The organism is Streptomyces sp. NPDC005820, from assembly GCF_040630255.1.
Lineage (GTDB): Bacteria > Actinomycetota > Actinomycetes > Streptomycetales > Streptomycetaceae > Streptomyces.
Genome location: NZ_JBEXXE010000028.1, coordinates 56,979 through 151,282, shown reverse-complemented (window position 1 = coordinate 151,282; position 94,304 = coordinate 56,979). Strand labels below are relative to the sequence as shown.

The 94,304-nt window shown below is 72.6% G+C and carries 87 protein-coding genes and 3 pseudogenes (1 of these 90 only partly in view); 39 read left to right on the top strand and 51 right to left on the bottom strand.

Annotated features, from left to right (window positions below; genetic code table 11):
- Positions 1–156 precede the first annotated feature (156 nt).
- Positions 157–543 (top strand): YchJ family metal-binding protein, encoded by a 387-nt coding sequence (locus tag ABZ464_RS31505; protein ID WP_359282367.1) that lies wholly within the window; start codon positions 157–159, stop codon positions 541–543.
- Between the two features lie 15 nt (positions 544–558).
- On the opposite strand, the gene ABZ464_RS31500 is transcribed toward ABZ464_RS31505, so the two are convergent.
- On the bottom strand, positions 559–1,260 hold the full coding sequence (locus tag ABZ464_RS31500; RefSeq protein WP_359282366.1) for a FadR/GntR family transcriptional regulator: 702 nt from the start codon (positions 1,258–1,260) through the stop codon (positions 559–561).
- Positions 1,261–1,391: 131 nt separating this feature from the next.
- Between ABZ464_RS31500 and ABZ464_RS31495 the strand changes: the two genes are divergently transcribed.
- The 3 genes from ABZ464_RS31495 to ABZ464_RS31485 all read left to right on the top strand — a co-directional run bounded on the left by ABZ464_RS31495 (position 1,392) and on the right by ABZ464_RS31485 (position 4,626).
- Positions 1,392–1,910 carry a gluconokinase gene (locus tag ABZ464_RS31495; RefSeq protein ID WP_359282364.1) on the top strand — a complete coding sequence of 173 codons (519 nt, stop codon included), beginning with the start codon at positions 1,392–1,394 and terminating at the stop codon, positions 1,908–1,910.
- Between the two features lie 32 nt (positions 1,911–1,942).
- Positions 1,943–3,340: a gluconate:H+ symporter gene (locus tag ABZ464_RS31490; protein ID WP_359282361.1), complete on the top strand. Its 1,398-nt coding sequence runs from the start codon at positions 1,943–1,945 to the stop codon at positions 3,338–3,340.
- 62 nt (positions 3,341–3,402) lie between these two features.
- Positions 3,403–4,626: a hypothetical protein gene (locus ABZ464_RS31485; protein WP_359282360.1), complete on the top strand. Its 1,224-nt coding sequence runs from the start codon at positions 3,403–3,405 to the stop codon at positions 4,624–4,626.
- 19 nt (positions 4,627–4,645) lie between these two features.
- On the opposite strand, the gene ABZ464_RS31480 is transcribed toward ABZ464_RS31485, so the two are convergent.
- The 3 genes from ABZ464_RS31480 to ABZ464_RS31470 form a co-directional block, all read right to left on the bottom strand.
- Positions 4,646–5,266: a cytochrome b/b6 domain-containing protein gene (locus ABZ464_RS31480; protein WP_359282357.1), complete on the bottom strand. Its 621-nt coding sequence runs from the start codon at positions 5,264–5,266 to the stop codon at positions 4,646–4,648.
- Positions 5,250–5,975 (bottom strand): molybdopterin-dependent oxidoreductase, encoded by a 726-nt coding sequence (locus ABZ464_RS31475; protein WP_359282354.1) that lies wholly within the window; start codon positions 5,973–5,975, stop codon positions 5,250–5,252. Before ABZ464_RS31475 ends, ABZ464_RS31480 begins: the two co-directional genes overlap by 17 nt.
- Positions 5,976–6,048: 73 nt before the next feature.
- A complete protein-coding gene (locus ABZ464_RS31470) occupies positions 6,049–7,032 on the bottom strand; it encodes a hypothetical protein (protein ID WP_359282351.1) in 984 nt (327 codons plus the stop codon).
- A 342-nt stretch (positions 7,033–7,374) separates the two neighbouring features.
- Here ABZ464_RS31470 and ABZ464_RS31465 point away from each other — a divergent pair, with 342 nt between their 5' ends.
- Both ABZ464_RS31465 and ABZ464_RS31460 read left to right on the top strand, forming a co-directional pair.
- A complete protein-coding gene (locus tag ABZ464_RS31465; RefSeq protein WP_359282348.1) occupies positions 7,375–8,268 on the top strand; it encodes a DMT family transporter in 894 nt (297 codons plus the stop codon).
- Between the two features lie 64 nt (positions 8,269–8,332).
- Entirely contained in the window at positions 8,333–8,848 is a 516-nt protein-coding gene (locus tag ABZ464_RS31460) for an NUDIX domain-containing protein (protein ID WP_359282347.1), read from the top strand.
- Here the strand turns inward: ABZ464_RS31460 and ABZ464_RS31455 are convergent.
- Positions 8,823–9,473 carry a hypothetical protein gene (locus ABZ464_RS31455; RefSeq protein ID WP_359282344.1) on the bottom strand — a complete coding sequence of 217 codons (651 nt, stop codon included), beginning with the start codon at positions 9,471–9,473 and terminating at the stop codon, positions 8,823–8,825. The genes ABZ464_RS31460 and ABZ464_RS31455 overlap by 26 nt on opposite strands.
- 65 nt (positions 9,474–9,538) lie before the next feature.
- On the opposite strand from ABZ464_RS31455, the gene ABZ464_RS31450 reads away from it, so the two are divergent.
- Positions 9,539–9,931 (top strand): DUF202 domain-containing protein, encoded by a 393-nt coding sequence (locus ABZ464_RS31450; protein ID WP_133913533.1) that lies wholly within the window; start codon positions 9,539–9,541, stop codon positions 9,929–9,931.
- The gene (locus ABZ464_RS31445; protein WP_359282342.1) at positions 9,928–10,245 is read left to right on the top strand and encodes a DUF202 domain-containing protein; all 318 of its coding nucleotides are present in this window, start codon (positions 9,928–9,930) and stop codon (positions 10,243–10,245) included. Before ABZ464_RS31450 ends, ABZ464_RS31445 begins: the two co-directional genes overlap by 4 nt.
- Here ABZ464_RS31445 and ABZ464_RS31440 read toward each other — a convergent pair.
- Positions 10,242–11,210 (bottom strand): NADP-dependent oxidoreductase, encoded by a 969-nt coding sequence (locus ABZ464_RS31440; protein ID WP_359282340.1) that lies wholly within the window; start codon positions 11,208–11,210, stop codon positions 10,242–10,244. The genes ABZ464_RS31445 and ABZ464_RS31440 overlap by 4 nt on opposite strands.
- A gap of 269 nt (positions 11,211–11,479) precedes the next feature.
- Between ABZ464_RS31440 and ABZ464_RS31435 the strand changes: the two genes are divergently transcribed.
- Both ABZ464_RS31435 and ABZ464_RS31430 read left to right on the top strand, forming a co-directional pair.
- Positions 11,480–12,502 (top strand): phosphotransferase family protein, encoded by a 1,023-nt coding sequence (locus ABZ464_RS31435; protein ID WP_359282337.1) that lies wholly within the window; start codon positions 11,480–11,482, stop codon positions 12,500–12,502.
- A gap of 4 nt (positions 12,503–12,506) precedes the next feature.
- Positions 12,507–13,721, top strand: a complete 1,215-nt coding sequence (locus ABZ464_RS31430; protein WP_359282335.1) for an acyl-CoA dehydrogenase family protein — start codon at positions 12,507–12,509, stop codon at positions 13,719–13,721.
- Between the two features lie 59 nt (positions 13,722–13,780).
- Here the strand turns inward: ABZ464_RS31430 and ABZ464_RS31425 are convergent, their stop codons facing one another.
- The 3 genes from ABZ464_RS31425 to ABZ464_RS31415 are packed head-to-tail and all read right to left on the bottom strand — an operon-like array spanning position 13,781 to position 16,826.
- Positions 13,781–14,374 carry a TetR/AcrR family transcriptional regulator gene (locus ABZ464_RS31425; RefSeq protein ID WP_359282391.1) on the bottom strand — a complete coding sequence of 198 codons (594 nt, stop codon included), beginning with the start codon at positions 14,372–14,374 and terminating at the stop codon, positions 13,781–13,783.
- A gap of 26 nt (positions 14,375–14,400) precedes the next feature.
- Positions 14,401–16,065, bottom strand: a complete 1,665-nt coding sequence (locus ABZ464_RS31420; RefSeq protein WP_359282334.1) for an AMP-binding protein — start codon at positions 16,063–16,065, stop codon at positions 14,401–14,403.
- On the bottom strand, positions 16,062–16,826 hold the full coding sequence (locus ABZ464_RS31415) for an SDR family oxidoreductase (protein WP_359282331.1): 765 nt from the start codon (positions 16,824–16,826) through the stop codon (positions 16,062–16,064). Before ABZ464_RS31415 ends, ABZ464_RS31420 begins: the two co-directional genes overlap by 4 nt.
- Before the next feature lie 256 nt (positions 16,827–17,082).
- Between ABZ464_RS31415 and ABZ464_RS31410 the strand changes: the two genes are divergently transcribed.
- Positions 17,083–18,369, top strand: a complete 1,287-nt coding sequence (locus ABZ464_RS31410) for a serine-threonine protein kinase (RefSeq protein ID WP_359282328.1) — start codon at positions 17,083–17,085, stop codon at positions 18,367–18,369.
- Between the two features lie 23 nt (positions 18,370–18,392).
- Here the strand turns inward: ABZ464_RS31410 and ABZ464_RS31405 are convergent, their stop codons facing one another.
- Positions 18,393–21,182, bottom strand: a complete 2,790-nt coding sequence (locus tag ABZ464_RS31405) for a penicillin acylase family protein (RefSeq protein WP_359282326.1) — start codon at positions 21,180–21,182, stop codon at positions 18,393–18,395.
- A gap of 212 nt (positions 21,183–21,394) precedes the next feature.
- Between ABZ464_RS31405 and ABZ464_RS31400 the strand changes: the two genes are divergently transcribed.
- Entirely contained in the window at positions 21,395–22,003 is a 609-nt protein-coding gene (locus ABZ464_RS31400; RefSeq protein ID WP_359282324.1) for a hypothetical protein, read from the top strand.
- A gap of 108 nt (positions 22,004–22,111) precedes the next feature.
- On the opposite strand, the gene ABZ464_RS31395 is transcribed toward ABZ464_RS31400, so the two are convergent.
- Positions 22,112–22,846: a hypothetical protein gene (locus ABZ464_RS31395; protein ID WP_359282321.1), complete on the bottom strand. Its 735-nt coding sequence runs from the start codon at positions 22,844–22,846 to the stop codon at positions 22,112–22,114.
- Positions 22,847–23,010: 164 nt separating this feature from the next.
- Between ABZ464_RS31395 and ABZ464_RS31390 the strand changes: the two genes are divergently transcribed.
- Complete coding sequence (locus tag ABZ464_RS31390; protein WP_359282320.1) at positions 23,011–24,087, top strand: RNA ligase (ATP); 1,077 nt, start codon at positions 23,011–23,013, stop codon at positions 24,085–24,087.
- 88 nt (positions 24,088–24,175) lie between these two features.
- Here ABZ464_RS31390 and soxR read toward each other — a convergent pair whose 3' ends face one another.
- Entirely contained in the window at positions 24,176–24,637 is a 462-nt protein-coding gene (soxR, locus tag ABZ464_RS31385; protein WP_359282318.1) for a redox-sensitive transcriptional activator SoxR, read from the bottom strand.
- An 83-nt stretch (positions 24,638–24,720) separates the two neighbouring features.
- Here soxR and ABZ464_RS31380 point away from each other — a divergent pair, with 83 nt between their 5' ends.
- Positions 24,721–25,182: a MaoC family dehydratase gene (locus tag ABZ464_RS31380; protein ID WP_359282316.1), complete on the top strand. Its 462-nt coding sequence runs from the start codon at positions 24,721–24,723 to the stop codon at positions 25,180–25,182.
- A 17-nt stretch (positions 25,183–25,199) separates the two neighbouring features.
- Here the strand turns inward: ABZ464_RS31380 and ABZ464_RS31375 are convergent, their stop codons facing one another.
- From ABZ464_RS31375 to ABZ464_RS31365, 3 genes are all read right to left on the bottom strand, one after another.
- Complete coding sequence (locus ABZ464_RS31375) at positions 25,200–25,826, bottom strand: TetR/AcrR family transcriptional regulator (protein ID WP_359282314.1); 627 nt, start codon at positions 25,824–25,826, stop codon at positions 25,200–25,202.
- Between the two features lie 99 nt (positions 25,827–25,925).
- On the bottom strand, positions 25,926–26,213 hold the full coding sequence (locus ABZ464_RS31370; protein ID WP_359282313.1) for a YiaA/YiaB family inner membrane protein: 288 nt from the start codon (positions 26,211–26,213) through the stop codon (positions 25,926–25,928).
- Positions 26,214–26,274: 61 nt separating this feature from the next.
- Complete coding sequence (locus tag ABZ464_RS31365; protein ID WP_359282389.1) at positions 26,275–27,426, bottom strand: acyl-CoA dehydrogenase family protein; 1,152 nt, start codon at positions 27,424–27,426, stop codon at positions 26,275–26,277.
- Between the two features lie 69 nt (positions 27,427–27,495).
- On the opposite strand from ABZ464_RS31365, the gene ABZ464_RS31360 reads away from it, so the two are divergent.
- The 3 genes from ABZ464_RS31360 (at position 27,496) to ABZ464_RS31350 (ending at position 29,952) form a co-directional block, all read left to right on the top strand.
- Positions 27,496–28,137 (top strand): TetR/AcrR family transcriptional regulator, encoded by a 642-nt coding sequence (locus ABZ464_RS31360; RefSeq protein WP_359282310.1) that lies wholly within the window; start codon positions 27,496–27,498, stop codon positions 28,135–28,137.
- 123 nt (positions 28,138–28,260) lie between these two features.
- Complete coding sequence (locus ABZ464_RS31355; protein WP_359282308.1) at positions 28,261–28,965, top strand: helix-turn-helix domain-containing protein; 705 nt, start codon at positions 28,261–28,263, stop codon at positions 28,963–28,965.
- A 60-nt stretch (positions 28,966–29,025) separates the two neighbouring features.
- Entirely contained in the window at positions 29,026–29,952 is a 927-nt protein-coding gene (locus ABZ464_RS31350; protein ID WP_359282387.1) for a DMT family transporter, read from the top strand.
- Here ABZ464_RS31350 and ABZ464_RS31345 read toward each other — a convergent pair.
- The 10 genes and pseudogenes from ABZ464_RS31345 to ABZ464_RS31300 form a co-directional block, all read right to left on the bottom strand.
- Positions 29,944–31,269, bottom strand: a complete 1,326-nt coding sequence (locus tag ABZ464_RS31345) for an MFS transporter (RefSeq protein WP_359282306.1) — start codon at positions 31,267–31,269, stop codon at positions 29,944–29,946. The genes ABZ464_RS31350 and ABZ464_RS31345 overlap by 9 nt on opposite strands.
- Positions 31,270–31,426: 157 nt before the next feature.
- A pseudogene (locus ABZ464_RS31340) lies at positions 31,427–32,038 on the bottom strand (zinc-binding dehydrogenase); the annotation flags it as partial.
- A 33-nt stretch (positions 32,039–32,071) separates the two neighbouring features.
- A complete protein-coding gene (locus tag ABZ464_RS31335) occupies positions 32,072–33,460 on the bottom strand; it encodes an aldehyde dehydrogenase family protein (protein WP_359282305.1) in 1,389 nt (462 codons plus the stop codon).
- A gap of 135 nt (positions 33,461–33,595) precedes the next feature.
- Positions 33,596–34,516, bottom strand: a complete 921-nt coding sequence (locus ABZ464_RS31330; protein WP_359282302.1) for a class F sortase — start codon at positions 34,514–34,516, stop codon at positions 33,596–33,598.
- Complete coding sequence (locus ABZ464_RS31325; protein ID WP_359282300.1) at positions 34,503–35,207, bottom strand: hypothetical protein; 705 nt, start codon at positions 35,205–35,207, stop codon at positions 34,503–34,505. The genes ABZ464_RS31330 and ABZ464_RS31325 overlap by 14 nt, the downstream gene beginning before the upstream one ends.
- A gap of 101 nt (positions 35,208–35,308) precedes the next feature.
- Positions 35,309–36,595: an MFS transporter gene (locus tag ABZ464_RS31320; RefSeq protein ID WP_359282298.1), complete on the bottom strand. Its 1,287-nt coding sequence runs from the start codon at positions 36,593–36,595 to the stop codon at positions 35,309–35,311.
- A gap of 34 nt (positions 36,596–36,629) precedes the next feature.
- Complete coding sequence (locus ABZ464_RS31315; protein ID WP_359282296.1) at positions 36,630–38,018, bottom strand: citrate:proton symporter; 1,389 nt, start codon at positions 38,016–38,018, stop codon at positions 36,630–36,632.
- 124 nt (positions 38,019–38,142) lie between these two features.
- Entirely contained in the window at positions 38,143–40,383 is a 2,241-nt protein-coding gene (locus ABZ464_RS31310) for a molybdopterin oxidoreductase family protein (RefSeq protein ID WP_359282294.1), read from the bottom strand.
- Between the two features lie 127 nt (positions 40,384–40,510).
- A complete protein-coding gene (locus ABZ464_RS31305; protein ID WP_359282291.1) occupies positions 40,511–41,128 on the bottom strand; it encodes a TetR/AcrR family transcriptional regulator in 618 nt (205 codons plus the stop codon).
- A gap of 87 nt (positions 41,129–41,215) precedes the next feature.
- Positions 41,216–41,740: a hypothetical protein gene (locus ABZ464_RS31300; RefSeq protein WP_359282288.1), complete on the bottom strand. Its 525-nt coding sequence runs from the start codon at positions 41,738–41,740 to the stop codon at positions 41,216–41,218.
- 176 nt (positions 41,741–41,916) lie between these two features.
- Between ABZ464_RS31300 and hmgA the strand changes: the two genes are divergently transcribed.
- From hmgA to ABZ464_RS31285, 3 genes are read left to right on the top strand one after another with little or no spacing between them, the layout of a single operon-like run.
- Entirely contained in the window at positions 41,917–43,245 is a 1,329-nt protein-coding gene (hmgA, locus tag ABZ464_RS31295; protein WP_359282287.1) for a homogentisate 1,2-dioxygenase, read from the top strand.
- Between the two features lie 26 nt (positions 43,246–43,271).
- Positions 43,272–44,057 (top strand): GntR family transcriptional regulator, encoded by a 786-nt coding sequence (locus ABZ464_RS31290; RefSeq protein ID WP_359282285.1) that lies wholly within the window; start codon positions 43,272–43,274, stop codon positions 44,055–44,057.
- 12 nt (positions 44,058–44,069) lie between these two features.
- On the top strand, positions 44,070–45,221 hold the full coding sequence (locus ABZ464_RS31285; protein ID WP_359282283.1) for a type ISP restriction/modification enzyme: 1,152 nt from the start codon (positions 44,070–44,072) through the stop codon (positions 45,219–45,221).
- Position 45,222: 1 nt separating this feature from the next.
- Here the strand turns inward: ABZ464_RS31285 and ABZ464_RS31280 are convergent, their stop codons facing one another.
- From ABZ464_RS31280 to ABZ464_RS31265, 4 genes are all read right to left on the bottom strand, one after another.
- Positions 45,223–46,329: a glycosyl hydrolase gene (locus ABZ464_RS31280; protein ID WP_359282281.1), complete on the bottom strand. Its 1,107-nt coding sequence runs from the start codon at positions 46,327–46,329 to the stop codon at positions 45,223–45,225.
- A complete protein-coding gene (locus tag ABZ464_RS31275; protein WP_359282278.1) occupies positions 46,326–48,050 on the bottom strand; it encodes a glycosyltransferase family 2 protein in 1,725 nt (574 codons plus the stop codon). Before ABZ464_RS31275 ends, ABZ464_RS31280 begins: the two co-directional genes overlap by 4 nt.
- Positions 48,051–48,178: 128 nt before the next feature.
- Entirely contained in the window at positions 48,179–50,194 is a 2,016-nt protein-coding gene (locus ABZ464_RS31270; protein WP_359282275.1) for a serine/threonine-protein kinase, read from the bottom strand.
- Between the two features lie 78 nt (positions 50,195–50,272).
- On the bottom strand, positions 50,273–50,986 hold the full coding sequence (locus ABZ464_RS31265) for a TetR/AcrR family transcriptional regulator (RefSeq protein WP_359282272.1): 714 nt from the start codon (positions 50,984–50,986) through the stop codon (positions 50,273–50,275).
- A 63-nt stretch (positions 50,987–51,049) separates the two neighbouring features.
- On the opposite strand from ABZ464_RS31265, the gene ABZ464_RS31260 reads away from it, so the two are divergent.
- The 3 genes and pseudogenes from ABZ464_RS31260 to ABZ464_RS31250 all read left to right on the top strand — a co-directional run.
- Positions 51,050–52,030: an ATP-binding cassette domain-containing protein gene (locus tag ABZ464_RS31260; RefSeq protein ID WP_359282270.1), complete on the top strand. Its 981-nt coding sequence runs from the start codon at positions 51,050–51,052 to the stop codon at positions 52,028–52,030.
- Entirely contained in the window at positions 52,027–52,809 is a 783-nt protein-coding gene (locus tag ABZ464_RS31255) for an ABC transporter permease (protein WP_359282267.1), read from the top strand. The genes ABZ464_RS31260 and ABZ464_RS31255 overlap by 4 nt, the downstream gene beginning before the upstream one ends.
- A 75-nt stretch (positions 52,810–52,884) precedes the next feature.
- A pseudogene (locus tag ABZ464_RS31250) lies at positions 52,885–53,013 on the top strand (CoA transferase); the annotation flags it as partial.
- 9 nt (positions 53,014–53,022) lie between these two features.
- Here ABZ464_RS31250 and ABZ464_RS31245 read toward each other — a convergent pair.
- From ABZ464_RS31245 to ABZ464_RS31235, 3 genes are all read right to left on the bottom strand, one after another.
- Entirely contained in the window at positions 53,023–53,286 is a 264-nt protein-coding gene (locus tag ABZ464_RS31245) for a hypothetical protein (protein ID WP_359282265.1), read from the bottom strand.
- A 126-nt stretch (positions 53,287–53,412) separates the two neighbouring features.
- Positions 53,413–54,234, bottom strand: coding sequence for an anti-sigma factor (locus ABZ464_RS31240; protein ID WP_359282263.1), 822 nt, complete (start codon positions 54,232–54,234; stop codon positions 53,413–53,415).
- Positions 54,231–54,773, bottom strand: coding sequence for a sigma-70 family RNA polymerase sigma factor (locus ABZ464_RS31235; protein ID WP_359282261.1), 543 nt, complete (start codon positions 54,771–54,773; stop codon positions 54,231–54,233). Before ABZ464_RS31235 ends, ABZ464_RS31240 begins: the two co-directional genes overlap by 4 nt.
- Positions 54,774–54,985: 212 nt before the next feature.
- Here ABZ464_RS31235 and ABZ464_RS31230 point away from each other — a divergent pair, with 212 nt between their 5' ends.
- The 4 genes from ABZ464_RS31230 (at position 54,986) to ABZ464_RS31215 (ending at position 61,771) form a co-directional block, all read left to right on the top strand.
- Complete coding sequence (locus ABZ464_RS31230) at positions 54,986–56,509, top strand: DUF4331 domain-containing protein (RefSeq protein WP_359282259.1); 1,524 nt, start codon at positions 54,986–54,988, stop codon at positions 56,507–56,509.
- Between the two features lie 175 nt (positions 56,510–56,684).
- A complete protein-coding gene (locus ABZ464_RS31225; protein WP_359282256.1) occupies positions 56,685–58,364 on the top strand; it encodes a tetratricopeptide repeat protein in 1,680 nt (559 codons plus the stop codon).
- On the top strand, positions 58,361–60,103 hold the full coding sequence (locus tag ABZ464_RS31220; protein WP_359282253.1) for a nickel transporter: 1,743 nt from the start codon (positions 58,361–58,363) through the stop codon (positions 60,101–60,103). Before ABZ464_RS31225 ends, ABZ464_RS31220 begins: the two co-directional genes overlap by 4 nt.
- A 60-nt stretch (positions 60,104–60,163) precedes the next feature.
- Positions 60,164–61,771, top strand: coding sequence for a serine/threonine-protein kinase (locus ABZ464_RS31215; RefSeq protein ID WP_359282251.1), 1,608 nt, complete (start codon positions 60,164–60,166; stop codon positions 61,769–61,771).
- Between the two features lie 21 nt (positions 61,772–61,792).
- On the opposite strand, the gene ABZ464_RS31210 is transcribed toward ABZ464_RS31215, so the two are convergent.
- Complete coding sequence (locus ABZ464_RS31210) at positions 61,793–62,599, bottom strand: SGNH/GDSL hydrolase family protein (protein ID WP_359282248.1); 807 nt, start codon at positions 62,597–62,599, stop codon at positions 61,793–61,795.
- Between the two features lie 209 nt (positions 62,600–62,808).
- On the opposite strand from ABZ464_RS31210, the pseudogene ABZ464_RS31205 reads away from it, so the two are divergent.
- The 6 genes and pseudogenes from ABZ464_RS31205 (at position 62,809) to ABZ464_RS31180 (ending at position 68,933) form a co-directional block, all read left to right on the top strand.
- Positions 62,809–63,862, top strand: a pseudogene (locus ABZ464_RS31205) (S8 family peptidase).
- Positions 63,863–64,275: 413 nt separating this feature from the next.
- Positions 64,276–65,076: a glycosyltransferase family 2 protein gene (locus ABZ464_RS31200; protein ID WP_359282245.1), complete on the top strand. Its 801-nt coding sequence runs from the start codon at positions 64,276–64,278 to the stop codon at positions 65,074–65,076.
- Positions 65,073–66,086 carry a glycosyltransferase family 2 protein gene (locus ABZ464_RS31195; RefSeq protein ID WP_359282242.1) on the top strand — a complete coding sequence of 338 codons (1,014 nt, stop codon included), beginning with the start codon at positions 65,073–65,075 and terminating at the stop codon, positions 66,084–66,086. The genes ABZ464_RS31200 and ABZ464_RS31195 overlap by 4 nt, the downstream gene beginning before the upstream one ends.
- Positions 66,083–66,922: a polysaccharide deacetylase family protein gene (locus tag ABZ464_RS31190; protein ID WP_359282240.1), complete on the top strand. Its 840-nt coding sequence runs from the start codon at positions 66,083–66,085 to the stop codon at positions 66,920–66,922. The genes ABZ464_RS31195 and ABZ464_RS31190 overlap by 4 nt, the downstream gene beginning before the upstream one ends.
- Positions 66,923–67,043: 121 nt before the next feature.
- A complete protein-coding gene (locus ABZ464_RS31185) occupies positions 67,044–68,138 on the top strand; it encodes a DUF5925 domain-containing protein (RefSeq protein ID WP_359282237.1) in 1,095 nt (364 codons plus the stop codon).
- An 18-nt stretch (positions 68,139–68,156) separates the two neighbouring features.
- Positions 68,157–68,933, top strand: coding sequence for a DUF72 domain-containing protein (locus tag ABZ464_RS31180; protein ID WP_359282234.1), 777 nt, complete (start codon positions 68,157–68,159; stop codon positions 68,931–68,933).
- Positions 68,934–68,964: 31 nt separating this feature from the next.
- Here ABZ464_RS31180 and ABZ464_RS31175 read toward each other — a convergent pair whose 3' ends face one another.
- Positions 68,965–69,333, bottom strand: coding sequence for a GntR family transcriptional regulator (locus ABZ464_RS31175; RefSeq protein ID WP_359282232.1), 369 nt, complete (start codon positions 69,331–69,333; stop codon positions 68,965–68,967).
- A gap of 91 nt (positions 69,334–69,424) precedes the next feature.
- On the opposite strand from ABZ464_RS31175, the gene ABZ464_RS31170 reads away from it, so the two are divergent.
- Both ABZ464_RS31170 and ABZ464_RS31165 read left to right on the top strand, forming a co-directional pair.
- Positions 69,425–70,354 (top strand): GNAT family N-acetyltransferase, encoded by a 930-nt coding sequence (locus ABZ464_RS31170; RefSeq protein WP_359282229.1) that lies wholly within the window; start codon positions 69,425–69,427, stop codon positions 70,352–70,354.
- Positions 70,335–70,847 carry a DUF402 domain-containing protein gene (locus ABZ464_RS31165; RefSeq protein ID WP_359282227.1) on the top strand — a complete coding sequence of 171 codons (513 nt, stop codon included), beginning with the start codon at positions 70,335–70,337 and terminating at the stop codon, positions 70,845–70,847. The genes ABZ464_RS31170 and ABZ464_RS31165 overlap by 20 nt, the downstream gene beginning before the upstream one ends.
- Positions 70,848–70,861: 14 nt before the next feature.
- Here ABZ464_RS31165 and ABZ464_RS31160 read toward each other — a convergent pair whose 3' ends face one another.
- Positions 70,862–71,455 (bottom strand): class I SAM-dependent methyltransferase, encoded by a 594-nt coding sequence (locus tag ABZ464_RS31160; RefSeq protein WP_359282225.1) that lies wholly within the window; start codon positions 71,453–71,455, stop codon positions 70,862–70,864.
- A gap of 160 nt (positions 71,456–71,615) precedes the next feature.
- Between ABZ464_RS31160 and ABZ464_RS31155 the strand changes: the two genes are divergently transcribed.
- A complete protein-coding gene (locus ABZ464_RS31155) occupies positions 71,616–71,750 on the top strand; it encodes a hypothetical protein (protein WP_133913577.1) in 135 nt (44 codons plus the stop codon).
- Positions 71,751–71,768: 18 nt separating this feature from the next.
- On the opposite strand, the gene ABZ464_RS31150 is transcribed toward ABZ464_RS31155, so the two are convergent.
- From ABZ464_RS31150 to ABZ464_RS31140, 3 genes are all read right to left on the bottom strand, one after another.
- Positions 71,769–72,218, bottom strand: a complete 450-nt coding sequence (locus tag ABZ464_RS31150; protein WP_359282384.1) for a GNAT family N-acetyltransferase — start codon at positions 72,216–72,218, stop codon at positions 71,769–71,771.
- Between the two features lie 195 nt (positions 72,219–72,413).
- A complete protein-coding gene (locus tag ABZ464_RS31145; RefSeq protein WP_359282222.1) occupies positions 72,414–73,283 on the bottom strand; it encodes an alpha/beta fold hydrolase in 870 nt (289 codons plus the stop codon).
- A 172-nt stretch (positions 73,284–73,455) separates the two neighbouring features.
- A complete protein-coding gene (locus tag ABZ464_RS31140; RefSeq protein WP_359282220.1) occupies positions 73,456–73,902 on the bottom strand; it encodes a MarR family transcriptional regulator in 447 nt (148 codons plus the stop codon).
- A gap of 99 nt (positions 73,903–74,001) precedes the next feature.
- On the opposite strand from ABZ464_RS31140, the gene ABZ464_RS31135 reads away from it, so the two are divergent.
- The gene (locus tag ABZ464_RS31135; protein WP_359282219.1) at positions 74,002–74,376 is read left to right on the top strand and encodes a cupin domain-containing protein; all 375 of its coding nucleotides are present in this window, start codon (positions 74,002–74,004) and stop codon (positions 74,374–74,376) included.
- Here the strand turns inward: ABZ464_RS31135 and ABZ464_RS31130 are convergent.
- The 11 genes from ABZ464_RS31130 to ABZ464_RS31080 all read right to left on the bottom strand — a co-directional run bounded on the left by ABZ464_RS31130 (position 74,354) and on the right by ABZ464_RS31080 (position 89,871).
- On the bottom strand, positions 74,354–75,493 hold the full coding sequence (locus ABZ464_RS31130) for an NADAR family protein (protein WP_359282216.1): 1,140 nt from the start codon (positions 75,491–75,493) through the stop codon (positions 74,354–74,356). The two genes, ABZ464_RS31135 and ABZ464_RS31130, sit on opposite strands and share 23 nt — an antisense overlap.
- 44 nt (positions 75,494–75,537) lie before the next feature.
- Positions 75,538–76,518, bottom strand: coding sequence for a hypothetical protein (locus ABZ464_RS31125; protein WP_359282213.1), 981 nt, complete (start codon positions 76,516–76,518; stop codon positions 75,538–75,540).
- The gene (gene dnaE / locus ABZ464_RS31120; protein ID WP_359282211.1) at positions 76,515–80,024 is read right to left on the bottom strand and encodes a DNA polymerase III subunit alpha; all 3,510 of its coding nucleotides are present in this window, start codon (positions 80,022–80,024) and stop codon (positions 76,515–76,517) included. The genes ABZ464_RS31125 and dnaE overlap by 4 nt, the downstream gene beginning before the upstream one ends.
- 162 nt (positions 80,025–80,186) lie before the next feature.
- Positions 80,187–81,233 (bottom strand): S1 family peptidase, encoded by a 1,047-nt coding sequence (locus ABZ464_RS31115; RefSeq protein WP_359282382.1) that lies wholly within the window; start codon positions 81,231–81,233, stop codon positions 80,187–80,189.
- A 231-nt stretch (positions 81,234–81,464) separates the two neighbouring features.
- The gene (locus ABZ464_RS31110) at positions 81,465–82,337 is read right to left on the bottom strand and encodes a slipin family protein (RefSeq protein ID WP_359282209.1); all 873 of its coding nucleotides are present in this window, start codon (positions 82,335–82,337) and stop codon (positions 81,465–81,467) included.
- Between the two features lie 163 nt (positions 82,338–82,500).
- Positions 82,501–83,406, bottom strand: a complete 906-nt coding sequence (locus ABZ464_RS31105) for a S1 family peptidase (protein ID WP_359282207.1) — start codon at positions 83,404–83,406, stop codon at positions 82,501–82,503.
- Positions 83,407–83,633: 227 nt separating this feature from the next.
- A complete protein-coding gene (locus ABZ464_RS31100; RefSeq protein WP_359282205.1) occupies positions 83,634–84,416 on the bottom strand; it encodes a DUF1684 domain-containing protein in 783 nt (260 codons plus the stop codon).
- 4 nt (positions 84,417–84,420) lie between these two features.
- Positions 84,421–85,671 carry an LLM class flavin-dependent oxidoreductase gene (locus ABZ464_RS31095; RefSeq protein ID WP_359282203.1) on the bottom strand — a complete coding sequence of 417 codons (1,251 nt, stop codon included), beginning with the start codon at positions 85,669–85,671 and terminating at the stop codon, positions 84,421–84,423.
- Positions 85,672–85,745: 74 nt separating this feature from the next.
- Positions 85,746–87,581, bottom strand: a complete 1,836-nt coding sequence (locus ABZ464_RS31090) for an FAD/NAD(P)-binding protein (RefSeq protein WP_359282201.1) — start codon at positions 87,579–87,581, stop codon at positions 85,746–85,748.
- A gap of 433 nt (positions 87,582–88,014) precedes the next feature.
- Entirely contained in the window at positions 88,015–88,596 is a 582-nt protein-coding gene (locus ABZ464_RS31085) for an ATP/GTP-binding protein (protein ID WP_359282198.1), read from the bottom strand.
- A 114-nt stretch (positions 88,597–88,710) separates the two neighbouring features.
- Positions 88,711–89,871: a DUF5685 family protein gene (locus ABZ464_RS31080; protein WP_359282195.1), complete on the bottom strand. Its 1,161-nt coding sequence runs from the start codon at positions 89,869–89,871 to the stop codon at positions 88,711–88,713.
- A 346-nt stretch (positions 89,872–90,217) separates the two neighbouring features.
- On the opposite strand from ABZ464_RS31080, the gene ABZ464_RS31075 reads away from it, so the two are divergent.
- Positions 90,218–90,655 (top strand): cell division protein SepF, encoded by a 438-nt coding sequence (locus ABZ464_RS31075; RefSeq protein ID WP_359282192.1) that lies wholly within the window; start codon positions 90,218–90,220, stop codon positions 90,653–90,655.
- A 43-nt stretch (positions 90,656–90,698) separates the two neighbouring features.
- On the opposite strand, the gene ABZ464_RS31070 is transcribed toward ABZ464_RS31075, so the two are convergent.
- Entirely contained in the window at positions 90,699–91,889 is a 1,191-nt protein-coding gene (locus tag ABZ464_RS31070) for an acyl-CoA dehydrogenase family protein (protein ID WP_359282190.1), read from the bottom strand.
- Between the two features lie 121 nt (positions 91,890–92,010).
- A complete protein-coding gene (locus ABZ464_RS31065) occupies positions 92,011–93,618 on the bottom strand; it encodes an MFS transporter (RefSeq protein WP_359282187.1) in 1,608 nt (535 codons plus the stop codon).
- Positions 93,619–93,867: 249 nt separating this feature from the next.
- On the opposite strand from ABZ464_RS31065, the gene ABZ464_RS31060 reads away from it, so the two are divergent.
- Positions 93,868–94,304: the 5' end (the start) of a mannosyltransferase family protein gene (locus ABZ464_RS31060; RefSeq protein WP_359282184.1), read on the top strand. It continues 847 nt past the right edge of the window; the window shows 437 of its 1,284 coding nt (coding positions 1–437); it begins with the start codon at positions 93,868–93,870; the stop codon falls past the right edge of the window.

Below are 94,304 nucleotides of genomic sequence, written 5' to 3'. Positions count from 1 at the left end.
ACGACTCCCCCACTCTCGGCTGCGCTCGAGCGGGGGGACCCCCATCGCGTCGCCGCCCTCCTCCGCCTTGCAGCCGCACGCACCACACCCCGCTCAGGTCGGCCGAGAGGCTACGTCGGCTCAGCCGACCTGATCCAAACGACAGGCCCTAGCAGAATGGCGGCCATGACCACGCGTTCCTGTCCGTGCGGGCTGCCGCAGTCGTACGACGCCTGCTGCGGCCGCTACCTCCGCGGTCCCGTCGCCGCGCCTACCGCGGAGGCGCTGATGCGCTCGCGCTACAGCGCCTTCGTGAAGGGGGACGTGGCGTATCTGACGCGGACCTGGCATCCGCGCACGCGGCCGGCGCTGCTGGACCTCGATCCCGGTATGCGGTGGACGGGGCTGGAGATCCTCGCGACGCGGGACGGGACCGCGTTCCACACGCGGGGGACGGTGGAGTTCCGGGCGTCCTTCCGGGGCGGCTCGCTGCACGAGGTGAGCCGGTTCGAGCGGGTGGACGGGGCGTGGGTGTACGTGGACGGGGAGTTCCCGGAGGGGTAGGTCCCCGGGGGTGGGTCAGGGGGCCAGGACGTCGAGTTCCTGGAGGGCGCCGGCCATGATCTCGCGGGTGAGCTGCTCGGCGCGGGGCGCGTCGCCCGCGCGGATCACCTCGGCGAGCTGGACGTGCAGGGTGACGGCGGCCGGGTCCGGGTCCTCGAACATGACCCGGTGATGGGTGCGGCCGGTGAGGACCTCGGCCACGACGTCGCCGAGGCGGGCGAACATCTCGTTGCCGGACGCGGTGAGGATCACGCGGTGGAAGGCGATGTCGTGCAGGAGGTAGCCCTCCAGCCGGTGCCCGCGTGAGTGGGCCACCATGCCGAGGGCGCACTCGGTGAGTTCCGCGCACTGCTCGGCCGTGGCGTTGCGCGCCGCCAGGCCCGCCGCGACCGGTTCGATCGCCGAGCGCAGGACGGTGAGCGAGCGCAGCTGGTGCGGGCGGTCGGCGCCGGCCAGCCGCCAGCGGATGACCTGCGGGTCGTAGACGTTCCACTCGGCCTTGGGGCGGACCGTCACGCCCACGCGGCGGCGGGACTCGACCAGGTGCATGGACTCAAGGACCCGGACCGCCTCGCGCATCACGGACCGTGAGACCTCGAAACGCTGGGCCAGCTCGTCGGTCCGCAACACGCTGCCCGGCGGGTACTCGCCGGCCGTGATGGCGGGGCCCAGGGTGTCCAGTACATGGCCGTGCAGACCCCGGCCCGGAGTGGTCATGCACTCAGCGTACGGGGTGGATCACCGCGCTAAAAAGTCAGACTTATTCGTCACAGACTCTTGATTCGTCGTACCTAATCGGTTTCAGTGTCCGTCGACATCAGGTGTCGTCGGAAGACAGCGAGGCAGAGATGCACACCCCCCACGTCGTCGCGGTGATGGGCGTCGCCGGCACGGGCAAGACCACGATCGGTCCCCTGCTCGCCGCCCGGCTGGGCGTTCCATACGCCGAGGGCGACGACTTCCATCCGCCGGCCAACATCGCCAAGATGTCGGCCGGCGTCCCGCTGGAGGACGCGGACCGGTGGCCGTGGCTGGACGCCATCGGCGCCTGGGCGCACGGGCGGGCCGGACGGGGCGGCGTGGTCAGCTGCTCGGCGCTGAAGCGGTCGTACCGCGACCGGCTGCGGACCACCGCGCCGGGGCTCGTGTTCGTGCACCTCGCGGGCGACCGGGCCCTGATCGAGGACCGGATGGGGCACCGGCAGGGCCACTTCATGCCGACCGCGCTGCTGGACTCCCAGTTCGCCACGCTCCAGCCGCTCCAGCCGGACGAGGCGGGGGTCGTCGTCGACGTCTCCGGCTCGCCCGAGGAGATCGCCGAGCGGGCCGCGCGGGCGCTCGCCGGACTGTCCGACGTTCCTGAGTGACCCCCTCCCCACCACAACTGCAAGGGACACCCGTGACCAGACTCAGCGTCGAGCTGCTGGCAGCGGACACCGCCGAGCCCATCACCTCGGCCGGCCACGCCCAGCTGGGACTCGCCGTGCTGGCGGGCATCGCCGTCATCGTGCTGCTCATCACCCGGTTCAGACTCCACGCCTTCCTGGCGCTGACCATCGGCTCGCTCGCGCTCGGCGCGTTCGCCGGGGCGCCGCTGGACAAGGTCATCACCAGCTTCACCACCGGACTCGGCGCCACGGTCGCCGGCGTCGGCGTGCTGATCGCCCTCGGCGCGATCCTCGGCCGGATGCTCGCGGACTCCGGCGGCGCCGACCAGATCGTCGACACGATCCTCGCCAAGGCCGGCGGACGGTCGATGCCCTGGGCGATGGTGCTGATCGCCTCGGTGATCGGTCTGCCGCTGTTCTTCGAGGTCGGGGTGGTGCTGCTGATCCCCGTGGTGCTGATGGTGGCGAAGCGGGGCAACTACTCGCTCATGCGGATCGGCATCCCGGCGCTGGCCGGTCTGTCCGTGATGCACGGACTGGTGCCGCCGCACCCCGGCCCGCTGGTCGCGATCGACGCGGTCGGCGCCAACCTGGGCGTCACGCTGGCGCTCGGCGTGCTCGTCGCGATCCCCACGGTCGTCATCGCGGGCCCGCTGTTCTCCCGGTTCGCGGCCCGCTGGGTGGACGTCCCGGCCCCCGAGCGCATGATCCCCCAGCGGCCCTCGGAGGAACTGGAGCGGCGGCCCGGCTTCGGGGCCACCCTCGCCACCATCCTGCTGCCCGTGGTGCTGATGCTCTCCAAGGCGCTGGTCGACATCGTCGTGGACGACCCCACGCACACCGTGCAGCGCGTCTTCGACGTCGTCGGCTCCCCGCTGATCGCGCTGCTGGCGGCCGTCCTGGTCGGCATCTTCACGCTGGCCCGGCCCGCCGGGTTCGCCAAGGAGCGAATATCGGGCCTGGTCGAGAAGGGGCTCGCGCCCATCGCGGGCATCCTGCTGATCGTCGGCGCGGGCGGCGGCTTCAAGCAGACGCTGATCGACTGCGGTGTGGGGCGGATGGTCCTGGAGATCTCCGAGGACTGGTCGATCCCGGCCCTGCTGCTGGCCTGGCTGATCGCGGTGGCGATCCGGCTGGCGACGGGCTCGGCGACGGTCGCCACGGTCTCGGCGGCCGGCCTGGTCGCCCCGCTCGCCGCCGACATGTCCACGACCCACACGGCTCTGCTCGTCCTGGCGATCGGCGCCGGCTCGCTGTTCTTCAGCCATGTCAACGACGCCGGTTTCTGGCTGGTCAAGGAGTACTTCGGGGTGAGCGTCGGCCAGAACATCAAGACCTGGTCGGTCATGGAGACCCTGATCTCGGTGGTCGCGGGCGGGCTGGTGCTGCTGCTCTCACTCGTCCTGTAGGGGTTCCGCCGGGCGGTCCGGGCGGCCCATGATGACCCGGGGGCGACGACTGGGGGGACGTCATGGCCGTATCGCTGGGGACGCGTGTGTCGGCGCTGCTCTTCGTGGGGGCGGTGGCCGTGGCCACGGCAGCCGTGACGGAACCGGGCCGTTCCCCGGCGCGGGGCGGTGCGGGAACGCATGTGTCCGGCGGGACGGCCGAGGGCCCGAGCGGGGTGATCCCCGGCGGGCCCGTCGCGGAGACCCCGTCCGTGTCGCCGTCGCCGGGGCCCAGCGCGCTGGGCTCCGGGGGCGCGGAGGCGGGCGTGAGCGCCCCGCGCGCGCCGGGGGTCTCCCGTACGCCGTCGCCCCGGGGGCGTACGACGACGGCGCCGGCCGCCGCCCCCGCCTGGCTGCCGCCCGGTCCCGTCTCGCCCGACACCGACCACCGGCCCGACCCGGACAGCGTGTACGACCTGCTCCGCTCGCCGGACAGGTGCCGGGACGCCCTCGCGCTGATCCCCCGCGCCTCCGTCGGCGACGACTGGAAGGTCCTGCGGGGGCTCGCCCATGCCTGTCTCGCCGTCCAGGGGCGTGAGTCCTCGGGCTGGGCGGCGGCGGAGCGGGACCGTGCGGCGCTCGCGGGGCGGCTGAACACCTGCAAGGGGCGGGCCGCCGAGCGGGTGCTGGCCGGCCTCCTCGCCTTCCATCGGGAGCGCCCCTCGGCCACGGCCCGACTCACGGCCACGCCGGCCTCCGCCGCGCCCGCCTGCGCCTACGCGATCGCCGCGGTCGACGTGGGCGGCGACGGCGAGGCACGGCCCGGCGATCCGGTCCGGATCGAGCTGCGCGGCACCTACTTCGACCACGCGGAGCTGCTGCGGGAGGGGACGGTGCTCGTCGGGGGACGGCCGGCGGCCGGGCCGCTGCACGCGGTCGCCCAGTCCGGGGACGGGCTGGTGCTGTCGACCGCGGTCCCGGATCTCGGCCGCGGCGCCGCGCAGGGGTCCGTCGGGGTGACCGTGAGCGTGCGGTACGCGACGACGGAGGCGGTGAAGGTGAACGCCTTCCGGGTGCCGGGCCCGGAGATCACCGACCCGACCCAGGACCCGGGCGCCTCCGGCTCACCCGGCCCGCCGAACACGTCCGGCTCCGACAACACCGGACACCTCGGCTCACCCGACTCCCACCCCACCGGACGCCTCGGCTCACCCGTCCCGCTCGTCGGCTCCGGAGGGGACCGCGACGCACCGCCCCGCGTCATCGGCCGTCGCGGTGGCCTCCGGGCACCCGGACCTCGTACCTGAGCGGCTCCCTCGCCCGGCCCTAAGGCCGCCAGAGGGGATGTTCGCGTTCCGCCCACTCCCGGCTCACCGTGCCGGTGCGCATGCCGTGGCGGGATTCCGGGTCGGCGAGGGCCATGCCGATGTGGCCGGCGAGGACGACGCCGATGGTGAGGGCGAGCCAGTCGTGGACGAAGGTCGCGCTGGTGCGCCACATGATCGGGGTGAGATGGGTGAACCACATCATCAGACCGGTGCCGAGCATCACGAGCGTCGCCCCGGCGATCCAGGCCGCGTAGACCTTCTGCCCGGCGTTGAACTTGGCCGCCGGACGCGACTCGGGCCGCTTGTCCCGGCGCAGGGCGGCGCGCAGCCAGCGGCGGTCGTGCGGGCCGAAGCGGTTGAGGTGCCCGAGGTCGGCGCGGAACGCGCGGGAGACGAGGCCCGCGAGGACGGGCAGCGGCAGCAGGACGCCCGCGATCTCGTGGACGCGGACCACCAGCTCACGGCGGCCGACGAGTGCGGCGAGCTCGGGGACGTACAGGAAGGCGGCCGTGAGCACGCACACGCCCATGAGGAGGGCGGTGGTGCGGTGGACCCACCGTACGGCGCGGGTGAAGCGGGGGATCCCGGTCATGGGCGGCGCCTCAGCTCGTAGGCTCATCGTCCCGCCCGTTCGAACGGCCGACCCAGGCGTCCACGTCGTAGCCCCGGTCCTCCCAGTAGCCGGGCTTCACGTCCTCGGTGACGGTGATGCCGGAGAGCCATTTGGCGGACTTGTAGAAGTACATCGGGGCCACGTAGAGGCGGACCGGGCCGCCGTGGTCGTGGCCGAGGTCCTTGTCCTGCATGCGCACGGCGACCAGGACGTCGGCGCGGCGGGCCTGGTCGAGGGTGAGGCTCTCGGTGTAGGTGCCGTCGAAGCAGGTGAAGCGGATCGCGCCCGCCTTGGACCGCACTCCGGCCGCGTCCAGCAGGACCGAGAGCCGTACGCCCTCGAAGGCGGTGTCGGGCACCCGCCACCCGGTGACGCACTGGACGTCCTTGACCATGCGGGTCTGCGGCAGGGCCTTGAGCTGGTCCAGGGTGTAGGCGGCGGGGCGGTCGACGAGGCCGTCCACGGTGAGGCGGTAGTTCGAGGCGTTCTTGTGCGGGACCGAGGCGGCCACGGAGTAGTAGCGGAAGCCGCCGCCGTTGGGCAGCAGTCCGGTCAGGCCGGTCGGGTCCTTGCCGGCGGCGCTGCCGAGGAAGGCCTCCATGCCTCGCTGGAGCGGGGGCGCGGCGACGACCCCCAGGGCGCCGAGGGCGAGGGTGCCGAGGAAGACACGGCGGCCGACGGGGGTGCCGCGTTCCTCGGGTGGTTCGGGGTTCACGTCTCCATTCGAACACTCGGGGGCGGGGCGGGGCCAGGATTCCCCGGAGACGTCAGACTTCCGTCATCACTTCTTACCCGCCTCTCAGACGGGCGGCCCCTGGCACTCCGGCTGCTCCCGGCCCGAGGGCGGCTGCCCGCGCCGCGCGGAACGCCGGGCCGGGGGCGCGGTCCGGGTAGGACCAGGGCTCGGCGGTGACGTGGTCGCCGATGTGCTGGAAGAGGGCGGCCGCCTCGGCGCCCCGGCCCTCGCAGACCTTGGCGTGGGCGAGGAAGTTCAGGTCGATCAGTCGGCGGGGGTGGCCGTCGTGCTCCCACTCCAGCCACCAGTCGAAGGCGGCCTTCATCACGTCCCGGGCGCGGGCGTCACGCCAGTGACCGGAGGCGGCCGGGTCGGCGGGCGCGAAGCCGTGGCCCGCCAGGACGCGGTGGCGCTCGGCGTGCGCGACGACCGGCAGGATGGCGAGCGGGGAGTCCGCGGGCGCCTGTTCGGCGGCCCAGGCGGCGAAGTCGTAGACCTCGTGCAGCGGGTCCGGGCCGCCGGCGGCGCGGCGCTCGGCGAGCCGGGCGACCATCAGATGGTGGGCGTGGTGGTGGTCGCGGTGGCGGGCGCGGATCTCCTCGAAGATCCGTACGGCCGCCGCGCCGCCGTCGCGCTCCAGCAGGAGCAGGCCCAGCCAGGGGGTGGGGTCGGCGGGCACGGACTCGGTGGCGGCGCGGCAGGCCGCGTGGGCGACGGCCGGGTCCTCCCTGCCGCGCAGGGCGCGGTGGACCTGGGCGAGGGCGTGCAGGACGCGTCCGTCGGGGCAGCCGGGGTGGGCGAGGAGCCAGTCGTGGGCCCAGGCGGCGGCGTACGGTTCCCGGGCGAGGACGGTGATCCGGTGGGCGCGGCGGTCCCAGTCGTCGCCCGTGCGGGCGAGCAGGGAGCGGGCGGCCTGCCGGCGGCCCTGGGACAACGCGGCTCGGGCGGCACCCAGTTCGGTGTCGTCGAGGGCCGGGTCGGGGGTCCGGGCGGCGGCGCGTCGGCGGCCGCGACGGGAGAGTGGGGACAGGGGCACCGCGGGACTTCCTCATCCTCCTCGGTGACGGATCTGGCATCGGCCCGCGATCGGCCGATCACGCACAGCAAATCCCCCGTCACCGGCCGCGTCAAGGGCCGGGAACCCGTGACAGGTGTCAACTACCGTGACGGACAAGGAACTTGAGACCGCGCTTGCGCTGGTGGGGCGGGCGGTGCCGGGGCTGCGAGCGGGCCGGTGTGGCGTACGCCATGGCGCGGCCGGGCGGGAGCGCACACCATGGCTTTACGGCCTCCCGGGGGCATGCAGGGCGCTGGGAGGCTACAGTCGGGCACCTACGCACCCCGTCCGTGGCCCGACCGGATGATCGAGGTACGCAGCGTGTCGGTTCTGGTTCTTGTGCTCTCCGTGAGCGCCGCCTGTTGCCTGGGCTTCGGGTTCGTGCTCCAGCAGAACGCCGCCCAGAAGGCACCGCTCGGCGACTTCCTGTCCCCCCGGCTGCTGCTCGACCTGATCAAGGTGCCGCGCTGGCTGGGCGGTATCGGTCTGATGGTGGCGGGCATGGTGCTCGGCGCGATCGCGCTCGGGCAGGGCGAGGTCTCCCTGGTCGAGCCGCTGCTCGCGACGAATCTGCTGTTCGCGCTCGCCCTGTCCCGCCGCCAGACCCGGCAGCCGCTCGGCCGTCAGGGCTGGGCGGGCCTGGCGCTGCTCGCGGGCGGCGTGACCGCGTTCATCGTGGCGGGCGAGCCGCGCGGCGGCACCGCGGTCACCGATCCGCTGCGGCACTGGCTGATCATCGGGGTGATGGTCGGTCTGGCGCTGCTGCTCACCGCGTACGCCAAACGCTCCCGGCTCAGCTCGGGCCCGGTGCTGCTCTCCCTCGCGGCCGGGCTGCTCTACGGCGTCCAGGACGCGCTGACCCGGGTGAGCGGCCAGCGTTTCTCCGCGGGCGGTCTCGGCGAGCTGTTCACCGGCTGGCAGCCGTACGCGGTGCTCGCGCTGGGCGTGACCGGTCTGGTGCTGGTGCAGAGCGCCTTCGAGACGGCGCCGCTGCGGATGTCGCTGCCCGCGCTGACCGCGGCCCAGCCGCTGGCCGGCATCGTCTGCGGGGTGGGCTTCCTCGGCGACCGGCTGCACACCGACACCGGCGCGCTGGCCTGGGAGGCGGCGGGCCTCGCCGCGGTGGTCGCGGGCATCGTCCTGCTGGGCATGCACCCGGCGATGCCCTCGGGCGTCGCACCGCGCGAGCGGGCGGCCAGCCTCCAGACCCAGTAGGCGCGGGGCGGCCGGTCCCGCCGGCGGCGTGCGGCGGCCGGCGTGCGGCTGCTTGGATGGGCGTATGAGCGCTGCTGACGAGATCCTCGACATCGTCGACGAGAACGACCGGGTCGTCGGACAGTTCCCGCGGGGGCGGGTGTATGCCGAGGGGATGCGGCACCGCTGTGTCTTCATCCAGGCCCGGGACGCCGAGGGCCGCCTGTTCGTGCACCGCCGCACACCGACCAAGCTGGTCTTCCCCTCCCTGTACGACATGTTCGTCGGCGGGGTGGTCGGGGCGGGCGAGGCCTATGACGAGGCCGCCCTGCGCGAGGCCGAGGAGGAACTGGGGGTGAGCGGGCTCCCCCGCCCGGAGTTCCGCTTCAAGTTCCTCTACGACGACGGCGCCGGCCAGAGCTGGTGGTCGGCGGTGTACGAGGTCCGCTGCGACCTGCCGGTCAGCCCCCAGGCCGAGGAGGTCGCCTGGCACGCCTTCCTGCCCGAGGAGGAGGTCGAACGGCGTCTGCCGGAGTGGGAGTGGGTGCCGGACGGCCTCGCGGCGTACGAACGGCTCAAGGCGTACCGAGCGACCCGCTGAGCGGGCTGCCGCCCGGCGCCGACCAGTACGGGCTCTCCCAGAAGGGGTGGTCGAGGAACCGCTCGGCCGCCCGAGGAGCCGCCCCCGGCTCCACGCCGACGGCGACCAGCGCGGCCGCTATCCGCTCCCGCGCCTCCTCGACGGGCGTGTCGGCGTCGCCGTAGGCGGGCAGCAGCAGGAGCAGCCGCCGGTCCGGGTCGCCGACCCCCTCGGTGTCCGCCGGGGCCGAGTGGGCCATGGCGACCAGGTCCGGCCAGGACAGCCCCGGGCCCCTGAAGTGCCCCTCGATGGCCGCCAGCTCCCGCTCGCGGGGCCGGCCGGGGTCCGTGAGGAGGTAGTCCGTGCCGGCGTCGTCCGGGAAGTTGCGGTGCACCACCCATACCGTCCGCCCCCGCGGCAGCGGTATCCGGAACGCCGGCCACACGTCCGTCCCGTCGTACAGCGCCTCGGCCGCCGCGTCCACGTCCGCGTGGTCCGCGCCGAAGGGCTCCGGATCGTCCGCGAAGGCATCCCAGACCGGCCCGTAGTACGCGGGCCAGAACCCGGGCAGGCCGAGGAGGTGCTCGGCGGGGGCGATGCGGTGCCCGGGCGTCGCGTACCCGGCCAGTGCCATGGGGTGATCCATGTCCGAAACCGTAGCGGGAGGCACTGACAACGCCCCCGTGAGAGCCGCCGGGTAGGGTCCTGGGCGTGATCGCCTTCGTACGGAACGTCCGGTTGTGGTTCGCGCCCGAGCAGGTGCGGGAGGAGGGCAGCACCCCGGACTACCGGTTCTCGCTGGCCAACGAGCGCACGTTCCTGGCGTGGCTGCGGACCGCGCTGGCGCTGATCGGCGGGGGCTTCGCGGTGGACCAGTTCCTGCCGGACCTGCGCTGGGGCTGGCGGGTCGGTCTCGCGCTGGCGCTGCTGGCGGCGGGGGTGCTGTGCTCGCTGCGCGCGGTGAACCACTGGATGCGCTGCGAGCGGGCGATGCGCCGGGGCGAGGACCTGCCGGCGTCCCGCTTCCCGGCCCTGCTGAGCGTGGTCGTCGCGTTGGTGGCGGTGGCGATGGTGGTCGTGGTGCTGCTCGGCTGGGCCGGATGAGCGACGTGCCGGACCGGGACCCGGGGCTGCAGCCGGAGCGGACGCGGCTGGCCTGGCGGCGTACGACCCTGTCGAGCACCGTCGCCACCGTGCTCGCCGTGAAGACCGCGCTGCACGGCGGCGCCTCGGCGGCCGGCATCGTCGCCTGCGCCCTGTGCTGCGGGCTGTGGCTGGCCTTCCTGCTGCTCGCCCACCGCCGGATCCGCACCCTGACCACGGCCGCCGCGCCGAACGCCCTCCCGCCTCGCCAGGCCGCCCTCGCGGTCCTGTGCGCGGTGGCGACGGCGGTGTGCGCGGCGGCGCTGGTGGTCTAGCCGTCCGGCTCCTGGTCCGCCTCGTCCGTCTCGTCCGCCCACTCCACCGTCACCACGATCTTGCCGCGGGCCCGCCCCTGCCGGCTCAGCCGGTGCGCGTCCGCCGTGCGTTCCAGCGGGAACGTCTCGGAGACGTGCACGGAGACCACGCCCTGTTCGACCAGTTCCGCCAGCCGGGTGAGGTCCTCGGCGTCGGGCCGTACGAAGTAGTAGACGCCGCCGTAGCCGACGACGTCACCGTCGGCGATCGAGGCCAGGCGGCCCTCCGGGGCCAGCAGCTGGGCGGAGACCTTCAGCGTCTCGCCCCCGACGGTGTCGAACACCGCGTCCACCCCTTCGGGGGCCAGCCCGCGCACCCGTTCGGAGAGCCCGTCGCCGTAGGTCACCGGCTCGCCGCCCAGGGACCGGACGAAGTCGTGGTTGGCCTCGCTCGCCGTGCCGATCACCCGGGCGCCGACGTGCCGGGCGAGCTGGACGGCGATCGAGCCGACGCCGCCGGCCGCCGCGTGGACGAGGACCGTCTCGCCCCGTCTGACCTTCAGCACCCGGGTCAGCACCTGGTGGGCGGTGAGGCCGGTCAGGGGCAGTCCGGCGGCCTCCTCCCAGGTGAGGTTGCGGGGCTTGCGGGCGAGGGTGCGCACGGGGGCGGCGACGTACTCGGCGAAGGTGCCGCGGGAGAGGAAGTCCTCGCGGACGTATCCGACGACCTCGTCGCCGACCGCGAACTCGGAGACCGCGACCCCGGGCCGGACGACCACGCCGGAGACGTCCCAGCCGGGCACCACCGGGAAGACCGGGTCGAGCACGGGGTCCACATAGCCCTCGCGGCACTTCCAGTCGACCGGGTTGACGGCCGCCGCCCGCACCTTGACCAACACCGAGTCGGGGCCGACCTTGGGGTCGCGGACCTCGCCGTACTCGAGGACCTCGGGACCGCCGTAGCGGCTGTAGCTGATGCCCTTCATGTCACCGACCCTCGGGGGTGATCGCACGCCACGCAACCCGGATGCCCAGGCCAGAGACCGCGAGGGCGCCCGAAAGGCCGACCGGAAGGACGACCGGGAAAACGTCCGGCAGGGCGACCGGAATCCGCCCGCCGCGGCCGGTCCCGCTTCTGCCCAGGCGGCCGTCGGCCTAGGGTGGGCCCGATCACGTCGCGTGCCACCACTGGACTACATACCGACCGGTCGGCATGATGGGCGGGTAGCGTTCACCCGTCCGTAGGAGCGATGTCATGAGCCCCGACCACCCGCCAGGTCTCGACCTCGACCGGCTGCGCGCCCTGCTGGAGCGTGAGCGCCCCGGTCTGGTCGCCGGACCCCTCACCGGCCGGCTGATCGAGGGCGGACGGTCGAACCTCACGTACGAGATCGGCGACGGTACGGGCAAGTGGGTCCTACGGCGGCCCCCGCTCGGCCATGTGCTGGCCACCGCGCACGACATGAAGCGCGAGCACCGGGTGATCAGCGCCCTGCACCCGACGAGCGTGCCGGTGCCGCGCCCGGTGCTGCTCTGCGAGGACGAGCAGGTCCTCGGCTCGTCCTTCTACGTCATGGAGTTCGTCGAGGGCACCCCGTACCGCACGGCCGCCGAGCTGGCCCCGATCGGCGCGGAGCGCACCCGGGGCGCGGTGCTGTCGCTGGTGGACACCCTGGTGGAACTGCACGCGGTGGACCCGGCCGAGGTGGGCCTGGCCGACTTCGGGCGCCCGGAGGGCTTCCTGGACCGCCAGCTGCGCCGCTGGGGCAAGCAGCTGGACGCCTCCCGCAGCCGCGACCTGGCCGGGATCGACGAGCTGCACGCGGCGCTCGGCCGTGCGCTGCCCTCCTCCCCCGCCCCGGCCGTGGTGCACGGCGACTACCGCCTCGACAACGTCCTGATCGGCGCCGACGACCGGATCAGGGCGATCCTCGACTGGGAGATGTCGACGCTCGGCGACCCGCTGACCGACCTGGGCCTGCTGGTGATGTACAGCGTGCCGCTGGAGCTGCCGAACTCCCCCATCTCCACGACCGCCTCGGCCGCCGGTCACCCGTCGCCCGCCGAGCTGATCGAGCGGTACGCGGCCCGCTCGGGCCGCGACGTCTCGGCCGTCTCCTGGTACACGGCGTTCGCCTGGTTCAAGCTCGCCGTGATCCTGGAGGGCATCCACTACCGGTACACGCTGGGCCAGACGGTCGGGCGCGGCTTCGACCGGATCGGGGAGCTGGTCCCCGTCTTCATCCAGCACGGACTGACCACTCTCCAGGAAGGCTGAGTCGATGGACTTCGCGTTCGACGCGCGCACCGAGGAACTGCGCGGGAAGCTGCTCGCCTTCATGGACGAGTACGTCTACCCGGCCGAGGCGGTCGCGGAGGAACAGCGGGCCGCGCTGGCGTCCCCCTGGGACACCCCGGCCGTGGTCGAGGAGCTGAAGGCCGAGGCACGCAGGCAGGGCCTGTGGAACCTCTTCCTGCCCGACACCGAGTACGGCGCGGGGCTCACGAACCTCCAGTACGCGCCGCTCGCCGAGATCACCGGCCGCTCCCCGCAGCTGGCGCCGACGGCCCTGAACTGCGCCGCGCCCGACACCGGGAACATGGAGGTGCTGACGCAGTTCGGCGACGAGCAGCAGAAGAAGCAGTGGCTGGAGCCGCTGCTGGCGGGGGAGATCCGCTCGGCGTTCGCGATGACCGAGCCCGAGGTGGCCTCCTCCGACGCCACCAACATCACCACCCACATCCGGCGGGAGGGCGACGAGTACGTCATCTCGGGCCGCAAGTGGTACATCTCCGGCGCGATGAACCCGGACTGCAAGATCTTCATCGTGATGGGCAAGACGGACCCCGAGGGCGCGGACATCCGCCGCCAGCAGTCCATGGTGCTCGTGCCGCGCGACACCCCGGGCGTCACCGTCAAGCGGGCGATGCAGGTGTTCGGCTACGAGGACCACTACCACGGCGGTCACGCCGAGGTGATCTTCGACGACGCGCGCGTGCCGGTGACGAACCTGATCGGCGAGGAGGGCGGCGGCTTCGCCATCGCCCAGGCGCGGCTCGGTCCCGGCCGGATCCACCACTGCATGCGGCTGATCGGCATGGCGGAGCGGGCCATCGAGCTGATGTGTCGGCGGGCGGTGTCCCGGACGGCGTTCGGCAAGGCGCTCGGTCAGCAGGGTGTGGTGCACAACTGGATCGCGGACGCGCGCGTGACGGTCGAGCAGCTGCGGCTGCTGGTGCTGAAGACCGCCTGGATGATGGACACCGTCGGCAACCGGGGCGCCCACACCGAGATCCAGGCCATCAAGATCGCCACCCCTCGCGCGGTGGTCGACATCATCGACCGGGCGATCCAGCTGCACGGCGCGGGCGGGGTCAGCCAGGACTTCCCGCTGGCCGAGCTGTACGCCGGGGCGCGCACACTGATGATCGCGGACGGCCCGGACGAGGTGCACCAGCGGTCGCTGGCGCGGCGTGAGCTGAAGAAGTACCTGTAGGGCACGCGGTAAGGGGCGGTCGTCCATGGCGACCGCCCCTTACCCGTACGCCCCGCGCCTCAGGGCCGCAGCGCTCTCAGCAGCAGGTCCGCCAGGTGGTCGGCGACCTCCTGGGGGCTCATCGGGCCGTTCGGGCGGTACCACGTGGACAGATGGTGGACGGAGCCGAAGTGGTAGTCCACCACCAGGTCGGCCGGGGTCGCCGTGGAGAAGACTCCGGCCTCCTGGCCCTCCTCCACGAGCGCGCGGAAGCGTTCGTGGTAGCGCCGGCGCTCGGCGCGGACCTGCTTGTTCTTCTCGGGGCTCAGATGGTGCATCGAACGGAAGAAGATCATCGCGTCGTCGAGGTTCTCGATCGTCGTGACGACGACGTCGGCCGCCGCGCCCCGCAGCCGCTTCTCGATCGGCTCGTCGGCGTCCGCGAAGGCGTCCAGACGCTCCTGCTGGACGCGGAGCATGCGCGCGTACACCTCGTGCAGCAGATCGTCCTTGGAGCCGAAGTAGTGGTACAGCGCTCCCTTGGTGACGCCGGCCGCCTCGACGATCTCCTGTACGGAGGTCCGGTCGTAGCCCTGCTCGGCGAAGAGCCGGGTGGCGGCGGCGAGGAGCCGTTGCGGAACAGGGGCCTCCGAGCCGTCCGTCGTCCTGGGCACTGCCGCCACCTGCCTTCCTTCTCGTTCTACCGGTCGTGCGTGCGGGAACGCAGTTCCCGACGGAGGATCTTCCCACTTGCCGTCTTGGGCAGGTCGGGCAGGATCTCCACCTGGCGGGGGTATTTGTAGGCCGCCAGTCTGTCCTTGCAGTAAGCGGCGAGCGTATCGGCATCCGCGTCCGCTCCGGGACGCAGGCTGATGTACGCCTTGACGGTCTCGCCCCGGTAGCCGTCGGGCACGCCGACGACGGCGGCCTCGCGGACGGCGGGATGGGTGTACAGCACGTCCTCGACCTCGCGCGGCCAGACCTTGAAGCCGGACGCGTTGATCATGTCCTTCTTGCGGTCGACGACGTACAGCCAGCCCCGCTCGTCCATGAACCCGATGTCACCGGTGCGCAGTTCGCCGTCGGGGAAGGTCTCGGCGGTCGCCTCGGGCCGCCGCCAGTAGCCGGGGACGACCTGCGGCCCTCGTACGACGATCTCGCCCTGCTCGCCGAAGGGGACCTCCTCGCCCCGGTCGTCGACGATCCGTACGACGGTGTCGGGTCCCGGCAGGCCCACGGCGAGGGTCCCGGAGGCCGGGTCGACGGGCGCCTCGTGCTGGGGCGGGACGGAGGCGCAGGGCGCGGTGCACTCGGTGAGCCCGTAGCCGTTGCGGATGTACGGCCCGAAGCCCGCCCGGAACTTCTCCACCAGCGCCGGCGGTACGGGGGCGCCGCCGGAGGAGATGTTGACGAAGGAGGAGAAGTGGTCGGGGGTCGCGGCCGGGTGGGCGGCGAGCGCCATGAAGGCCGTGGAGGGGCCGACGGTGTAGTGCGGCCGGTGCTCGGCGAACGCCTCCAGCACGACGCCCGCCTCGAAGCGGTACGTCAGCACCAGGGTGCCCGCGCTGTTCAGGCAGGCGCCGAGCTGGCACACCATCCCGGTGATGTGGAACAGGGGCGCGAGGGCGTAGTAGACGGGCGCCTCGGGCAGATGGAGCCCCCTGCTCTGCCGCTCGGCGTTGGCCATGATGTTGCCGTGCGTGTTGGTCGCGCCCTTGGGGGTGCCGCTGGTGCCCGAGGTGTAGCTGATCAGGGCGATGTCGGCGGGGGCGAGGTCCGGGACCTCGGGCGCCTTGTGCCCGGCGCGGGCGACGGCGGTGAGGTCGTCGGCGTCCGGGGCCTGCGGAAGCCGCTCGAAGGTCAGCACGCGCGCGTCGCCGCGGGTCTGGAAGTCCAGCTCGCAGGCGGTGAGCACGATCCGCACCGGCGAGCCGTCCGCCGTCTCGCGCAGATACGACTCCCAGGCCCGGTCGGAGCAGACGAGCGCGGCCACCTCGCCGTCCCGCAGGACGTGGGCGACCTCCCCCGCCTTGTACATGGGGTTGACGGGGACGACGATCGCGCCCGCCTTCCAGGCGCCGAACAGGGCGAGGACGAAGGCCGGGGAGTTCTGCAGCAGGACCGCCACCCGGTCGCCGCGCTCCAGACCGCGCGCGGCGAGGTGCCCGGCGACGGAGTCGCTGAGCTCGTCCAGCTCGCGGTAGGTGAGCCGGCCGTCGAAGTAGGCGAGGGCGGTGCGGTCCGGGGCCTCGGCGACGGACCGGCGCAGCGCCGCCACCAGCGAGTCGGCGGGGTCGATCGGGGCCCGCTGGACGTCGTCGAGCAGGGCCACCCAGGGCTTGGCCGCGTAACGCGAGACGCTCATTCGGCCGCCTCCCACTTCTGCTGGAGGTGGTTCATGTTGCCCAGCCAGCGGTCGGGTTCGGCGGCGCGCGCCTGGTAGTAGGCGGCCACCTCCGGGTGCGGCAGGATCAGGAACCGGTCCTCCTCCATGCCCTTGAACAGGGCGTCCGCCACGTCCTCCGGCTCGATCGCGGTCGGCTTGAGCACCAGGTCGCCCGCGCTGCCGGTGGCGTCCAGCATGTCGGTGCGCACGCCCTGGGGGCAGATCGCGTGGACCTTGATCCCGCGGTGGCGGTAGGTGAGCGACAGCCATTCGGCGAAGGCGTAGGCGCCGTGCTTGGTGACGCTGTACGGCGCGGCGCCGATCATCGTGAGCAGTCCGGCGGCGGAGACGGTGGAGACGAACCGCCCACTGCCCCGCTCCAGCCAGTCCGGCAGCAGGGCCTCGGCCGCCCGCACATGGGCCATCACGTTGACGTCCCAGGCCTGCGCCCACACGGCCTCGCCGGCCGCCTCGGAACCGCCGGAGGCGACCCCGGCGTTGGCGCAGTACACGTCGACGGTGCCGCCGAGCGCCTCCCGGGCGGGGCCGACGATCGCGGAGGCATCCCCGGGCACGGCGACCCCGCCGATCTCGTCGGCGACGGCCTGCGCCCGCCCCGCGTCCAGGTCGTTGACGACGACTCTGGCCCCCTCGGCGGCGAACCGCCGGGCCAACGCGGCCCCGATCCCGCCTCCGGCCCCGGTGACGACGACTCCAGCACCCTGCACGGCAACCACCATCGGTCTCCTTCGACACGACGCGACACGGCTCAGCAGGGCCCAGACTAACCGGTCGGTATGTTGCGGGAAAGGGGCTCCCGAAGGCGCCCCCCGAAGGGGCGCGGGGCTGTATCGATATGCGGCTCCGCCGCGTGGGCGCGAACGGCCCCCACGAACCCGCACCCGAAACACAACCCATGACGTATGGCCAAGTTCGCCGGTTAGCAGGACGATACGCCGCACATCGCACAAGCCCGGGGGACGGGAGCGAAGCCACATGGCACAGCCGACGATGAGCGTGAGCCCGTACTGGGAACTGACCTTCGACGCGGACGGCGACACGGACACCGCACAGCGCGACCGCCTGTTGACCGGGGTGCGGAAGAGCGGGATCCACGACCTGATCCTCTTCTCCCACGGCTGGAACAACGACCGCTCCGGCGCCACCCGCCTCTACAGCGCCTTCTTCGCCCCGATCCCCGCCCTCGCCCCGCCGGCCGCGAGGATCGGCTACGCGGGCGTGGTCTGGCCGTCGATGCGCTTCTGCGACGAGCCGATCCCGGACTTCCCGCACACCGCGGCGGCGGTCTCGACCCCGGGCCTGGACGACGGCACCCGGCACGCGCTCCTGGAGACCTTCCCGGGCCGGGCCACGGTGGTCGAGAGCATCGCACGGCTGCTGGAGCAGCGCCCCCCGGAGGAGAGCGAGCTGGAGGAGTTCGGCCGGCTGGTGCGGGAGCTGGTGGACGCGGTCCCGCCGGGCCCGCAGGCGCCGTTCGCCGCCGACACCCTCGCCGAGGGCGTGCCGCAGGACGAGCCGGAGATGTTCACCGGGTCGACGGCGGCGGCCTGCACCGGGTTCGCGACGGCCCTGGCCGGCCTCGGCGGCGACGGCGACGGCGAGGTACGCGGCTTCGCGCTGCCCAACCCCTGGGACGGGGCGAAGGAACTGCTGCGGCAGGCGACGTACTACGCGATGAAGCGGCGCGCGGGGACGGTCGGCGAGCGGGGGCTCGGGCCGCTGATCGGGCGGCTGGCCAAGGCGGCACCCGGGGTGCGGGTGCATCTGGTGGGCCACAGCTTCGGCGGCCGGCTGGTGTCGTTCGCGCTGCGCGGGCTGCCCGAGGGGGTGCGCACGGTGAAGTCGGTGACGCTGCTCCAGGGCGCCTTCTCGCACTACGCGTTCGCCGCGCAAGGGGTGCTCCAGGGACACCAGAACCGGATCGACGGTCCCCTGGTGTGCTGCTACTCGCGGTTCGACCAGGCGCTGGGCACGATGTACCCGCTGGCGTCCAGGATGGCCGGCGACGCCCGGGGGCTCGTCGGGGAGGTCCTGGGGGCCAAGTGGGGCGCCATGGGGCACGACGGGGTGCAGTCGGTGCCGGACACGCGCGCGTACCGGCTCGCCGAGGCGCTGGCCGACGGGAGGCTGCCGGCCTCGGGGTGCGTGAACATCGACGCGGCCGAGGTGGTCCGGCGGGGCGGGGCGCCGGCCGGGGCGCACAGTGACATCGTGCACCCCGAGCTGGCGCGGGTGGTGCTGGCGGCGGGCCGCATCACCTAGGACGCGGCCCGCCGTCGTACCGGCTAGCGGTGGGACGTGAACTCGACCACCTGCTGGAAGGTGGGCCGGTTCTGCCAGCTGATGTTGTAGTGCTTGATGCCGCCCAGGGTGCGCTGGACGATCGAGTCGGCGCACCACTGGTCGCCCGCCGAGCACAGGGTGTCACCCGGGTAGACCTGGGCCGCGGTCTTGCCGGCCGCCGTCTTCAGGGTGCTGATCAGGACGTCCCGGCAGCCGCTGAGCGTGCCGCCGCCGCAGTACTTCTGCGTCAGCCCGCCCTGCACGGTCTGGCCGAGCACGGCCCGGATGTCCTTGTCGACATAGCTCCACCAGCCGTACTGGAAGGAGCTTCCGGCGTGCGCCCCGGTCGGCCCGTGGGCGGCCGAGGGGGACTCGTCGATCGGGAGGTTGGCGGTGATCGCGGTGTACAGGTCGGTGCCGAGACCGGGTTCGAACTCGCCCTGGACCAGCAGCGGCCACCAGGCGTCCAGGATGCGGATCGCGTCGGCGTTGGCGTAGGTCTTCGAGCCGGCCGAGGTCTCGGTGCGCTTGCCGCCCGCGGTCAGCCAGGTCTGCAGCTTGGTGACCGCCGCCGCGGCCGTGGAGTCGGTGACCGTGGAGCTGTTGATCACCTTCAGCAGGTTGGGCAGGACGTCCTCGGCGCGCAGGTCCGCGAGGGAGGCGTCCGCCATGGCCTTCACCAGGGAGGCCCGGGTGACCCCGCCGGCCGCGACCAGCGCCTTGACCCGGCTCTCCAGGAGGTTGCCGCGGTGCACCGAGCCGTCGCCCCAGGAGGCCGTGGTGTAGTTCAGGGCCTGTTTGTTGTTCCAGGAGATGTAGTAGTCCTGGTCGATGGAGTTGGGGTGCTCCGAGGCCGCGGTGTACGTGGCCGTGTTGGTGGCCGGCACCCAGTTCTTCCACTCGTACGCCGCCTGCGCCCACACCGGGAACTCGGAGTCGACGCCGCTCGCGCGCACCGGGTTGTTGCCACTGTTGTAGTACGCGGTGTGGGTGGAGTCGGCGTAGAACCAGTTGAAGGTGTAGTTGATGTGCTGCACCGCGCTCTGGAAGGTCTGCGGGCTCTTGACGTAGTCCGGGTCGTTCAGCATCTGGAAGCCGATGATGGAGTCGGCCTCGTGCATGAACGACGAGCGCAGGGTGGTGTAGGCGACCTTCTTGCCGCCGACGGTCGCCCGGTACTCCACGGGGCCGTACTTGGTGCGGTACACCCGCATCGTGTACGAGCCCGCGGCGGTGTCGTCGGCGGTGGTCGGCTTCCAGGTGTTCTTCTGCTCGACCACGTCCATGGCCGTGCAGGTGCCGTGGTACAGGTAGTGGTAGTCGTCCTGGCACAGTTCGACCGCGTAGGTGTCGATGATGTCCTGGCCGGAGGTCGTGGCGGACCACGAGTAGTCCTGGCCGCGGCCCAGTTCGACGTACATGCTCAGCCCCGCGAAGGAGGCGCCGCGGGCGCTGATGCCCGGGCCCTGGATCTCCTGGAGCATGAGCAGCTGCGGGGCGAAGTAGCCGGTCTGCGGTCCGAAGACGGCGATCGGGTGGCCGCTCGCGGTGTACTTGCCGCTGACGACGAGGGCGTTGGACATCCCGCGCCGGGCCGAGCTGAGGGCGGTCGCGGTGGCCGCCGCGGCGGTGGCGGAGGCGCTCTGGTCGCCGCCGGTGCCGGTGGCGTCGTAGACCAGCGGCTGGGTGCTGACCGAGCCGGAGTCCGGCAGCGCCTGGCCCTGCGCGGTGTCGGGCTTGGCGCCGTACGGGAAGCTCTCGCCGTTGTGGACGGTGAGGGCGGCCTCGGGGTCGTTGCGTTCGCGGAACGCCTCCCAGGCCTTGGTGCCCTCCGTCACGCCGTACTTCTCCTGCGCCTCGAGCAGCGAGATGGCGTTGTTGACCTCGCCCCCGCCGCCGGAGCCGAAGAGGGCGCCGATCACCGAGGCGAGCGCCACCATGTCGGTGATCTTGAAGTGGTCGATGGTGCCCGCGTTGGTGATTGAGTCCTTGTGGCCGGTCAGGACGTACTCACCGGGGAAGTAGCGACCGCTGTCGGAGGCGTCGATGTAGGAGTTGATGCCGTCGAGGTAGGCGTTCGCGTCCGCGAGGGCCTGCTGGCCGCGGGTGCCGTTGTTCGCGACGGCGTTGTCGATCTGGGCCTGGAGGTCTGCCTCGGTGTACGGAGCGTTGCGCCAGAACTGCTGCTCGAGACCCTGGTTGGCGGGGTCGCCGCCGGCGAAGGTGGTGAGCTGTCCGCGGCCGACGTGGCGGAAGACGTCCATCAGCCACAGCCGGTCCTGGGCGGCGGCATACCCGGCGCCGAACTCGGTGCCGTATCTGGTGGTACCGGTGATGTGCGGAACGCCCGTCTTCTTGTCGCGGACGATCGTCACATCGGTGCGGCCGGCGGGGTTCAGGGTGGAGGCGACTTGATCGGAAGCGACACCGAACGACGCGTCGTTGAAGAAGGTGTTGATCGTGGCGTTGGTGAGGCCGGAGTAGCCCTTGGCCAGGTTGGCGTAGGGGCCGAGCTGGTCCTCGGCGTGGTCGGGCTGGGTGCCGAAGGCCTGGTTGACCAGGATCTGCGCGAGGGTGGCGTTGCCGTTCTCGCCGGGCGGCAGGATGTCGGAACACTGGCCGCCGCAGTAGTCGTTCGCGGCGGTGACGTCGGCCGCCGCGGCCGTCGTCTGGGCAAGGGGCGACAAAAGACCGGCAATGAGCGCGCATATGGATGCGGTCTTCAGGAACCCGGGGAATCTGCCGGGAGTTCTCAGTCTGTCGAGAGTGAAGCGGGGGGTTCGCCGTGGCATCGGCTGCTCCTAGCGACGCGGGGGAATCGGCGGAAGGTTACCGGCGGTATCCCCGGGATTGAAGATGAACATGCGTCAAGTTTTCGGCAGGTGGCGGCCCGTGGAGATCGGAGGGAGCCGAATCGCATGTCGATACGTCTATTCGACGACGTCCGTACGACGACGCCGAAGTGACCGAAGTACAGGTGCAGATGTGACGGAGGTGCAAGGCGATGGCGGGTTTCCGGAGTCTGGCGAGACAGGCGCGAGACGCTCGGTGCGATCTGGCACTGCGGCGTTACTCGCTCCGCAAGTGCCTTGAACGGTTCGCCCCCTACGGGCACCGGGCGACCTGGGACCATCTGTGCTCCCGGGCCGGGTTCGGGCCCGAGGACCGCTCCCCCGACCCGGCGCGGCTCGTGGCCGCGTTGGACGAGCTGGAGGAGGCGCGGGCGGTCTGGCTGGCCTACGAGGTCGAGTTCGCCGAGCGCCGCAAGAAGGAGAAGCACGACGGGCTGCGCAGGCCGGGCAGCGTCGACGACTGGCACCGGCTCACCTGGGGCGGCTTCGGCGTGGCGTGGTGCGACGACCCGCGGGTCCACCCCCGTGCACCGCTGGCCGAGGTGCTGCGCCGGCTGATCAGCGCGCTGGAACGGGAACCGGGTCACTCGTGTCCGGTCTGCGGCGGCGAGCGCCTGCAGTGGAAGTACGACCTGGACCACGAACCGTCGTCGGGGCCGGTCTGCGCGGACTGCGGCATCCTCGTGCCGCGGCCCGTCCTCACCCCCGAGGCGCTGGCGTACGCCCGGCGCGGACGGCTGCTGGTGTCGGTGTCGGCCTGAGGTCCCCCTGAGAGCACGGGAGCGCGAGAGCACGCCGGGGGTGCGCCGGGGATGCCGCACCCCCCTTGGATACCGATTCGGGTACCGATGCCGATCGGCGCCCGGGGCTCAGTCGGCGACGGAGGGGCCGTACCAGTACGGGTGCGCCCAGCGTTCGCCGTGCGGCAGGGCCAGGAGTTCGGCGCGCAGCGCGAGATCGTGCTCACCCGCCGTGCGCAGGCAGGCGGGGGCGCGTGCGGCGAGCCAGGCCTGGAGCGCGGCGAGGACGGCGGGCTCGTCGTCCGGGGCCCACCAGGAGAACGGCAGCTCGTCGAAGACGAGTTCGCACTCCCATCGCACGGCGCAGTCCGCGAGGTGCGCGTCGGCTACCGGGCCGGGCTCCCAGCGGTCGAGGAGCGGGGCGAGGTCGTCGAGGATCAGGACACAGGTCTCGAACACGTACGCGACCGGGTACGGCGGGGTGAGCGTGGCAAGGGTGTCCTGCCACCAGGCGAGCACGAACGCCTCTATCGCCGCCGCCTGTTCGGCCGGCCAGGTGCGCCAGGCCGCCCGCGCGATACCCGGGACACCCCAGCCGATGCCGTCCAGGGTGCCGTCGGCGAGGGCGTGTGCGGTCTGCGGGAGCAGCCGGCGCATGGACGCGGTGTGGTCGTCGAAGTGGAGGGAGCCCTCGAAGGCGTACCTCCGCAGGACGTCCGGGGGGACGCGTGTGTACGGGGTGCGCAGGTACGCGGTCTCCTCGGGCAGGTGACAGAGTGCGCAGCCGGTCTCGTGCGGACTGGCGAAACCGTTGAAGACCGTGTCGATGTCCGCGAGGGCGGCGGCGAGGGCCGTGGAGGGCATGGGAGTTCGTCCTGCCGGGACTCCGTGCGCGTCGGCTGCGCGAGGGCGCGGCCGGCGGCCGAAGAGCGCGACGTTACCAGCCCCTAATCGACTGGCTCCACCCCTTTCCCGCAAGGACAGTTGGGGATGATGAAACCTTGCTGAGGAACCGAAGGAGCCCCTCGATGTCGACGCTGCGCGTCACCGCCGAAGTCCTGACCGTGCACGAGCACCCCAACGCCGACGCCCTCGAACTGGCCCAGGTCGGCCTGTACCGGGCCGTCGTCGCCAAGGGCGCGTACCGCACCGGTGAGGCCGCCCTCTACATCCCCGAGCAGGCGGTGCTGCCGTCGGCGCTGGTCGAGGAGCTGGGGCTGACCGGGCGACTGGCGGGCAGCAGGTCGGACCGGGTGAAGGCGGTGCGACTGCGGGGCGAGCTGTCGCAGGGCATCGTGTGCCGGCCGAAGGCGCTGGCGGAGGTCGATCTGGTGCGGGCGGCGGCGGAGGGCACGGACTTCGCGGAGCGGCTCGGCATCGTGAAGTGGGTGCCGCCGATCCCGCCCACCATGAACGGGGACGTCGAGGCGGCGGCGGATCTGCTGCCGTGGGTCGACATCGAGAACATCCAGCGCTACCCGGGCATCTTCGAGCCCGGCGAGCCCGTGGTCCTCACCGAGAAGCTGCACGGTTCGGCGTGCCTGCTGACGTATGTCGCGGGCGACGGGCGGGTGCATGTGTCCTCGAAGGGCTTCGGCGCGAAGTCGCTGGCGCTGGTGGAGGACCCGCGGAACCTGTACTGGCGGGCGGTGCGCGGCCACGGCGTCGCGGAGGCGGCGGCCCGCGTCGCCGAGCGGCTCGGGGCACGGCGGGTCGGTGTCTTCGGGGAGGTGTTCGGCGCCGGGGTGCAGGACCTGACGTACGGCGCGGACGGGCGGCGCGAGACGCTCGGGTACGCGGTGTTCGATGTGTCCGTGGAGGTCGGGGGTGTGGTGCGGTGGCTGGACGCGGCGGAGGTGACGGGGCTGCTGGAGGGGGTCCTGCCGCTGGTGCCCCGACTGTTCGAGGGGCCGTACGACAGTGAGGCCGTCCTCGGGATCGCGACCGGCCGGGAGACCGTGTCCGGGCGCGGGCTGCATCTGCGGGAGGGCGTGGTGATCCGCCCCGCGACCGAGCGGTACAGCCCGGTGACGGGCGGCCGGGCGATCGCGAAGGCGGTGAGCGGCGCGTATCTGACCCGGAAGGGCGGGACGGAGTACGAGTAAGGGGACGGGACTGTCCCGACCCAGGGGCGCGGGGAACCGCGCGAACGGCCACGACGGCGCCGCAGCCGTACGACGGACGCCGCGCCCCCTACCTCCGGCGTTCGCCCAGCAGGCGCGACCCCGTCAGGCGGTCACCGAAGACGTCGTCCGGGTTGGACAGCACGCACGTGTCCAGGGAGAGGCAGCCGCAGCCGATGCAGTCGGTGAGGTGATCCCGCAGGCGGTTCAGTTGCTGGATGCGTCGGTCCAGTTCCGCCCGCCACCTCTCGGAGAGCCGCGCCCAGTCCTCGCGGGTGGGCGTGCGCTCCTCGGGGAGCTCCAGGAGTGCCTCGCGGATCGTGGCGAGGGGGATCCCGACCCGCTGGGCGGCGCGTACGAAGGCGACCCTGCGGAGCGTGTCGCGGTGGTAGCGGCGCTGGTTGCCCGCGGTCCGGCGGCTGGTGATCAGCCCTTTGGACTCGTAGAAGTGCAGGGCGGAGACGGCGGCGCCGCTGCGTGCGGCGAGCTGCCCGACCGTCAGCTCGTGAACCTTCTCGGGAATCTGCGGCACCCCTCGAACCCTACCGCCCCCGTCCGCTACCATGCTAAGCAGTCGCTTAGCAGATGAGACCGCGCGAGAGGGCCCGAGACGACATGGCAGAGCCGAGGATCTTCACGTCCGCCGAGGAACTGAAGGCGGCGGTGGGCGAGCAGCTGGGATACACCGACTGGCTGGAGATCGACCAGAAGCGGATCGACCTGTTCGCCGACGCCACCGGTGACCACCAGTGGATCCACGTCGACCCGGAGAAGGCCGCCGCGGGCCCGTTCGGGACCACCATCGCCCACGGGTATCTGACCCTGTCCCTGCTGCCGCTGTTCGGACCGCAGCTGATCACCGTCGAGAACGTGAAGATGGGCGTCAACTACGGCACGAACAAGGTGCGTTTCCCCTCGCCCGTCCCGGTCGGCTCCCGGCTGCGCGCCACCGCGACGATCACCGGCGTCGAGGACGTCACCGGCGGTGTCCAGGTCACCGTCGTCTTCAGCGTGGAGCGCGAGGGCGGGGACAAGCCGGTGTGCGTCGCGGAGTCCGTCTCCCGGTACTACCTCTAGGGCCCCGGGCGCGGCCCCTACTCCGCCGCGCCCACCATCCGCAGCACGAGGTCGGCGTAGAGCGCGCCGACCTCGTCCGGTGTGCGGGGTCCGTCGACGTTGAACCAGCGGGCCACGTCGATGCACAGGGAGAGCACGGCGAGCGTGGTGCCGTGCACGTCGATGACCTGGAACTCCCCCGCCGTCACCCCGTCCTGGATGATCCCGCGCACCTCGGCGTCGACCTGCCGGCGGAGGCCGAGGATCTCGGCGCGGGCGTCGGGCCCGAGGGCGTCGAGTTCGTACTGGACGACCCGGGCCGTGGTGCGCCGCCCGGCGTGCCAGCGGACGAAGGAGCTCACGGCCTCCGCGAGCCGCTGGGTCGCACTGCCCTCGCCGGCCGCCGCCGTGCGCAGGATGTCCAGCGCCCGGTCGTGGCCGATCCGGCTGATGCGGTGGAGCAGCTCTTCCTTGGTCTTGTAGTGGATGTAAAGGGCGGCCGGGCTCATGCCCGCGCGGCCCGCGATGTCACGGGTCGTCGTCGCGTGGTAGCCGCGTTCGGCGAACGCCTCCACGGCGGCGACGAGCAGTCGCCGGGCCGCGTCAGGGGTGACCTCGTCCCACGGCTCGATCTCGCCGCCGGCCGTCTCCTGAGCCGTACTCATCCCTCGCTCGCCCCTCTCGGTACAGTCGGTCCACCATACCGCCGAAGGTGAGCGGCCGCTTAGTGTGGCCGCTCAGCCCAGGGAAAACCCTCGAACCCGCTAGATCTTCTCGAAGGGGTCGTGCTCGGCGAGCAGTTTCTCCAGCCGGGCCTGGTCGACCCGGTTCACGATCGCCCCCGCCTCCTGCCGGTCACGGATCACCTTCGCCAGGGTGAAGGTGGAGGTCACCAGGTACAGGACCGCGATGGCCAGGAACGCGCGCACCCAGGCGTCGGCGTTCATCTGATAGATCCCGATCGCCGTGGCCGCCATGGCGATGGCGAAGGACGCGACGGCCTGCCCGTAGAACGCGGCCGTGTTCTGCTGTTTGACCGGTGTGTCACTCATGGGCGACAGGATCCCGCCGATGTGGCGCGCGCCATATCCGTACGCGTACTCAGACGGGTACTCAGAACGCCGACACTCCCGTCAGCGCCCGCCCGATGACCAGCTTCTGGATCTGGCTGGTGCCCTCGTACAGGGTCATCACCCGGGCGTCGCGCAGCAGTTTGCCCGCCGGGTACTCGTCGATGTAGCCGTAGCCGCCGAAGACCTGGAGGGCGTTGTTGGCGGCGCGGACGGCGGCCTCGGAGGCGAAGAGCTTGGCCTTGGAGGACTCGACGGCGAACGGCAGCCCGCGGTCGATCAGATCGGCGACCCGCCAGGTCAGCAGCCGGGCCGCGTCGACGTCCACGGCGATGTCGCTGATCAGCTCCTGGATCAGCTGGTGGTGGGCGATGGACCTGCCGAACTGCTCGCGCTCGCCCGCGTACCGCACGGCCGCGTCCAGGGCGGCCTGGGCTATGCCGACACAGCCCGCCGCGACCGACATCCGGCCCTTGGCGAGGGCGGACATGGCGACCGAGAAGCCCTTGCCCTCCGCGCCGAGCAGGGCGGACGCGGGCACCCGGACATCCTCGAGGACCAGTTCGGCGGTGGCCTGGCCGCGCAGACCGAGCTTGCCGTGGACGGTGCGGCGGGTGAGGCCGGGGGTGTCGGCGGGGACCAGGAAGGCGGAGACGCCCTTGTGGCCGGGGGCGTCCGTGGAGCGGGCGAAGAGCAGGACGACGTCGGCCCAGGTGCCGTTGGTGATGAACATCTTGCTGCCGTTGATCACATACGAGTCGCCGTCGCGCACGGCCCGGGTGGCGAGGTTGCCCGCGTCCGAGCCGGTGCCGGGCTCGGTGAGGCCGAAGCAGCCGACCAGCGCGCCGGAGGTCAGCCCGGGCAGCCAGCGTCGCTTCTGCTCCTCGCTCCCCCAGGCCGCGATCGTCTTCGCGACCAGCCCCAACGACACCGAGACGATCCCGCGCACGGACGAGTCGCCGCGCCCCAGCTCCTCCGTGACCAGGCAGTACGCGAGATGGTCACCGCCCGATCCGCCGTACTCCTCGTCGATCGTCAGCCCCAGGAAGCCGACCTCGCCGAGCTTCTTCACGATGCCCCGGTCCACCTCCTCGGCACGGTCCCAGGCGATCACATGGGGGGTGATCTCGCGCTCGACGAAGTCCCGGGCCAGCCGTCGGACGGCCTCCTGCTCGTCACTGAGCCCCAGATGCACCACGAGAACACCTCACTTGAAAGCCGGACATTTAAATTAGCACTGCTAGTTTCTGGTCGCAGCCCTACTATGTGCGCCATGGCCCGACCGCGCAAGCCCCTTCTCAGCACCGACCGGATCGTCGAGACCGCACGGGCGCTGGTGGACGGGGAGGGCCTGGCGGCCGTCTCCACCCGCCGGCTCGCCGCCGAACTGGGGGTCAGCGGGCCCTCGCTCTACAACCACTTCCGCACCAAGGACGAGATCCTGGAGGCCGTCGCCGACTCGGTGAGCGCCCAGATCGACCTGTCGATGTTCGAGGACGGCCGCGAGTGGCGGACCGCGCTGCACGACTGGGCGGTCTCCTACCGCGCCGCCCTGCGCGACCACCCGAACATCGTCCCGGTCCTCGCCCAGGGCCCGGGCCGCCGCCCGGCCGGCCTCAGGGTCGCCGACGCGGTCTACGGCGCGATGGTGGCCGCGGGCTGGCCCCCCGCCCAGGCCACCTCCATCGGCGCCCTGATGCGCTACTTCATCATGGGCTCCGCACTGGGCTCCTTCGCCGGCGGTTTCGTCGACGACGCCGAGGCCTACGACCCCGCGGACTACCCCCACCTCGGCCAGGCCCACCTCCTGGCCGACCAACAGGAGAAGATCGACGAACGGGCCTTCGAGACGGGCTTGACGGCGTTGCTGGACGGCCTGGCCATGCAACACCGCGACCTGTCCTGATCCGAAGGGGCGCGGGGCCGTATCGACATGCGGCTCCGCCGCGTGGGCGCGACCGGCCCTCACGCACCCGCAGCCAAAACACTTCGGCGCCCACCGAACCGTCCGTCCCCCATCCTGGAAAACATGACCACCAGGGACACAAGGGCACGGGGCCTGGCCGCCCTCGCGGCACTGATCGCCGACGAAACCCGAGCCACCTGCCTCCTCGCCCTGCTGGACGGCAGGGCATGGACGGCCGGCGAGCTGGCCCGCCACGCGGGCGTCGCCCCGTCCACGCTCAGCGAGCACCTCGGCAAACTGGTCAGCGGCGGACTCCTGGCCGAGGAACGGCAGGGCAGACACCGTTACGTCCGCCTCGCCGACCCCCGCATCGCCGAGCTCGTGGAGGACCTCGCCGCCCAGGTCGCCCCGGACGCACGCCCGAAGACTCTGCGCGCCGCGACCGCGAGGTCCGCGATGGCGCGCGGCCGCACCTGCTACGACCACCTCGCCGGCCGCCTCGGCATCGCCCTCGCGGACGCGCTCGGCGCACGCGGGCTCCTGCGCCAGGACACCGGCTTCGCGCTGACCGACGTGGGACTGCGCTGGTTCGCGGCGGCCGGCATCCCGCTCGACCGGGCGGGCCGCCGCCCGCTGGCCCGGGCCTGTCTGGACTGGACGGAACGCCGCCCCCACCTCGCGGGGGTCGCGGGCGCGGCCCTGTGCCGGCACGCCCTCGACACCGGCTGGTGCGAACGGATCGGCTCCGAGCGGGCGGTCCGGGTGACGGCGGACGGGGAACGGGCCCTCGCCGATCTGCTGGGCGTCGAGCGGGCCGCTCTGCGCTGACGCACGCGTCCGAAATCCGCGAGCCGACTCGCCCCTCCTCTTTCTAGCCTCGGGAGCATGATGAACACCGCTCGTCGTCCGGAGCTGCTCGCCGCGGGTGCGGCCGGCTTCACCGTTCTGGCCTGGGCCTCCGCCTTCGTCTCGATCCGCAGTGCCGGGGGCGCGTACTCCCCGGGCGCACTGGCGCTGGGCCGGCTGCTGGCCGGTGCGCTGGTGCTGGGGGTGCTGTGTGCCGTACGGCGTGAGGGGTGGCCGCCGAGGGCCGCCCGGCGTGGGATCGCGGTCTCGGGCGCGCTCTGGTTCGGCGTGTACATGGTGGTCCTGAACTGGGGCGAGCAGCAGGTGGACGCGGGGACGGCGGCCCTGGTGGTGAACATCGGCCCGCTGCTCATCGCGCTGCTGAGCGCACGGTTCCTGGGGGACGCGCTGCCGCCGAGGCTGCTGGCCGGGATGGCGGTGTCCTTCGCGGGCGCGGTGACCGTAGGGCTGTCGATGTCGGGCGGGGGCGGGTCCTCGCTGCTCGGGGTGGTGCTCTGTCTGGTGGCGGCCGTGGCGTACGCGGGCGGGGTGGTGGCGCAGAAGCCGGCGCTCGGGCACGCGAGCGCGCTGCAGGTGACGGCGTTCGGGTGCGCGGTGGGGGCGGTGCTGTGTCTGCCGTTCGCCGGGCAGCTGGTCCGGGAGGCCGCAAAGGCTCCGGCGTCCGCCACCCTCAACATGGTCTATCTGGGTGTCGTGCCGACCGCGCTGGCCTTCACGACCTGGGCGTACGCGCTGGCCCGGACGACGGCCGGACGGATGGGGGCGACGACGTACGCCGTGCCCGCGGTGGTGGTGCTGATGTCGTGGCTGGCGCTCGGCGAGGTGCCGGGGCTGCTGACGCTGGCGGGCGGGGCGCTGTGTCTGGCGGGCGTGGCGGTGTCGCGGTCGAGGACGCGGCGGGCCGCGGCGGCGGAGCCGCGGCCCGAGGAGGAGGACGTGTCAGCGTGAGCGGGCCGCCCGGCCGGCGAGGACCTTGATGGAGATCAGCGCGAGCACGGCGAGGGCGACGATGTAGGCGGACACCGCGAGGGAGGTGCCCGTCGCCTCCAGCAGCAGGACCATGACGAAGGGGGCCAGGCCGCCGCCCGCGACGGCGGCGATCTGGTAGCCGAGGGAGGCGCCGGTGTAGCGCATCTCGGGGGTGAACAGTTCGGCGAAGAGGGCGGCCTGGGGGCCGTACATGATGCTGAGGAAGCAGCCGGCGACGAAGCTGCCGACCGCCAGCCACAGCAGTGAGCCCGTGTCGATCAGCAGGAACATCGGTACGGCCCACAGGGCGATGCCGGCCGCGCCGAACGCGTAGATCCGGATCCGGCCGAGACGGTCGGAGAGGGCGGCGGAGAGCGGGATCAGGGCCAGCTGGGTGAGGCTGACGCCGAGGGAGACGGCGAGCACGGGCCCGCGGGCCATGCCGAGCTCGCGGGTGGTGTAGTCGAGGACGCCGGTGATGAGGATGTAGAAGGCGGCCGTGTTCACGGCGAAGGAGCCGCCCGCGAGCAGGACCGTGCCGAGGTGCTCGCGCAGGATCATGCGCAGCGGGGAGTTCTGCCCGGACTTCTCCTGCTCGCTCAACGCCCGTTCGGCGGCCCGGAATTCGGGGGTCTCCTCGACGTGGGTGTGGATGTAGCGGGCGAGGACGAGGACGAACAGGCCGACCACGAAGGGGACGCGCCAGCCCCAGGCGGCGAAGGCGCTGTCGGTGGTGAGGGCGCCGGCGAGGAGGAAGGCGGTGTTGGCGGTCACCACGCCGATGGGGACGCCGAGTTGGACGACGCTGCCGTACAGGCCCCGCTTGCCCTCGGGGGCGTACTCGGTGGCCAGCAGCATCGCGCCGCCCCACTGGGCGCCGACCGCGACGCCCTGGACGACCCTGAGGAGGACGAGCAGGATCGGCGCGGCGACGCCGATGGTGTCGTACGTCGGGAGGAGGCCGATGGCGGTGGTGGCCAGGCCCATGAGGGTGAGCGCGAGGACCAGCATGGGCTTGCGGCCGCGCTTGTCGCCGAGTTGGCCCGCGACGATGCCGCCGATCGGGCGGGCGAGGAAGCCGACGGCGAAGGTGGCGAAGGCGGCGAGGACGCCGGCGGTGGAGCTGCCGGCCGGGAAGTACAGATCGCCGAGGACGAGGGCGGCGGCGATGCCGAAGACGAAGTAGTCGTACCACTCGACGGCCGAGGCGAGGGCGGCGGCGGTGGCGACGCGGCGGCGATGGGGGGGCGCCGGGGCCGCGGTGGGGGTCGGGTGAGCGGTGGGGAACGTGTCCATGCGTGCACACTCCAGGGGGTGCTCTGGGGACGTTCCGGGGAACATACTGACCGGACGGTATGTGGTCAACGGGCTGTGCGGAGCTTCTTCGGCCGGACCCGCAACCGGGCCCGGCCAAAGGGAGGGGAAAGAGTCGGAAAAGGACCGGGGGGTGTCCCTAGAAGACCACCAGGGACCGGCCGCCCTTGCCCGCGAGCATGTTCTCGAAGGCCGCCGGGATGCCGTCGAGGGCGATGTGTTCGGTGACCAGCGCGGAGAGGTCGAGGCGGCCCGCGCGGACGTGGTCGGCGAGCACCGGCAGGTCCCGCGCCGGGTCCGAGTTGCCGTAGACGCAGCCGGACAGGGTCCTGCCCCAGTGGAAGAGTTCCAGGGCGTTGAAGGTGACCTGCTGGTCCTTGCCGCCGATGCCGACGACGGTGGTGCGGCCGCCGCGCCGGCTGGACTCCCAGGCCGTACGGATGGTGACGGCGCGGCCCACGCACTCCACGGCCACGTCGACCCCCTGTTTGCCGGTGAGGCCGCGGATCTCGCGGGCCGTCCGATCGGAGGCGACCACGTACGCGGTGGCGCCCGCCGCCCGCGCCAGTTCCTCCTTCTCGGGGGAGACGTCCACGGCGACGATCGTGGAGGCGCCGGCGATCCGGGCGGCCTGCAGGGTGGCCAGACCCACCCCGCCCACGCCGAACACGGCGACGGTCTCACCGGCGCGGACGCGCGCGGAGTGGTGGACGGCGCCGTATCCGGTGAGGACCGCGCAGCCGAGGAGGGCAGTACGGCGGCGCGGACCATGGCGGCGATCTCCTCAGAACTGCAGGGACTTGGTCTGGAGATACTCGGCGAGACCGTGCGCGCCGAGCTCACGGCCGACGCCCGACTGCTTGTAGCCGCCGAACGGGGCGAGCGGGTTGAAGCGGCCGCCGTTGATGTCGACCTGGCCGGTGTCCATGCGCCGGGCGAAGGCGACCGCCTCGGCCTCCTCCCCCGCCCAGACCGCGCCGGCCAGTCCGTAGACCGTGCCGTTGGCGATGCGCAGGGCGTCCTCCTCGTCCTCGTAGCGGAGGATCGACAGGACCGGGCCGAAGATCTCCTCCTGGGCGACGGTCATCTCGGGGGTGACGTCGGCGAAGACGGTGGGTGCGACGAAGTAGCCGCGCTCGCGCGGGGATTCGGGGCCGCCCGCGACCAGCCGGGCGCCCTCGGCGACGCCCTGCTCGATGTAACCCCGCACGCGTGCCTGCTGCTTGGCGTTCACCAGCGGGCCGATGCGGTCGCCGTACTTGGCGGCGGCGGCCCCGGCCAGCTCGACGGCCTCCTCGTACCGGTCGCGGTGGACCAGCATGCGGGTCCAGGCGCTGCATGTCTGGCCGGAGTTGGACATCACGTTGGCGACGCCGACGTTGACCGCCCTGGCTAGGTCGGCACTCGGCAGGATGACGTTGGCGGACTTGCCGCCGAGTTCGAGGGCGACCTTCTTGATCGCGGCGCCGGCCGTGGCGGCGATCCGCCTGCCGACGGCCGTGGAGCCGGTGAAGGAGACCAGGTCGACGCCGGGGTGCTCGGCGAGGGCCTGGCCCGCGACCGGGCCGAGGCCGGTGACGAGGTTGAACACCCCGGCCGGGACCCGGGCCTCGTGGACGGCCTCGGCGAAGAGCTGGGCGGTGAGCGGGGTGTCCTCGGCGGGCTTGAGGACCACCGTGCAGCCGGCGGCCAGGGCCGGGGCGACCTTGGCGACGATCTGGTGCAGCGGGTAGTTCCAGGGCGTGATGGCGGCGACCACGCCGATCGGCTCGTGCAGGACGGTGGAGTTGCCGACCTTCTCCTCGAAGGAGTGCGTGGCGGCGAGTTCGGCGTAGGAGCCCGCGACCGCGATCGGCAGGCCCGCGTGGACCGCCTGGGCGAGGGCGGGCGGCGCGCCGAGTTCGGCGGTGACGGTCTCGGCGATCTCGTCCTTGCGGCTCGCCAGTGCGTCCCGGAGCGCGGTCAGGCGGGCGGCGCGCTCGGCGGGCGGGGTGGCCGCCCAGGCGGGGAGCGCGGCCCGGGCGGCCCGTACGGCGGCGTCGACGTCCTCGGCGTCACCGGCCGGGACCCGGGCGATCACCTGCTCGTCGGCCGGGTCGACGACCTCGATCACGTCCCGGCCCGCGGCGGGGCGCCAGGCGCCGTCGAGATAGATGCCGTCGTGTGCCTTCATCGCGTTCCTTCCGGCGGGGGTGGTCGTCCGCGCCCCAAACTAGCGTCGTTAGTTTTCCGGCACCAGGGGCCTCCGGGCGACTGCGCCACCACGGGTGAGTGCCCGACGGTGAGAAACCGGACGGTCTGGTTCGGGTCAGCGGGGGCGGGGGTCCGGTTCGAGTACGCGGGTGAAGTGGGCGAAGACGACGAGGTTGCCGTCGTAGCCGGTCCTGCGGTGGAAGGCGCCGCCGCAGGTGATCAGCCGCAGCTCGGGGCGGCCGCGGTCGCCGTACACCTCGCCGTTGGGGAAGTGCGCCTTCTCGTACTTGCGCAGGGCGTCGACGGCGTAGACGGCGGTACGGCCGTCGGCCCGGCGGACCTCGATCAGCTTGCCCCGCTTCAGCTCCGACAGGCCCGCGAAGACGGCCGGACCGCTGTCGGTGTCGAGGTGCCCGACGGCCACGGCGGTCCCCCGCTCGCCCGGCCCCGGACCGTCCGCGTACCAGCCGACACGGTGGGCGTCGTTCTCGGCGGGCGCGGGCAGCCGACGCCGGTCGTCGAGCCGGAGGTCCAGGACCGGGGCGTCCACGCTGATGTAGGGGATGAGGAGTCGGAGGGCACGGGAGTGCGGGAGGGAGGGGAGTGACGGGGGGACGGCCGCGGTGGAGCCGGGGCCGGCCGAGGTCGTTCCCGGGCGGCCGGGGCCGGCCTGGGTCGGCTGGGCGGGCCGGGGCGGGGGGCCCGCAGTGGGCTGCTGCGGGCGTACTCCGGGGGATCCGCCCGGGGAGTCGTGGGGTTCGCCGGGGGAAGGCGCGCTCCGGGGGCGGGAGTCGCCGTCCTGGGGGCGGGGCGAGGCGAGCGGGCCCCGGCCGTCGGCGGGGTCGCCGGGTTCCGCTCCGGCGACCCGGGCGGAGCCCCCCGGGCCGGCCGCCGCCGCGCCCGGGGGTTCCTCGTCCTGGGTCCAGTGCACGCACCCCGTGACCAGCGCGGCGGTCAGCACGACCGTCCGGGTCAGGCGGTAGGCGCGCGTGTGGTACCAGGGCCTGCGCCTGCGCCGCCGTCTACGCGGCGCCATGCGGACGGCGACGGAGCCGGAACCAGACCACTCCGCCGACCGCGGCCACGCCTACGGCGGCCGCACCGGCCACCGGACCGAAGGCCGCGTCCCGGGCGAGACCGCCGCCGCCGGCGGGCGGACCGCCGTGGGGGCCGCCGGGGTAGCCGTGCGGCGGCTTGGTGGTCGGGGGCTCGGTGGTGGGCGGCTGAGTGGTCGGGGGCTCCGTGGTCGGGGGCTGTGTGCTGGGGGTGCCCGTGGGAGTGCCGGTGGGGGTGCCCGTGGGGCTCGGCGAGCCGGAGGGGCAGTCGACCCAGAAGACCTTCTGCTTGCCCGCGCCGTCGCCGTCGGCCGTCGTGAAGGTGAGCTTGTAGTGCCCGTTGGGGAGCGAGATGTCCTCGCTGCGACCCGCCCCCGTGGCGTCGAGGGTGATCTCGCCGCTGGCGCCGTCCGGTCCGGACGACGGCGGCTGGGTCACGATGGTCCAGGAGGCGTGCTCGTTCGGGTCGAAGTTGAAGGCGTCCAGGTAGAAGAGGCAGACGTGCGGGTCGTTCTCCGGCAGTTCTACGCCGGTCTCGGCGTCGTGGATCTTGATGTCCCCGTTGGCGGCGGCGAAGGCGTGCACCCCGGTCAGGGCGCTCCCCGCGACGGTGAGGGCCGCGAGGGCGGCGATACGGGCGCCGGCGCGGCGGGGGCGGGGCGTGACGTGCATGCAGGCTCCTCCGAGTCAGATGATTTTCATACAAATCACTCTTCGTCTGACTCTTTGTCACATGCGCGCGCCCTACGAGGGGCGCCTCGCCCTACGCTCCGTCAACTGTCCCTCGTCCGGCCCACGCTCGACCCGGAACTGCGTGCCCCGGCGCCCCCTTCCGGCGCCCCGGCCCTCTCCGCCCTCTCCGCCCTCTCCGCCCCCTCGGCCACCTCGGCCGGCTTCGCCGGGGAGCGCAGCGCCACCCCCGACGACAGCAACAGCAGCGCGCCCAGCATCACGAAGGGCGCCGCCACCCCCGCGACCCCGGCGACCAGCCCCGCCGTGGCGGGCGCGGCGACCTGGCCGAGGCGGTTGCCGGTGAGCCGCAGCGCGAGGGCCGTGGAGCGGGCGCCGTCGGGCGCGGCCTGCACGACCGTCGTCATGGACAGCGGCTGCCCGACCCCGAGGCAGAAGCCGAGGACGGCGAGGATCACGCCGAGCGCCCAGACCGGCACCGGCAGCGCGATCCCCGCGCACAGCAGGGCCGCCAGCAGACAGGTCACCGCGAGCAGCAGCGTCCGGCCGAGCAGCCTGAGCAGCGGGGTGAGGACGAGCCGGCAGGCGATGGTGGCCGCCGCGCGGACGCTCAGCAGGACGCCGATCACCGCGGGCGCGATGCCCCGGTGTTCGCCGACCACCGGGAGATAGGCGGTGAGGATGTCGGTCGCGGAGAGCACGGCGAGGCTGACGAAGATGCCGGCCGGGACGCCCCGGGCGCGCAGGATGCGGCCGACGGGGACGCGCTCGCCGTCCGCCGTACGGGACTTGGACGTCGTATCGCGGTCCTCTATGCGCCACAGGGACGTGAACGCGACCGCGCAGCCCGCGCCCGCGACGAGCAGGGCGAGCGCGCTGCTGTGCGCCATGTCGTCGCCGCCGATCAGGGCGCCCGCCGCGACCGGGCCGACGAGTTGGCCGAGGGAGGCGCCGATGGTGAAGTGACCGAAGTTGCGGTCCTGTTCGTGCGGGGCGGACTGGCGGGCGACGAGCGACTGGGAGCCGATGACGAAGCACAGGTGGCCGAGGCCCATCACCCCGCTCCACAGGGCCATCGCCCACAGGGAGCCGGCGAGGCCGCTCAGGGCGCAGCCGCCCGAGATGAGGACCACGCCCACCGGCAGCAGCGGGGCGCAGCGGCCGTGGTCCGTGCGGCGGCCGAGCGGTACGGCGGCGAAGAGCGGCAACAGCGCGTAGACGCCCGCGATGACGCCGACGGCCCGTTCGTCGGCGCCCAGCGCGAGGGCCCGGTAGGAGACGGCGGGCCGGGCCATCGACACCGCCCCCTGCGCGAAGGAGAAGGCGATGACGAGTCGGAGCAGCCAGCCGCGGTTCCTGCCGGGCCTCACGAGGTCCTCCCTGTGCTCGGAGAGCGGGTGTGTGTCAGATGATGCCGAACAGCAGGCCCGCCCCGAGGATCACCAGGCAGGTCAGGGCGGCCCACTTGACCACGAAGCGGGTGTGGTCGCCGAACTCGACCTTCGCCATGCCGACCAGGACGTAGACGGCCGGGACGAGCGGGCTCGACATGTGCAGGGGCTGGCCGACGAGCGAGGCGCGGGCCATCTCCAGCGGCGTGACCCCGTGCGCGGCGCCGGCCTCGGCGAGGACCGGCAGGACGCCGAAGTAGAAGCCGTCGTTGGACATGAAGTAGGTGAGCGGGAGGCTCAGCAGACCGGTGACGAGGGCCATGTGCGGGCCCATGCCCGAGGGGATGACGTCGACCATCCACTTGGCCATGTGGTCGACCATACCGGTGCCCTGGAGGACGCCGGTGAAGACGGCGGCGGCGAAGACCATGCCGGAGACGTTGAGGACGTTGTCGGCGTGGGCGGCGAGCCGGGCCTTCTGGTCCGGGATGTGCGGGAAGTTGACGGTGAGCGCGGCGGCGGCGCCGAGCAGGAACAGCACCGGGATCGGCAGCCACTCCATGATCATGGCGGTGAGCAGGGTGACCGTGAGCAGCGCGTTGAACCAGTACAGCTTGGGGCGCAGGGTGGCCCGGTCGGGGTCGAGGCCCTGGAAGCCCTCGTCCTGCGGCTCCTCGGGGAGGGACGCGCCGCCGTTGCCCCCGGTGGCCTTCGTATCGGTGCCGGCGCCGGCGCCCACGAGGACGGTCTCGGCCTCCTGGGGCTCCAGCGCCTGGTCCAGCGTCAGCACGCCGAGCCGCTTGCGCTCGCGGCGGCCGAGGACGTACGAGAGGACGAAGACGAAGAGGAGGCCCACGGCCAGCGCCGGGATCATCGGCACGAAGATGTCGCTCGCGTCGAGCTTCAGCGCGGTCGCGGCGCGGGCGGTCGGGCCGCCCCAGGGCAGCGTGTTCATCACGCCGTTGGCCATGGCGGCCACGCCGGTCATCACGACCAGGCTCATCTTCAGGCGCTTGTACAGCGGGTACATCGCCGAGACGGTGATCATGAAGGTGGTGGAGCCGTCGCCGTCGAGGGAGACGATCGCGGCGAGCAGCGCCGTGCCGACGACGATGCGCAGCGGGTCGGCCTTGCAGAACTTCAGGATGCCCCGGACGATCGGGTCGAAGAGGCCGACATCGATCATCACACCGAAGTAGACGATCGCGAACATGAGCATCGCCGCCGTCGGGGCGAGGCTGCCGACGCCTGCGATGACATAGTCACCGAGCTTGGCGCCCTTTCCGACGAAGACGCAGAACAGCGCCGGGATCAGCACGAGCGCCGCGATCGGCGACATCTTCTTCATCATGATCAGGACCAGGAAGGTCGCGATCATGGCGAAGCCGAGGATGGTCAACATGAATGGATACCTAACGTTCGCCCTTGAACATCCCACCTGGGGGTCGGCGGTGCGTTGACGTTAGGTCCGTTCAATCGGCGTTAACAAGACGTTGACGCGCGAGCAATAAGCGCAATACTCCAGGTCACGGCGTTGCGACGAGTGCGGCGATCTCGACGGGCACGCCGTTGAGGACCGCGTTGCCCGACAGGGGGTCCAGCAGGCTGCCGTCGAGGAGCTGGTTGACGTTGACACCGGGGTCCGTCGCGGCGTGGCCGAGCCGGGTGCCGGGCCGGTCGTGGCCCCAGCCGTGCGGCAGGCTCACCACGCCCCGGCGCACGCCCTCGGTGACCTCGGCCGGGGCGGTCACCTCTCCCCCGGCGCCCTTCACCCGCACCGGCGCCCCGTCCCGTACGCCCAGCCGCTCGGCGTCCTCGGGGTGGATGTGCAGCGTGCAGCGGTTGGTGCCGCCGGTGAGGGCCGGGACGTTGTGCATCCAGCTGTTGTTGGAGCGCAGATGACGGCGGCCGACGAGGACGAGTCCGGCGGGCCGCTCGCGCAGGGCGGCGGTGAGCCGGGGGAGATCGTCGACGATCGGCTGGGGCAGCAGCTCGATCCGCCCGCTCCTGGTCTTCAGCGGCTGCGGCAGGCGCGGGGCGAGCGGTCCGAGGTCGATGCCGTGCGGGTGGTCGAGGAGGCGGGCGAGGGTGAGTCCCTCGGAGTCGGCGCCGAAGCCCTCGCCGTAGGGGCCGAGGCGGAGCATCAGGTCGAGCCGGCGTTCGACGCCCGTCTCGCCGGTGAGCCGCGTGGCGAGCTCCTGCGGGTCGCGGCCGTGCACGGGCGAGTGGGTCTCCTTGACGGCCTTGCCGAGGGTCTGCGCGATGACCAGGTCGTCGACGGCGGACGGGTCGGCGCCGTGCATCCCGGTGGCGGCCAGGACCAGCCGGGCGAGGATCTCGCTCTCGGCCATCCGGCCGGGCTCCAGCGGGACGGCCGGGGGCGAGTAGCGGACCTGGTTGCGCACGGCGAGCGCGTTGAAGGCGAAGTCGTGGTGCGGGCTCTGGGAGGGCGGGGGCGGCGGCAGCACGACGTCGGCGTGGCGGGAGGTCTCGTTGAGGTACGGGTCGACGCTCACCATGAAGTCGAGCGCGCCGAGCGCCTTGTCGAGGCGGTCGCCGTCCGGCGCGGACAGCACGGGGTTGGCGGCGACGGCGATGAGCGCGCGGATCGGCTCGCCCTCGTCCGTCGCGGTGTCGATCTCCTCGGCGAGCGCGGAGAGCGGCAGCTCGCCCTTCGCCTCCGGGTACCGGCTGACCCGGGAGTGCCAGCGGCCCAGCGCGAAGCCCCGGCCGGGTCCGGCCGGGCGGGGCGTCCGGTCGGTCGCGGCCAGCGGGAAGAGGGCGCCGCCGGGCCGGTCCAGATTGCCGGTGAGGATGTTGAGGACGTCCACGAGCCAGCTGCCGAGGGTGCCGAAGGGGACCGTGCAGCTGCCGATGCGGCCGTAGACGGAGGCGGTGGGGGCGGCGGCGAGTTCCCGGGCGAGGGCCCGGATGACACCGGCGTCGACATCACAGGCCGGGGCGACCGCCTCGGGGGTGAACTCCCGTACGGCGTCCCGGACTTCGTCGACGCCTTCGACGTGCGGGGCCAACTCCCCCAGGTCCACGAGGCCTTCCTCGAAGAGGACGTACGTCATCGCCGCGAGGAGGAGGGCGTCGGTGCCGGGCCTGATCTCGAGGTGCCGGTCGGCGAGCCTGGCGGTGCGGGTGCGGCGCGGGTCTATGACGGTGAGCGTGCCGCCGCGGGCCTTGAGCGCCTTCAGCTTGCCGGGGAAGTCGGGGGCGGTGCACAGACTCCCGTTGGATTCCAGGGGGTTGGCGCCGATCAGCAGCAGATGGTCGGTGTGGTCCAGGTCGGGCACGGGGATGGCGAGGGCGTCGCCGTAGAGCAGCCCGCTGGAGACGTGCTTGGGCATCTGGTCGACCGTGGAGGCGGTGAACAGGCTGCGGGTGCCGATCCCGGCGACCAGCACCGGCGGGTAGAGGGCGCCGGCCACGGTGTGGACGTTGGGGTTGCCGAGCACGATCCCGACGGAGTGCGGGCCGTACCGTTCGACGACCGGCCGGATCCCGGCGGCCACGGCGTCGAAGGCCTCCGCCCAGGTGGCCTCGCGCAGCTCCCCGTCCCGGCGGACGAGGGGGGTGCGGAGCCGGTCGGGATCCCCGTCCACGGCCCCGAAGCTGGCGCCCTTGGGGCAGATGAACCCCTTGCTGAACACGTCCTCCCGGTCCCCGCGGGCACCGGTGACCTTGCTCCCCTCGATGGTCAGCGTGAGGCCACAGGTGGCCTCGCACAGGGGGCAGATTCGCAGGGCGGTGCGGGACACGGGTCCTCCCGGGGGGCGGCGGCGTTGCCTTGGTGCGGCCGAGCATACCGAGCGGTATGGGCAACGGCGAGGGGTCCCCCGACTCGGCCGATGAGGATCACACCGCTGCCGGCGCCGACGAGGCGGGTCAGTCCAGCACCCGTCCCAGATAGGCCCGCAGCAGCTCCCGCATCTCCGCGATCACTTTCGCGTCGCCCTCCGGGTCCACGCGGAAGGCCAGCTGGACGAGGGTGTCGGCGGTTTCGACGGCGATGAGGAAGGTGCGGCGCAGGTCGTCGTCGGGGGTGCGGTCGAGGTGGACGGAGAGGAGGTCGGCGAGGCGGTCGGCGACGCGGTGGTTGGGTTCGGCCTGGCGGGCGCCGACCGGGATCTGGTTGCCGAAGTCGACGAGGGAGAAGCCGGGCGCGGTGCGCTTCATGGCCAGGTACTCGTCGAGCACGGCGTCCATGGCGGCCCGCCAGTCACCGTGCCGGGCCCCCTTCAGCCGCTCGGTGACCCGCTCGGACCAGCGCTCCAGGTTGCGCTGGGCGAGGGCGTCGGCCATCTGGCGCTTGTTGCCGAAGAAGCGGTAGACGGAGCCGATGGGCACGCCGGCGCGCTGGGCGACGGCGCGCGTGCTCAGGGCGTCGTAGCCGACCTCGTCCAGCAGGTCGGCGCAGGCGTCCAGGATCCTGGTCAGCCGTTCGGCACTGCGCCGCTGGACCGGCGCGCGGCGGAGCGATGTCGCTTGGGGCACGGACTTCATGATGCCTTTCCGTCGCGGCCTGGTGGAACCTCGCCCCTCGGTACGGAGAAAGGTGACAGATGCACTCAACCTGCTCTCACCCTGCGCTCAACCCGATTCCGACGCGCCGGGGGACGGCTCCGAGACGGTGATGTCGGCCGTGCTCTCGACGGGCTTGCCGTCGACCGCCCAGACCGTGCCGTCGTCGGCGTACAGCCGTGCGGTGACCTCGTGGGTGCCGTGCGGGAGGTAGCCGGCCGGGATGCGGTAGGCCGGGGTGCGCAGATCGGCCACGGGCTGGCCGTCGACCGAGAGCCGGGCGGTGCCGCGGCCGGTGACCGCCTTGGCCGGCGCGCCCGACGGCGTGAAGCGGAAGTCGGTCAGGCGCAGCCGGACGTCCCAGCTGCCGTCGCTGTCGGGCTGGACCTCGACGCCCACCCCGGGCGCCCCCTTCTTGTCCACCTCGCGGTAGTGGCGCCCGTCGTCGTCCGTGTCGTCCAGGACCTTGCCGACGGGTGAGGGCGACACCACGGTCCCCTGTTCCCGGGCATCACCGGACCCGCAGCCCACGGCTGCGGCCAGCGGCAGGACACAGACCGTGAGCGCGGCGACGGCTGCGCGCTTCCAGGACATGCCCGGGAGATTAGAGCACCTGTCCGACACGCGGATCCCCCTGGGGTCTGGTTCTGGCCGGGTGTGATCGTCCTCAGTGAGGAGGAGCGGCGGACCTCTTGCGCCCTCGAAAACGCAATCCTACGGTGATGCATAGGAATCGGCCGGGCAAGGAACCGCCACGCAAGGGAGCGACGATGAGCAGCGGGGACGCACGCAAGACCGCCGAGGGGCTGTCCTATCTCCCGGGGTTCGGCAACGAGCACGCCTCCGAGGCGGTGCCGGGCGCCCTCCCCGAGGGCCGCAACTCGCCGCAGCGCGCCCCGCTCGGCCTGTACGCCGAACAGCTCAGCGGTACGGCCTTCACCGAGCCGCGCGCCCACAACCGCCGCTCCTGGCTGTACCGGATCCGCCCCTCGGCCGCGCACCCGGCGTTCACCCGCGCCGATGACGGGACGCTGCGCACCGGGCCGTTCACCGAGACGGTCGCCGACCCCAACCGGCTGCGCTGGGACCCGCTGCCCGAGCCCGCCGAGGGCACCGACTTCCTCGCCGGCCTGTGGACCCTCGGCGGCAACGGCGACGCCGCCCGGCGCACCGGCATGGCCGTGCACCTCTACCACGCGAACGCCTCCATGGACCGGGTCTTCGGCGACTCCGACGGCGAGCTGCTGATCGTGCCCGAGCGCGGCGGGCTGCTGCTGCGCACGGAGTTCGGGCTGCTGCAGGCCGAGCCGGGCGAGGTGGCACTGATCCCGCGCGGGGTGCGCTTCCGCGTGGAACTCCTGGACGCCTCCGCGCGCGGGTACGTCTGCGAGAACCACGGCGCCCCCTTCCACCTCCCCGAGCTCGGCCCGATCGGCGCCAACGGACTGGCCAACCCCCGCGACTTCCGCGCGCCCGTCGCCGCGTACGAGGACGTCGAGGGCCCGGTGGAGGTGGTCAACAAGTTCTGCGGCCACCTCTGGAGCGCGACCTACGGCCACTCGCCGCTCGACGTGGTCGCCTGGCACGGCAACCATGTCCCGTACGTCTACGACCTGCGCCGTTTCAACGTCATCGGGACCATCTCGTACGACCATCCCGACCCGTCGATCTTCACGGTGCTGACGTCCCCGTCGGACACCCCGGGCCTGGCCGGGGTCGACTTCGTGGTGTTCGCGCCGCGCTGGCTGGTGGGCGAGGACACCTTCCGGCCGCCGTACTTCCACCGGAACGTGATGAGCGAGTACATGGGGCTGATCGAGGGCGCCTACGACGCGAAGACGGCCGGAAAAGGCGGCTTCGTGCCGGGCGGCGGCTCGCTGCACAACATGATGTCGGCGCACGGCCCGGACCGGGAGACCTTCGACCGGGCGAGCGCCGCCGAGCTGCGGCCCCAGCGGGTCGACGACGGCCTCGCGTTCATGTTCGAGACGCGGTGGCCGCTCACCCTCACCCCGCACGCGGCCGGCGCGGACCATCTGCAACGGCGGTACGACGACGTGTGGAACGGCCTCGAACGCCACTTCCGCCCCTTGCCCTGACTCATTGCGACCGGTACGGATGGCCCGTGACCTCCTTCGCCCCGGACTCGATCGTCCTGAACCGCAAACTGCCGCTCTGGTACCAGGTGTCGCAGTCGCTGCGCGCCTCGATACTCGGCCGCTCACCCCGCGACCCGCTGCGGCTGCCCACCGAGGAGCAGCTGGCGGAGCACTACGGGGTGAGCGTGCTGACCATGCGGCAGGCGCTGAAGGAGCTGGAGGACGAGGGGCTGATCAGCCGGCACCGGCGGCGCGGCACGTTCATCGAGCCGGACGTGCGCCGGGGTGCGCCGGTGCGGCTGCTGGGCTCGGTCGACGCGATCGTGGCCCAGCAGTCCGGCATGGTGACCCAGCTCCTCGGCCATGGGCGGGCCCCGGTGCCCGCCGAACTCGCCGAGCACTTCCCTGACCTGGCCGAGGTGGCGACGTACCACCGGCTGCGCGGCGACGAGAAGACGGGCGAGCCGACCAACCACGCCCGCAACTACGTCCGTCCCGAGATCGCCGCCCGGATCGACCCGGACGACCTGGTGCGCTGGCCGATGACCAAGGTGCTCAGGGACGTCGTGGGCGCGGACATCGCCCGGATCACGGACACGGTCGAGGCCCGGCTCGCGGACCCGGAGACCGCCCAGCTCCTCCGGGTGCCGCTGCTGAGCCCGATCCTGCACTACACGGGGGTCACCTACGACGGCGACGGGCGGGTGCTCGACGCGGCCGTCATCCACTACCGGGGGGACCGTTTCTCCTTCACGGTCACCCTCGACGCGACCCCCGACTCCGCTCTCGACTCGACCCCCGCCGCGACCTGAGCACCACGTACCATGCCCAGCGTGACGCACGACGACGCTCCGCCGCTGGCGGACCTCATGCCGTGGTCCGTCGCACCGCCGCGGCTCGGCCGGGGGTGGCCGACGGCCGCCGACCCGGCGTCCCTGAAGGCCCGGTGGGACGCCCTGGTGACGGCCGAGGGACCGGAGCGCGAGGCCCTGTTCGAGCCGACGCGCTCGCGCACCCTGCACACCGCGGTCGGCCAACTGCCGGGCGGTACGGGCGGCACCGAACGGCTGGTCCGGGCGTCCGGCCCCTGCCCGGAGCCGGTACGGGTGCTGGCCGCCCCCTTCGACGAGCGGTGGCTGATCCCCGACCACCGGCTGATCGACGCGGCCCGCCCCGAACTGTGGCGGGTGGCCGACGAACGGCAGGTGTTCGTGGTGGAGACCCCCGAGCTGCCGAAGGCCCCGCTCCTCGCCACCTCCCTGCTGCCCCTGCTGCGGCCCGGCCGTGTCCGCCCGCTGTACCGGCGGCCGGGCGGCGCCGAGCCGAATCTGGCGCCCGGCCTCCTGGAGCACCTGGGCCACTCCCCCGATCCGGTGGACTTCCTGGCCTGGACCCTGACGGCCGTCCGCCCCGATCTCACCGTCCCGATCCCCCGGGACCCCGCGCTGTGGGCCCGGGGTGTCGAGTCGGGCCGGCGGGCGCTGTGGCTGCTGCGGCGGGACGGCGAGCGCCCCAAGCTGCCCGGCGGCCGCCGCCCCTACGTCCGCGCCCCGCTCCCGGCCCACCCGCTGACCCTCCTCTACGACCGTGAGGAGGAAGCCCTGCATCTCGACGAAGGCCGGATCTCGCCGGTCCCGCCGCAGGCCTGGGACGTCGAGACGGGCGCGGGGGTACGGGTCCTGGAGCAGTGGTTCACGGCCCGGACCGCCGAGAGCGCCGAGCCGGGCACCCTGGCGGCGATCCGCCCGGCGGCCTGGCAGCAGACGTGGACGTCCGAACTCCTGGAACTGATCACGGTGTTGGCGCTGTTCGCCGAAGTGCGCGAGTGGCAGCGGGAGTTGACGGTGACGGACCCCGTCACGGCGGCGGAGCTGCGGGCGGCGGGCGTGCTGCCGGTCCCAGACTCCGCACGGCGTCCAGCCTCCGTGCTGGACCATCAGGAGGAGGGCCCGGAGGGGCAGTTCGCGCTGCTCTGACTCAGGGTCGGGTGCGCGGTACGGCGCCGGGAGACCAGGGTGTGCGGTAGCGCGGCGCCGACACTCCGGCCGTGAAGGCGCGCACGCTCGCGGCGGACGTGGTGACCCGCCAGTCGATCACCCGGACCGCCTCGTACCAGATCACCCCGATGATCCCCGGGTGGCGGGGCAGCGAGCGGAACATGTCGGTGATCCACTCCGCCTTGCGGCCGGCCGCGTCCGTGGCCCCCACCTCGGTGATCACCAGGGGCTTGGCGGTGAGCCGGCGCAGCCGTTTCTCCGAGGCGGTGAAGATCCGGTCGAAGGACTGGTAGTCCTCCAGGCCCACGGTGCCGTAGTAGCCGGACAGGCCCACCCAGTCCACGTACGCGTCTCCGGGGTAGAGCTCCTCGAACGGGGTGGCGTTCTCGTAGTGGACGTTGGGGCTCCACACCCAGACCGCGTTGTCGGCGCCCGCCTGCTCGAAGAGGCGGTGCACATGCCGCCAGGCGCGCGTGTACTCGCCGGGCCGGTTGCCGTTGGCCTCCTCGCACCACGGGTACCAGTAGCCGTTCATCTCGTGGGCGAAGCGGATCCCCACCGGGTAGCCGAGGGAGGCGACGCCCTTCGCCCAGGCGCGGATGTACGGGTCGAAGGCGCCGTCGACGATCCGGGAGAGCCGGTAGCGGGGCTGTACGCCGCGCAGTCGCTCCTCGTCGGGCTCGGCCCGGTGGTCCCAGGGTTCCCAGGCCAGCAGGGGCATCATGCCGCGCCGGGCCACGTCGTCGACGGGCCCGGCGTCGAAGGTGTCGTTCGCCCAGTCCAGGGAGAACTCGTAGACCTGCGGGAGGTGTCCGGTGGCGCGGGTGAAGCGGGCCGCCTCGGTGAGGTCGTGGACGCCCGCGTCGGTCATGACGCCGACGAAGGCGTCCCCTCGGGCCGGGAAGGTGCCCCGAGTGCCCCGCGCCCCCCGCTGGAGCGGAGGAGGGGTGGGCGGCAGCGCCGCGTCGATCGCGGCCGCGCGGCGCCGGTCCCGCTCGCCCGCGAGATGCGGTCCCAGGACGAAGACGTACCCGCCGAGCAGGAGGGCGAGGACGAGGGCGAGCACCCGGGGGACCGTGAGCCTCACCGGTCCTCCCGGGCCGCGAGCAGGGGCGGCAGCAGTCCCGTCAGCAGTGCCAGCACCGCCCACAGCCGGGGCGCCGGGTTGGTGTGGCCGAGGACGTAACTGGCCGCCAGCGGGGCCGCCATGAGGGCCGCCCAGAGCAGATGGAGCCGGAAGGTGCGCGGCGAGTCCGGGCTGCGCAGCTCGCCCTTGGCGGTGACCGCGTAGCCGAGGGGGCGGCGCAGGAGCGCGGCGAGGGCGGCCGACACATAGACCGGGCCGGCGAACAGGGCCAGGACGAAACCCCTCGCGCCGAGTTCGCGCCGCTCGTGCTCGGCGAGGTTGAAGCGGCGCAGCCACCACCACAGCCACAGCCAGCTGCCCATCCCGGCGGACCACAGGCCCAGCCAGGTCGGCCCCTCGAGACCGGCGGTCATGACCCCGAGCAGCAGGGCGAGGGCGGTGGCGAGCGTGCCGAGGAGGAGGGTCGCGGCGACGCTCGGGTAGTAGAACTGGACCAGGGTGTAGAGCAGCCGCTGGCGCCGGTCGAGCCGGATGCCCTCGGTGAGGCGGCGGTTGAGCTTGATCTCCCAGACGCCGTAGGCCCAGCGCTTCTGCTGGTTGAAGTAGTCGGTCCAGCTGGTGGGGCCCTCGCCGACGGCGATCACGTCCGGGGTGTAGACGCCCTTCCAGCGGTGGCCGGTGGCCGGGTTGACCGTGCCCTGGACGCGCATGCTGGTCAGATGGTCCTCGATGATCGAGTCCTGGTAGCCGCCGATGCTCCGCCAGGCCGTGGCCCGGTAGAGGTGGTTGGTGCCGATGAGCAGGGGCGCGCCGAGGCCGTTGCCGCCGCGCTCGACGATGCCGCTGAACAGGTACTGCTGGACGGAGGCGCCGTGCGCGATCCAGTGGTCGTCCATGTTCCCGTACACCTGGGGCGCGACGACGAACGCGACGTCGGGGTCGTGGAAGTAGCCGAGCGTGCGCTCCAGGAAGCAGGGCAGCGGGACGTGGTCGGGGTCCATCTGGGCGACCACGTCGTAGCCGCGCTCGTGCTCGGCGCGCCACGCGTTGTGGTTCCCGGCCTTGGTCCGGGTCCGGAAGACGCCCCAGGGCCGGTGGTACTCGGGGCGGCCCATGCGGGTGAAGTGGTGGACGCCGAGGCGCGCGGCGAGGGCGCGTACGGCGGGGTCGTCGCCCTCGTCCAGGATCCACACGTCGACGCCGCCGCCGTAGTAGGTGACCTGCCGCATGGCCCGCAGGGTGCGCTCCACGACCTCGAGGGGTTCCTTCGCGGGCACGATGGTGGTCAGCATCGCCACCCGCAGGCCCAGCGGCGGGGTGAGCGGCACGGGGTCGCGGGCGTGCCGGGCGAACGTCCAGACGGCGAAGACCTGGACCACCTTGACGAGTTCGATGGTGACGACCACGCAGAAGGCCAGCCGGGCGAGGATCAGCCGCCAGTCGCCGAACGCGGGGGCGGCGCCGCCGGGTACGTGCCGGGGCAGCAGCAGCCACCCGGCGAGCGCGAGTCCGCTGCCCGCGGTGAGCAGCGCCAGAGCGGTGAGGACGACTCGCTGCGAGACGCTCAGGACGGACCGGAACCGGACCTGCTCCGGGCCGCCGCTCCTCGGCACCTCCAACGGCCCGGTGAGCCGGGCACAGCGCCGGTACGACGCCCGCGCCCCCGTCTCCGTCTCCGCCCCCGCCTGCGCCCCCGCTTTCCTCTCTGCGATCCCGGACACCGGCGTCGCACCTCCCCCTGCGAAGAACTCCGGCCGTACGCCACGCACCGCTTCAGACACGCGCCGCCGAGGGCCGGTTCCGGCCACCGGGGGCGCGAGGGAGTGCGGGTGGAGCGCGCGGGGGAACGTCAGGTGCGCACGGCGTAGAGCCGGCTGTCCGCGCCCCCGAAGTACACGGCGTCGGCGGTGGCCGTGGGCGGGCCCACCTCCGCGCCGGCCGTGAAGGTCCAGCGCCGTTCACCGCTGCCGGCGTCGAGCGCGTACAGCCGCTGGTCGCTGCTGCCCACGTACACGACCCCGTCGGCGACGGCGGGCGCCCCGACGTCCCCGTCCGTGGCGAACGACCAGCGTCTCTCCCCCGTCCGGGCGTCCCAGGCGCGCAGCTCGCGGCCGCTCCCGCAGTAGACGGTCCCCCGCGCCACGAGCGGTCCGGCCTGGGCGGAGACCCCTTTCGCCCGCCACACCTCCTTGCCGCCCGCGACCCGGACGGCGTACAGGTTCTGGTCGGTGCTCCCGAAGTACACGAGCCCGCCCGTCACCACGGGGAACCACGAGACGGCGCCCGCCGTGGTGAACCGCCAGCGCAGTTCGCCGGTGGCCGCGTCGACGGCGTACAGGCAGGTGTCGCTGCACCCCACGTAGACGGTTTCGCCGGCGACCGTGGGCGAGTGGGTGTCGTGGCCCGTCCTGAACCGCCACCGCCGGCTCCCGTCCGAGACGTCGACGGCGTACAGGTGGCCGTCCGAGCTGCCGATGTACGCCACTCCCCCGGTGACCATCGGCGAGTGCACGATCCCGCCCGTCCGGAACGCCCAGCGTTTGCCGCCCGAACGGGCGTCGAGCGCGTACAGCCGGCCGTCGTCGCTCCCCAGATAGGCGACCCCACCGAGCACCCAGGGCGCCGAGCCCAGCGCCGCACCGGTCGTGTACGACCAGCTGCGCGCCCCCGACGCCACGTCGACGGCGTACAGCGTGCCGTCGTTGCTCGCCGCGTACACCAGGTCCCCGGCGACCCCCGGACGGTTGACGAGCACACCGGTGACCGGGAACCGCCACAGCCGTGTGCCCGCCTTCGCCGGGGGCCCGTCGTCGAGCAGCTTCCAGCCGGTGAACCCGAGACCGGCGGAGGCGGTGATCCCGGCGGCGGCGAGGAGGAGGCGACGGCGGGTGGGGGCGGGGGGTGGCGGGTCGGGGGTGGGAGCGGGCCCGGAACCGGGGCCGGGGGCCGTGGCAGGCGGGTGGGGAAGGCCGTGCGGGGCGGACGCCGCGACGCCGTCCGGGTCCCGGCGGCCCGTCCCCGCGCCCCGTACCAGGAGGTGCCGTGGATCGCCGGTGCGGACGGGGCCCGTCGCCCCGAGGGCGGCCGCGACCTCGCCCAGGCCGGGACGCCGGGCCGCGTCCTTGGCCAGACAGGCGGCCACGATGCCGAGCAGCCGGTCCGGGACCGCTTCGAGAGACGGCTCCTCGTGGACGATGCGGTACAGCAGCACGTCGGGAGCGGCCTCGCCGAAGGGCCCGGTGCCGGTGGACGCGAAGACGAGGACGGCCGCGAGCGCGAAGACGTCGGTGGCGGCCCCGGTGCCCTCGCCGCGGATCTGCTCCGGTGCCATGTACCCCGGGGAACCCATGGTGGTCCCGGTGTGGGTCAGCGCGCTGGCGTCGGTCACCTTCGAGATCCCGAAGTCGATGACCCGAGGCCCGTCGGACGCCAGCAGCACATTGCCCGGCTTGAGATCACGGTGGACCACACCGGCCGCGTGGATGGCGCCGAGCGCCTGCACCAGCCCGAGCCCCAGCCCGCAGACCGCCGCCGCACCGAACGGCCCCCCACCCCGCACGGCTTCCGTCAGCGAGGGCCCGGGGATGTAGGCGGTGGCCAGCCAGGGCGGACTGCCGTGCGGATCCGCGTCCACGACCCCGGCCGTGAAGGGCCCTGCGACGCACCGGGACGCCTCGACCTCCCGGGCGAACCGCCTGCGGAAGGCGGGGTCCTGGGCGAGCTCGGGCTGAATGACCTTGAGCGCGACCTGCTCGTCCGTCTCCGACCGGGCGAGATAGACCCGCCCCATGCCCCCCGCGCCGAGCCGCGCGAGGAGCTGGTACCGACCGATGCGCCCAGGATCCTCCGCCCCCAGGGATTCCAAGCCCCCACCCCCTCGACTCCGTGCGGAGAGGAGCCTTCCCAGACGGGACTTTTGACACACTGCGGGGCCAACACACCCTCACCCCCGCGGCGCGAACGCGTCCAGCACCCTCTCCACCGCGAACCCGAAAACCGCCTCCAGATCTATGGGCCCCGGATCCTCCAGGAACGCCGCCGCCATCCGCGGATACGCCCCACTCGCCACCTGACTCCCCAGATAGCCGATCCGCACCGCGTTCTCCTGCTCCTCCGACCACGGCAACGACCGCACCCGCTCGGCGGTGGCCAGCTCGTTGGCGACGTACATGGTCACCACCCCGTTGACCATCCCGACGAGCTGCATCTTCACGCCGTACGTCGTCTCCAGCGGATCCAGACAGGCCAGGCAGTGCTCCAGATACCGCAGCGCGTGCGGGCTGAACCCGTACACGGGTGACATCAGCTTCGGCAGCCAGGGATGCCGGTGCATCAGCGCCCGCGTGTCGTCGGCCACCCTGCGCATGTCGGCCCGCCAGTCCCCGCTCGGCTCCCACGCCTCGTGCTCGCCGCTGACCGCGTCCACCATCAGCTCGTACAGGTCCTCCTTGCGGGGGACGTAGTTGTACAGCGACATGGTCCCGCAGCCCAGCGCGGCGGCGACATGCCGCATGGACACCGCGTCGAGCCCGCCCTCGTCGGCGATCCGCACCGCCGCCGCGGCGATGTCGGCACGGGTGTACGCGGGCCTCGGCCCCCGGCCCGTCCGCTCGGGACGGGCCCAGATCACTTCGGGTACGGCCGCTCGGCCCGCCATCGATCATCACCTCGCCCACCATCGTAGTTACGTACACCGTACGTAGTGCGCTATGGTCGACCCATGACAACTACGTACGGTGTACTTAGTGAAGGCCTGGAGAAGCGGTTCGGCGAGGTGCGTGCGCTGCGGGGCCTGGACCTGGCCGTGCCACAGGGCACGGTGTGCGGGCTCCTCGGGCCGAACGGGGCGGGCAAGACGACCGCGGTTCGGCTGCTGACCACGCTGCTGCGCCCGGACGCGGGGTCGGCCCGGGTCGCCGGGCACGACCTGGTCCGGGAGGCGGCGGCCGTACGCCGGGCGATCGGCGTCACCGGTCAGTACGCGTCGGTCGACGGGGACCTCACCGGCCGCCAGAACCTCCGCCTCTTCGCCCGGCTGCACCGGGTGCGCGGCCCCGCCGGGCGCGCCGACGACCTCCTCGCCCGCTTCGGCCTCGCCGAGGCCGCCGACCGCGCCGCCTCGACCTACTCCGGCGGGATGCGCCGCCGGCTCGACCTCGCCGCGAGCCTGATCCGCCGTCCGGCGGTCCTGTTCCTGGACGAGCCGACCACCGGCCTCGACCCGGCCTCCCGCAACGACATCTGGGACGCGGTGCGCGAGCTGAAGCGGGACGGCACCACGGTCCTGCTGACCACCCAGTACCTGGAGGAGGCGGACCAACTCGCCGACGACATAGCCCTGGTGGAGCGGGGCGAGGTGGCCGAGACCGGCTCCCCCGCCCATCTGAAGGCGCTCATCGGCTCCTACGCCGAGGTGGTCGTCGCCGACCGGGGGGAGCTGGCGCGGGCCGCCGCCGTGCTCGACCGGCTCACCGGCGCCGAACCGTCCTTCGACCACGACCGGGGCTCCGTCGGCGCCGTCACCCGCGATGCCACGCTCACCCTCCCCCGGCTGGTCCGCGAACTCGACGCGGCGGGCGTGCCGCTGCTCGACGCGAGTCTGAAACCGCCCACCCTCGACGACGTGTTCCTGCGACTGACCGGCGACAGCGGCGACCACGGCCACACCGGCGGCCGCGGCGACAAGGAGACGGCGGCATGAGCGCACTGGCGTACGACGGCACGGCCATGCTGGGCCGGCAGCTGCTGCGGGTGCGCAACAACCCCGCGCTCGTGATCCTGACGCAGACCATGCCGATCACGATGCTGCTGTTCTTCGGGTACGTCTTCGGCAGCGCGCTGGCGATGCCGGGCGCCGCCTACCGCTCCTTCCTGGTGCCGGGGCTGCTGGTGGCGACCGCCGCCAACGGGATCATGACCGGGATGTTCCAGGCGGCGCAGGACGTCCACCGGGGCGTGACCGACCGGCTGCGCACCCTGCCGATCAGCCGGGCGGCGGTGCCGCTGGGGCAGGCGGCGGCCGATGTGGTGGTCACGGCGGCGGGGACGGTGCCCTTCCTGCTGGTGGGGCTCGCGGTCGGCTGGCGCGTGGAGGGCTCCGCGGCGGGGGCGATCGGCGCGGTGGGCCTGCTGCTGCTGTTCCGGCTCGCGTGCACCTGGGCCGGGATCTTCCTCGGGCTGGTGTCCCGCAGCGAGGAGGCGGCCGGCCAGCTCGGCAGCGCCACCTTCATGCTGCCGCTGCTGTCCAACGCCTACATCCCCACGGACAACCTGCCGGGGTGGCTGCGCACGCTCGCCGAGTGGAACCCGATCAGCGCGGTGACGACGGCGCTGCGGGACCTGTTCGGCAACGCGCCCGTCCCGGAGGGCGCCGCCTGGCCGGTGGCGCATCCGGTCGCCGGTTCGCTGGCCTGGTGCGCGGTACTGATCGCGGTGTTCGCGCCGCTCGCCGTACGGCGGTACGCACACCCCCGGGCATGACACACCCGTGCGGTGCGGTGCGGTGCGGGGCCGTGTCGGTGAGCGGCCCCGGAGCGGTGGTGGGAAGGGGGGTCGCCGGGCGGGACGGAGGCGGGGATGGGGGACGTACCCGCGCTCGGGGAGCACACCGAAGCGCTGCTGCGTGCCGCGGGGATGACGGACGACGGGATCGCAGCGCTGTGCCGGGACGGTGTGGCCTCCTGAGCGCCGGGCTCAGTGCTTGTGTCCGCCGAACAGGGAGCGGCGCAGCCGTCGCAGGGGTGCGAACAGCGAGACGCGGGCGGTCCTGTTGCGTGCGTGAGCGGGTTCGCGTGCGGTCAGTTCCAGCATGAGCGAGGTAGCCTCGACCGTCTCCCGTTGCGGTATGGCGGGACCCGCCAGCACCGAGAGATGGCGGTCGAGCCGCGCCTTGGTCGCGCTGCTCCCGCAAGTGATCGCAGGGACCCTCGCCCTGCTGCGCATCGTTATCTGTTCCATGTCACTCCCCACCCGTACGAGTCCACCCGGCCCGGGCAGGGTAACCCTATCGCTCCGTCCGGGCTCGCGTGTATCGAGCTCTCAGGAATCACCTTCCCCGCAAGGGGGTTGACGTACCCTCTTCGATCACTCTCCGAATCCGACCGATTTCAGGGTGAGTTGGACAATCGGCTGGCTGGTGGGCTGAGCTGAGCCCCCGTCGGGCTCGACGGTCACAGCCAGTGATGTCGAGGTCTTGTCGAGACCGGTCGCGACCAAGGGCGTGTCGCCGTCGAAAAGCCCCAGGGAGCGTGGTTGCACGTCGGGGCGCATGAGCCAGAGCTGATGCACCCGTCCGCCGGCCGGCTCCCCGTATCCGCTCAAGGTGATGATCGCCTCACCCTCGGATGCGGAAGCGATTACTCCGATACTGCGGCCCTTGGCGTCCGTACCCGTGTTCGCCCGGGCGTCCGGAGCCGCGAGAACGTGGGCGATCTCACGTGCCTGCGTCCGCTCCGCGTTCAACTGGTCCTGGGTGCGGTTCGCCTGGACGGCGAAGAGCGAGGCGACGACGAGCGCCGCGGCGGCGGTGGCCGTGGCGAACGGCACGAACACCGGTCGGCGCGCGCGGGGCGCACGGGAGCGTCCCGGCGCCGGCCGCGTACCCCAGACGTGTGGGGGCAGTTGAGGCTCGTACGCCCGCTCCGGCGCACGCCCCGGCTCCTGCGGGGTGGCGCGTACGGCGGCCAGCACCCGGCCGCGCATCGCGGCCGGCGGCGGCGCCGACTGGGACCAGGCGAGCCGCACGGCGTCCTCGGCCAGCGCCCGCACCTCGGCGGCGCAGCGGTCGCAGGAAGCGAGATGCTTCTCGAAGCGGCGGCGCTCGTCGGGCTCGAGGGCGTCCAGGGCGTAGGGCGCGGCCAGCGAATGCAGGTCCCCCCGGCCGAACAGTTTTCCGAACACACTCACGCGGCGCCTCCCAGACAGTCCCTCAGCCGCGTGAGTCCGTCGCGCATCCGGGTCTTCACGGTCCCCAGCGGCAGCTTCAGCCGCTCGGCGACCTCACGGTACGTATAGCCGTCGTAGTAGGCGAGGGTGACGGACTGCCGCTGGAGATTGGTCAGCCGGTCCAGGCAGCGGCGCACCAACTGGCGCTCCAGGCCCGCCTCGACCTCCTCCGCCACCTGGTCGAAGGCCGGGTCGTGGTAGCGCCGGCCCTCACGCTGCTCGCGGTCGGAGGCGGCGCGGGCGCTGCGCACCCGGTCGACGGCGCGCCGGTGGGCGAGCGTGAGGATCCAGGACAGGGCGCTGCCCCGGCCGGGGTCGTAGCGGGCGGCGGAGCGCCAGGCCTCCAGGAGCACCTCCTGGGCGACCTCCTCCGACTGGGCGGGATCGCGCACGACACGGCGCACGAGCCCGAACACCGGTCCGGAGACCAGTCCGTACAACTGCTCGAATGCCCTCTGGTCCCCGCCAGCGACGAGCACCAGCAGCTCGTCCGCCTCCATCCGGTCCCCCTCTCCACGGCCGCACCCGGGCCGTCCCGTCACACCAGGCATTCGCAACGGACACACCTCCGGATGGGGTACGGATCCGAACGGCCGAAACGCGGGTCGAGCAGCGAAAAAAAGTTTTTTGTTTTCGACCAATCCGATCGGCCTTCCGGTCCGTATCACTGTCCGTCAGGCAAGTTGGCACAGAGGACGGACGGCAGGACGGCATGACTGCAGCTATCTCCAACAGCGGCTCGGGGCGCAAGGGCGTCGCGACTCTCATTTGTGGGGCGCTCGCCGCCGGGGGGCTCACCGCCGCCGGCGTCGCCGTTCTGGCCCCCGGCGCGGCGAACGCCTCCAGCCACCGCGAGGCCCCCCTCATCTCGGGGACCCCGCAGTACGACAACACCGACTTCTACGCGTTCGTCAGCCCCGACCACCCGGACACGACCACGATCATCGCGAACGTGATCCCGTTCGAGGAGCCCGGTGGCGGCCCGAACTTCTACCAGTTCGCCGAGGACGCCCAGTACGACGTCCGCATCGACAACAACGGCGACGCGAAGGAGGACCTGGTCTTCCGCTACACGTTCAAGACGAACGTGAAGAACCGGAAGTCCTTCCTCTACAACACCGGTGTGGTCGACAGCCTGTACGACCCCGACCTGAACGTCACCCAGACCTACGACCTGACCCTGATCAAGGAGAAGAACGGCAAGGTCGAGCACGAGACCAAGCTCGCGGACGATGTGCCGGTGGCGCCGTCCAACGTGGGCAAGGCCTCGATGCCGAAGTACTCCAAGCTGCGCGACCAGGCGATCTACAAGCTCTCCAACGGCGCCAAGACGTTCGCCGGCCAGGCCGACGACCCGTTCTTCGCCGACCTGCGCGTCTTCGACCTGCTGTACGGCGGTGACCTCTCCGAGGTCGGCCGGGACACCCTCAAGGGCTACAACGTCAACACGATCGCCCTGCAGGTGCCGAACGACCTGATCACCGAGTCGAAGAAGCAGCCGATCGTCGGCATGTGGTCGACGATCCAGCGCGAGAACGCGCAGGGCTACTACGAGCAGGTCTCGCGCCTCGGTAACCCGCTGGTCAACGAGGTCGTCAACCCGATCAAGGACAAGGACAAGTTCAACGCGTCCAAGCCCAAGGACGACGGCCAGTTCCTGAAGAACGTCACCAACCCCGAGCTGCCGAAGCTCATCGAGGCGATCTTCAAGATCAAGGCGCCGGCCGAGCCCCGCAACGACCTGGTCGACGTGTTCCTCAAGGGCGTCAAGGACCTCAACCAGCCGCCGTACGTGACGCCGTCCGAGGAACTGCGCCTCAACACCTCCATCCAGCCGGCGAAGAGCCCCAAGCGGCTCGGCGTGCTCGACGGCGACAACGCGGGCTTCCCGAACGGACGCCGCCTCACCGACGACGTGATCGACGCCTCGCTGCAGGTCGTCGAGGGTGAGCTGGTCGGCTCCAAGAACGACCTCGGTGACGCGGTCGACAAGAACGACAAGAAGTTCGAGAACTACTTCCCGTACATCGCCCTGCCGACCGCCGGTTCGCGCGGCAAGACCGTGAAGAGCGGCGCCGACACCAAGAGCGCCCTCGGCGACGGCCTGACCACCACCTCCGAGAACACCCCGCTGATCGCCGCGTCCGCGGGCGCCGGCGCCGCGGGCATCCTCCTCATCGGCGGTGCGCTGATGTGGTGGCGCCGGATGCAGCGTCCGTCGTACCGCCGCCACTGAGGCGCCGGCCGGACCCATCGCCCGGTGGGCCGCGGAGAATCCTGCGCTCCTCGGCCCACCTCACTCCCCCCACAATCTGGCGCGGCCCGCGTACTCATCCCCCACGGCGCGGGCCGCGCCACCCCCACCTCCCCCACACCGCAGGCCGATCCACCCAGGCGACCTAGGAGAGGGCATGTCCCCGCGTACGAACGACGGCGCATCGGAGCACGAGCGACCGGCATCCGGACCGGCATCCGAGGACGCCACCGTGGCGGACCTGGCCCCGGAGCCGCGGGAGAACGAAACGGCCGACGCCGACGCCGACACCACCGCGGAGGCCACCGCCGCCGGTGCCGACACCACGGCCGACGCCACGGCCGACGCCACCTCCACCGGCGACGCCCACTCCGACACCGACCTCGACACCGACTCGGTCCCGGACACCGACGCCGACATCACCTCCGCGTCGGGCCCCGGCTCTGGCTCCGGCGAGGCCGACGTCCGGGTCGAGGCCGTGCGGCGGGTCGGTGCTGCTGGGCGGCGGTGGCGGCGGGTTCAGCTCGGGGCCTGTGCCGCCATGATGGCGGTGGGGCTGACCGCCGGGGCGATCGCGATCGGCGCCGTGCGGGACGGGCAGCAGGCCCCCCACGTGGCCACCGCCGCCGCCGTGTCCCCCGGCCTGCTCGCGAGCGGGAACCTGGACGCCGCCATCGCCGCGCTCCAGACCCATCTGCGCGCCCAGCCCAAGGACTTCGGCAGCTGGGCCACCCTCGGACTCGCCTACGTCGAGCAGGCCCGCACCAAGGGCGACCCCTCCCGCTACCCCCAGGCCGAACAGGCCCTGAAGCGCTCCCTGTCCCTGAAGGCGGACAACGACGCGGCGCTGGCCGGCCGGGCCGCGCTGGCCGCCGCCCGCCATGACTTCGCGGGCGCGCTGAAGTACGCCGACCAGGCGCTCGCGCAGAACCCGTACAGCGAACGCGCCCTGTGCTCCCGTATCGACGCCCTCGTGGAGCTCGGCCGCTACGACGACGCCGAGAAGGCCGTGAACCTCGCCGACCAACGGCGGCCCGGCGTCCCGGTGTTCACCCGTTACGCGTACGTCCACGAACTGCGCGGCGACGTCACCGCCGCCCGCCGTGTCCTCGAACGGGCGCTCGCCGCCTCCACCACCCCCGGCGACCTCTCCTACGTGGCCGCCCAGCTCGGCCAACTCGCCTGGAACCAGGGGCAGTACGAGGAGGCCCTCACCTACTACGCCCGCGCCCTCGCCGCCGACGACACCTACCTCCCGGCACTGGAGGGCAGGGCCCGCGCCCAGGCCGCGAGCGGACAGCGGGCCGAGGCGATCAAGGGACTGGAGACGGTCGTCGCCCGTTACCCGCTGCCCGGCCCGCTCGTCGCCCTCGGCGAGCTGTACGAGGCCCGCGGCGCGCAGGGCGACGAGGAGAAGGCGCAGAACCAGTACGCCCTGGTCGACGCCTGGACGGCGATCGCCCGCGCCAACGGCGTCAACGTCGACCTCGACACCGCGCTCGCCGCCGCCGACCACGGGGACAGGGCGACGGCCCTGCGCGCGGCCCGCGACGACTGGTCCCGCCGGCACACCGTGCACACGGCGGACGCCCTCGCCTGGGCCCTGCACGTCAACGGCAAGGACGCCGAGGCCCTCGCCTACGCCCGGCAGGCCATGGCCACCGGCTACCGCAACGCGAGCTTCCTCTATCACCGCGGTGTGATCGAGAAGGCCACCGGACACCCCGACGACGCCCGTACCCACCTCGCCGCCGCGCTGAAGCTGAACCCCGGCTTCTCCCCGCTGGGCGCCCGCGAGGCCCGTACGGCGCTCAAGACGCTGGAGGCGGACAAGTGAAGACCCGTCGTCTGTTCGCCTCCTGCGCGGCCGTGCTCACGGCCGGCGTCGCGCTCGCGCTGGCTCCTTCCACCAGCGCGAGCGCGCACCCCCTCGGCAACTTCACCGTCAACCGCTACGACGGTCTCGTCGCCGCGCCCGGACAGCTGCGCGTCGACCACGTCGAGGACCTCGCCGAGATCCCGGCGACCCAGGCCAAGCCCGATCTGAAGCGGCTCGGCACGACCGAGTGGGCCCGGCAGCGGTGCGAGAGCGCCGCGAGCGGCAGCAAGGTCACCGTCGACGGCGAGGCCGTCCCCCTCACGGCCGGCCGCAGCAAAGCGGTGCTGCGGCCGGGCCAGGCCGGACTGAACACCCTCCGGGTGGAGTGCCGGCTGACCGCGGAGCTGCCCGGGAAGCGGACGTTCTCGCTCTCCTTCCACAGCGAGGGCGCCTCCACCGGCCCCGGCTGGCGCGAGATCACCGCGCGCGGCGACCGGATGACACTCACCAAGTCCGACGTGCCGCAGAAGTCGGTGTCGGACGAACTGACCACGTACCCGAAGGAACTGCTCTCCTCGCCCGCCGACACCGCGACCGCCGCGCTGACGGTGCGCCCGGGCGGCTCGGCGCTCGTCGAGGACGCCGGCCGGGACGCGCCCGCCGCGTCCGTGCTGCCGCGCGGCGCCGACCGGTGGACGCGGGCCCTGGACGATCTCGTCGCCCGCCAGGACCTCACCCTCGGCTTCGCCGCGCTGGCCCTGGTGATCGCCGTCGTCCTCGGCGCGATGCACGCGGTCGCCCCGGGCCACGGCAAGACCATCATGGCGGCGACGGCGGCCGCCCGCGGCGGCAAGGCCCGGATGAAGGACGTCCTGCCGCTGGCCGCGTCGGTCACCATCACCCACACCCTCGGCGTGGTCGCCCTCGGCGTGCTGGTCACCGCCGGCTCGGCGGCGGCCCCCTCGGTGATCGCCTGGCTGGGGCTGGCGAGCGGCGCCCTGGTGCTCTGCGCGGGCGTCACCCTCGCCCGCCGGGCCTGGCGCAACCGTGGACCCGGGCACGGACACGGACACAGCCACGGCGGTCACACGCACACCCACGGCCCCGACGGCGGCCACACGCACGGCCACGACCACGGCCATGACCATGCGCATGACCACGACCACTCCCCCGCCCCCAGCCGCGAGCTCGTCCTCGCCGGCGCCCCCGCCACCCACGCGCACAGCCTCACGAAGAAGGCCCCGGCTCACCCCGACCACGGTCACGAGCACGAACACGACCACCACCCCGAACACACTCACGACCACGACCACGAGCACGGTCACTCCCACGAGCACGACCACGGCCACTCCCACACGCACGGCGGTCACACGCACACCCACGGCGGTCACACCCACACCCACGAGGTCGCCCCCACCCTGCGCGGCACGATCCTGCTCGGCTTCGCCGGCGGTATGGTCCCCAGCCCCTCCGCCGTGGTGGTGCTGGTCGGCGCGGCGGCACTGGGTCACGCCTGGTTCGGGCTGCTGCTCGTCGTCGCGTACGGCATCGGTCTCGCGCTGACGCTGACGGCCGCCGGGTTCGCCGTGGTCAGGCTCGGGGCCGGGGCGACCCGCCTCCTGGACCGGCGACCGCGCTGGACGACCCACCCCGCCCTGACGCTGGTCCAACGCAACCTGCCCGTCTGGTCCGCGCTGCTCGTCGTGGCCCTCGGGGCCGGACTGGTGCTCAAGGGGGCCGCATCCGTACTCGGCTGAGCTACGTTTGTTGAGTTGCGGAGGATTTCGCCCGGATGCGATGTGCGAATGGGGGACGCCGTGTCCGAAGAACCGGGCAGTGACCGTCTGATCGCGGGCCGCTACCGTCTGCTGACCCCGCTCGGCGAGGGCGGCATGGGGACGGTGTGGCGGGCCCGCGACGAGGTGCTGGGCCGCGAGGTCGCGGTCAAGGAGGTGCGCGCCCCGGCCGGGCTGCCCGCCTCGGACGTCGAGCGGATGTACGCCCGGCTGGAGCGGGAGGCCTGGGCCGCGGCCCGGGTCGCCAACCGGAACGTCGTCACGGTGTACGACGTGGCCCTGGAGGACGGGCGCCCGTGGATCGTCATGGAGATCGTGCGCGGGATCTCGCTCGCCGAGCTGCTGGACGCCGAGGGTCCGCTGGAGCCGGCGCGCGCGGCGCACATCGGCGCGGAGGTGCTGTCCGCGCTGCGGGCCGCGCACGAGGCCGGGGTGCTGCACCGCGATGTGAAACCGGCCAATGTGCTGATGTCGAACGACGGCCGGGTGGTGCTCACCGACTTCGGCATCGCGACCGTCGAGGGCACCTCCGCGCTGACGATGACCGGTGAGGTGATCGGCTCCCCCGAGTTCCTCGCGCCGGAGCGCGCGCTGGGGCGTACGCCGGGGCCGGAGTCGGATCTGTGGTCGCTGGGCGTGCTGCTGTACGCGGCGGTCGAGGGGAACTCGCCGTTCCGCCACGACACCCCGCTGAGCACCCTGCGCGCGATCGTCGACGAGGAGCTGCCGCCGCCGTACCGGGCCGGTCCGCTGGCGCCCGTGATCGAGGGGCTGCTGCGCAAGGACCCGGCGGAGCGGCTGCCGGCCGGGCAGGCCGAGCGGGATCTGCGGCTCGTCGCGGCCGGGGGCACCCCCTCCGGGGGAGGCGGCCCGCGCCCGGCCCCGGTCCCTCCGGCGCCGTACGAGCCCTACGCGCCGACCGTCTCGACGCCGCCGACCCCCGTCGAGCCCTTCCGTCAGGAGGCGCCGCCGCCGTGGACGGACACCGGCGCCCGCCGGGCGGAGCCGGGGCCCGACCGGCGGAGCCGCACGGTGTTCGTCGTCGGGGTGGTGGTCCTCGGGCTGGCGGTCGCCGGGCTGACGTACGGACTGCTGAACCGGGGCGACGACGACAAGGACACCAACGGCGGGGGCACCGGCAATCCGACGCAGGGCGTGACTGCGACGCCCTCGCCGAAGAAGAGCAGCGAGTCGCCGAGCGAGTCGCCGAGCCCGAGTCACAGCGCCTCGTCCGCCGCGCCCGAGCAGACCGTCTCGGTCTCCGTCACCGGCGCCAACACGGACTACCGGGGCTCGTGTCCGCCACCGAACGACTCCGCGCCCACGTTCACGGCCACGATCACGGTGGGCAGGCTGCCCGCGACGGTGACCTACCGCTGGGTGGCGAAGAGCGGCGACCTGTCCGGGCAGACCTGGAAGACCCTCACCTTCCCGTCGGGGGGCGGGAAGTCGAAGCAGGACAAGGTGGTGCTGTCGACGTACGCGGAGAGCGGGACGTACGAGAACGCCATCGGTGTCGAGGTGAGCGACCCGGTGAAGGCGACGTCCGCGTACGTCCCGTTCTCGGTGACCTGTGAGACGGAGACCCCGTCGGGCGAGGCCTCCCCCTCGTCGTCACCGACGGAGTGACGTCGTCACCGATGGAATGACTCAGGCCGCGCTGTTCAGTACCGGCAGATAGCCGCCCGACTGGCCGGAGGCGGTCGGGTGGTAGGACTCGCCGATGTTGAGCAGGTTGAGGCTGTGCAGCCAGGAGCTGCCGGAGCAGATCTCGTGGCCGCTGAACGTCGTACGGACGTCGCCGAAGGTGAAGCCGTGGGCGGCGGCGCGGCGGGCGACGGCGGCGTCGAGGTAGTCGGCCGCGTTGTTGATGGCGGAGCGCTTGGTCTCGGACAGGCCGAGGCAGACCGTGCCGAGCTTGTAGAAGCGGGGGTAGCCGAGGACGACGACCTCGGCGTTGGGGGCCTTGGAGCTGATCGCCGAGTAGACGGTGTCGAGCTTGCCGGGGAGGGTCGAGTCGACGTACGCCCGGGCGGTGTTGATGCGGCTGACGCAGGTGCTGTCGGAGCTGGTGACGCAGGTCGTCATGACGTCGGCGAAGCCGGCGTCGTTGCCGCCGATGCTGATCGAGACGAGGCCGGTGGAGGAGTTCAGGCCGCCGAGCTGATTGGCCAGAACTTCATCCGTTCGGGCGCCCGAGCAAGCGGCGAAAGTGAACGAGGAGGGTGAGTGGGCGGCGTTCCAGAGGTACGGGTACGCCTTGGTGCTGCGCTTGCAGCTGCCGCTGGAGCTGATGTAGCTGCCCGCTCCGACCCCGGAGGAGTAGGAGTCACCGAGCGCCACATAGCCGCCGGTCGCGGCGAGTTGGGACGCGTGCGCGGCGGTCGCCCCGGTGAGGGCGGCGGTTGCGGCGAGGAGGAGTGAGCTCAGGAATACGACAAGTCGGGAACGTCTCATGGAACCTCCCTTTAGCAGGATCTCTGCCCCAACCGTCGTAGCAACTACGCGTGTTGACGGGAAGTGTCCATGCCAAGACTTTCCGGGCGCCCACCGCGTGTTTCCTGTGCGTCCCCCATGGTTGATTACGTGCTCATGACAGATTTATTGACAGCCCCTCAACTCCCTTCTTCTACGACGCGCGCCCCCCACTTCGGCGCGCGCCGCCAATGAAGGTCCTGCACGCCGGCTCCGCCACGGCCGTCAAGGACGGCTACCTCGTCACCCTCAAGTCGGGCTCGGCCGGCTTCAAGGCGGCCTCCGGCGACGGCAAGGCGCTCGTCAAGGAGTACGGCGGCACCGCACGGAAGACCTTCGACACGGTCCTCAACGGCTACTCCGCCACGCTGTCCGCGGCCGAGGCACGGAAATTGGCCGCCGATCCCGCGGCGGCCTCCGTCGAGCAGAACCAGACCGTGCGGCTCACCGACACCACGCAGTCGAGCGCCCCCTGGGGCCTGGACCGCATCGACCAGGCCGCGCTGCCGCTCTCCGGCACGTACACCTATCCGGACACCGCGGGCAGCGGGGTCACCGTGTACGTCATCGACACCGGCGTCCGCATCACCCACACCCGGATCAGCGGCCGCGCCTCCTACGGCTACGACGCGGTCGACGGCGACACCACCGCCTCCGACGGCAACGGCCACGGCACCCATGTGGCCACCACGATCGCGGGGACTCGACAACAGCGGCTCCGGCACCACGGCGGGCGTCATCGACGGCATCGAGCGGGTCACCGAGAACCACACCACCCCGGCCGTCGCCAACATGTCGCTCGGTGGCTCCGCCTCCACCTCGCTGGACACCGCGGTCGCCAACTCCATCGCCGACGGCGTGACCTACGCGGTCGCGGCCGCCAACAGCGCCGCCAACGCCTCCTCGTACTCCCCGGCGCGCGTCTCCACCGCGATCACGGTCGACGCCACCACCAGCTCCGACGCCAAGGCCGGCTACTCGAACTACGGCTCGGTCCTGGACATCTTCGCGCCCGGCTCGTCGATCGTCGCCGGCTACAACACCGGCGACACCGCCACCGCCACCCTCTCCGGTACGTCGATGGCGACCCCGCACGTCGCGGGCGCCGCGGCGGTCCACCTCGCCGGGCACACCTCGGCCACGCCCGCCACGGTGGCCGCGGCCCTGGTCGCCGGCGCCACGTCCAACGCGCTCACCAGCGTCGGCACCGGCTCACCCAACAAGCTCCTGAAGCTGGTCCCGTAGCCGCGGAACCGCCGGTCCCCGGGGGCGCCCCACCGCCTCCGGGGGCCACTTTTTTCTCTTCCTGCCAAAGGGACACACCCTTGTGTAACGGTCAAAAGAACAAAAAGGTAAGCGGACCGCCAAGGGCTTGCCATCCGGGCGTAATCATCAATACCGTCATACATCTCACTCGCAGCGGACCGTCGGCAACGGCTCCAGGGGAGGGCTCAGGGACCGCGACGGCATCCGGGGCGAGAGCGCGGTAGGGGGGTGCCGTGCTCGGTGACCCAAGGGGTGACCGGGCCGTGCCGCGCGGTCGGCCGCCGCCTTTCGCCGGTGGCCGGTGAAGCTTGCCAGAAACCCTCCTTTCGAACCGGACGTGGATCCGGGCCGCCCAGGGGCGGGCGGCCCACCGGACGAGAGGGACCAGACCCATGAGTTCCGTTCTGCAGCCGGCGCCTGCCGGCGAGTACCGGCCGATCACCTCCCATCTGGCGATCACACCGCCGGTGAGCGTGGTCATCCCCGCGATGAACGAGGCCGAGAACCTTCCGTATGTCTTCAAGACCCTGCCCGACTGGATCCACGAGGTGGTCCTGGTCGACGGCAACTCGACCGACGACACGGTCGAGGTCGCCCGCGAACTGTGGCCCGGCGTCAAGGTCGTCGGGCAGCAGGGCCGCGGCAAGGGCGACGCCCTGATCACCGGCTTCGAGGCGTGCAGCGGCGACATCATCGTGATGGTCGACGCGGACGGCTCCGCCGACGGCAACGAGATCGTGTCATACGTCTCCGCGCTGGTCTCCGGCGCGGACTTCGCCAAGGGCTCCCGCTTCGCCAACGGCGGCGGCACCGACGACATGACCTTCGTCCGATGGCTGGGCAACCGCGTGCTGTGCGCGGTCGTCAACCGCAAGTTCGGCGCCCGCTACACCGACCTCTGCTACGGCTACAACGCGTTCTGGCGGCACTGCCTGGACAAGATCGAGCTGGACTGCACCGGCTTCGAGGTGGAGACCCTGATGAACATCCGGGTCGTCAAGGCCGGACTGAAGGTGCAGGAGATCCCCAGCCACGAGTACCTGCGCATCCACGGCGTCAGCAACCTGCGGGCGGTGCGCGACGGGCTGCGCGTGCTGCGGGTCATCCTCCGGGAGCGCTCCAACCGGCGCGCCCTGCGCCGCGCCGCACGCCGCTCCCCGCTGCTCGACTCGGCGCGGGGAGAGGTGTCTTGAGCACGCCCGGCATCCCCGTCGTCATCTCCGTCGTCATCTGCGTGTACACCGAGGAGCGCTGGGAGGACATCCGCGCGGCGGTCGCCTCGGTGCGCGCCCAGAGCCACCCGGCCCTGGAGACCCTGCTCGTCGTCGACCACCACCCGGCCCTCCTGGACCGCCTGGCCCGGGAGTACAAGGCGGACGACGAGGTGCGGGTGCTGCCCAACGCGGGCCCGCGCGGACTGTCGGCCGGCCGCAACACCGGGATCGCCGCCTCCCGCGGCGAGATCATCGCCTTCCTCGACGACGACGCCGTCGCGGAACGGGACTGGCTGCGCCGCTTCGCCGACCCCTACTCCGACCCGCGGGTCATGGCCGTCGGCGGCCGGTGCGAGCCCGTCTGGTCCTCGGGCCGGCGGCCCGCCTGGTTCCCCGAGGAGTTCGACTGGGTGGTGGGCTGCTCCTACCGGGGCCTGCCGCCCGGCCGCGTCCGGGTGCGCAACATCCTCGGCGGGAACGCCTCCTTCCGGCGCACCGCCTTCGACATCGCGGGCGGCTTCGCCGGCGGTATCGGACGCGACGGCGGCAAACGGCCGATGGGCGGCGAGGAGACGGAGCTGTGCATCCGGCTCGGCCAGGCGAGACCCGACGCGATCCTGCTGGTCGACGACCGCGCGGTGATCCACCACAAGGTGCCCGCGGCACGCGAGCACTTCGGCTACTTCCGCACCCGCACCTACGCCGAGGGGCTGTCCAAGGCGCTCGTCGCCCGCAGCGTCGGCACCGGCAAGGGGCTGGAGTCCGAACGCCGGTACACCACCCGGGTGCTGCCCGCCGGGGTGCTGCGCGGGCTGCGGGACCTGGTGCTCGCGAGACCCGGCGGGGCCGGCCGGGCGGGCGCGATCCTCGCGGGGGTCCTGACGGCGGCCGGGGGGTACGTCGTGGGCAGCGTGCGGGCGCGCCGGAACGGGACCGCCTTCGAGGTGGTGCCGATCGGGGCCGTGGCGGGCGAGGAGCGCGCCGTATGACACAGGCGCGTGTCCCGATCCTGATGTACCACGCGGTCGCCGCCCGTCCGAACGACGCCACCCACGCCCTGTCGGTCTCTCCGGAGGCCTTCGCCGAGCAGATGGCGCTGATCGCCGACCGCGGGCTCACCCCGCTCACCACCGCCTCTCTCGCGGCCCGCTGGCGGGCGGGCCGGCCGCTGCCCGCCCGGCCGGTGCTGATCACCTTCGACGACGGCTACGAGGGGGTGCACCGGCACGCCCTCCCCGCCCTGGCCCGGCACGGACTGACCGCCACCCTGTTCGTCTCCACCGGCTGGATCAAGGGCGCCCACGACACCGGCGGCGCCCTGGACGCCATGCTGGACTGGCCGCAGATACGCCGACTGGCGGACGCGGGCGTCGAGATCGGCGGGCACAGCCACAGCCATCCGCAGCTCGACCAGCTCGACGACCACGCGCTGAGCGCCGAGCTGACCCGCTGCCGGGACATCGTCGCCGGTGAACTGGGCGCCCTGCCGGTGTCGTTCGCCTACCCCTACGGCTACTCCAGCCGCCGGGTGCGTACGGCGGTCCGCGCGCACGGCTTCGCCCAGGCGCTGGCCGTCGGCAACTCCCTCGCCCGCCGCACCCAGGGGCCGTACGCCCTGCGGCGGGTGACGGTCCGGCGCAGCACGGACGCCGCGGAGTTCGAACGGCTTCTCGACGGACGGGCCGTCGGCCGTACGTTCGCCCGGGACCGGGTGATGACGAAGGTGTACGCGGTGGTGCGCAGAACGCGCCGGCTGCGCGACCGGGCGCTGCACACCCTCGTCCGACCGGCTCGCATGACCGACTCGTATGACCGACTCGTATGACGGAGGCGTTCCGGAGGCGTCGGCTCCCCGGCGCACTCCGGAACTACCGGACAGGACCGACACACCGCGCGCACCACGGAAACCGGGTGCACGGGGCCGCCTCGTGCCGGATCATGGCGGCATGTCCGCGCACCCACACGACGCTCTGCCGATCCGGCTCACCGTCGACGACTCCGACTCCCCGTCCGACGTCGTCGACGCGCTGTTCCTCGGCCGCTTCGCGACGGGCGAGCAGCCGTACTCGCACGCGGTGAACATCGACCGCGTGCGCTCCGGCGCGACCCTGCTGCCCGCGCAGGCCCGTGTGCTGCGCATGGCCCGTGACGACGACCGCAGCGCGACCCTCGCCGAGGGCGACGGCTGGACCCTGCTGGTCTCCCGCTGGAACCGCGGCGCCGACGTCACGGTCACCGCGACCACCGCCGAACTCGCCGCGAAGGTGCTGGACGAGGCCACGAACGGCGCGGCGGACGAGCCCGAACCCCAGCCGGAGAACGTGACGATGGGCTTCTGGTACGTCTCCCCGAGGCGTGGCCCGCACCGCACCACCCGCCAGATCTCCGCCGGTACGTGGGAGGAGGTCCGCCCCAACTACACGGCCCCCGTGGCCGAGGCCATGGACGGGCTGATGGCCACCACCCCGGAGGACATCGCCGGCCGGCTGCTCCTGCTGCACGGCCCGCCCGGCACCGGCAAGACCTCCGCGCTGCGCACCCTGGCCCGGTCCTGGCGGGACTGGTGCCAGGTGGACTGCGTGCTCGACCCCGAGCGGCTCTTCTCCGACGTGGGCTATCTGATGGACATCGCGATCGGCGAGGAGGACGCGGCGGGCAAGGGCCGCTGGCGCCTGCTCCTGCTGGAGGACTGCGACGAACTGATCCGCGGCGAGGCCAAGCACACGGCCGGCCAGGCCCTGTCCCGGCTGCTCAACCTCACCGACGGCCTGCTCGGCCAGGGGCGCAACGTGCTGGTGGGCGTCACCACCAACGAGGACCTGGAGCGTCTCCACCCGGCCGTGGTCCGCCCGGGCCGCTGTCTCGCCCGGATCGAGGTCGGCCCGCTGACCCGCCCGGAGGCGGTCGGCTGGCTGGGCTCCGAGGAGGGGGTCGGCCGCGAGGGGGCGACGCTGGCGGAGCTGTACGCGCTGCGGCGGGGCACCTCCCCGACCTCGCTGCCGGAGCCGAGGGGCCGCTCGGACGCGGGGCTTTACCTGTAGAGGTGCTTTGATGGAGGTATGACCCTGTACGTCGGTACGTCCGGCTGGCAGTACAAGGACTGGCGTGAGGTCCTGTACCCGGCCGACGTGCCCGTGCGGCGGTGGCTGGAGGAGTACACCGAGCATTTCGCCACCGTCGAGATCAACAACGCCTTCTACCGGCTGCCGTCCCGGGACACCTTCACGTCCTGGGCCGAGCGCGTCCCGTCGGACTTCGTGGTCGCGGTCAAGGCGAGCCGCTATCTGACCCACATCAAACGGCTGCGCGACCCGGAGGAGCCCGTGCACCGCCTGATGGACCACGCCGCCGGTCTGGGCGCCCGGCTGGGCCCCGTGCTGCTTCAGCTCCCGCCGACCCTGCGCGCCGATCCCGAACTGCTGGACACCTGCCTGTCCCACTTCCCCGCCGGCACCCGGGTGGCGGTCGAGCCGCGCCATCCGTCGTGGTGGATCCCGCCGGTCCGCGAGATCCTGCGGGCCCGGGGCGCGGCCCTGTGCTGGGCGGATGTCCAGTCCCGTCCGGCCACCCCGCTGTGGCGGACCGCGGACTGGGGCTATGTCCGCTTCCACGAGGGCCGCGCCAGCCCCTGGCCCCGCTACGGCCAGCACGCCCTGGAGACCTGGATCGACCGCATCGCGACGACCTGGTCCGACGGCGACGACGTGTACGCCTACTTCAACAACGACCCGGGCGGCGCGGCGGTGGGCGACGCGGCGTTGTTCGGCAGAACGGCCCAGCGGGCGGGCCTGACGGTGACCCGCACCCCACGGGCCCTGGCCACCCGCTCACGCTGACCCGCCCGTCACCCCTGAGCCGACCCGCCCGTCACCCCTGATAGGCCGCCCGCAGGGCGTCCCGTACCGCCGCCGAGGCCTGTTCCTCGCTCAGCCCCAGCCGCACGGCCCGCTCGGCATAGGCCTGCGCGGCCAGCGCGGCCTCGCGCTCCGCCGCCGACCCGGCAGCGGCCACGAAGGTCCCGTTGCGCCCGCGGGTCTCGATCACCCCGTCCGTCTCCAGCGCCCGGTACGCCTTGGCCACGGTGTTCGCCGCCAGCCCCAGCGACTCGGCGAGCCCCCGCACCGTGGGCAGCCGGTATCCCACCGGGAGTGCTCCGGACCGGGCCTGCTCGGCGATCTGCGCCCGCACCTGCTCGTACGGCGCCGCGCTCTCATCGATGTGGATCTTCAAGGTCACGGCCCGATTGTCCCCCACTGTCCGCCGCTGTCCGCCACTCAGTGGAAAATGAGAGGCACGAGCACATCGCCCGCCCGTAGCGTGCGCTCCCATGACCGTCATCGTGCGCGAGCTGCGACCCGACGCGACTGCCGAGATCGAGGGCTTCATCCGGGTCCGGCACGCGGCCCTGCCGTACGTGTTCTTCAGCCCGGAGTCCCTGCGGCACGCCATCTCCCTGTCCCGCCCGGGCGCCCACGCCCGCAAGCTGGTCGCCGAGGAGGACGGCGAGATCATCGGCACCGCCCAGGTGGGCCTCGCCCATGAGAGCCCGGTGCCCGGCCAGGGCTTCCTCAATGTGTACGTGGACCCGGCCCGCACCGGCCGGGGCGCGGGCACGCTGCTGGTGCGGGCCGCCGAGGAGCATCTGGCGGCGCACGGGGCGACGAACCTGTTCGCCTGGGTCGTGGACGAGCCCGGCAACCGCGCCTTCGCGGAGCGGCACGGCTACCGGCCGAGCCGCTCCGCGCACTTCCTGCGCCTGGACCTGGCGAACACCCCGCTGCCCCCGCTCCAGGGCCCTCCGCCGGGTGTGGAGCTGCGCACGGCCGCCGACTTCGCCGACGACCCCCGTCCGCTGTTCGCCCTGGACGCGGCCGTCGCGGCCGACGAACCGGGCGACATCGACATCGAATTCACGGACTACGAGGCCTGGGTCGAGGAGACCTGGAGGTATCCCCACCTCGACCTGGAGCTGACCTCGGTCGCCGTGGCCGACGGCCGGCCCGTCGCCTTCAGCGTCGCCCACACCAACGGCGCCGGCCGGTACGGCACGGGCATGACCGGCACCGCCCGCGACCACCGCGGCCGGGGCCTGGCCAAGCTCGTCAAGAACGACTCCCTGCACCGCGCCCGCGCCGCGGGGTACACGGAGGCGTACACCGGCAACGACTCGGACAACGGGCCGATGCTGGCGATCAACAAGTGGTTCGGATACGAGATCCGCGCGACGGAGGTGCGGTATGTCCGCGCACTCGGCTGACCCGGCCCGCCCGGTGGAGGTCGTCCTGGTCAAGGGCGGCCGTACGAAGATCCGTTACTCGGCGGAGCTGCTGTCGGACGACGGCACGCGTATCGCCGTACGCGCCCCCTGGGCCGGTGACGGTGTGCGTGACTTCGGCTTCGTACGGTTCGAGACGGGTGATGTCTTCACCGAGTACTACTGGCGGGACCGGTGGTACGCGGTGAAGGAGGTCAGGACCGCGACGGGCGCCCTGAAGGGCTGGTACTGCGATGTCACCCGGCCGGCCGTGTTCTCCGGGGGCGGGCGGGGCGAGCTGGTCGTGGAGGATCTCGACCTGGACCTGTGGCGCTCCGCCGACGGCACGGACGTTCGACGCCTCGACGAGGACGAGTTCGCGCAGAGCGGTCTGGCCCGGACCGACCCCGGGGCGGCCGCGGCCGCCGAAGCCGCCCTCGACGAGCTGGAGGCGCTGGCACGCGAGGGCGACTTCTTCACGACGCTGAGCGGCTGAGCGGCTGAGCGGCGTCAGACCGTCGCCACCACCGCGTACCGCTCGTCCTCCACCGGTCCGCCCCACAGGCGCGGGTCGTCCGAGAGCCGCTCCAGGCGGGTGTGCCCGGCGAGCGGGGTGAGGAGGGTGGTGAGGCGGTCCGCCGGTATGCCGACCGGGGTGACCGTCCCCCAGACGCCCTCCACCAGGACGAGCCGTCCGCCGGGCCGCAGCAGGCTCCGCCAGTGCCGCAGGACGCGGGCGGGGTCGGGCAGGGCCCACAGCACATGCCGGACGAGCACGGTGTCGAAGCGCTGTTCGCCCACCGGGGGCGCCACCGCGTCACCGAGGAGGAACACCGCGTCGCGCCCGGCGAGTTTGGCGCGGGCCCGCTCGATCATGGGCTCGGACAGATCGACCCCGGTGACCCGGTGGCCCTGTTCGGCGGCGAGGAGCGAGAGGCTCCCGGTGCCGCAGCCGAGGTCGAGCAGGTCGCAGGCGCGCCCCGGGAGCCAGCCGAGCAGCCGCTCCGCCCAGGCGGCCCGCACCTCGGGGTCGCGCAGTCCGTGATCCGGTTCCTCGTCGAAGCTCGCCGCCTCCGCGTCCCAGTCGACACGCGCTGAAGTCATTTCGTCACCTTTCCACCCCGTGTGCCCCAGAGTGACACCCGCCACTGACACTCGAATCGTGACACCCGCCACTGACAGAGCGAGGTTCGATGAGGAACCCTCCCGGAAAGGGTCTACCTCCGTGGGATCACGGAACCAGGTAGCTCCGAAGGAGGCAGCCATGCGCCGCACTACTGTGCAGAAGCCCCTGAAGAAGACGGACTCCCGCCGGATCCGGGAAGAGGCGGACGAGCGCCCCGCCGGGCGCCCCGAGGTGCGAAAGGACATCGCGCGCACCTGGTGGCCGGACGGGTGAGACACCCCGCTGCCCCGGTCAGCCGAGCCGCTTGCGGTAGTGGAGCCGGTCGTAGCCGCCGTCGACGCGCCGCCCCACCAGCTCGTAGCCGTACCTCGGGTAGATCTTCTGGTTCTCCCACATCAGCGCGTTCGTGTAGAGCCTGACCTCGGGCAGGCCGAGCGCACGCGCGTGTGCGTCCACGAAGTGCAGCAGCCGCCGCCCGACACCCCTTCCGTGGGCGTCGGGACGGACGGCGATGCTGTCGAGGAACAGATGGTCGGGGAACGCCTCGACGACGACCAGGCCCACCACGGGGTCCCCGGTCACGAACACCTTCCCCGCGGCCACCTCCGCCGCGTGGTCCACCCGCATGGGCAGCGGTACGACGCCGATGCGCTCGATGTAGGGCGTGTACGCCGCGTCGGTGACCGCCTTCACGGCCGTCACGTCGGCCGCCGTGGCGGGCCGGATCTCCTCGCTCGTCATCTCGCTCGTCATGCGGGACACCGTAGCTACCTGATCTGCGCCTCAGCGCTTCCTTAAGGCAGCCCTAAAGATCGCTCCGGGCCTCGCCCGGCAGGCGTTTTCTACGGTTACTTGGTTCCGGCACCCTCGGTCGACAGGACTTCGGGGCCTGACCGGCGGCTCAGGCCGGACAGGCCCCGGCGGGGGACCTCCTGGTCAGCTCAGCGCGGACGCGCAGGTGGTGGGGGTGGCGCGGGCCGGGTCGAGTGCGTTGGCCACTTCGTGGAAGGCGATCCGGTCGAACAGGCCGATCGCCACGTGCTCGGAGAGGTCGAGCGGGCACAGGTCCTGGAGCAGGACGTTGCGCACGTCCGGTCCGCTGAGGTACTGGCTGCGCCAGGGGGTCGCCACCTCGTCGTACTTGGTGGCGACGACCGTGTAGTGGACGCCGGGGACGGTGTCGCCGCCGGCGTTGAGCTTGGCGAGGAAGGCCGAGCCGGGGATCTGGTCGGCGAGGCCGGGGGTGGCGGCGGAGATCAGGTCCTCGGCGCCGGGGAAGTAGGGCAGCAGGTTGGTGAGGCCGCTGAGGGTGGCGCCGTGGTTGTCGGGGGCGAGGCCGACGAGGGCGTTCACCTTGGCGGCTCCGCCGAGGAACTTCAGGTAGTAGCGGGGCATCATGCCGCCCTGGGAGTGGCCGACGAGGTCGGCCTTGGCGGCGCCGGTCGCGGAGAGCACCTTGTCGACGAAGGCGGAGAGCTGTTCGGCCGACTCGTCGATGGGGCCGAGACCGTGGAAGAACGGCACGCCCGGCAGTTGGCCGTAGTCGAGGGAGTAGACGCAGTAGCCCCGGTCCTCGAGGTAGGGGGCGAGGGACAGCCAGTTGTCGATCGAGTTCCCGAGGGTGCCGTGGACCAGGACGACGGGGCGGGGGTGGGCGGCGGAGGGCTTGCAGCTGTAGTCGTTCCAGCCGCTCGACGAGGTCGCGGCGGCGGAGGAGGCGTGGGCGGCGGAGGCGGGGGCCGTGGCGGCAGCGGCTGCCAGCAGCAGTGCGGTGAGGGGTCCGAGCAGGCGCTTCCAGGGCAGCATCGGGTGATCTCCTTGCGGCTCAAGGGAGGTGCGATGGCCTTACGCCCTGTGATCCGGATCACCAGGATGCTGTTCACTCATCAAGTTACGAACGAGTAGCTGATGTGTGAAGTTACGCGTCAGTAAAAACTTCCAGTGGTAGTAAGCGGCGGCCGGGACGGCTGACAATCCGTCACCAGGCGGGCCGGATGGGGCCGTAGGGGGCGATGCGCCGCAACTGATCGCCCAGCACCCGCACTTCACCCTCCCCCAGCACGTCCAGCCACTCCCGCACGACCTCGGCCGCCGCCGCCTCCGCCGCCCGGGTGCACTCCCACCCCCGCCCGGTGAGCACGATCAGCCGGGCCCGGGCGTCGCCGGGATGCACCCGCCGCTCGACATAGCCCTTGCGCACGAGCTCGTCGACGAGCTGACTCGCCGCCTGCTTGGTGAACCCGAGATGGACGGCGAGGTCGGTGACCGTGGCGCCGCCGGGGGCCAGCCGGGCGAAGGCGAAGCCATGGGCGGGCCTGACCCCCTCGAAACCGCGGGCGACGACCCCCTCATGGATGCGCTGGGTCAGCTCACCGGCTGCGGCGAGCAGGGCTGCGGACAGGGCCATGGCCTCGGAGTTGTGCACGGAGGCATTGAAACACCCTTGACGAGATGGTCAAGCAGCTTGACCATAGAGGCGAGTGAAGTAGTCAAGCAGCTTGACCATATCCCCAGGGAGGCCCCCATGCCGATCGTCCGCTCCTCCGAGGCCACCACCCATGAGATCCACGGCGCCCGCTTCGTCTCGTACGCCACCCCCCTCACCGGCAGCAAGGAACTGTGCGCCTGGCGCGGGGAGATTCCCGCCGGGACGAAGGCGCCCGCGCACACCGTCAACCGGGAGGAGATCTTTCATCTGCTCGTCGGCGAGCTGATCGTCACCCTCGACGGCCGGACCGAGCGGATCTCCGCCGGGGACACCCTGATCATCAACCCGGGGGCGACCCTGGCGGTCGAGAATCCGACCGGGCACACCGCGCTGTCGTGGGTCACCACGTCCATCGGGCTGGAGGCCGAGCTGGCCGACGGCTCGCGGATCAGCCCGCCGTGGGCCAACTGACGCGTTCGGCGCCGAGTTCGGCGCGGACCAGCTCCAGCAGCCGGCCCGCCCAGTTGCGACCGCCCTCGGCGCGGGTGTCCCTCCAGTACGGGGACTCCGAGAACCCGGTGTAGACGATCGTCGCGTCCCCGGTGCCGAGCAGGACCTCCGCCGGCCCGGGGTGCTGGGTGAACTTGGCCCGCAGCAGCCCGGCCATCACGGCGAGGCGGATCTTTGGCCAGTCCTCGCGCCGTACGGCCCGGCCGCCCCGTTCCTGGGCCTCGGCGGGGGTGGGGGCGTCCCGGACGGCGAGCCGGTCGGCCTCGTGGGCCGTGGACAGGGCCCAGTAGCCGTGCAGGACGGACGCGTAGGTGTCCCCCGCGTACCGGAGGGGGACCGGGAAGTCGTTGTACAGGGCGAACAGGCCGAGCTTCGCCGGGTGCCCCTTCGGGAAGACCGTCTCATGCAGGACGACCGCCGGGCGGCCCGCCGTGGCCGGATCGTCCGCGTACCGGACGGCCCGCCGCTCCTTCTCCCGCTCGACGCCCTCGTCCCCGCGCGTGAAGTAGTCGAGCGCCCACCGGTGCAGTTCGTCCGTCGCCACCGGACCGTCCCCGTCGACCTGCTCCCCGAGCGCGGTGAGCAGGATCTTCACGGGGCGGTCCTGATGGTCCATGTCCCCGAGGAAGTAGACGCGCCGGTGCGGCGGAATCGCCAGATAGGCCTCCCTGAGCAGCTCCCGGTGGGCCTCGGTGGGCTCCGCGCGGAACACCTCGATCGTGTCCCGGCAGCGCTCGGAGGTCGTCGGCCGCCCCGCCAACTCCGCCATGACGTCGGCGACTTCGAGAAGGAAGTTCTCCGGGGTCAGCGGCTCGGGACAGCGGGCCCGCCAGCGGTTCCCGGGTTCCTCGAAGGGCGGCGCCGCCGGATCCCGTACGGCGATCCGGCCCGAGTCCAGCATCCGCTCCAGGCCGGCCATATCGGCCAGCTCGGAGCAGCCGACCGCACCGTCGGCGTAGACGAACAGATCGTCGACGTAGTACCGGTCCGTCCCCTGGACCCGGCGCCACACATGGGTCCAGGTCCCGCTGATTCTCTCCCCGTCCACGATCCGCCAGGTCGGCCGCCTCCACGTCATCCGGGCACCTTATGTCACCTCGTACCGCGAAGGCCTTCGGTTGTTCACGCCGCCAGCGCCCCCGGGATCACCGCCCCCGGCCCGAACTTGGCCCGCACCCGGTCGGCGACCTCCTCGACCCGGCGGACCTTCTCGTCGGCGGGGTCGAAGGTGAGCTGGTAGGAGGCCTGGTCGGCGGGGCCGAGGGCCTCCGCGCGCAGGACGATCGCCCGGACCCGGGCGCGCTGCAGCCCGAGCGCCTCGTACAGGGAGTACGCCGTCCTCGTCAGGGCCGCCGAGTGCGCGGTCGGTTCCTTGAGGGTGCGGCTGCGGAGGGTGGAGGAGCGGTCGGCGTAGCGCACGGTGAGGGTCAGGGTGCGGCAGACCTTCTCCAGGGCGCGCAGCCGGGCGCCCAGCTCCCCGGCGGCGGACAGCAGGGCCCGGCGGTGCCGGTCGGGGTCCAGCTCGTCGCGGTCGAAGGGCCGTTCGGCGGCCAGGGAGCGGGAGACGGCGTTCGGGACGACCCGGCCCCGGTCGATCCCGCTCGCCTTCTCCCGCAGCTCGCGGCCCGCCTTCGCGCCGACCAGACGCTGAAGGGTGGACAGGGGCGCGGCGGCGACCCGGCCGAGGGTGTCGAGGCCGTACTCGCACAGCGTGCGGGCGGTGGTCGTACCGACGCCGGGCAGCGCGGCGACAGGCCTCTCGGCGAGGAACTCCCGCACCTGGTCCACGCCCTCCGGGACCGTACGGGTCAGCCCCGGCCGGGCGTCCCGCAGCGCCACCCGGGCCAGCATCGGGCCGGGACCGGCTCCGATGACGCAGTCGACGCCGTACAGCGCGAGGGCGCGGACCCGGATCACCGACGCCAGCTCCACGGCGCTGCGCCCGAAGTACCGTTCGGCGCCCCGCAGATCGGCCAGCGCCCCGTCCGGCGGCAGCGCCTCGACGACCGGTGTGAACTCCTCGAGCAGCCCGAGCAGCCCGGGCAGGGCCGCCTCGGCCTCGTACCGCGCAGGCAGCTGGAAACGTACGCAGAGGATGGTCATCCCGCACTCCCCGGACTCTGGTGCCACAACTTCCGTACCGTCGCAGGCCCTTGAGAGGCCTCTTGTCCCGCGGGCCGTAGATCGGCCCACGGATGGAGTTCGTATCCGGTGGGCAGATGGATTCGCCTGCCCCCGGTCGAATCACCGGACCCGGCCGACTCCCCCGCCCCCTCATCCGCCCCCGCCCCCGCTCCCGCCCCCGCCCCTGGCTCCGGCGTAGGCGTCGGCGCCGCGAGCCGTGCCGCCACCTCGTCCAGCCCGCCCTCGGCGCGCAGTGCGACGAGTTCGGCGAGGTTCCAGGCGGCGGAGCCCACCACGCTCAGGCTGCGCGGCCCGCGCCGCTGCACCACTCCGCGCACCAGCAGCAGCCAGGAGTGGAAGACGGTGTGCGCGCAGGCGTCGTGGGAGTCGTCGAAGAAGGCGAGGTCGACCAGGCCCGTGCCGTCGTCCAGGGTGCTGAAGATGACCCGCTTCCCGGATCGGATCGGCGGGGTCTGGGTGGCCGCCTTGGCGCCCGCGACCAGCACGGTCTCCCCGTGCCGCGCCTCGCGCAGCCGCCGCGCCGGGACCACGCCCAGCTCGTCGAGGAAGGTCCGGTGATCGTCCATCAGATGGCGTGAGGCGTCCATGGACAGCACGCCCAGCTCGGCGCTGAGCCGCTCGGCCGGGGACAGGTCCGGCAGCCCGGCGGCGGCGGTCCGCCGCCCGCCCGCCAGGGGGAGTTGACCACCGCCCGCGCCCCGGGCGCCCCGGTGCAGCTCGGCCAGGTGCAGTTGCAGGTCACGCCGGTTGGCGCCGAACTCGTCCAACGCGCCCACCTGCGCCAGCCGCCCGGCGAGCGGCCGGCTCGGACGGGCCCGTTCCCAGAAGTCGAGGAGCGAGGCGTACGGCTGTCCGTCCGCGACCCGTGCCGCCTCGGCCTCGCTGATGCCGTGCACGTCGGAGAGGGCCAGCCGCAGCCCCCAACGCCCGTGCGCACCAGGGGATTCAGACACCAGTTCGATACGGTGGGCGACTCCCGACCGGTTCACGTCCAACGGCAGGATCGGCACCCCGCGCCGCCGCGCGTCCGCCAGCAGCAGCCGCTTCGGGTACATCCCGGGGTCGTGGGTGAGCAGCCCGGCGTAGAAGGCAGCCGGGTGGTGCGCCTTCAGCCACGCCGACTGGTACGTCGGGACGGCGAAGGCGACCGCGTGCGCCTTGCAGAAGCCGTACGAGCCGAAGGCCTCGATGATCTCCCAGGTCCGCCGAATCGTTTCCGCGTCGTAGCCGTTGGCCGTCGCGTGCTGGGCGAACCACACCTTGATCCGCCCCTGCGACTCCGGATCGGACAGCCCGCGCCGCACCCGGTCCGCCTCGCCGCGCCCGCAGCGGGTCATGATCGCGACGATGTCGATGATCTGCTCGTGGAAGACGACGACCCCGTACGTCCCCCTCAGCGGCTCCTCCAGATCGGGGTGCGGGTAACGGACGGGCGCCCGCCCGTGCCGCGCCTCGATGAACGGGCGCACCATGTCGGCGGCGACCGGGCCGGGCCGGAACAGCGAGATGTCGACGACCAGGTCGTCGAACGTGGCCGGCTGGAGCCGCCCGACCAGGTCGCGCTGGCCCGGCGACTCGATCTGGAAGCAGCCCAGCGTCTCGGTGGACCGGATGAGCCGGTACGTCGACGGGTCGCCCGGCGCCACCGCGTCCAGGTCGATCCGCTCCCCCGTCGCCCGCTCCACCTCGGCCACCGCGTGCGCCATCGCCGACTGCATCCGCACGCCCAGCACATCCAGCTTGAGCAGCCCGAGGTCCTCCACGTCGTCCTTGTCGAACTGGGCCATGGGGAACCCCTCGCCGCTGGTCGGCATGACCGGCGTACGGGAGAGCAGGGAGGCGTCGGACAGGAGCACCCCGCACGGGTGCATGGCGATGCCGCGCGGGAGGGCGTCGAGCGCCTCGACCAGCTCCCAGAGCCTGCCGCGACCGCCCATCTCCTCGGCCAGCGCCTTGAGTTCGGGCAGCTCCGCCAGCGCCGCGCGGGCGTCGCGGGCCCGGATGTGCGGGAAGGACTTGGCGATGCGGTCGATGTCGGCGGGGTCCATGGACAGGGCCGCGCCGACGTCCCGGACGGCGTGCCGGACCCGGTACGTCTCCGGCATCGCGACCGTCGCGACCCGCTCGGCGCCGAACCGGCCGATGATCGCCCGGTAGACCTCCAGCCGGCGCGCGGACTCCACGTCGATGTCGATGTCGGGCAGCACGACCCGTTCCTTCGACAGGAAGCGCTCCATCAGCAGCCCGTGCTCGACCGGGTCGGCGTGCGCGATGCCGAGGAGGTGGTTGACGAGGGAGCCCGCGCCGGAGCCGCGCGCGGCGACCCGGATGCCCATGTGCCGTACGTCGTCGACGACCTGGGCGACGGTGAGGAAGTAGGAGGCGAAGCCGTGGTGGGCGATGATGTCCAGCTCGTGGTGCATCCGCTCCCAGTAGGCGCGCCGGCCGGCATAGCCGTACCGCACCATGCCCGCCGTCGCCCGCGAGGCCAGCGCCCGCTGGGCGGTGCGGCGGCCCGCGCCGACGAGATGCGGTTCCGGGAAGTGGACGGTGCCCATGCCGAGGTCGTCCTCGGGGTCGACCAGGCATGCGGCGGCCGTGGCCCGGGTCTGCTCCAGCAACCGGTGGGCGGTGTCCCGCCGGAAGCCCGCGGCCTCCACGATCCGCTCGGCCGCCGCCGCCATGGCGTCCGCGCCCTTCAGCCAGGCCTCGCCCGAGTCGAGTTCCTTGGCCGGGTCGACGGGGACCAGTCGGCGGGCGGCGTCCAGGACGTCGGCGACCGGGCCCTGGCCGGGGTCGGCGTAGCGGACGGCGTTGCTGAGCACCGGGCGGATCCGCTGGTCGGCGGCGAAGCCGACGGTACGGGCGGCCAGCCGCAGGGAGCCCGGTCCGGTGCCTTCGCGGCCGTGCCAGACGGCCTCCAGGCGCAGGGCGTCGCCGTACACCTCGCGCCAGGGGGCGAGGAGCTTCGCGGCCCGGTCCGGGCGTCCGGCGGCCAGGGCGCGGCCGACGTCGGAGGCGGGGCCGAGCAGGACGGTCAGGCCGTCGCCGTGGTTGCCGGTCCAGGGCAGCACCGGGACGTCCCCGTCGGCATGAGCGGCGGTGACGATCCGGCACAGGTCGGCCCAGCCCCGGGCGCCGTCGCGGGCGAGGAAGGTGACGCGAGGGGTCGACTCGTCGATGAAGGCACCGCCGCGCACAGGCGTGCGGCGCCTTTCCCGTCGTACGTCGCTGTCCTGCCGTACGGGCCCGGCGACCGGCAGATCCACGCCGAAGAGCGGGCGCACGCCCGCCTTCGCGCAGGCCTTGGCGAAGCGGACCGTGCCCGCCAGGGTGTCGCGGTCGGTGAGGGCGAGGGCGTCCATGCCCCGTTCGGCGGCGCGCTCGGCCAGCCGCTCCGGGTGCGAGGCCCCGTACCGCAGCGAGAACCCGGAGACGGTGTGCAGATGCGTGAAGCCTGGCACACGCACCTCCCACGATCACGCTTCGAACATCAGTTCCCTAATCCCTCACCCCCACCATAGACCAAATTCCGAACATCTGTACGACCGCCGCTCGGGCGTCCCCCACCTGCGGGAACGCCCGAGTCACCTGCGGAAACGTGGGCAAAAACCACCCACCCGGAGTCAGCCGATCCGGGTGCCCGTCGCCGACAGCGCCTCCGTCACCGGCTGGAAGAACGTCTCCCCGCCGGAGGCGCAGTCGCCGCTGCCGCCGGAGGTCAGACCGACCGCGCCGCTGCCCGAGAAGAGGGAGCCGCCGCTGTCGCCGGGCTCGGCGCAGACGTCGGTCTGGATCAGTCCGTCGACGATGTCGCCGTTGCCGTAGTTCACGGTCGCGTCCAGACCCGTGACCGTGCCCGAGTGGACGTGGGTGGTGGAGCCGCTGCGCGTGACCCGCATGCCCACGGTGGCCTCGGCGGCGCCGGTGATCGGCTGGGCCGAGCCGTCGTAGAGGTCTACCTCGCTGGGGTGGTCGACGTCGGAGGTGTACTTGACCAGGCCGTAGTCGTCGCCCGGGAAGCTGGAGGCCGCGTTGGCGCCGATCACGGTGCCGGAGGAGTCCGACCAGGTGGAGATGGCCTCGGTGCAGTGCCCGGCGGTCAGGAAGTACGGCTCACCGTCCTTGACCACGTTGAAGCCGAGCGAGCAGCGGCCGCCGCCACCGGTGATCGCGTCACCGCCGGCGACGAAGGGTTTGAACTCCCCCTTGGTGCGCCGGAGTTCGGCGGTCCCTCCGAGCCCGTCGACCACCTTGGCGAGCTTCGCCCACACGGCGGCGGAGACCGTGCGGTCGGCGGTGACGACGACCTTGTTGGTGCGCGGGTCGGTCACCCAGGCGGTGCCGGGGACGGCCGCGTCCGCCCTGAGGGCGGTCCGGGCGCCGGCCAGTTCGGCGAGGGAGTTCTCGACGATTCTCGCCCTGGCCCCGGCCGCCTCGACGGTCTTCGCGGCGGCCGCGTCGAGCACGTTCACCACCAGGCTGCGGCTCTTCGCGTCGTAGTAGGTGCCCGCCGTGTCGGCGCCGAGGTCCTCGCCGAGGGTCGAGGCGAGCTTTCCGGCCGCGAAGGCCGTGAGAGCGGCCGGCCGCGGGCCCTTCTCCGGTTCACTGGCGTTCGCGGTCTGGAAGGTGACTCCCGCCGCGACGAGCGCGGCGACACCCGCGCCCGCCATGACCGTCCGTCGCCGGGATATGCGTCGGTGCTGCAACTCGCGTCCTCCTGTGGGGGTCGGCCCGGACGGCTGTGGGGGCCGTACCGCACCGAAGAGTGGCTGGTTGACGAAAAGTCACTCTCCCGAAGGACACAGGGAGCACACAAGGTTGACTCCGGGACGCGCACAGGGTGAGCACTTCACGCCCTTCGCGCCTTCACCACCCCGTTCGTACTGCAAACGCCCCGGGCGCTACTGCTGACCGGTTCCCTGCTCCGGTGCGGATGCGGGTTCCGGTGGGGGTGCGGGTGCGGGTGCCGGTGCGGGCGCGGGTGGGGGTGGGGGTGCGGGCGTCGCGGGCAGTTGCTGCTGTGCCTTCTCCAGGAACCTCAGCAGCTCCACCGGGAACGGCAGCACCAGCGTGGAGTTCTTCTCGGCGGCGACCGCCACCACCGTCTGCAGCAGCCGCAGCTGGAGCGCGGCGGGCTGCTCGGACATCTCGCGGGCCGCCTCCGCGAGCTTCTTGGAGGCCTGGAGCTCGGCGTCGGCGTTGATGACCCGCGCCCGGCGCTCCCGGTCGGCCTCGGCCTGCCGGGCCATGGACCGCTTCATCGTCTCGGGCAGGGAGACGTCCTTGATCTCGACCCGGTCGATGGTGACGCCCCACTCCACGGCCGGGCTGTCGATCATCAACTCCAGCCCCTGGTTGAGCTTTTCGCGGTCGGAGAGCAGATCGTCCAGCTCGCTCTTGCCGATGATGGACCTCAGCGAGGTCTGCGCCATCTGCGAGACGGCGAACCGGTAGTCCTCCACCCGGACCACCGCCTCGGCCGGCGCGGTCACCCTGAAGTAGACGACGGCGTCCACCCGGACCGTCACATTGTCCCGGGTGATGCCCTCCTGGCCCGGCACCGGCATCGTGACGATCTGCATGTTGACCTTACGGAGCCGGTCGACGCCCGGCACGATCAGGGTCAGCCCGGGTCCGCGCACCGCGGGCCGGAGCTTCCCGAGCCGGAAGACCACCCCCCGCTCGTACTGTTTGACGACCCGCGCCGCCGCCATCACGTACACCACTCCGGCGGACACGAGCCCGGCTCCCGCCGCCACCAGCTCCTCGACCATGCCGGCCCCCAGGGGTCCGAAGCGCTTCCCGTAAGTTCCCGTCCCGTTCCCGTCCAGTTCCCGCCCTACGACGGTAACCCCGCCCCCGTACAAGAGGGAGCCCCCGCACGGCGGTTCACGTGCGGGGGCTCGCCGATCCGTGGAGCCGGTCCTGCCGGGCGTACTAGAAGACGCTGACGCCGTACGCGCTCAGGGCCTCCGCCACCGGCTGGAAGAAGGTCGTACCGCCGGAGGTGCAGTTGCCGCTGCCGCCGGAGGTCAGACCGTAGGCGATGCCGCTGGTGGAGTACAGCGGGCCACCGGAGTCGCCGCCCTCGGCGCAGACGTTGGTCTGGATCATGCCGTAGACGATGTCGCCGCTGCCGTAGTTCACGGTGGCGTTCAGCGCGGTGACCCGGCCGCTGTGGATGCCGGTGGTCGAGCCGTCACGGTAGACCGTGGTGCCGACGCTGGGCGTGCCCGAGCTGGTGATGTCCGTGTTGCCCGCGGTGCCGGACTTGGTGACCGAGCTGTTGGTGTAGCGGACCAGCGCGTAGTCGTTGGTCGGGAAGCTGTAGCTGACGTTCGTGCCCAGCGTGGTCGTCTGCCCGGAGTTGGAGTACCAGGTCGAGGCGACCTCGCCGCAGTGACCGGCGGTCAGGAAGTAGTAGGTGCTGCCGCTGACCACGTTGAAGCCGAGCGAGCAGCGGTAGCCGCCGCCGTAGATGGCGTCGCCGCCCGCGATGAGCTTGTTGAACTTGCCGGGGGTGTGCTTGATCGTGAGGGCGCCGGCGTTGCTGCCCGCGGCCTCCTTGATCTGCGCGATCTCGGCGTCGGAGACGGTGCTGTCGACGGTGACGAGAAGGCGGTTGGTCTTGCTGTCGACGGCCCAGGCGGTGCCCGGGACGTCCGCCTGGAGCACGGAGTTGCCCGCGCTCTTCAGCTGGGCGGAGCTGAAGGTGGCGGTGTCCGCCGCGCTCGCGTTGGGGATCGCGATGGCGGCCGCGGCCACGAGTCCGGTGGTGACGGCGATCAGCCGGCTCCGTCTCGAGATACCGCGGGTGGTGGGGGTGGTGCGCTTGATCCTCACGTTTCGTTCCCTCCCAGGGGAAGTCGGGGGCCCGTCGTGTGGGGTCGGGGCCCGTGAGGCGCAGCCAGGATCAGACGTTCGCCCGGATTCCGGACACGCCGTGACCCTGACAAGCGCTGAGGGGGAGTATTCGGCCGAACGGCCGGTCGGCGCAAGGGCGCCTTTCGGCCGTCAGACCTTGAACGAACTACGTGAGTTGAGCCCTCTTCGAGGCCTCTTGCCCCAGCTCAGACCAGGTTGCGCTCCCCTGCCTCGATCTCCACGTCGAGAGTGTTCCCCGGTGGCGGGAAGGGGCAGATGAAAGCGTCGGCGAATGCACACGGAGGCAGTACGGCACGGTTGAAGTCCACCGTCGTGCGCCCCTCGTCGTCGGGGGCACCCGAGTGGAGGAACCGGAACCGGTGGCTGCTCACCCCACTGGTGGAGTCGGCGAACACCGCCCACAGCAAGCCGTCGCCCTGCACGGCCACCCGGAGCGTGTGCTCCCGCCCGTCGAGGGCGAACGTCAGTTCCCCGCCGAGCCCGAGGCCGCGCGTCCGTCCGTCGGCGTTCGGCACCCGCACGGTCCGGTTCCCGTCGTACGGCGTGAAGCGCGCCGGCACCGACCAGCGCGCCTCGTACGGGGTGGCCTCGACGCCCCGGAACAGGCGCCGGGCCTCGGCCCCGGGGTCGAAGTCGCGCACCCCCCAGACCCCCTCCCGCACCAACACGACCAGCCGCCGCTCGCCGTGCGCGACCCGGGCCGCGTCCACCGCTCCCGGGTCGGCGCCGAGCCGGACCGTTCCGCCGAACGGCCCTCCGTCCAGGATCAGCCCATCGGTCCCGGCTGCCGTCAGCACCACCCCGTCCTCCTCGGCCACCCAGACCCCGGGGATGTCCGGAAGCCGACCGTCCGGGAAGTCCTCCAACCAGTGGGTGCCGGTGAGGGCGAGCGGGCCGTAGGGGGCCGCCAGCGTCTCCAGCCGGTGTGCGTGCCACTGCTTCCAGAGGTCCGGCGCGTCCGTCGTCATGTGGTCAGCCTTTCGGTGCGTACTGAGGGGCGGGGCGGGCGAGGCCCAGGTGCTCGCGCAGGGTGCCGCCCGGGTAGAAGGTGCGGAACAGACCGCGGTGCTGGAGCAGCGCGACCGTGCCGTTGACCAGGCGTTCCAGGTCGCGGTGGGGTTCGACGGGGACGAGGTGGAAGCCGTCGGCGGCGTCTTCCCGGTGCCAGGAGGCGATCAGCTCGGCGAGGTCGACGGGGCCGCCGCGGTAGAGCGGGCCCCGGCTGGTCTGCCGGGGGCCGCCCCCACCGTGGCCCGGCTCGGCCGCGTGCTCGCCGTCCCCGAGGTCGGCGAGCAGACTCACCATCACCCGCAGGGAGTCCGGGTCCCGTCCGTACGCGGCGGCCTCGGCGCGCAGGTGTCCGCGTACGGCACGGGCCTGCGCGCAACCCGCCACCCGGACGAGGGCCACCTCGGCGTACCGGGCGGCGGCGGGGCGCGCGGCCGCCTCGGTGGCGTCGACGACCCGTACGGGGTGGCCCTGCGGGGAAATGTTCAGGTCCCCCCATCCGGCCGAACCACCGCCACCCTCGTCGGCCTCCGGGTGGGGGGCGGCCGAGCGGGTCGAGTCCGGGCGGGACCCCGACGGCGGGCGGGGCGACTCCGGGCGGGGCTCGGCCGGGCGGGTCGAGTCGGGACGGGACCCCGACGGCGGGCGGGGCGCGACCGGGCGGCGCTCGGCCGGGTGGGACGCGTCCGGACGGGACCCCGACGGCGGGCGGGGCGACTCCGGGCGGAGCGCGTCCGGACGGGACCATAGCGGGCCGGACCCCGACAGCGGGCTCGACCCCGACAGCCTGCCGGCCCCTGACAGCGGGCCGGACCCGGACACCGGGCCGGACCCCGACAGCGGGCCGGACCCCGACAGCCTGCGGGCCCCGGACAGCCTGCGGGCCCCGGACAGCCGGCGGTTCTCTGACAGGGCCTCATCCGGAGAGACGTCGATCCGCAGGCCGGCCCGGCCGCGGCTGAGCCGGTCGAGGGCGGCGACGGCAGCCGCCGCGGCGTGGGGCTCGCCGAACCCGGCCACCAGTCCGACGCGGCGCGTGGCCGACGCCACCCGGGTGAGCACGGCCCACGCGTCGAGCCCGGGCCGGCCGGGGAGGTCGTCCAGCGTCACGAAGTCCAGCCCGCCGCGCTCGGCGAGCCGGGCCAGCTCCACGTAGGGGGCGGCCTCGTCCACCCCGGGCAGGTCGACGGCGGCGGCCAGATGCAGCAGTCCCATGGCTCACCGCGCCTTCGACGGCAACGGCCCCGGGCCTGGGCTCCGGTGCGCGGACCTGATGTCGACCCTGACGGTCATCGTGAGCATCCTTTGCCGGGCCGGAAGGGGGCTCGGGCGGCGGCGTCGGCGCCGAGGTCCCGCAGGAACACCAGGGCGGCGCGCGCGGTGGCGTCGTTCTGCCGGAACGCGGGACCGCCCGTGCGGGGGCGGGTGAACGCGCCGGGGGTACGTCCGTCGGTGTGCGGGCCGAGCGCGAAGCGCCGCGGATGCGGCCGGCCGGCCCGGTCCAGGACCCGCCCGTCGAGCCGGTCCACCCGCAGCAGTCCGTCGGCCGTCTCCCCGGCGCCCCCGGCGTGCAGGTCGCGCAGCAGCGGGTCGAGGGCCCGCCGCAGGGTCGGCTCGGGCAGCCGGGCCTCCACCAGCGCGCGTGCCTCGACGGAGAACCCGGGCACGGTCGGACTGGACGCCCGGAACACCCCGTCCTCGGCGTGTACGGCCATGTCGGCGCCGACGAACTTCAGCACTCCCGCCCGGGAGAGCGCGAGGAGCTGCCGCAGCCGGGGCCCGGGCGGCCCGGAGGCGAGATAGCTGAAGAACCCGTGCCACCAGGACCCGATGTCCCCGAGCCGCACGAGCTGCCCGTAGACCGACAGCAGCCCGAGGAACACGGACAGATCGGCACTGTGCTCAGGGTTGTGCCGGCGGCTCAGATCGTCCTCGACGTACCGTCGCAGACCGTCCTGGAACTCCTCGTGCGAGGCGTACCGCACCCCGTCCAGCGGCCGGTCGAGCGCGGCGAGGTCGAGCCGGTCGGCGGGATCGGGGACGGCGGAGGCGACGAGGGCCTCCCGTTCGGCCTCCCCGGAGGCGGCCGCGTACTTCTCCTCGAAGTCCGTCCAGGCGATCGCGGTCCGCTCGGGGTGGGCGGCGAACAGCCGGTGGTAGTGGGCGAAGCCCAGCTCCTTCTCCACCAGCGGCCACACGTCCCGCCGGAAGTCGAACCCCCCGGGCCGGGCGAGGAGTTCGTCGGTCTGGGCGGGTCCGAGGAACCTGGGCAGCGGGGGCCGCTCGCCGGTCCAGTCGTAGCCGATCTTCGAGCGGTACGGCACTCCGCGCCGCGACCCGACGTACAGCACCGGCTCCCGCCCCGAGGGCACATAGGTGTCCCCCTCGTACCGTCCGCCGCGCCCTTCGGTGAGCAGCACCATCAGGTCGACGAAGGCGAGCCCGAAGCCGCGCACCAGGACGGGTTCGCCGGGCCGGAGCGCGGACAGATCGCTGTCGGCGGTGAAGTCGGGCGGCAGATGGACGAGCCCGTGCTCATCGGCGTACGAGGCCAACTCCCGCTGCTCGACGTCGAGTTCGGCGTCGAGGTGGCCGAGGGCCAGGACGACGAGGTCGGCGGGCAGCGGCCGGGACCGCCCCTCCAGCCAGACCTGCTGACGTCCCTCGCGCGGACCGCTCACCCGCAGCGCGCGCCGGGGGTGGTGGTGGACGGTGACCTTCTCCGGCAGGGCGGCGACGGCCTGTTCGTGCACCCAGCTCAGATAGGCGCCCTGGAGCTGTCGGTCGGCGAAGAGCCGCCCGTCGACGCCGGCCCACTCGTGCAGGGTGGGCCCCGGCCGCACCGGCCCGTCCATGACCACGGTCTCGTCGGTGAACATGGTGACGTCCTCGGCGTGCGAGTTCATCCACAGCAGCGGTGACTGGGCGGCCCGCCAGATCCGTCCGGCGCCCGGCGGATGCGGGTCGACGAGATGGATGTCGAGGCCCGAACCGGCGTACAGCTCGGGCGCGTTGGCGGCGATCCGTTCGATCAGACCGGTCCCGCGCGGCCCGGCCCCGACGATCACGAGGGACGGTCTGAGGTCCGGGGCGGCCGGGGTGGGGGCAAGGGTGTCGGAAGACATGCGAAGGCTCCGTGACGCATCGGTCGAACACGGTGGAGTGCCTTCACACGGCAAGAGCTACGGCCGAGCCCCTCAGCAGGGCCGTACAGCGAGAGTACGGCGGTGTTTCCCCTCACTGTCAAGGCTGTCCGAACTGTGAGCCGTACGTCTCATGTCGGTTGACGGGTAACCGGAGACCTGTTCCACTTGGCCCATGCATCCGCAGCAGTGGCTGGTCACCCGCTCCCACATCGACTTCGGTCGCGTGTGGTCCTGTTCCTGTTGAGCTGACCCCATGCGCGCCGGGGACGCTTCCGCGTGCCCCCTTCAAGCCTTCACACCCCTCCCCTCGCTTCACACGCGCGCTCACCCCCACCCCGCCCAGGGCGCGGGGAACTGCGCGATCAACCACCCACCACCCGCACCCGCCGTACGTCCGCGCCCGTACGGCGATTCAGCGCACCCCGGAAGAAGCCCGCACCCCGATCACCCGGTCCATCAGCACGCCCAGAACATCCCGCACGGACCCCCGCTGCCGAGCGTCGCACTCCAGCACCGGCACATCGGGGTCCAGCCCCAACACCCCCCGCACCTCCTCCAACTCGCACCGCTCGGCCCCGTCGAACCGGTTGACCGCCAGAACGAACGGCGCTTCCTGGGCCTCGAAGTAGTCGACAGCCGGAAAGCACTCCTCGAGCCGGCGCGTGTCCGCGAGGACGACCGTCCCGAGGGCGCCCTCCACCAGGTCGTCCCACAGGAACGAGAACCGCCCCTGCCCGGGCGTCCCGAACAGATACAGCGCGATGGCCGGATCGAGGGTGATCCGCCCGAAGTCGAGCGCGACGGTGGTCCTGGTCTTGGTCTCCACCCCTTCCAGGGAGTCGACCCCCACCGACACCTGGGTGATCGCCGCCTCGGTGTCGAGGGGTTCGATCTCGGAAACGGCCCCGATGAAGGTCGTCTTGCCGACCCCGAGCCCCCCGCTCACCACGATCTTCACGGCAAGCGGCACGGTTTTCTCTGAGCGCCCGGGCATGATCTGTGATCCTTTCGAGCTTCCGTGTCTCGACAGGAGATACGTCCCGGAGGTGCTCGGCGCTCACCGTGACCCCCCTCACACCGCCCCGGGCGCACGGCGGGTGACCGTGTGTCAGCAGGAGCAGTCGCAGCCGCAGCAGTCGCACCCGTCGCAGCAGTCGCAGTTGCAGCAGTCACCGCACCCGCAGTCACAGTTCCCGCAGTCACAGTTGGAGCAGCAGCCCTCGTGCTTCTTCCGCGACCACGGCCCCTCGAACTCGTCGGCACAGCACACCTGGCAGGTGCAGAACAGTCCGAGGGCGACGGCACACCCGGCGAGCAGCCCCCGCGGCTGCTTGGGCGGCGCGGGCATCTGCGGCGGGGGCCCGAACGCGGCCCGGCCCTCCTGCGCGGCCCCCGGATGCGGGTGCCCGCACGAGGACGTCCCGAACGCCCGGTCCACCGACCGCTCCAGCTCGTGCGCGAGCAGCAGATGCGCCAGCCGTCCCTCGCTGAACTCGACGTCCTTGAGGGCGAGCCGGATCCCGTGCAGGGCGTCGTCCGCGAGCCGCCGGGCCTCGGTGAGCGGGGTCCCGGTGGCCGTGAGCGGGTTCCAGGCGCCGGCCCGCGCGTCGGCGTCCCGGTCCTCGACGGCGTCGAGCAGATGCGCGAGCCGCCCGAAGAGCCGCCCGGCCTCGGCGAGCGGGACGGCGTTGCCCGGCCGGCCCGCGAGGACCGCGGTGTGCGCGAAGGCGGCGGCCGTGGCGGTCTCGGTCGGTTCGGTGACGGTCAGCAGCGGAGTGCCGGGCCCGGCCAGCGCCTCCAGCCCGATCTGCCGGTCCACGGCGTCCACCAGGACCGCCGTGTCGAAGCCGACCGCGGCGCCGCCGCGCTCCCCGGCCCGTCCCCAGCTCCTGGCGACCCGGCGGGCGGCGACGGCGACCGGACGCCGGGCCAGCAGTCCGTCCCCGTCGGCGACATGGTCGCGCACCTTGGCCGAGGCGAGCACCAGCGAGACGGCCGCCGCGAGCCGCGCCCCCTCGCCCTGGGCGACGGAGGCGGTGCGCATCCCGCGCAACGGGCACGGGCCGGCCGTACGCCGCCGGCCGGCGGCCTTCTCGGCCTGAGCCTCCGTCAGGACCGAGATGAGCAGCCCGTCGTAGTTGGTGACGACCCGGGCGAACTGGCCGTGATCGCCGCGCAGCGCGAGACACAGTCCGCACAGATGCGCCATCCACTGGCTCTTGAGCCGCTCACCGAGCCGATGGCTGCACGGTCTGACGATTCCGAACATGACAACCCCCGTGGTCCGCAGTCCGTGTTCCCCTGCCCTGAGAGCGGGGCCTTTAAGACATTGAGCTGCCGCATGCTATCGGCCGATAATCGACGTTGAACGCTCTGCCCCGTTCACCCGTACGCACCCTGTATCACCCGTACGCCACGAACAGTCATATTTCACTCTCAGTCAGCAGCCGTACACAGCAGGACCCTTGGGAGACGCGGGCTCTCGACGGATTCTCTGTGCACCAGTACCGTCACAAACCCCCCGCGCGGCGTCTATCCACTTGGCGCGACATCCGCATCATGGACGACCATGGGAATGCGGAAAGGAAGAAAGACCGCTGTGAGAGGAGGCGTCCATGGGATCGGTGCGCAAGGCAAGTGCCTGGCTTGGCCTCGTCGACGACAACGATGACGAGCGTTACTACGACGACGACTACTCCGAGGGGGCCGACTCGCAAGACGCCTGGGTCACCGACCCGCGCGTCAAGGTCGCCTCGGACACGGCCGAGGAGAAGGGCCGCCGGATCGGCACCGTCACCCCGGACAGCTTCCGGGACGCGCGGCTGATCGGTGAGCTGTTCCGCGAGGGCGTGCCGGTCATCATGAACCTCACCGCGATGGAGGCCGCCGACGCCAAGCGCGTCGTCGACTTCGCGGCCGGGCTGATCTTCGGACTGCGCGGTTCGATCGAGCGCGTCTCGACCCGGGTGTTCCTGCTGACCCCGTCCAACACGGAGATCGTGAACGGCGACCCGGCCGGGCGCCGCACGGACGGTTTCTTCAACCAGAGCTGAGGCAGGGCCGCTCGCCGGCCCCGCCTCGGCCCCCCGGGCCGGGTCAGCGGAAGGCGTCGAGTCCGGTGAGCGCCTTGCCCAGCACGAGCTGGTGCATCTCGACGGTGCCCTCGTAGGTGAGCACCGACTCCAGGTTCGTCGCGTGCCGCATGACGGGATACTCCAGCGAGATCCCGTTGGCCCCGAGGATCGTCCGCGCCGTGCGGCAGATCTCGATGGCCTCCCGCACGTTGTTGAGCTTGCCGAAGCTGACCTGTTCGGGACGCAGTCGGCCGGCGTCCATGCGCCGCCCCAGATGGTGGGCGAGCAGAATCCCCTTGTGCAGCTCGACCGCCATGTCGGCGAGCTTGGCCTGGGTGAGCTGGAACCCTCCGATGGGCCGCCCGAACTGTTCGCGGGTGCGCGCGTAGTCGACTGCGGCCTCGAAACAGGTGCGGGCCGCGCCCATCGCGCCCCAGACGATCCCGTACCGCGCGTGGGAGAGACAGCTCAGCGGCCCCTTGAGCCCCACGACCTCCGGCAGCACGGCGTCGCCGGGCAGACTGACCTCGTCGAGCACGAGCTCACTGGTCACACTCGCCCGCAACGACCACTTGTGCTTGATCTCCGGCGCGGAGAAGCCGGTGCTGTCGGTGGGCACGACGAATCCCCGGATGCCCCCGTCGGTCTGCGCCCAGACGACGGCGACCCCGGCGACGGACCCGTTGGTGATCCACATCTTCCGCCCGCTCAGCACCCAGTCCGAGCCGTCGCGCTTGGCGTACGTCCGCATGCCGGCCGGGTCGGACCCGTGGTCGGGCTCGGTCAGCCCGAAGCAGCCGATGACCTCGCCGGAGGCCATCCGCGGCAGCCACGTCTGCTTCTGCTCCTCGGAGCCGAACCGGTGGATCGCGTACATGGCGAGGGAGCCCTGCACGGAGACCAGGGACCGGATCCCGGAGTCGGCGGCCTCCAGCTCCAGACAGGCGAGCCCGTACTGCACGGCGCTCGCCCCGGCGCACCCGTACCCGTCGAGCGACATCCCGAGCGCCCCGATCGCCCCGAGCTCCCGGGCGAGCTCCCGGATCACCGGCAGCTCCCCGCGCTCGTACCACTCGGCGACGAACGGCTCCACCCGGTCCACGGCCCAGCTCCGCACGGTGTCGCGGATCGCCAGATCCTCCGGCTCGAGCAGATCGTCGATCCCGAGCGGATCGGCGGGGTCGAAGGGGGGCAACTTCGAGGACGCGGCCATGACGAGCTCCTCCGGCAGCACAAAACTAGCACCGCTAGTTACGATGTCGCTCGAAGGTACCACTCAAGGCACTGCGGAAAGCCGCCGACGGCGGACACGCCCCACCGGAAAGGTCACCCTGTCAGCGAACGGTCACGGGCGATGCGTGGGTGGGAGACACCTCGCGGGGAGCGGGCAGCTCCACCGCGACCGACTCGCACTGCATCACCCGCGGCAGCCTCAGCGCCATCACCGCCCCCAGCAGCAGCAACCCGGCGCTGACCAACAGCGTGACATGCAGCCCGTGCACGAAGCTGTCCTTCGCGACCCGCCGCAGCGCCGCCCCGGCCGGCCCGCCGAGCTGTCCGGCCACCTCGTAGGCCTCGCCCAGCGAATGCCCCGCGGCCGCCGACGCGGACGCCGGCACCCCGGGCACGGAGGACAGTCCGGGCGCGTACGCCGCGTTCATCACGCTGCCCAGCAGGGCGATGCCGATGCCCGCCCCGAGCTGGTAGGAGGTCTCGCCGATCGCCGCCGCGCCGCCCGCCCGTTCCGCCGGAGCCTCGCTCAGCATCGACTCGTACGCCGCGAACAGCGTCGTCTCCAGCCCGAAGCCGAGCAGCACGAACCCGGACAGCAGCAGCCCGGCGTTGTCCGCCCCGCCCATCGCGGTCAGCAGCAGCACGGCCAGCGCGGTCAGCAGGAACCCCGCGCACACCATCCGCCGCGGCCCGAACCCGCGCAGCAGCCGCGCCCCGGCCAGCCCCGCCGCCATCGCGGCGAAGGTCAGCGGCAGGAGTCGTAGACCCGTCTGGAGCGGGGAGAGACCGAGCACCAGCTGGAGATACTGCGCGGCGATCAGCTCCAGGCCCACCAGCGCCAGCATGGCCAGCACGATGCAGCCGACGGAGGTGCTGAACGCCGGCCGGGCGAACATCCCCAGGTCCACCAGCGGATGCTCACGCCGTCGCTGACGCCGTACGAACAGGACCATCAGCACCGCGCCGACCAGCAGCGGCACCACGGTGAACGGGCCGAACTCCGCGCCGCCCAGCCGCTTGACGCCGAGGACGAGACCGAACAGCCCGGCCGCCGCCATCAGCGCGCCGACCACGTCCCAGGGCCCCTCGCCGGTGCCCCGCGACTCCGGCAGCAGCAGCCGCCCCACCGGGAGGCTGACCAGCATCAGCGGGATGTTGACGAGGAAGACCGAGCCCCACCAGAAGTGCTCCAGCAGGAATCCGCCGAGCAGCGGTCCGACGGCCGCGCCGACCGCGGCCACCGCGCTCCAGATGCCGATGGCGAGCGCTCTCTCCCGGCGGTCGGGGAAGACCTGGCGCAGGATCGACAGCGTGGCCGGCATGATCATCGCACCACCGACGCCGAGCAGCGCCCGCGCCAGGATCAGCACCTCGGCGCTCCCGGCGAAGGCCGCCAGCGCGGAGGCGACGCCGAACAGGGCGTACCCGAGCAGCAGGATCCGCCGGCGGCCCACCCTGTCGCCGAGCGTGCCGAACAGGATCAGCAGCGAGGCGCAGACCAGTGGATAGGTGTCGACGATCCAGAGCAGCTCGATCGCGCCGGGCCTGAGGTCCTCGGTGACCGCCGGCACCGCGACGTGCAGCACGGTCGCGTCGACCGCGACCAGGAGCAGGCTGACGCACAGCACCACGAGCACGACCCAGCGGTTGGCACCGGCCCCGGCCGCCCGACGGCGCAGCCCGACGGCGGCCGTGGTCGTCCCGGACATGTACGTACCTCCCAGGTGATCCCCTCGGTCCGGCGGGCTCGCGGGGTGGGGACTCCCCGCGACTCGGCCGGAGAGGAGCGGTGGTCTCCGGCCCGCGCAAACGAACACGAGTGAATCGCAGCGTACGCGAGTTCGCGCCAGGGCCACGTGGCGGAACTCTCACACTTCACGGCGAACCCATGTGGCGTACGCCACTTCGTGGGCGGCTGTTTTCCCGGCCGGCGTACCGCCCGGTCGATAATCGGGCCCGTGACCGATCTTGGAACGCGCGTGGTGCCCCCGGGCTTCGCGGCCCTGCGCCGGGCGGCCCCCGCCCTGCTGGGCTATGTGGCCGTACGGGGCCTGGGCCTGCTCGTCCTGGCCCTGTGGAGCGCCGCCCGCGGCAAGAGCGCGCACACCCTGCTGACGGCCCGCTGGGACGCCCTCTGGTACACGAGGGTGGCCGAGCTGGGGTACGGCTACGAGGTCCGGCTGCCCAACGGGGACGTCCACTCCAACCTCGCCTTCTTCCCGCTGCTGCCGTGGCTGGAAAGGCTCCTGCACGCTGTGAGCCCGCTGTCCTACGCCGACGCGGGGTTCGCGGTCGCGCTGCTCGCCTCGCTCGCCGCGGCCTGGGGGATCTTCGCGGTGGCCGACCAGGTGTACGGGCGCCGGGCGGGCGTGTGCGCGGTGCTCGTGTGGGCGCT

Bases quoted from the DNA above. Each gene is read 5' to 3' on its own strand.
- ABZ464_RS31225 (WP_359282256.1), top strand. From the start codon at position 56,685: ATGTCCCCGCGTACGAACGACGGCGCATCGGAGCACGAGCGACCGGCA.
- ABZ464_RS31115 (WP_359282382.1), bottom strand. From the start codon at position 81,233: ATGGCGGGCGCGGGTGTCGCCGCGCTCGTCGCGGCGGGAGTCACCTTC.
- ABZ464_RS31080 (WP_359282195.1), bottom strand. From the start codon at position 89,871: ATGTTCGGAATCGTCAGACCGTGCAGCCATCGGCTCGGTGAGCGGCTC.
- ABZ464_RS31300 (WP_359282288.1), bottom strand. From the start codon at position 41,740: ATGTCCTGGAAGCGCGCAGCCGTCGCCGCGCTCACGGTCTGTGTCCTG.
- ABZ464_RS31160 (WP_359282225.1), bottom strand. From the start codon at position 71,455: ATGACTTCAGCGCGTGTCGACTGGGACGCGGAGGCGGCGAGCTTCGAC.
- ABZ464_RS31360 (WP_359282310.1), top strand. From the start codon at position 27,496: ATGTGCGCCATGGCCCGACCGCGCAAGCCCCTTCTCAGCACCGACCGG.
- ABZ464_RS31135 (WP_359282219.1), top strand. From the start codon at position 74,002: ATGCCGATCGTCCGCTCCTCCGAGGCCACCACCCATGAGATCCACGGC.
- ABZ464_RS31185 (WP_359282237.1), top strand. From the start codon at position 67,044: ATGTCCGCGCACCCACACGACGCTCTGCCGATCCGGCTCACCGTCGAC.
- ABZ464_RS31380 (WP_359282316.1), top strand. From the start codon at position 24,721: ATGGCAGAGCCGAGGATCTTCACGTCCGCCGAGGAACTGAAGGCGGCG.
- ABZ464_RS31395 (WP_359282321.1), bottom strand. From the start codon at position 22,846: ATGCCCTCCACGGCCCTCGCCGCCGCCCTCGCGGACATCGACACGGTC.
- ABZ464_RS31170 (WP_359282229.1), top strand. From the start codon at position 69,425: ATGACCGTCATCGTGCGCGAGCTGCGACCCGACGCGACTGCCGAGATC.
- ABZ464_RS31100 (WP_359282205.1), bottom strand. From the start codon at position 84,416: ATGACGACGGACGCGCCGGACCTCTGGAAGCAGTGGCACGCACACCGG.
- ABZ464_RS31090 (WP_359282201.1), bottom strand. From the start codon at position 87,581: ATGTCTTCCGACACCCTTGCCCCCACCCCGGCCGCCCCGGACCTCAGA.
- ABZ464_RS31145 (WP_359282222.1), bottom strand. From the start codon at position 73,283: ATGCTGCCCTGGAAGCGCCTGCTCGGACCCCTCACCGCACTGCTGCTG.
- ABZ464_RS31405 (WP_359282326.1), bottom strand. From the start codon at position 21,182: ATGCCACGGCGAACCCCCCGCTTCACTCTCGACAGACTGAGAACTCCC.
- ABZ464_RS31325 (WP_359282300.1), bottom strand. From the start codon at position 35,207: ATGCACGTCACGCCCCGCCCCCGCCGCGCCGGCGCCCGTATCGCCGCC.
- ABZ464_RS31460 (WP_359282347.1), top strand. From the start codon at position 8,333: ATGAGCGCTGCTGACGAGATCCTCGACATCGTCGACGAGAACGACCGG.
- ABZ464_RS31235 (WP_359282261.1), bottom strand. From the start codon at position 54,773: ATGGAGGCGGACGAGCTGCTGGTGCTCGTCGCTGGCGGGGACCAGAGG.
- ABZ464_RS31315 (WP_359282296.1), bottom strand. From the start codon at position 38,018: ATGTTGACCATCCTCGGCTTCGCCATGATCGCGACCTTCCTGGTCCTG.
- ABZ464_RS31500 (WP_359282366.1), bottom strand. From the start codon at position 1,260: ATGACCACTCCGGGCCGGGGTCTGCACGGCCATGTACTGGACACCCTG.
- ABZ464_RS31495 (WP_359282364.1), top strand. From the start codon at position 1,392: ATGCACACCCCCCACGTCGTCGCGGTGATGGGCGTCGCCGGCACGGGC.
- ABZ464_RS31070 (WP_359282190.1), bottom strand. From the start codon at position 91,889: ATGGCCGCGTCCTCGAAGTTGCCCCCCTTCGACCCCGCCGATCCGCTC.
- ABZ464_RS31200 (WP_359282245.1), top strand. From the start codon at position 64,276: ATGAGTTCCGTTCTGCAGCCGGCGCCTGCCGGCGAGTACCGGCCGATC.
- ABZ464_RS31410 (WP_359282328.1), top strand. From the start codon at position 17,083: ATGGCACAGCCGACGATGAGCGTGAGCCCGTACTGGGAACTGACCTTC.
- ABZ464_RS31165 (WP_359282227.1), top strand. From the start codon at position 70,335: ATGTCCGCGCACTCGGCTGACCCGGCCCGCCCGGTGGAGGTCGTCCTG.
- ABZ464_RS31230 (WP_359282259.1), top strand. From the start codon at position 54,986: ATGACTGCAGCTATCTCCAACAGCGGCTCGGGGCGCAAGGGCGTCGCG.
- ABZ464_RS31125 (WP_359282213.1), bottom strand. From the start codon at position 76,518: ATGACCATCCTCTGCGTACGTTTCCAGCTGCCTGCGCGGTACGAGGCC.
- ABZ464_RS31455 (WP_359282344.1), bottom strand. From the start codon at position 9,473: ATGGATCACCCCATGGCACTGGCCGGGTACGCGACGCCCGGGCACCGC.
- ABZ464_RS31265 (WP_359282272.1), bottom strand. From the start codon at position 50,986: ATGGCGGGCCGAGCGGCCGTACCCGAAGTGATCTGGGCCCGTCCCGAG.
- ABZ464_RS31285 (WP_359282283.1), top strand. From the start codon at position 44,070: ATGCCCAGCGTGACGCACGACGACGCTCCGCCGCTGGCGGACCTCATG.
- ABZ464_RS31505 (WP_359282367.1), top strand. From the start codon at position 157: ATGGCGGCCATGACCACGCGTTCCTGTCCGTGCGGGCTGCCGCAGTCG.
- ABZ464_RS31085 (WP_359282198.1), bottom strand. From the start codon at position 88,596: ATGCCCGGGCGCTCAGAGAAAACCGTGCCGCTTGCCGTGAAGATCGTG.
- ABZ464_RS31260 (WP_359282270.1), top strand. From the start codon at position 51,050: ATGACAACTACGTACGGTGTACTTAGTGAAGGCCTGGAGAAGCGGTTC.
- ABZ464_RS31330 (WP_359282302.1), bottom strand. From the start codon at position 34,516: ATGGCGCCGCGTAGACGGCGGCGCAGGCGCAGGCCCTGGTACCACACG.
- ABZ464_RS31210 (WP_359282248.1), bottom strand. From the start codon at position 62,599: ATGAGACGTTCCCGACTTGTCGTATTCCTGAGCTCACTCCTCCTCGCC.
- ABZ464_RS31440 (WP_359282340.1), bottom strand. From the start codon at position 11,210: ATGAAGGGCATCAGCTACAGCCGCTACGGCGGTCCCGAGGTCCTCGAG.
- ABZ464_RS31305 (WP_359282291.1), bottom strand. From the start codon at position 41,128: ATGAAGTCCGTGCCCCAAGCGACATCGCTCCGCCGCGCGCCGGTCCAG.
- ABZ464_RS31190 (WP_359282240.1), top strand. From the start codon at position 66,083: ATGACACAGGCGCGTGTCCCGATCCTGATGTACCACGCGGTCGCCGCC.
- ABZ464_RS31435 (WP_359282337.1), top strand. From the start codon at position 11,480: ATGAGCCCCGACCACCCGCCAGGTCTCGACCTCGACCGGCTGCGCGCC.
- ABZ464_RS31375 (WP_359282314.1), bottom strand. From the start codon at position 25,826: ATGAGTACGGCTCAGGAGACGGCCGGCGGCGAGATCGAGCCGTGGGAC.
- ABZ464_RS31430 (WP_359282335.1), top strand. From the start codon at position 12,507: ATGGACTTCGCGTTCGACGCGCGCACCGAGGAACTGCGCGGGAAGCTG.
- ABZ464_RS31180 (WP_359282234.1), top strand. From the start codon at position 68,157: ATGACCCTGTACGTCGGTACGTCCGGCTGGCAGTACAAGGACTGGCGT.
- ABZ464_RS31245 (WP_359282265.1), bottom strand. From the start codon at position 53,286: ATGGAACAGATAACGATGCGCAGCAGGGCGAGGGTCCCTGCGATCACT.
- ABZ464_RS31110 (WP_359282209.1), bottom strand. From the start codon at position 82,337: ATGGTCGAGGAGCTGGTGGCGGCGGGAGCCGGGCTCGTGTCCGCCGGA.
- ABZ464_RS31415 (WP_359282331.1), bottom strand. From the start codon at position 16,826: ATGGTGGTTGCCGTGCAGGGTGCTGGAGTCGTCGTCACCGGGGCCGGA.
- ABZ464_RS31335 (WP_359282305.1), bottom strand. From the start codon at position 33,460: ATGAAGGCACACGACGGCATCTATCTCGACGGCGCCTGGCGCCCCGCC.
- ABZ464_RS31155 (WP_133913577.1), top strand. From the start codon at position 71,616: ATGCGCCGCACTACTGTGCAGAAGCCCCTGAAGAAGACGGACTCCCGC.
- ABZ464_RS31420 (WP_359282334.1), bottom strand. From the start codon at position 16,065: ATGAGCGTCTCGCGTTACGCGGCCAAGCCCTGGGTGGCCCTGCTCGAC.
- ABZ464_RS31355 (WP_359282308.1), top strand. From the start codon at position 28,261: ATGACCACCAGGGACACAAGGGCACGGGGCCTGGCCGCCCTCGCGGCA.
- ABZ464_RS31345 (WP_359282306.1), bottom strand. From the start codon at position 31,269: ATGGACACGTTCCCCACCGCTCACCCGACCCCCACCGCGGCCCCGGCG.
- ABZ464_RS31480 (WP_359282357.1), bottom strand. From the start codon at position 5,266: ATGAGCCTACGAGCTGAGGCGCCGCCCATGACCGGGATCCCCCGCTTC.
- ABZ464_RS31075 (WP_359282192.1), top strand. From the start codon at position 90,218: ATGGGATCGGTGCGCAAGGCAAGTGCCTGGCTTGGCCTCGTCGACGAC.
- ABZ464_RS31485 (WP_359282360.1), top strand. From the start codon at position 3,403: ATGGCCGTATCGCTGGGGACGCGTGTGTCGGCGCTGCTCTTCGTGGGG.
- ABZ464_RS31350 (WP_359282387.1), top strand. From the start codon at position 29,026: ATGAACACCGCTCGTCGTCCGGAGCTGCTCGCCGCGGGTGCGGCCGGC.
- ABZ464_RS31445 (WP_359282342.1), top strand. From the start codon at position 9,928: ATGAGCGACGTGCCGGACCGGGACCCGGGGCTGCAGCCGGAGCGGACG.
- hmgA (WP_359282287.1), top strand. From the start codon at position 41,917: ATGAGCAGCGGGGACGCACGCAAGACCGCCGAGGGGCTGTCCTATCTC.
- ABZ464_RS31255 (WP_359282267.1), top strand. From the start codon at position 52,027: ATGAGCGCACTGGCGTACGACGGCACGGCCATGCTGGGCCGGCAGCTG.
- ABZ464_RS31150 (WP_359282384.1), bottom strand. From the start codon at position 72,218: ATGACGAGCGAGGAGATCCGGCCCGCCACGGCGGCCGACGTGACGGCC.
- ABZ464_RS31095 (WP_359282203.1), bottom strand. From the start codon at position 85,671: ATGGGACTGCTGCATCTGGCCGCCGCCGTCGACCTGCCCGGGGTGGAC.
- ABZ464_RS31130 (WP_359282216.1), bottom strand. From the start codon at position 75,493: ATGACGTGGAGGCGGCCGACCTGGCGGATCGTGGACGGGGAGAGAATC.
- ABZ464_RS31400 (WP_359282324.1), top strand. From the start codon at position 21,395: ATGGCGGGTTTCCGGAGTCTGGCGAGACAGGCGCGAGACGCTCGGTGC.
- ABZ464_RS31065 (WP_359282187.1), bottom strand. From the start codon at position 93,618: ATGTCCGGGACGACCACGGCCGCCGTCGGGCTGCGCCGTCGGGCGGCC.
- ABZ464_RS31390 (WP_359282320.1), top strand. From the start codon at position 23,011: ATGTCGACGCTGCGCGTCACCGCCGAAGTCCTGACCGTGCACGAGCAC.
- ABZ464_RS31370 (WP_359282313.1), bottom strand. From the start codon at position 26,213: ATGAGTGACACACCGGTCAAACAGCAGAACACGGCCGCGTTCTACGGG.